The organism is Sinorhizobium sp. 6-70, from assembly GCF_030124375.1.
Taxonomy (GTDB): domain Bacteria; phylum Pseudomonadota; class Alphaproteobacteria; order Rhizobiales; family Rhizobiaceae; genus Sinorhizobium.
Genome location: NZ_JASKLS010000017.1, coordinates 1 through 114,442 on the forward strand (window position 1 = coordinate 1; position 114,442 = coordinate 114,442).

The 114,442-nt window shown below is 62.9% G+C and carries 108 protein-coding genes and 1 pseudogene (1 of these 109 cut by a window edge); 62 read left to right on the top strand and 47 right to left on the bottom strand.

Annotated elements, in window-relative coordinates; all coding sequences use genetic code 11:
• The 6 genes and pseudogenes from QN222_RS25425 to QN222_RS25450 all read left to right on the top strand — a co-directional run.
• Positions 1-253 (top strand): annotated as a pseudogene (locus QN222_RS25425) (S-(hydroxymethyl)glutathione dehydrogenase); the annotation flags it as partial.
• An 8-nt stretch (positions 254-261) separates the two neighbouring features.
• The gene (fghA, locus tag QN222_RS25430) at positions 262-1,092 is read left to right on the top strand and encodes an S-formylglutathione hydrolase (protein ID WP_283963061.1); all 831 of its coding nucleotides are present in this window, start codon (positions 262-264) and stop codon (positions 1,090-1,092) included.
• Between the two features lie 13 nt (positions 1,093-1,105).
• On the top strand, positions 1,106-1,519 hold the full coding sequence (locus QN222_RS25435) for a cytochrome c family protein (RefSeq protein WP_283963060.1): 414 nt from the start codon (positions 1,106-1,108) through the stop codon (positions 1,517-1,519).
• Between the two features lie 162 nt (positions 1,520-1,681).
• A complete protein-coding gene (locus QN222_RS25440) occupies positions 1,682-3,487 on the top strand; it encodes a methanol/ethanol family PQQ-dependent dehydrogenase (RefSeq protein WP_283963059.1) in 1,806 nt (601 codons plus the stop codon).
• 78 nt (positions 3,488-3,565) lie between these two features.
• Positions 3,566-4,102, top strand: coding sequence for a c-type cytochrome, methanol metabolism-related (locus QN222_RS25445; RefSeq protein WP_283963058.1), 537 nt, complete (start codon positions 3,566-3,568; stop codon positions 4,100-4,102).
• A complete protein-coding gene (locus QN222_RS25450; RefSeq protein ID WP_283963057.1) occupies positions 4,059-4,928 on the top strand; it encodes a substrate-binding domain-containing protein in 870 nt (289 codons plus the stop codon). The genes QN222_RS25445 and QN222_RS25450 overlap by 44 nt, the downstream gene beginning before the upstream one ends.
• A 149-nt stretch (positions 4,929-5,077) precedes the next feature.
• Here QN222_RS25450 and QN222_RS25455 read toward each other — a convergent pair whose 3' ends face one another.
• A complete protein-coding gene (locus QN222_RS25455) occupies positions 5,078-5,587 on the bottom strand; it encodes a DUF3280 domain-containing protein (RefSeq protein WP_283963056.1) in 510 nt (169 codons plus the stop codon).
• Between the two features lie 123 nt (positions 5,588-5,710).
• On the opposite strand from QN222_RS25455, the gene QN222_RS25460 reads away from it, so the two are divergent.
• Genes QN222_RS25460 through gfa form a run of 8 tightly spaced genes read left to right on the top strand, consistent with a single transcriptional unit; the run spans position 5,711 to position 11,508 of the window.
• On the top strand, positions 5,711-6,898 hold the full coding sequence (locus QN222_RS25460; RefSeq protein WP_283963055.1) for an ABC transporter substrate-binding protein: 1,188 nt from the start codon (positions 5,711-5,713) through the stop codon (positions 6,896-6,898).
• A gap of 1 nt (position 6,899) precedes the next feature.
• Positions 6,900-7,874: a YVTN family beta-propeller repeat protein gene (locus QN222_RS25465; protein WP_283963054.1), complete on the top strand. Its 975-nt coding sequence runs from the start codon at positions 6,900-6,902 to the stop codon at positions 7,872-7,874.
• A gap of 43 nt (positions 7,875-7,917) precedes the next feature.
• Positions 7,918-8,361 carry a hypothetical protein gene (locus QN222_RS25470; protein WP_283963053.1) on the top strand — a complete coding sequence of 148 codons (444 nt, stop codon included), beginning with the start codon at positions 7,918-7,920 and terminating at the stop codon, positions 8,359-8,361.
• A gap of 35 nt (positions 8,362-8,396) precedes the next feature.
• Positions 8,397-9,368 (top strand): ABC transporter substrate-binding protein, encoded by a 972-nt coding sequence (locus tag QN222_RS25475; RefSeq protein ID WP_283963052.1) that lies wholly within the window; start codon positions 8,397-8,399, stop codon positions 9,366-9,368.
• Positions 9,343-10,122 carry an ABC transporter permease gene (locus tag QN222_RS25480; RefSeq protein WP_283963051.1) on the top strand — a complete coding sequence of 260 codons (780 nt, stop codon included), beginning with the start codon at positions 9,343-9,345 and terminating at the stop codon, positions 10,120-10,122. Before QN222_RS25475 ends, QN222_RS25480 begins: the two co-directional genes overlap by 26 nt.
• Positions 10,119-10,766, top strand: coding sequence for an ABC transporter ATP-binding protein (locus tag QN222_RS25485; RefSeq protein ID WP_283963050.1), 648 nt, complete (start codon positions 10,119-10,121; stop codon positions 10,764-10,766). The genes QN222_RS25480 and QN222_RS25485 overlap by 4 nt, the downstream gene beginning before the upstream one ends.
• Positions 10,753-10,887, top strand: coding sequence for a hypothetical protein (locus QN222_RS25490; RefSeq protein WP_283963049.1), 135 nt, complete (start codon positions 10,753-10,755; stop codon positions 10,885-10,887). Before QN222_RS25485 ends, QN222_RS25490 begins: the two co-directional genes overlap by 14 nt.
• A gap of 51 nt (positions 10,888-10,938) precedes the next feature.
• Positions 10,939-11,508, top strand: a complete 570-nt coding sequence (gene gfa / locus QN222_RS25495; RefSeq protein ID WP_283963048.1) for an S-(hydroxymethyl)glutathione synthase — start codon at positions 10,939-10,941, stop codon at positions 11,506-11,508.
• Between the two features lie 180 nt (positions 11,509-11,688).
• On the opposite strand, the gene QN222_RS25500 is transcribed toward gfa, so the two are convergent.
• The 9 genes from QN222_RS25500 to QN222_RS25540 are packed head-to-tail and all read right to left on the bottom strand — an operon-like array spanning position 11,689 to position 20,905.
• Positions 11,689-12,255, bottom strand: a complete 567-nt coding sequence (locus QN222_RS25500) for a thioredoxin family protein (protein ID WP_283963047.1) — start codon at positions 12,253-12,255, stop codon at positions 11,689-11,691.
• A gap of 3 nt (positions 12,256-12,258) precedes the next feature.
• Complete coding sequence (gene rpe / locus QN222_RS25505) at positions 12,259-12,945, bottom strand: ribulose-phosphate 3-epimerase (RefSeq protein ID WP_283963046.1); 687 nt, start codon at positions 12,943-12,945, stop codon at positions 12,259-12,261.
• Positions 12,942-13,877 (bottom strand): CbbX protein, encoded by a 936-nt coding sequence (cbbX, locus tag QN222_RS25510; protein ID WP_283963045.1) that lies wholly within the window; start codon positions 13,875-13,877, stop codon positions 12,942-12,944. The genes rpe and cbbX overlap by 4 nt, the downstream gene beginning before the upstream one ends.
• A gap of 13 nt (positions 13,878-13,890) precedes the next feature.
• Positions 13,891-14,280: a ribulose bisphosphate carboxylase small subunit gene (locus QN222_RS25515; protein WP_283963044.1), complete on the bottom strand. Its 390-nt coding sequence runs from the start codon at positions 14,278-14,280 to the stop codon at positions 13,891-13,893.
• A 27-nt stretch (positions 14,281-14,307) separates the two neighbouring features.
• Positions 14,308-15,768 (bottom strand): form I ribulose bisphosphate carboxylase large subunit, encoded by a 1,461-nt coding sequence (locus tag QN222_RS25520; RefSeq protein ID WP_283963043.1) that lies wholly within the window; start codon positions 15,766-15,768, stop codon positions 14,308-14,310.
• 26 nt (positions 15,769-15,794) lie between these two features.
• The gene (gene fba / locus QN222_RS25525) at positions 15,795-16,874 is read right to left on the bottom strand and encodes a class II fructose-bisphosphate aldolase (protein ID WP_283963042.1); all 1,080 of its coding nucleotides are present in this window, start codon (positions 16,872-16,874) and stop codon (positions 15,795-15,797) included.
• 2 nt (positions 16,875-16,876) lie between these two features.
• Positions 16,877-18,964, bottom strand: a complete 2,088-nt coding sequence (gene tkt, locus QN222_RS25530; protein WP_283963041.1) for a transketolase — start codon at positions 18,962-18,964, stop codon at positions 16,877-16,879.
• A gap of 10 nt (positions 18,965-18,974) precedes the next feature.
• Positions 18,975-19,844 carry a phosphoribulokinase gene (locus QN222_RS25535; protein WP_283963040.1) on the bottom strand — a complete coding sequence of 290 codons (870 nt, stop codon included), beginning with the start codon at positions 19,842-19,844 and terminating at the stop codon, positions 18,975-18,977.
• An 11-nt stretch (positions 19,845-19,855) separates the two neighbouring features.
• Entirely contained in the window at positions 19,856-20,905 is a 1,050-nt protein-coding gene (locus tag QN222_RS25540; RefSeq protein WP_283963039.1) for a class 1 fructose-bisphosphatase, read from the bottom strand.
• A 103-nt stretch (positions 20,906-21,008) separates the two neighbouring features.
• Here QN222_RS25540 and QN222_RS25545 point away from each other — a divergent pair, with 103 nt between their 5' ends.
• The 7 genes from QN222_RS25545 (at position 21,009) to QN222_RS25575 (ending at position 27,623) form a co-directional block, all read left to right on the top strand.
• Positions 21,009-21,950, top strand: a complete 942-nt coding sequence (locus QN222_RS25545) for a LysR family transcriptional regulator (protein ID WP_283963038.1) — start codon at positions 21,009-21,011, stop codon at positions 21,948-21,950.
• Between the two features lie 351 nt (positions 21,951-22,301).
• Complete coding sequence (gene pqqA, locus QN222_RS25550; protein ID WP_026187092.1) at positions 22,302-22,397, top strand: pyrroloquinoline quinone precursor peptide PqqA; 96 nt, start codon at positions 22,302-22,304, stop codon at positions 22,395-22,397.
• Between the two features lie 136 nt (positions 22,398-22,533).
• Positions 22,534-23,445 carry a pyrroloquinoline quinone biosynthesis protein PqqB gene (gene pqqB, locus QN222_RS25555; RefSeq protein WP_283963037.1) on the top strand — a complete coding sequence of 304 codons (912 nt, stop codon included), beginning with the start codon at positions 22,534-22,536 and terminating at the stop codon, positions 23,443-23,445.
• Positions 23,442-24,212 carry a pyrroloquinoline-quinone synthase PqqC gene (pqqC, locus tag QN222_RS25560; protein WP_283963036.1) on the top strand — a complete coding sequence of 257 codons (771 nt, stop codon included), beginning with the start codon at positions 23,442-23,444 and terminating at the stop codon, positions 24,210-24,212. Before pqqB ends, pqqC begins: the two co-directional genes overlap by 4 nt.
• Entirely contained in the window at positions 24,209-24,505 is a 297-nt protein-coding gene (gene pqqD, locus QN222_RS25565) for a pyrroloquinoline quinone biosynthesis peptide chaperone PqqD (protein ID WP_283963035.1), read from the top strand. Before pqqC ends, pqqD begins: the two co-directional genes overlap by 4 nt.
• A complete protein-coding gene (gene pqqE, locus QN222_RS25570) occupies positions 24,502-25,623 on the top strand; it encodes a pyrroloquinoline quinone biosynthesis protein PqqE (RefSeq protein ID WP_283963034.1) in 1,122 nt (373 codons plus the stop codon). Before pqqD ends, pqqE begins: the two co-directional genes overlap by 4 nt.
• 176 nt (positions 25,624-25,799) lie before the next feature.
• Complete coding sequence (locus QN222_RS25575; RefSeq protein WP_283963033.1) at positions 25,800-27,623, top strand: tetratricopeptide repeat protein; 1,824 nt, start codon at positions 25,800-25,802, stop codon at positions 27,621-27,623.
• A 238-nt stretch (positions 27,624-27,861) separates the two neighbouring features.
• Here QN222_RS25575 and QN222_RS25580 read toward each other — a convergent pair whose 3' ends face one another.
• The gene (locus QN222_RS25580) at positions 27,862-28,896 is read right to left on the bottom strand and encodes a LacI family DNA-binding transcriptional regulator (RefSeq protein WP_283963032.1); all 1,035 of its coding nucleotides are present in this window, start codon (positions 28,894-28,896) and stop codon (positions 27,862-27,864) included.
• Positions 28,897-29,057: 161 nt separating this feature from the next.
• On the opposite strand from QN222_RS25580, the gene QN222_RS25585 reads away from it, so the two are divergent.
• The 9 genes from QN222_RS25585 (at position 29,058) to QN222_RS25625 (ending at position 37,689) form a co-directional block, all read left to right on the top strand.
• Positions 29,058-30,032 (top strand): sugar ABC transporter substrate-binding protein, encoded by a 975-nt coding sequence (locus tag QN222_RS25585; RefSeq protein WP_283963031.1) that lies wholly within the window; start codon positions 29,058-29,060, stop codon positions 30,030-30,032.
• Between the two features lie 107 nt (positions 30,033-30,139).
• Positions 30,140-31,189, top strand: coding sequence for an ABC transporter permease (locus QN222_RS25590; RefSeq protein WP_283963030.1), 1,050 nt, complete (start codon positions 30,140-30,142; stop codon positions 31,187-31,189).
• Positions 31,190-31,199: 10 nt separating this feature from the next.
• Positions 31,200-32,198 (top strand): ABC transporter permease, encoded by a 999-nt coding sequence (locus tag QN222_RS25595; RefSeq protein ID WP_283963029.1) that lies wholly within the window; start codon positions 31,200-31,202, stop codon positions 32,196-32,198.
• A 10-nt stretch (positions 32,199-32,208) separates the two neighbouring features.
• Positions 32,209-33,033, top strand: a complete 825-nt coding sequence (locus tag QN222_RS25600) for an ATP-binding cassette domain-containing protein (RefSeq protein ID WP_283963028.1) — start codon at positions 32,209-32,211, stop codon at positions 33,031-33,033.
• Between the two features lie 107 nt (positions 33,034-33,140).
• Positions 33,141-34,046 carry a sugar phosphate isomerase/epimerase gene (locus QN222_RS25605; protein WP_283963027.1) on the top strand — a complete coding sequence of 302 codons (906 nt, stop codon included), beginning with the start codon at positions 33,141-33,143 and terminating at the stop codon, positions 34,044-34,046.
• Positions 34,043-35,068 carry a Gfo/Idh/MocA family oxidoreductase gene (locus QN222_RS25610; protein WP_283963026.1) on the top strand — a complete coding sequence of 342 codons (1,026 nt, stop codon included), beginning with the start codon at positions 34,043-34,045 and terminating at the stop codon, positions 35,066-35,068. Before QN222_RS25605 ends, QN222_RS25610 begins: the two co-directional genes overlap by 4 nt.
• Before the next feature lie 30 nt (positions 35,069-35,098).
• The gene (locus tag QN222_RS25615) at positions 35,099-36,271 is read left to right on the top strand and encodes a Gfo/Idh/MocA family oxidoreductase (RefSeq protein WP_283963025.1); all 1,173 of its coding nucleotides are present in this window, start codon (positions 35,099-35,101) and stop codon (positions 36,269-36,271) included.
• A gap of 82 nt (positions 36,272-36,353) precedes the next feature.
• The gene (locus QN222_RS25620) at positions 36,354-37,295 is read left to right on the top strand and encodes a sugar phosphate isomerase/epimerase (RefSeq protein WP_283963024.1); all 942 of its coding nucleotides are present in this window, start codon (positions 36,354-36,356) and stop codon (positions 37,293-37,295) included.
• Positions 37,296-37,398: 103 nt separating this feature from the next.
• On the top strand, positions 37,399-37,689 hold the full coding sequence (locus QN222_RS25625; RefSeq protein ID WP_283963023.1) for a MurR/RpiR family transcriptional regulator: 291 nt from the start codon (positions 37,399-37,401) through the stop codon (positions 37,687-37,689).
• 7 nt (positions 37,690-37,696) lie between these two features.
• On the opposite strand, the gene QN222_RS25630 is transcribed toward QN222_RS25625, so the two are convergent.
• The 3 genes from QN222_RS25630 to QN222_RS25640 form a co-directional block, all read right to left on the bottom strand.
• Positions 37,697-38,923, bottom strand: a complete 1,227-nt coding sequence (locus tag QN222_RS25630; RefSeq protein ID WP_283963063.1) for a DUF2778 domain-containing protein — start codon at positions 38,921-38,923, stop codon at positions 37,697-37,699.
• 466 nt (positions 38,924-39,389) lie between these two features.
• Positions 39,390-40,157 (bottom strand): pyrroline-5-carboxylate reductase, encoded by a 768-nt coding sequence (locus QN222_RS25635; protein ID WP_283963022.1) that lies wholly within the window; start codon positions 40,155-40,157, stop codon positions 39,390-39,392.
• A complete protein-coding gene (locus tag QN222_RS25640) occupies positions 40,158-40,877 on the bottom strand; it encodes a GntR family transcriptional regulator (protein WP_283963021.1) in 720 nt (239 codons plus the stop codon).
• A 198-nt stretch (positions 40,878-41,075) separates the two neighbouring features.
• Here QN222_RS25640 and QN222_RS25645 point away from each other — a divergent pair, with 198 nt between their 5' ends.
• From QN222_RS25645 to QN222_RS25690, 10 genes are all read left to right on the top strand, one after another.
• A complete protein-coding gene (locus QN222_RS25645; RefSeq protein WP_283963020.1) occupies positions 41,076-41,909 on the top strand; it encodes an ABC transporter substrate-binding protein in 834 nt (277 codons plus the stop codon).
• Positions 41,910-42,083: 174 nt separating this feature from the next.
• On the top strand, positions 42,084-42,863 hold the full coding sequence (locus QN222_RS25650; protein WP_283963019.1) for an amino acid ABC transporter ATP-binding protein: 780 nt from the start codon (positions 42,084-42,086) through the stop codon (positions 42,861-42,863).
• A gap of 9 nt (positions 42,864-42,872) precedes the next feature.
• A complete protein-coding gene (locus QN222_RS25655; RefSeq protein WP_283963018.1) occupies positions 42,873-43,535 on the top strand; it encodes an amino acid ABC transporter permease in 663 nt (220 codons plus the stop codon).
• Between the two features lie 11 nt (positions 43,536-43,546).
• Positions 43,547-44,212, top strand: a complete 666-nt coding sequence (locus QN222_RS25660) for an amino acid ABC transporter permease (protein WP_283963017.1) — start codon at positions 43,547-43,549, stop codon at positions 44,210-44,212.
• A 28-nt stretch (positions 44,213-44,240) separates the two neighbouring features.
• Entirely contained in the window at positions 44,241-45,119 is an 879-nt protein-coding gene (locus QN222_RS25665; RefSeq protein WP_283963016.1) for a dihydrodipicolinate synthase family protein, read from the top strand.
• Between the two features lie 179 nt (positions 45,120-45,298).
• A complete protein-coding gene (locus QN222_RS25670; protein WP_283963015.1) occupies positions 45,299-46,549 on the top strand; it encodes an FAD-dependent oxidoreductase in 1,251 nt (416 codons plus the stop codon).
• Positions 46,550-46,588: 39 nt separating this feature from the next.
• Positions 46,589-48,064, top strand: coding sequence for an aldehyde dehydrogenase family protein (locus tag QN222_RS25675; RefSeq protein WP_283963014.1), 1,476 nt, complete (start codon positions 46,589-46,591; stop codon positions 48,062-48,064).
• Between the two features lie 14 nt (positions 48,065-48,078).
• On the top strand, positions 48,079-49,113 hold the full coding sequence (locus QN222_RS25680; protein WP_283963062.1) for a proline racemase family protein: 1,035 nt from the start codon (positions 48,079-48,081) through the stop codon (positions 49,111-49,113).
• Between the two features lie 14 nt (positions 49,114-49,127).
• Entirely contained in the window at positions 49,128-49,889 is a 762-nt protein-coding gene (locus QN222_RS25685; RefSeq protein ID WP_284005645.1) for an SDR family oxidoreductase, read from the top strand.
• Positions 49,890-49,906: 17 nt separating this feature from the next.
• On the top strand, positions 49,907-50,662 hold the full coding sequence (locus tag QN222_RS25690) for an SDR family NAD(P)-dependent oxidoreductase (RefSeq protein WP_283964468.1): 756 nt from the start codon (positions 49,907-49,909) through the stop codon (positions 50,660-50,662).
• A 49-nt stretch (positions 50,663-50,711) separates the two neighbouring features.
• Here QN222_RS25690 and gcvA read toward each other — a convergent pair whose 3' ends face one another.
• On the bottom strand, positions 50,712-51,605 hold the full coding sequence (gene gcvA / locus QN222_RS25695) for a transcriptional regulator GcvA (protein WP_283964467.1): 894 nt from the start codon (positions 51,603-51,605) through the stop codon (positions 50,712-50,714).
• A 107-nt stretch (positions 51,606-51,712) separates the two neighbouring features.
• Here gcvA and QN222_RS25700 point away from each other — a divergent pair, with 107 nt between their 5' ends.
• From QN222_RS25700 to QN222_RS25725, 6 genes are all read left to right on the top strand, one after another.
• The gene (locus QN222_RS25700) at positions 51,713-52,417 is read left to right on the top strand and encodes an SDR family oxidoreductase (RefSeq protein WP_283964466.1); all 705 of its coding nucleotides are present in this window, start codon (positions 51,713-51,715) and stop codon (positions 52,415-52,417) included.
• Between the two features lie 279 nt (positions 52,418-52,696).
• A complete protein-coding gene (msuE, locus tag QN222_RS25705) occupies positions 52,697-53,254 on the top strand; it encodes an FMN reductase (protein WP_283964465.1) in 558 nt (185 codons plus the stop codon).
• Positions 53,255-53,332: 78 nt separating this feature from the next.
• Entirely contained in the window at positions 53,333-54,682 is a 1,350-nt protein-coding gene (locus tag QN222_RS25710; RefSeq protein WP_283964464.1) for an LLM class flavin-dependent oxidoreductase, read from the top strand.
• A 22-nt stretch (positions 54,683-54,704) separates the two neighbouring features.
• Positions 54,705-55,550 carry an ABC transporter permease gene (locus tag QN222_RS25715; protein WP_283964463.1) on the top strand — a complete coding sequence of 282 codons (846 nt, stop codon included), beginning with the start codon at positions 54,705-54,707 and terminating at the stop codon, positions 55,548-55,550.
• Positions 55,551-55,674: 124 nt separating this feature from the next.
• Positions 55,675-56,664: an ABC transporter substrate-binding protein gene (locus tag QN222_RS25720; protein WP_284005646.1), complete on the top strand. Its 990-nt coding sequence runs from the start codon at positions 55,675-55,677 to the stop codon at positions 56,662-56,664.
• 10 nt (positions 56,665-56,674) lie between these two features.
• Positions 56,675-57,445, top strand: coding sequence for an ABC transporter ATP-binding protein (locus tag QN222_RS25725; RefSeq protein ID WP_283964461.1), 771 nt, complete (start codon positions 56,675-56,677; stop codon positions 57,443-57,445).
• Between the two features lie 356 nt (positions 57,446-57,801).
• Here the strand turns inward: QN222_RS25725 and QN222_RS25730 are convergent, their stop codons facing one another.
• Entirely contained in the window at positions 57,802-57,966 is a 165-nt protein-coding gene (locus QN222_RS25730) for a hypothetical protein (RefSeq protein WP_283964460.1), read from the bottom strand.
• 378 nt (positions 57,967-58,344) lie between these two features.
• Here QN222_RS25730 and QN222_RS25735 point away from each other — a divergent pair, with 378 nt between their 5' ends.
• Together QN222_RS25735 and QN222_RS25740 are read left to right on the top strand one after the other, a co-directional pair.
• Positions 58,345-59,814, top strand: coding sequence for an FAD/NAD(P)-binding protein (locus QN222_RS25735; RefSeq protein WP_283964459.1), 1,470 nt, complete (start codon positions 58,345-58,347; stop codon positions 59,812-59,814).
• Positions 59,815-60,109: 295 nt separating this feature from the next.
• Complete coding sequence (locus QN222_RS25740; protein ID WP_283964458.1) at positions 60,110-61,564, top strand: TrkH family potassium uptake protein; 1,455 nt, start codon at positions 60,110-60,112, stop codon at positions 61,562-61,564.
• Positions 61,565-61,581: 17 nt separating this feature from the next.
• On the opposite strand, the gene QN222_RS25745 is transcribed toward QN222_RS25740, so the two are convergent.
• The 8 genes from QN222_RS25745 to QN222_RS25780 all read right to left on the bottom strand — a co-directional run bounded on the left by QN222_RS25745 (position 61,582) and on the right by QN222_RS25780 (position 70,437).
• Positions 61,582-62,520, bottom strand: coding sequence for a sugar phosphate isomerase/epimerase (locus tag QN222_RS25745; protein ID WP_283964457.1), 939 nt, complete (start codon positions 62,518-62,520; stop codon positions 61,582-61,584).
• A 29-nt stretch (positions 62,521-62,549) separates the two neighbouring features.
• Positions 62,550-63,722 (bottom strand): Gfo/Idh/MocA family oxidoreductase, encoded by a 1,173-nt coding sequence (locus QN222_RS25750; protein ID WP_283964456.1) that lies wholly within the window; start codon positions 63,720-63,722, stop codon positions 62,550-62,552.
• Positions 63,723-63,828: 106 nt separating this feature from the next.
• A complete protein-coding gene (locus QN222_RS25755; RefSeq protein WP_283964455.1) occupies positions 63,829-65,202 on the bottom strand; it encodes a BatD family protein in 1,374 nt (457 codons plus the stop codon).
• On the bottom strand, positions 65,199-66,767 hold the full coding sequence (locus QN222_RS25760) for a VWA domain-containing protein (protein ID WP_283964454.1): 1,569 nt from the start codon (positions 66,765-66,767) through the stop codon (positions 65,199-65,201). The genes QN222_RS25755 and QN222_RS25760 overlap by 4 nt, the downstream gene beginning before the upstream one ends.
• Complete coding sequence (locus QN222_RS25765; RefSeq protein WP_283964453.1) at positions 66,764-67,768, bottom strand: VWA domain-containing protein; 1,005 nt, start codon at positions 67,766-67,768, stop codon at positions 66,764-66,766. Before QN222_RS25765 ends, QN222_RS25760 begins: the two co-directional genes overlap by 4 nt.
• The gene (locus QN222_RS25770; RefSeq protein WP_283964452.1) at positions 67,755-68,285 is read right to left on the bottom strand and encodes a DUF4381 domain-containing protein; all 531 of its coding nucleotides are present in this window, start codon (positions 68,283-68,285) and stop codon (positions 67,755-67,757) included. Before QN222_RS25770 ends, QN222_RS25765 begins: the two co-directional genes overlap by 14 nt.
• 2 nt (positions 68,286-68,287) lie before the next feature.
• Positions 68,288-69,283, bottom strand: coding sequence for a DUF58 domain-containing protein (locus tag QN222_RS25775; protein WP_283964451.1), 996 nt, complete (start codon positions 69,281-69,283; stop codon positions 68,288-68,290).
• A gap of 182 nt (positions 69,284-69,465) precedes the next feature.
• Complete coding sequence (locus tag QN222_RS25780; RefSeq protein WP_283964450.1) at positions 69,466-70,437, bottom strand: MoxR family ATPase; 972 nt, start codon at positions 70,435-70,437, stop codon at positions 69,466-69,468.
• A gap of 280 nt (positions 70,438-70,717) precedes the next feature.
• Here QN222_RS25780 and QN222_RS25785 point away from each other — a divergent pair, with 280 nt between their 5' ends.
• The 6 genes from QN222_RS25785 (at position 70,718) to QN222_RS25810 (ending at position 77,658) form a co-directional block, all read left to right on the top strand.
• Positions 70,718-71,647 (top strand): formylglycine-generating enzyme family protein, encoded by a 930-nt coding sequence (locus tag QN222_RS25785; RefSeq protein ID WP_283964471.1) that lies wholly within the window; start codon positions 70,718-70,720, stop codon positions 71,645-71,647.
• A gap of 146 nt (positions 71,648-71,793) precedes the next feature.
• A complete protein-coding gene (locus QN222_RS25790) occupies positions 71,794-72,744 on the top strand; it encodes an HAD family hydrolase (protein WP_283964470.1) in 951 nt (316 codons plus the stop codon).
• Between the two features lie 300 nt (positions 72,745-73,044).
• A complete protein-coding gene (locus QN222_RS25795; RefSeq protein WP_283964449.1) occupies positions 73,045-73,320 on the top strand; it encodes a hypothetical protein in 276 nt (91 codons plus the stop codon).
• Between the two features lie 187 nt (positions 73,321-73,507).
• Positions 73,508-75,265, top strand: coding sequence for a hypothetical protein (locus QN222_RS25800; protein WP_284005647.1), 1,758 nt, complete (start codon positions 73,508-73,510; stop codon positions 75,263-75,265).
• Positions 75,266-75,493: 228 nt separating this feature from the next.
• Positions 75,494-76,861 (top strand): nodulation protein NfeD, encoded by a 1,368-nt coding sequence (locus QN222_RS25805; RefSeq protein WP_283963574.1) that lies wholly within the window; start codon positions 75,494-75,496, stop codon positions 76,859-76,861.
• Positions 76,862-76,893: 32 nt separating this feature from the next.
• The gene (locus QN222_RS25810; RefSeq protein ID WP_283963573.1) at positions 76,894-77,658 is read left to right on the top strand and encodes a slipin family protein; all 765 of its coding nucleotides are present in this window, start codon (positions 76,894-76,896) and stop codon (positions 77,656-77,658) included.
• On the opposite strand, the gene QN222_RS25815 is transcribed toward QN222_RS25810, so the two are convergent.
• The 5 genes from QN222_RS25815 to QN222_RS25835 all read right to left on the bottom strand — a co-directional run bounded on the left by QN222_RS25815 (position 77,655) and on the right by QN222_RS25835 (position 83,459).
• Positions 77,655-79,544, bottom strand: a complete 1,890-nt coding sequence (locus QN222_RS25815) for a sugar phosphate isomerase/epimerase and 4-hydroxyphenylpyruvate domain-containing protein (RefSeq protein WP_283963572.1) — start codon at positions 79,542-79,544, stop codon at positions 77,655-77,657. The two genes, QN222_RS25810 and QN222_RS25815, sit on opposite strands and share 4 nt — an antisense overlap.
• Positions 79,545-79,565: 21 nt before the next feature.
• On the bottom strand, positions 79,566-80,426 hold the full coding sequence (locus QN222_RS25820) for a shikimate dehydrogenase (protein ID WP_283963571.1): 861 nt from the start codon (positions 80,424-80,426) through the stop codon (positions 79,566-79,568).
• A gap of 96 nt (positions 80,427-80,522) precedes the next feature.
• A complete protein-coding gene (locus QN222_RS25825; RefSeq protein WP_283963570.1) occupies positions 80,523-81,539 on the bottom strand; it encodes a TRAP transporter substrate-binding protein in 1,017 nt (338 codons plus the stop codon).
• A 65-nt stretch (positions 81,540-81,604) separates the two neighbouring features.
• Positions 81,605-82,885: a TRAP transporter large permease subunit gene (locus QN222_RS25830; protein WP_283963569.1), complete on the bottom strand. Its 1,281-nt coding sequence runs from the start codon at positions 82,883-82,885 to the stop codon at positions 81,605-81,607.
• Between the two features lie 10 nt (positions 82,886-82,895).
• Positions 82,896-83,459 (bottom strand): TRAP transporter small permease, encoded by a 564-nt coding sequence (locus tag QN222_RS25835; protein ID WP_283963568.1) that lies wholly within the window; start codon positions 83,457-83,459, stop codon positions 82,896-82,898.
• Positions 83,460-83,843: 384 nt separating this feature from the next.
• On the opposite strand from QN222_RS25835, the gene QN222_RS25840 reads away from it, so the two are divergent.
• Positions 83,844-84,512 carry a TetR/AcrR family transcriptional regulator gene (locus QN222_RS25840; RefSeq protein ID WP_283963575.1) on the top strand — a complete coding sequence of 223 codons (669 nt, stop codon included), beginning with the start codon at positions 83,844-83,846 and terminating at the stop codon, positions 84,510-84,512.
• On the opposite strand, the gene QN222_RS25845 is transcribed toward QN222_RS25840, so the two are convergent.
• Positions 84,509-85,492, bottom strand: coding sequence for a zinc-dependent alcohol dehydrogenase family protein (locus QN222_RS25845; protein WP_283963567.1), 984 nt, complete (start codon positions 85,490-85,492; stop codon positions 84,509-84,511). The genes QN222_RS25840 and QN222_RS25845 overlap by 4 nt on opposite strands.
• A 109-nt stretch (positions 85,493-85,601) precedes the next feature.
• Between QN222_RS25845 and QN222_RS25850 the strand changes: the two genes are divergently transcribed.
• The 3 genes from QN222_RS25850 (at position 85,602) to QN222_RS25860 (ending at position 91,226) form a co-directional block, all read left to right on the top strand.
• Positions 85,602-86,081: an NUDIX domain-containing protein gene (locus QN222_RS25850; RefSeq protein WP_283963566.1), complete on the top strand. Its 480-nt coding sequence runs from the start codon at positions 85,602-85,604 to the stop codon at positions 86,079-86,081.
• A gap of 684 nt (positions 86,082-86,765) precedes the next feature.
• Complete coding sequence (locus QN222_RS25855) at positions 86,766-87,971, top strand: efflux RND transporter periplasmic adaptor subunit (RefSeq protein WP_283963565.1); 1,206 nt, start codon at positions 86,766-86,768, stop codon at positions 87,969-87,971.
• A gap of 93 nt (positions 87,972-88,064) precedes the next feature.
• Positions 88,065-91,226, top strand: a complete 3,162-nt coding sequence (locus QN222_RS25860; protein WP_283963564.1) for an efflux RND transporter permease subunit — start codon at positions 88,065-88,067, stop codon at positions 91,224-91,226.
• Between the two features lie 34 nt (positions 91,227-91,260).
• Here QN222_RS25860 and QN222_RS25865 read toward each other — a convergent pair whose 3' ends face one another.
• From QN222_RS25865 to QN222_RS25905, 9 genes are all read right to left on the bottom strand, one after another.
• A complete protein-coding gene (locus tag QN222_RS25865; protein ID WP_283963563.1) occupies positions 91,261-92,430 on the bottom strand; it encodes a siroheme synthase in 1,170 nt (389 codons plus the stop codon).
• Positions 92,402-95,059, bottom strand: coding sequence for a nitrate reductase (locus QN222_RS25870; protein WP_283963562.1), 2,658 nt, complete (start codon positions 95,057-95,059; stop codon positions 92,402-92,404). Before QN222_RS25870 ends, QN222_RS25865 begins: the two co-directional genes overlap by 29 nt.
• A 237-nt stretch (positions 95,060-95,296) precedes the next feature.
• A complete protein-coding gene (gene nirD / locus QN222_RS25875; protein WP_283963561.1) occupies positions 95,297-95,632 on the bottom strand; it encodes a nitrite reductase small subunit NirD in 336 nt (111 codons plus the stop codon).
• A 4-nt stretch (positions 95,633-95,636) separates the two neighbouring features.
• Positions 95,637-98,087, bottom strand: a complete 2,451-nt coding sequence (gene nirB, locus QN222_RS25880) for a nitrite reductase large subunit NirB (RefSeq protein WP_283963560.1) — start codon at positions 98,085-98,087, stop codon at positions 95,637-95,639.
• A 4-nt stretch (positions 98,088-98,091) separates the two neighbouring features.
• Positions 98,092-99,855, bottom strand: a complete 1,764-nt coding sequence (locus QN222_RS25885) for a nitrate ABC transporter ATP-binding protein (RefSeq protein WP_283963559.1) — start codon at positions 99,853-99,855, stop codon at positions 98,092-98,094.
• Between the two features lie 9 nt (positions 99,856-99,864).
• Complete coding sequence (locus QN222_RS25890; protein ID WP_283963558.1) at positions 99,865-100,938, bottom strand: ABC transporter permease; 1,074 nt, start codon at positions 100,936-100,938, stop codon at positions 99,865-99,867.
• Positions 100,939-101,010: 72 nt separating this feature from the next.
• Positions 101,011-102,408, bottom strand: coding sequence for a CmpA/NrtA family ABC transporter substrate-binding protein (locus QN222_RS25895; RefSeq protein WP_283963557.1), 1,398 nt, complete (start codon positions 102,406-102,408; stop codon positions 101,011-101,013).
• Between the two features lie 340 nt (positions 102,409-102,748).
• Positions 102,749-103,969: a CmpA/NrtA family ABC transporter substrate-binding protein gene (locus tag QN222_RS25900; RefSeq protein ID WP_283963556.1), complete on the bottom strand. Its 1,221-nt coding sequence runs from the start codon at positions 103,967-103,969 to the stop codon at positions 102,749-102,751.
• Positions 103,970-104,563, bottom strand: coding sequence for an ANTAR domain-containing response regulator (locus QN222_RS25905; protein WP_283963555.1), 594 nt, complete (start codon positions 104,561-104,563; stop codon positions 103,970-103,972).
• A 223-nt stretch (positions 104,564-104,786) separates the two neighbouring features.
• On the opposite strand from QN222_RS25905, the gene QN222_RS25910 reads away from it, so the two are divergent.
• A complete protein-coding gene (locus QN222_RS25910; protein ID WP_283963554.1) occupies positions 104,787-105,743 on the top strand; it encodes a S1C family serine protease in 957 nt (318 codons plus the stop codon).
• Between the two features lie 193 nt (positions 105,744-105,936).
• Here the strand turns inward: QN222_RS25910 and QN222_RS25915 are convergent, their stop codons facing one another.
• From QN222_RS25915 to QN222_RS25950, 8 genes are all read right to left on the bottom strand, one after another.
• Positions 105,937-106,173, bottom strand: coding sequence for a hypothetical protein (locus tag QN222_RS25915; RefSeq protein ID WP_283963553.1), 237 nt, complete (start codon positions 106,171-106,173; stop codon positions 105,937-105,939).
• 122 nt (positions 106,174-106,295) lie between these two features.
• A complete protein-coding gene (locus tag QN222_RS25920) occupies positions 106,296-107,015 on the bottom strand; it encodes a TfuA-like protein (RefSeq protein WP_283963552.1) in 720 nt (239 codons plus the stop codon).
• Complete coding sequence (locus QN222_RS25925) at positions 107,012-108,202, bottom strand: YcaO-like family protein (protein WP_283963551.1); 1,191 nt, start codon at positions 108,200-108,202, stop codon at positions 107,012-107,014. The genes QN222_RS25920 and QN222_RS25925 overlap by 4 nt, the downstream gene beginning before the upstream one ends.
• Before the next feature lie 63 nt (positions 108,203-108,265).
• Entirely contained in the window at positions 108,266-108,484 is a 219-nt protein-coding gene (locus QN222_RS25930) for a hypothetical protein (protein ID WP_283963550.1), read from the bottom strand.
• Between the two features lie 36 nt (positions 108,485-108,520).
• Entirely contained in the window at positions 108,521-110,389 is a 1,869-nt protein-coding gene (locus QN222_RS25935) for an SARP family transcriptional regulator (protein WP_283963549.1), read from the bottom strand.
• A 39-nt stretch (positions 110,390-110,428) separates the two neighbouring features.
• Complete coding sequence (locus QN222_RS25940) at positions 110,429-110,887, bottom strand: helix-turn-helix transcriptional regulator (protein WP_283963548.1); 459 nt, start codon at positions 110,885-110,887, stop codon at positions 110,429-110,431.
• A gap of 148 nt (positions 110,888-111,035) precedes the next feature.
• The gene (locus QN222_RS25945) at positions 111,036-111,659 is read right to left on the bottom strand and encodes a LysE family transporter (protein WP_284005649.1); all 624 of its coding nucleotides are present in this window, start codon (positions 111,657-111,659) and stop codon (positions 111,036-111,038) included.
• Between the two features lie 2 nt (positions 111,660-111,661).
• Complete coding sequence (locus QN222_RS25950; RefSeq protein ID WP_283965758.1) at positions 111,662-112,111, bottom strand: Lrp/AsnC family transcriptional regulator; 450 nt, start codon at positions 112,109-112,111, stop codon at positions 111,662-111,664.
• A 188-nt stretch (positions 112,112-112,299) separates the two neighbouring features.
• Between QN222_RS25950 and QN222_RS25955 the strand changes: the two genes are divergently transcribed.
• The 3 genes from QN222_RS25955 to QN222_RS25965 all read left to right on the top strand — a co-directional run.
• Complete coding sequence (locus QN222_RS25955) at positions 112,300-112,839, top strand: gluconokinase (RefSeq protein WP_283965763.1); 540 nt, start codon at positions 112,300-112,302, stop codon at positions 112,837-112,839.
• A 331-nt stretch (positions 112,840-113,170) separates the two neighbouring features.
• Complete coding sequence (locus QN222_RS25960; protein ID WP_283965759.1) at positions 113,171-114,334, top strand: isovaleryl-CoA dehydrogenase; 1,164 nt, start codon at positions 113,171-113,173, stop codon at positions 114,332-114,334.
• Positions 114,335-114,392: 58 nt separating this feature from the next.
• Positions 114,393-114,442, top strand: the 5' end (the start) of a protein-coding gene (locus QN222_RS25965; protein WP_283965760.1) for a carboxyl transferase domain-containing protein. 1,558 nt of this gene lie beyond the right edge of the window; the window shows 50 of its 1,608 coding nt (coding positions 1-50); it begins with the start codon at positions 114,393-114,395; its stop codon lies off the right edge, out of view.

The window sequence follows — 114,442 nt, forward strand, 5'->3', positions numbered from 1 at the left end:
CATCGGGGTGGCCGGCGCCGGCCAGGAGATAGCCACCCGGCCGTTCCAGCTGGTCACCGGCCGCACCTGGATGGGCACCGCCTTCGGCGGCGCGCGCGGGCGCACCGACGTGCCGAAGATCGTCGACTGGTACATGGAGGGCAAGATCGCAATCGACCCGATGATCACCCACACGATGCCGCTCGACGACATCAACAAGGGCTTCGAGCTGATGCATTCCGGCGAAAGCATCCGCTCGGTCGTCGTCTATTGAGCGTGAAGATGGAACTCGTAACGCAAAACCAATGTTTCGGCGGGACGCAGTCGGTCTACCGGCACATGTCCGAGGTCTGCGGCGTCGAGATGACGTTCGGCCTCTACCTGCCGCCACAGGCACGGACACGGCCTGTCCCGCTGCTCTGGTATCTCTCGGGGCTGACCTGCACCCACGAGAACGCCATGATAAAGGCGGGCCTGCAGCGGCACGCGGCGGAAGCGGGACTGGCGGTGGTTTTCCCCGATACCTCGCCGCGCGGCGAAGGCGTCGCCGACGACGAGGCCTATGATCTCGGTCAGGGCGCAGGCTTCTACGTCAATGCGACGCAGAAGCCCTGGGCACGGCACTACCAGATGTACGATTACATCGTCACGGAATTGCCCGCCCTGCTGCAGGAGCAATTTCCGCTGAGCGGCGTCAACGGCGTTACCGGGCACTCGATGGGCGGTCACGGCGCGCTGACGATCGCCTTTCGGAATCCTTCGCTGTTCCGCTCCGTTTCCGCCTTTGCACCGATTGTCAATCCGACCCGGTCCGACTGGGGCCGCAAGCAGTTCTCGGCCTATCTCGGCGACGACGAAGCCCATTGGGGCATGTACGACGCCTGCCTGCTCCTCAGCGAGCTTGGCTGGCAGGGCGATATCCTGATCGATCAGGGCTCGGCAGACCAGTTCCTGGGACAGTTGCAGCCCGAGGCGATGTCCCGGCTCATGGCCGAGCGCCGCCAGCCCGGCGTCCTCAGGATGCAGGCGGGATATGACCATAGCTACTACTTCGTGGCGAGCTTCGGCGAAGACCACGTGCGCTGGCATGCAGAGCGGTTGAACACCGCGTAAGGGAGAGGAAGGCATGGCTTTTAGACCTGGTACAGCACTGACCGCAGTCGTCGTATTTGGTGGAGTTCTCGCAGGCGCGGTTGCGCCGGCGCTTGCTCTCGATCCCGCGGCCGGCGACCCGGCAGCGGGCAAAACGGTGTTTCGCAAGTGTCAGGCCTGCCATGCGATCGGTCCGGACGCGAAATCGAAGACCGGTCCGCTGCTCACCGGTGTGGTCGACCGTCCGGCCGGCAAAATCGAAGGGTTCTCCTATTCCCCCGCCATGACCAAGGCGGCCGAGGGTGGATTAACCTGGACGCCCGAGAAGATCGCCGAGTTCGTGACCAATCCGAAAGCCTTTTTGCCCGGCACGAAGATGACCTTTGCGGGTTTGCGCAAGGACCAGGAGCGCGCCGATCTGATCGCATATTTGGCAACATTTCCTTAAGCGACGGAGGAGCGGAAACCCAAAAGCAGAGGTGCCCCGGGCTCATTGAAGCGGCGGGGATAGTGTCGCAGGCCGGTACCGGGAAGTGAGGAGACCCACGAGGTTTTCCCGGGGCGACGGGGTGAGTGGCCCTGATCGGCAGCACTCGAGAGGAGGATGAAAATGAAACGACTTCTTACATTGCTTGCCTTCATTTCGATAGGCGGCAGCGCGCAGGTCGCTCTCGCTAACTCGGAATTGCAGAAGCTTATCGATGATCCCAACCAATGGGCTATCCAGACCGGCGACTACGCCAACCTGCGCTACTCGAAGCTCGACCAGATCAACAAGGACAATGTCGGGAAACTGCAGGTGGCATGGACTTTCTCGACCGGCATTCTGCGCGGTCATGAAGGTGCGCCGCTCGTCGTCGGCGACATCATGTACGTCCATACGCCGTTTCCGAATACGGTCTACGCCCTGGACCTCAAGAAGGACGGCCAGATCCTCTGGAAATACGAACCGAAACAGGATCCGAACGTCATTCCTGTGATGTGCTGCGACACGGTTAACCGCGGCGTCGCCTATGCGGATAACAAGATCTTCCTGCATCAGGCCGACACAACGGTCGTCGCGCTCGACGCCAAGACCGGCAACGTCATCTGGAGCGTCAAGAACGGTGATGCTACCAAGGGCGAGACCAATACCGCCACCGTCATGCCCGTGAAGGACAAGATTCTCGTCGGCATATCCGGCGGCGAATTCGGTGTCCGCGGCCACGTGACGGCCTATTCGATGGCGGATGGCAAGGTCCTGTGGCGCGGTTACTCCATGGGCCCGGACAGCGATACGCTGATGGATCCTGAAAAGACCACCCATTTGGGCAAGCCGGTCGGCAAGGACTCGGGCCTCACCACCTGGGAAGGCGATCAATGGAAGATCGGCGGCGGGACGACCTGGGGCTGGTATGCCTACGATCCCGAAGCGAACCTGATGTACTACGGATCGGGCAACCCTTCGACCTGGAACCCGACCCAACGGCCCGGCGACAATCGTTGGTCGATGACCATATGGGCGCGTGATGTCGACACCGGCATGGCCAAATGGGTCTACCAGATGACGCCCCATGACGAATGGGACTATGACGGCGTCAACGAGATGATCCTGACCGATCAGCAGATCGACGGCAAGGATCGCAAGCTGCTGACCCATTTCGACCGCAATGGCTTCGGCTATACGATGGACCGCGTCACCGGCGAACTTCTGGTGGCGCAGAAATACGATCCAAAGGTCAACTGGGCGAGTGAAGTGGTCATGGACCCGAAGTCGGACCAGTATGGCCGGCCGCAGGTCGTCGCGCAGTATTCGACCGAGCAGAATGGCGAGGACACCAACTCGACCGGTATCTGCCCGGCAGCGCTCGGATCCAAGGACCAGCAGCCCGCGGCCTATTCGCCGAAGACAGAGCTGTTCTACGTGCCCACCAACCATGTCTGCATGGACTACGAACCGTTCCGGGTGAACTACACCGCCGGCCAGCCCTATGTCGGGGCAACGCTGTCGATGTACCCGCCGAAGGATAGCCACGGCGGCATGGGCAACTTCATTGCCTGGGACAACAAGGAAGGCAAGATCAAGTGGTCCCTGCCGGAACCGTTCTCCGTCTGGTCGGGCGCTCTGGCAACGGCGGGCGACGTGGTCTTCTACGGAACGCTCGAGGGCTATCTGAAGGCGGTCGACGCCGCGACCGGCAAGGAGCTCTATCGCTTCAAGACGCCTTCCGGGGTGATCGGCAACGTGATGACCTATGCCCGTGACGGCAAGCAGTACGTGGCCGTGCTCTCGGGCGTCGGCGGCTGGGCCGGCATTGGTCTGGCAGCCGGCCTGACCAACCCGAACGAAGGTCTCGGAGCCGTCGGTGGCTATTCCGCCCTCAGCAACTACACCGCGCTCGGCGGCACGCTCACCGTGTTCAAGCTGCCGGATTGAAGCGGCGGTCTTCGCCCAGGGAATGGGCGCGGGCAGTGAAACCCGCGCCCATTCGTCCCCCGCCTAAAAGGACGCAAGATGACCAGAATCAGACCCGCCGTACCGTTGATCCTTTCCGTGTTGATGCTTTTTGCCGGCACCGCAGGTGCAGAAGACGCATCGGCTCCCAAGGACAACATCACCGCCGTCCGCAGCGAGAACGGGCGGTATTACACCGCCGACGACGTTCCGACCTTCAATATCGCCAAGGATGGCACGGTCGACTGGATGACCTATTCGGGCTTTCGCCGCTATCACTCCGAATGCCATGTCTGTCATGGTCCGGAGGGCGAGGGCTCGAGCTACGCACCGGCCTTGAAGAACTCCGCGATAAACTTGGACTACTACGCCTTTCTCGAAGTCGTCACGAACGGACGCAAGAAGGTGAATACTGCCGAGCACTCGGTGATGCCCGCCTTCGGCGAGAACGCCAACGTCATGTGTTATCTCGACGACATCTATACCTATTTGAAAGCGCGTGGCTCCGGCACCTTGCCGCGGGGACGCCCGGCCAAGAAGGAAGCGAAATCGGATGCGATCCGGGAAGCTGAAAAATCGTGCCTCGGCAGTAACTAGCCTCGTCGCAGCAGCCTGTGTTCTCGTCCTGGTCGCCGCCGGTACCGGTCCGGCGGTGGCACAGACATCCGACTTGGTGTCGAAGACAGCTTTCCGTGTCTGCGCCGATCCGGCCAATCTGCCGATGTCGGATCGCTCTGGCGCCGGGTACGAGAACAAGATTGCCGAGTTGATGGCGTCCAAGCTCGGGCTGCCGTTGGACTATACGTGGTTTCCGATGGCCACCGGCTTCGTTCGCAAGACGCTGCAGGCCAATGCCTGCGATGTGGTCATTGGTTACGCCCAAGGCGACGAACTGGTTTTGAATACCAACCACTACTACACATCGGCCTTTGTGCTGATCGTCCCCTCGAGCAGTCCGCTGTCCGACGTCACGAAGCTGTCGGATCCACTGCTCAAGGACAAGCGCATCGGCATCATCGCGGGAACACCGCCGGCGACGCATATGGCGAGGAACGGACTGCTGCCGAAAGCGAAGCCGTATCATCTGATGGTCGATCGTCGTTACGAGGACCCGGCCGACGACATGCTTGCCGATCTGAAGGCTGGCGCCATCGATGCAGCCATCCTCTGGGGCCCGATCGGCGCGCCCTTGGTCAAGGCGAGCCATCCGGATCTCAAGGTAACGCCGCTCCTGTCCGAGCCGACTCCGCCGAGGCTCTTCTACCGCATCACCATGGGCGTGCGGCAAGGCGAGAAGGTCTGGGAGCGCAAGCTGAACTCCCTGATCCGCCGGAATCAGTCCGAAATCAACACCATCCTCACGGAGGCGGGCGTGCCGCTCGTGAACGATATGGGGACAGGGCCGCTCAAGGCGTCACACTGATCCGTGCGCAACTGGCCTGTTCCGCGGCCTACTGCATGTTTCCTTAGATCGTAGCCGATTTGAGGATGAAAGCATCCAGCAATTCAACGTGCTACAGCGTCCTTTGCGCGTCGGGTGAGACGCGCAGCGCGGTAGACGGCTGCCGCCCCTCACGTTTTGAAGACGTGGTTTTTCAGGATGTAACGAAGACCGCGCAGCCAGCTGTCGTCGGTGTTCGAACGGATGTCGACCGCAAGGCCGCGCAGCATCTCGCCCGAGCGCACGTCGCGTAGCACGAGGCTTATCGACAGGATGAGGTTGGATATTTTCCGCACTTCGCCAACCAGCACATAGTCCGCTCCGAGCCGGGCGGCCATGCGAACGTCGCAGCCGTTGCAGTTGGCGGGGTTCGCCGTGTTGGCGAGATCGGTCGCCACGGGATCAGTGGAGACGATGGCGAAACCTTCCGCCGCGAAACGGTCGCGCGCGGCCCCCTCCAACAGCTTGAGCCGCGCCGTTTCGTCGGCGCGCACGCCGTTGTAGGCGCCCTCCGTCGACAGATCGATGAAGCTCATGCCGAGGAACGCCACCTTGGCGCCCGGCATCAGCGGCTTGTCCATCCCGGCCAAGGCGAATGTCGGCAGCAAGGCCAGGATCAGCGCTGTCAGGGTGCGTTGCATGGCTCAGCCTAGCATAGGCATTTTGCGAAACTACGCTCCTTAAGTATCGGTTCTGCAACAAAAACTGCGCTGTTAATCTCCTTCCCAAGGAAGTGTCAGGAAGATTGGGAGGTCGTTCCGGTAATGTCCGATCTACGGCTTGCGCTTGCCGTCTTTTGCGCCGCGATGCTCGTCGCGTTGCCTTTGCGGGCGATGGAGGTGAAGGCCGCCGTGCTCAGGATCGATCGCGTGGTCGGCCCGCCGATCTCGCGGCTTGACGAGCGACCTGCCGATCTCGGTTTTGCCGGCGCCATGCTGGGCAACGAGGACAATCGGACGACCGGCGCCTTCACGGACACGGATTACACGCTGAAGACGCAAGCGGTCGCACCGGACAAGGCGGCGGCGGCGCTCGATGCGCTGAAAGCCGAAGGCTTCGGCCTGATCACGGTGATCGCCGAAGGCGATATCCTGAAGGCGCTATCCGACAGGGCGGGTCCCGACGTGCTGCTCTTGAATGCGGGCGCTCGTGACGAGACGCTGCGCGACGCCGACTGCCGCGCCAATGTGCTGCATGTCTCGCCGAGCCGCTCCATGCTCAGCGATGGCGTTATTCAGTTCCTCATGTGGAAGAAATGGCCACGCATCCTCTTGATCCACGGCTCGCATCCCGAGGACCAGCTTCTGGCAGAAAACTATCGCAAATCGGCCGCCAAATTCGGGGCGGAGATCGTCGAGGAGCGCGAGTTCGTGGACACCGGCGGCGCCCGGCGCACGGATACCGGCCACGTCATGGTGCAAAAGCAGATCCCCGTATTCACCCAGGATGCCGAGGATTACGACGTGATCATCGCGGCCGACGAAGCCGGCGTCTTCGCACCCTACCTGCCCTATCACTCCTGGAACCCGAGGCCCGTGGCAGGATCTGCGGGCCTTCGACCGGTGTCCTGGCATGCCGCTCATGAAGCCTGGGGCGCAACGCAGTTCCAGCGCCGCTTCGAAAAACTCGCCGGCCGCAGCATGCGCGAGGAGGACTACCAGACCTGGCTTGCCATGCGCGTGATCGGCGAAGCGGTGACGCAGTCCGGCAAGACCGATCCGGCGTCCGTCAGGGCCTATGCCCTTTCGGCGGATTTCGAACTGGCGGCGTTCAAGGGCCAGAAGCTGACCTTCCGTCCCTGGAACGGGCAACTGCGCCAGCCGATCCTTTTGACCGACGGCCGCGTGACGGTGTCCGTCTCGCCGCAGGATGGCTACCTGCACCAGCATTCGCCGCTCGACACGCTCGGTATCGATGCACCTGAAACCGCTTGCCACGCCTTTGGAGGATAGAATGCTGAGATCCGCAGTGGTGCTTCTACCAGCCGTTCTGGCGTTTGCCGGTCCCGCCGAGGCCAACAAGGTATTCGTGACCAACGAACGCAGCAACAACGTGACCGTGCTCGACAGCCAGAGCTGGGAGGTGATCGCCACTTTCCCGGCCGGCAACAGGCCGCGCGGCATCACGATCAGCCCGGATGGCAAGGAGCTCTATGTCTGCGCTTCGGACGACGACACCGTGCGGGTCTTCGATCCCGAAACCTACAAGGAACTGCATACGCTGCCGTCGGGACCGGATCCGGAACTGTTCGCTCTCGATCCCTCAGGCAATCCGCTCTACGTCGCCAATGAGGACGACAATCTGGTGACCGTCGTCGATGTCAAGACGCGCCAGGTGCTGGCCGAAATACCCGTCGGCGTCGAACCGGAAGGCGTTGCTGTCAGCCCGGATGCGAAGACCATCATCAACACCTCCGAAACCACCAATATGGCGCATTTTATCGATGCCTCCACCTACGAAATCGTCCACAACGTGCGGGTGGACCAGCGCCCGCGCTATGCCGAATTCACCGCCGACGGCAAGAAGCTCTACGTCACCTCTGAAATCGGCGGCACCGTTTCGGTGATCGACCTGACGGCGCCCGAGCCGGCGATCGCCAAGAAGATCGGCTTTGCCGTGCCGGGCATTCTGCCGGAATGGTTGCAGCCGGTGGGCGTCAAGGCGACCAAGGATGGCTCCCGTGTTTTCGTGGCTCTTGGCCCGGCCAATCGGGTTGCGGTGATCGACGCGGCGCGGGATGAAGTTCTCGATTACCTGCTTGTCGGGCAGCGTGTCTGGCAGATGGCATTCACCCCGGGCGAGGAATTCCTGGTCACCACGAATGGCAACTCCAACGATGTCAGCATCATCGATGTCAAGGAGGAAACGGTGATCCGTTCGGTTCAGGTCGGCGAGCAGCCTTGGGGGGTTGTGGTCGCCCCGAATTGAGCGGGAGCAATGCAATGAGATTTATTGGGGAGGATTTTTCATCGTGCATAGGTCGATTTTCACGGCGGTGGCCGCGCTTTTTCTGGCAACCTCGGCCGTCGCCTCGCCGCTTTGCGGCGAGTTCGGCTTTGCCGGATTGCTCGCCAAATGCAACCGGGGCGAACCTATCGAGATCACGCTCAGTTCCGGCAAGCCGCTCGGCAAAGGCCCAATCGCGCTGCAGTCCGGCGCCTATTATGAAATGCGTATCACCGCCGACGGGTCGGCGGAACTGGCACTCACCGGCGCACCGTTCTTTCGCGCGATCTGGATGAACGAGATCGTCATCAACGGCATAGAAGTGCGCCCCATGGCGATCGACAGCCTCGAATTCGACGAGGCGGGCACGGCGACGCTGTCGTTTGTCGCCATAAAGCCGGGCAGCTACGAGGTGAAGATTCCGGAAGCCACAGGCGACAGCCAGAAGGTGCAGATTTCGATTCAGTAAGCCGGCCGAAGGTGACGGTTTTTGGGGAGGAGGCAATGAACGCTTTGAAAGGGTTTCTGGCCGCGTGCCTTTTCGCGCTCGCGCCGGCTGCTGCCATGGCCGAAGATCTGCCGCAATTGCGGGCAGCGATGCTGGCGTCCGGCACCGTCAACTGGGAAATTTCCACCATCAAGACCCACGAGCTCGACCGCAAGAACGGTTTCGAGCTCAACGTCCAGGACTATGCGGACAACGGGGCGACACGCGTGGCCTTCGAGGGCGGTGAGGCGGACACCATGGTGGCCGACTGGATATGGGTTGCCAACCAGCGTGCCGCCGGCAAGGATTACGTTTTCATCCCCTATTCGCTGGCGGTCGGCGGCCTGGTGGTCAAGGAGGACAGCGGCATCGAGGCGCTACCGGATCTCGCCGGCAAAAAGATCGGCATTGCCGGCGGGCCGCTCGACAAGAGCTGGCTGATCCTGCGCGCCTATGCCAAGCAGCAACATGGCATGGATCTCGCCGCCGAGACCGAGCAGGTGTTCGGAGCGCCGCCGCTGATCTTCAAGTCGGCCTTTTCCGGGGAGACGGCGGGAACAATCAATTTCTGGCATTTCCTGGCGAAGATGAAGGCCAAGGGCATGCGGGAGGTGATCTCCGTCGCCGATGCCGCAACGGCGCTCAAGCTTGATCCCGACATGCCGCTGCTCGGCTATGTGTTGAAGGGCGAGTATGTCGCCGCCCATCCAGACATCGTGAAGGGCCTTTACAGCGCATCGCGCGCGGCGAAGGACCTGCTGCGCAGCAACGACGCTGCGTGGGACGATTTGCGAGACCAGATGAATGCCGGAGACGACTCGGAATTCCTTGCGCTGCGCGACGGCTATCGCGCCGGAATCCCGAGCGGCAAGCCGATCGACGAGGCCGCCGCCGACCGGTTCTTACGGCTGATGGCGGATCTCGGCGGAGCGGAGCTCGTAGGCAAGGCAACAAGCCTGCCCAATGGACTGTTCCTGCGCCTTGAGTAAGACGCTGCAACATCCTGCGCTGGTGCGCGCAGTTTCGCTCGGGCTGCTTCTGCTGCTCTGGATCGTGGCGGCCGAACTGACGGCGGACGCATCCGTCCTGCCTCGGCCCTTAGCACTGTGGACACCCTTTACCGAAGCGGTTGCTTCCGGCGCTTTGCCCTATCACCTCGGCATGACGTTGTGGCGCGTGGTCTGCGCCTTTGTGCCGGCGATGGCTATCGGCGTGGCGCTCGGTTACCTGATGGGGCGCGTTCCCGCCGTCGACCAATGGCTCGATCCGTGGCTTGTCGTGTTCCTCAACCTGCCGGCCCTCGTGCTCATCGTGTTGTGCTATCTCTGGATCGGGCTCAACGAGACCGCCGCGATCATTGCCGTGGTGCTCAACAAGATTCCGAATGTTGCCACGATCCTGCGCGAGGGCGCGCGGGCTCTCGACTCGAATCTCGATGCGATGGCCAAGGTCTATCGCATGCGGTCGCTGGCAAGGCTGCGCCATGTGGTCATGCCGCAGCTCGCGCCCTTCATCGCCGGCGCTGCCCGCTCCGGCATTGCAGTGATATGGAAGATCGTACTGGTGGTCGAATTTCTCGGCCGCTCCAGCGGCATTGGCTTCCAGATCCATTTCTATTTTCAGCTTTTCGATGTGGCCATGGTGCTGGTCTACGCACTGTCCTTCATCGGCGTGATGCTGCTGGTCGAGGCGCTGATCCTGCAGCCGTCCGAACGCCGGGTCCGGCGTTGGAGGACGGCATGATCAAGATCGATGTCCGACGAAAGGCATTCGGCGAGGAGGCGATCCTGCGGGACGTCCGTTTCGAGGTGGAAGCCGGCGAGACCATTGCCATCCTCGGCGCATCGGGGATAGGCAAATCGACGCTGCTGCGGCTCATCGCCGGCATCGATCCGGCTTTCGAGGGCGAGATCACCCGCCCGGACAAGATCGCCATGGTGTTCCAGGAACCCGTTCTCCTGCCGTGGCGCAGCGTCATTGAGAACTTGACCCTGGTGCATCCGGAACTCGGGGCGCAAGCGGCGCTTTCGGCACTGGAGCGGACCGGCATCGTCGACAAGGCCCGGCTCTTTCCCGGCCAGCTTTCGCTCGGCCAGCAGCGGCGGCTGGCGCTGGCGCGCGCCTTTGCCGGGCGGCCCGACCTTCTCGTGATGGACGAGCCCTATGTGTCGCTCGATCCGAGAACCGCAGAGGAAATGTTGGCCCTTACCGAGGCGCTGATCGCGGAAGCCGGCCCCGCCGTTGTTCTCGTGACCCATTCGGATGTCGAGGCGCAGCGGCTGGCCCGGCGATGCCTGCGCCTTGCCGGGAGACCGGCGACGATTGCGAGCGAGCTGGCGACAGGATCGGCCTTGCTCTCAAGGGAGGTACATCATGACCGGGCTTGAGGTCAGCCATGTCGGCGATCGCTACGAACAGCGCAAGCCACTCGATGAGGTCACTTCCCAGACGGTCGACGTCGAAAACCGCCACTTTCCGCTATATTGCCGCCAGCGGTATTTGCGTTGATCCTGCGTTCTCGGGAAGGACCTGAAGGCGTTCAAGAGAGAGGAGGAACAAATGCTTAAGCTACATCCGTCCATTGACAACGGCTTTCCGCCGGCCAGCCCCGGCTTTCAGGGCGGCACGCTGAAATGCAAATGCGCGACCAATCCGGTAACCGTTGAGATCGGCGCGCAAACCGCGCACAACCATGCTTGCGGCTGCACCAAATGTTGGAAGCCGGAGGGCGCCACCTTTGCGCAGATCGCCGTCGTCAGCCGTGACAAGGTGAACGTCACATCAGGTTCGGAAAGACTGCAGATCGTCGATCCAAGCGCGACAATCCAGCGTCACGCCTGCAAGGATTGCGGAACGCACATGTATGGCCGGATCGAGAACAGCAAGCATCCCTTCTATGGCCTGGACTTTGTGCATACCGAGCTCAGCGACGAGACAGGCTGGTCGCCGCCGGAGTTCGCCGCCTTCGTATCTTCCGTGATCGAAAGCGGCGTCAGCCCCGACCGGATGCCGGAAATACGTGCCCGCCTGACGGAACTCGGCCTGCAACCCTACGACTGCTTGTCTCCGGCCCTAATGGATGCAATCGCGACCCATATCGCCAAACAGTCCGGAGCACTGCCGGCCTGACAAAGAGCCCAACGCCTCCTCCCTCGGACCCCGCCCGTTTGCCTCCCTCCAGGAGGCGCTCCCAACGGGCGGGGACTGAGGCGTTTTTATGCCATGGAAGCCGACACAGCGGCGAAGATCGGGAGATGCCCGGCAGGGCAGAGGGGGTGGCTGCCCGTCGGCCGAAAAACGGAACAGGACTCAGGCCTGGTAGGCCGATGCTTTCCATTTGATGGCACAGCCTATGGAAGGCTGTTGTTCCGACGGGCCTTTGCCAAACAGCGCGACCATGACCATTGCCTCGTAAAGGTCGCGCCTGAGATCGGCAGGGCCGATCTCCTTGCGCGAGGCGTCCAGTCGCCCGCGATATTGCAGCTTCATGTCCTTGTTGAAGCCGAAGAAGTCGGGCGTGCAGACGGCGCCATAGGCTTTGGCGACGGACTGGTCCTTGTCGTAGAGATAGGGAAACGGCAGGGCGTTTTGAGAAGCGAAGCACTTCATGTTCTCGAACGAATCCTGCGGATAAGTATCGGCGTCATTGGCGCTGATCGCCACGAAGCCGATGCCGTGAGCTTTCAGGCCGATCGCGTCCCGAACGATCCGCCCGATGATCGCTTTCACATAGGGGCAGTGATTGCAGATGAAGGCCACGACCAGCCCCTTCGGCCCGGCCTGGTCGAATATGGAGTGGGTGATGCCGTCGACGCCGGGGAGCCTCGCGTCGACCGCCGGCCAGCCGAAGTCACAGACGGGAGGGGTGGCGGCCATGGCTCACGCAGCTTTCTTCATGGCGCCATCGGAGGCCGCGCGGATGGCTGCGATGTTTTTCGCGTAGGCCTGCTCGTTGCCGCCCTTGAACACCGCGGAGCCGGCGACCAGCACATCCGCACCGGCTGCGGCAACGAGCGGCGCCGTTTCCGGTGTCACGCCGCCGTCGATCTCGATATGGATCGGACGGCTGCCGATCATGGACTTCACGCGCCGGACCTTCTCGACGACGGATGGAATAAAGGCCTGTCCGCCGAAACCCGGATTGACCGTCATCAGGAGGATGAGGTCGAGCCGGTCCAGCACATATTCGAGGACGCTCTCCGACGTCGAGGGATTGAGCGACACGCCAGCCTTGCAGCCGAGGTCGCGGATCGCCTGCAGCGACCGGTCGAGGTGGGTGGTCGCTTCCGCATGCACGGTGATGATGTCCGAGCCGGCATCCGCGAAGGCGCCAAGAAACGGGTCGGCTGGTGCGATCATCAGGTGGCAGTCGAACACCTTGTCCGTTCGGCTCCGGATCGCTTTGACGACGGGCGGGCCGAAGGTGATGTTCGGCACGAAATGGCCGTCCATCACGTCAAGGTGGATCCAGTCGGCACCCGCCCGGCAGACGGACTCGACCTCTTCGCCGAGTCTTGCGAAATCGGCCGACAGAACCGAAGGGGCTATGATTGTCTTCTCGCTCATGACGATGTCTCCGGATGATTGGGCTCACCCATGCTGAACACGCGGCTTGCGGAAATGTCCCGAGCCGTGATGGTTGAGAGCTGCTCGGCGTCGACGGAGCCGACGGTTTCCTCGAACAGTCGGTTCGCCTGCCGCAGTCGCGCCCGGTCCAGCGCGTTGCGGATCGAGCGTGCATTGGCGAAATGCGGCTGGCGTCGACGCCGGGCGATGTACTCGCCCATCACCGCTGTCGCCTTGGCGTCAAAGCGATAGCCCTGACGGCTAAGCATGCTCTCTGCGATCGACAGGAGCTCTCCGTCGTCGTAGTCGGGAAAGTCGATATGGTGGGCAATGCGCGAGCGGAAGCCCGGGTTGCTCTCGAAAAATCGGTCCATGCGGTCGGCGTAGCCGGCGAGAATGACGACCAGATCGTCGCGGTTGTTCTCCATCACCTGTAGCAGGATCTCGATCGCTTCCTGGCCGTAGTCGCGCTCGTTGTCCGGCCGGTAGAGATAATAGGCCTCGTCGATGAACAGCACGCCGCCCATTGCCTTCTTCAGGATCTCCTTGGTCTTGGGCGCCGTATGGCCGATATATTGCCCGACCAGGTCGTCGCGCGTCACCGACACCAGATGCCCCTTGCGGATATAGCCGAGCCGGTGCAGCAGATTGGCCATGCGCAAGGCGACCGTTGTCTTGCCGGTGCCGGGATTGCCCGTGAAGCTCATGTGCAGCGACGGCGCCTCGTGGGTCAGACCCATTGCCCGGCGGGCCCGCTCGACGAGCAGCAGGGCTGCCGTCTCGCGGATCCGCCGCTTCACGGGTTTCAGGCCAACGAGTTCTCGATCCAGTTCGTCGAGGACTTCGGCGACGCCGGAGGCCCTGTATTCCTCGGCGAGATCGACCGATGTCGGCAGGCTTTCGGTGCTCGATTGGGCTTGCGGCATCGCCATCTGCCTGCTCCTTCTACCGTTGCGTTTCCCAGGCATAGCGCTGGTTGCGACCGCGGCTTTCCGTCCGGCTCATCCTGAGGTTCGGCTCGTTGTCGGGACGGTTGACGATGAAGGACATCGTCACGGTCTCGAGGCCGCGGCTGGAATCGAAGGCATTCAGGCGGATGTAATCCTGCGGATGGGCCTTGCGGCAATCCTCCAGTTCCATCATGACGCCCTTGGCGTCTTTCAGGTCGAACATCGGATTGCCCCACATTTCCCAGTAGGTGTTGCGGGGGTGCGGGTCATCGGTGTGCTCGACGCCGATCGCCCATCCCTTGCCGAGACAATACTCCACCTGTGCCGTTATCTGTTCGTCTGTCAGGTCCGGCAGGAACGAGAAGCATCCTTGGGTGATACGCATGTCGATTCTCCTTCTCGTTATGTTCCGTCAGGCGACGCTTACGCTCGGCACGAAATCCGAAGTGTCCGTCGGGGTGTAGTTGAAGCTGATGTTGCCCCAGGTCTCGAGGGCCGCTTCGAGCGGCTTGCACCACTTGGCGGCCGCCCTGAGGATCTCAGGACCTTCGTGCGCGATGTCGCGGCCTTCGTTGCGGGCGAGCACCATGGCTTCCAGCGCGACGCGGTTGGCGGTGGCTCCGGCCTGGATGCCCATCGGATGGCCGATCGTGCCGCCGCCGAATTGCAGCACGACGTCATCGCCGAAAAGATCGAGCAACTGGTGCATCTGGCCGGCGTGAATGCCGCCCGACGCCACCGGCATCACCTTCTTGAGGTCGGCCCAGTCCTGCTCGAAGAAGATGCCGCGCTCCAGGTCGACGTCGTTCTTCATCTCGCGGCAGACATTGTAATAGCCCTGAACGGTCATCGGGTCGCCCTCGAGCTTGCCGACGGCAGTGCCCGCATGCAGGTGGTCGACGCCGGCGAGCCGCAGCCATTTGGCGATGACGCGGAACGAAATGCCGTGGTTCTTCTGCCGCGTATAGGTGCCGTGGCCGGCCCGGTGCATGTGCAGGATCATGTCATTCTGCCGGCACCATTCCGAGATCGACTGGATTGCCGTCCAGCCGATGATGAGGTCGACCATGACGATGACCGAGCCGAGTTCCTTGGCGAATTCGGCGCGCCGGTACATCTCCTCCATCGTGCCGGCGGTGATGTTGAGATAGTGGCCCTTGACCTCGCCGGTGACGGCGGACGCATGATTGACGGCCTCCATGCAGTAGAGGAAGCGGTCGCGCCAATGCATGAAGGGCTGCGAATTGATGTTCTCGTCGTCCTTCATGAAGTCGAGACCACCCTTCAGGCCCTCATAGACGACCCGGCCATAGTTCTTGCCCGAGAGACCGAGCTTCGGCTTGGTGGTGGCGCCGAGCAGCGGCTTGCCGAACTTGTCCAGCCGTTCGCGTTCCACGACGATGCCGGTCGGCGGGCCCTTGAAGGTCTTCACATAGGCGACCGGGAAGCGCATGTCCTCGAGCCTTGCCGCCTTCAGCGGCTTGAACGAGAAAACGTTGCCGATGATCGACGCCGTCAGGTTGGCGATCGATCCTTCCTCGAACAGGATGAGGTCGTAGGCGACATAGCAGAAATATTGCCCAGGCGTTCCGGGTACCGGGTCGACGCGGTACGCCTTGGCCCGGTACTGGTCACAGGCCGTCAGGCGATCGGTCCAGACGACGGTCCAGGTGGCCGTCGAGCTTTCGCCGGCAACGGCGGCGGCCGCCTCGATCGGATCGACCCCTTCCTGCGGCGTGATCCGGAACAGCGCGATCAGATCGGTGTCCTTCGGCTCGTAGTCGCCGTTCCAATAGCCCATCTGCGCGTATTTGAGCACGCCGGCCTTGTAGCGTTCCTTGCCCTTGATCTCTGTCTTTGCGTCGGCGTTCATGACACAGTCCTTTCCTCTGGATGTGGTCAGGCGGCTTGCGACCGCGCCGTCTGGGGTTTGAGCGACCCGCTCGCGTAGCGCCGGGCCATGTCCGACATCGGCACGACCCTGATGCGGGAGGCGTTGCCCGCGGTTCCGAAGGCCTCGAAGCGGGCCTTGCAGACGGCCGACATGGCGTCCATTGCGGGCTTCAGGAACTTGCGCGGATCGAATTCGGTGCGGCTCGTGTCGGCGACGCGGCGAAAGGCAGCGGCGGCCGCCAGGCGCAGATCGGTATCGATATTGACCTTGCGCACGCCGAAACGGATACCCCGCACGATCTCTTCGACCGGCACGCCGTAGGTCTCGCGCATTTCGCCGCCATGGGCATTGAAGACATCCTGCCACTCCTGCGGCACCGAGGAGGAGCCGTGCATGACGATGTGGGTGTCCGGCAGCCGGTGATGGATCTTCTCGATCACGTCCATGGCGAGCACTTCTCCGGTCGGCTTGCGGCTGAATTTGTAGGCGCCGTGCGAGGTGCCGATCGCCACAGCCAGCGCATCGACCCCGGTCTCGCCGACGAAGCGGGCGGCTTCGTCCGGGTCGGTCAAGAGCTGCGAACGATCGAGCGCGCCTTCGAAACCATGGCCGTCCTCGGCTTCGCCATGGCCGGTTTCGAGAGAGCCGAGGCAGCCGAGTTCGCCCTCGACGGAAGCGCCGACCATGTGGGCGAGGCGGCTGACTTCGGCGGTGATCGCGACATTATAGGCGTAGTCGGCGGGTGTCTTCGCATCCTCCTTCAACGACCCATCCATCATCACCGAGGTGAAGCCATGCTGGATCGCGGTGAGGCAGGTCGCGACATTGTTGCCGTGATCCTGGTGGATGCAGAGCGGGATGTCGGGATACATCTGTTCGAGTGCTTCCATCATCTTGGCGAGCATGATGTCGTTGGCGTAGGAGCGGGCGCCGCGCGAGGCCTGGAGGATGACGGGAGCATCGCAGGCGCGCGCAGCTTCCATGATCGCCAGTCCCTGTTCCATGTTGTTGATGTTGAAAGCCGGCACGCCATAGGCGCGTTCGGCGGCGTGATCGAGCAACTGGCGGAGCGTGATACGGGCCATGGTCAAGCCTCCTTCGATGATCTGGCGATGTCCTTGCCCGCCTGCGGGCCTGTCACGGCAGCCATGAGCGGCGTCCCCGCGAAATCCCGGCCGACAAGGTTCAAAGCTTCGGCGACGATGTGGTCAGCGGTGATGGCGAAATGGCGGTAGAGGTCTCCGGCCGGCGCCGAGGCACCGAAGCCGAGCATACCGACAAAGGCACCATCAGGTCCCATCCAGCGGTCCCAGCCGAGGCGCCCGGCCGCTTCGACGGCAACGCGCGGGGCATCGCCGAGGACCTGCCTCCGATAGGTTGCGTCCTGTGCCTCGAACTTCTCCCAGCAAGGCATGGAGACCACCGCTGCTTCGATACCTTCCTCGGCCTGCAAGCGTTCCGCCGCAGCGACGGCGATCTCGACCTCGGACCCGGTGGCAAGAAGTGTGACGTCGCGGGGCCCGCGCGCTTCCTTCAGCACATAGGCCCCGCGGGCCGACAAGTTCTCATCCCCATCCGTCTGGCGCAGCATGGGCAGAGCCTGCCGCGAGAGGGCAAGGACGCTAGGCGTCTTCTTCTCGCCAAGCGCGATCTCCCAGCATTCGGCGGTTTCGATGATGTCGGCGGGCCGGAAGACGTTGAGGTTGGGGGTGGCACGCAGCATCGCCAGATGCTCGACCGGCTGGTGGGTCGGCCCGTCCTCGCCGAGCCCGATGGAATCATGGGTCAGCACATAGATGACGGGCAGTCCCATCAGTGCCGAGAGACGGATCGCGCCGCGCGCATAGTCGGAAAACACCAGGAAGGTCCCGCCATAGGGGATGAAGCCGCCATGAAGCGCGATGCCGTTCATGGCGGCCGCCATGCCGTGCTCGCGGATGCCGTAATGCAGGTAGCGGCCCTTGAAATTGCCGGGCGCGATGGGTTGAGTCTGGGCCGTCATCGTCAGGTTCGAGCCGGTCAGGTCGGCGGAGCCACCAACCGTCAAGGCTGTCGCGCCATTGATGACTTCCAACGCCATCTGCGAGGCCTGCCGTGTGGCGACCTTGGAGCCTCTCTTGCGATGCGCGGCTCGGAATTTTGCCAGCAGATCCGCTAACCCCCCGCCCAGTTCCCGGGCGATGGTCTGTTCGTAGCGCTTCTTCGAGCGGGATGTGTCCAGTCGGATTTCCCATGCCTCGCGGGCCACCCGACCTCTGACCGCCACCCTTTGCCAGGCGGACTTGATCTCGGGCGGTACGAAGAAGGGTGGGTGTAGCCATGCGAGCTTCTCGCGTGTCGCGGCGATTTCCTTGTCGCCGAGTGCCGCCCCATGGGTCTTGTGCGAGCCTTCCATGCTGGCTGCGCCCTTGCCGATCCGGGTGCGGCAGGCAATCAGCGACGGCTTGCGGGTCCGGCGCGCCCGCTCGATCGCCTTCGCCACCGCCTCGGGATCATGGCCGTCGACGCTTTGCGCATCCCAGCCGGCGGCGCGGAAACGCGCAAGCTGGTTCATGGAGGTGGAGAGTTCGGTCGATCCGTCGATCGATATCCGGTTGTCGTCCCAGAGCACGATGAGCTTGCGCAGCTTCAAATGCCCGGCAAGGTCGATCGCCTCGTGGCTGATACCCTCCTGCAGACAGCCGTCGCCGGCCACCACATAGGTGAAGTGATTGCAGAGCGAACTGCTGAACCGGGCGGCCATCATCTGTTCGGCAATCGCCATGCCGACAGCGGTGGCAATTCCCTGGCCGAGCGGGCCGGTCGTGGTTTCGATCCCGAGGGCATGACCGTATTCGGGATGACCGGCCGTTTTCGAGCCGAGCTGGCGGAAAGCCGAGAGCTCGGCAATCGGCATGTCGGCAAAGCCGATGAGGTGATGGATGGCATAAAGGAGCATCGATCCGTGGCCGGCCGAAAGCACGAAACGATCGCGATCCGGCCAGTCGGGCAGGGAGGGATCAATCTTGATGAAGCGGTTGAAGAGCACGGTCACCGCGTCGGCCATGCCCATAGGCATCCCGGGATGGCCGGAATTGGCTTTCTGAACGGCATCCATGGCGAGAAACCGGATGGCATCGGCCATGTTGCGCTCCGATGCGGCGGCTCGGGTTTCGATCTGCTGCGAAACATTCATGATGTCCTCCTCACGACATGCGGTGTTTGCGCTCGAGCAGCTTGTGGATGAGCGGCGTAAAGATCAGCTGCATGGCGAGATCGAGCTTGTCGCCCGGCACCACGATGGAATTGGCGCGTGACATGAAGCTGTTGTTGAGCATCGACAGCAGGTAGGGGAAATCGATGCTTTGCGGTTTGGCGAAGCGGATGACCAGGATGGATTCGGCGTGCGTCGGTATCCAACGGGCGATGAAGGGGTTGGACGTGTCGACGATCGGCACACGCTGGAAATTGATATCGGTGAGCGAAAACTGCGGGCAGATGTAGTGAACATAGTCGGGCATGCGCCGCAGGATGGTGTCGGTCACGGCCTCGGTGGAGTAGCCGCGCGTCGCTTTGTCGCGATGGATCTTCTGGATCCATTCGAGGTTGATCACCGGAACGACGCCGATCTTCAGATCGCAATGCTGGGCCAGATTGACCGTGTCGGTGACGGCACAGCCATGCAATCCCTCGTAGAACAGGAGATCGCTGTCGCCAAACTCTTCCCAGTTCGTAAATGTACCGGGTTCCGCGCCGTATTTCACGGCCTCGCCGTCGTCGTGCACGTAGTGACGGGTGCGCCCGACACCGCGTCTGCCATATTCGGCAAAGACGCTTTCCAGGATTTCCAGCTCGTTCGCCTCGGCGGAGAAGTGGGTGAAGTCGACGCCTCGCGCTTTCTCCTCCGCTATCTTGCGGCGCATGGTTTCGCGGTCGTAGCGGTGGAAAGCATCACCCTCGATGAAGGACGCCGAGATGTTCTCGCGCTTGAAAATCTTCTCGAAGGTATCCTTCACCGTCGTGGTGCCGGCGCCAGAGGAGCCGGTAATCGATATGATTGGGTATCTGGCTGACATACCGGTCTCCTTTAGGCCCGAAACAGACCGCGCTTGCCGAAAAGCGGTGCGCGTTCGCCAATCATGTTCGGGTCGACGTGATAGCGGGCGACGCGCGCCACTTCGCGGCGCGAGCCGAAAGCCAGCGGCACGCGCTGGTGCAGGCTTTCCGGAACGAGATCGAGAATGCGCGTGATCGAGTTTGTGGCCGCGCCGCCGGCATTCTCGACGATGAAGGCGATCGGGTTGGCCTCGTAAACCAGCCGCAGCCGGCCCTGGCCGTAGCCTTTTCGGCCGTCGGCGGGGTACAGGAATATCCCGCCGCAGACCAGGATCCGATAAGCCTCGGCGACCAGCGAGGCGATCCACCGCATGTTGAAGTCCCGCTCGCGCGGCCCCTCCGAGCCTGCCAGGCAATCGTCGACATAGAGCCGGATCGCTTCTTCCCAGTGTCGATAGTTCGACATGTTGATGGCGAATTCGCTGGTGCGCTCCGGGATGCCGACCGACTTGTAGGCCTCTACGAAGCATCCGAGCCGGTTGGAGAAGATGAAGATCTCGGTGCCCTTGCCAAGCGACAGCACGAGCGTGGTTTGTGGTCCGTAGACGAAGAAGCCGGCCGCCAGTTGCTGGTTTCCGGGCTGCAGAAAGGACTGCGTGGGGTCCAAGTCTGGTCCCTTGATGGCGGGCAGCACGGAGAAAACCGTGCCGATGGAGACGTTGTTGTCAATGTTCGACGAGCCGTCGAGCGGATCGATGGCAACCGCCAGGCGCGCCGCCGGGTCGAGCGCGACAGGCTTCTCCAGCTCTTCCGAGGCGTAGTATGCGACCGGTGCGCCCTGCAGGCACGACAGGAAGAGCTCGTTGCACAGGACATCCAGATTCCTCTGCAGGTCGCCGTCGGCATTGCTGTCGCCGCGGCTACCGTTGAACGCGGTGTCGAGCGCTCCCTGATTGATGATTTTACGGACGACGAGGGCGGCCGTTGCCAGCCTCTGGATCACTGCGGCCACGTCCGGCGCCAGATCGTCGCCGTTCGCCGTACGTGAGGCGAGATAAGCCTCGAGAGTTGCACCTGACATGATCTCTCCTCCCACGATGTCCAGGAAAGGATGGCGCAAAAGGACGATTTGTAAAATTTATTCGATTGACTATGGAAGTTAGCTTTACTTACTTTGCTACTGCATGCGCAACGTAACCCTTCGCCAACTCCGCATTGTCGAGGCCATTTGCAGGCTGGGGAGAATCAACCTCGCGGCCGAGGCCTTGCGCGTGACCGGACCGGCTCTCACCCTACAGATCCAGCAGCTGGAGCGGGACGCCGGCGTCCCGCTGTTCGATAGGACGCGCAACGGCATGGTTCCGACCGCTTACGGGATCGCTTTCCTGGAGGCGGCGCGGGCGGTCGAGGACAGCCTCGTCCGGCTCGAGGATTCGATTAGCGCCATCAAGGGGCTGAGGACCGGGCGGTTACGTCTCGGTGTCGTGTCGACCGGAAAATACTTCGCGCCGCAACTGATTGCCGCCTTTCGCGATCAGGTTCCGGGCATCGAGATCAACCTCTTCATCGGCAATCGCGCCGAGATCATTGCCAAGTTGAGGGATCACGAAATCGATATCGCCCTCATGGGGCGGCCGCCGCGCGACGTCGAGGTGCGCGCTGAGGTGTTCGGCGACCACCCGCTGGTCTTCATCGCCTCCGCCGGTCATGCGCTCGCAGGCGTCCTGGAAATTCCGCGAGAGCGGATTGCCCAGGAGCAGTTCCTGGTGCGTGAAAAGGGGTCGGGGACGCGCATCTCGCTTGAGATCTTTCTGAGCGACACGCCGCACAAGCTGGAGGAACTCGGCACGGAGATCGCATCGAACGAGACGATCAAGCAGGCTGTCATCGCTGGTCTGGGAATTGCCTTTATCTCGGCCCATACTATCGAGCAGGAGGTCAAGCTCGGCCGGTTGGTCATACTCGACGTGGTCGAGACGCCGATCCGCCGGCAATGGTTCAGCGTATCACGCTCGGACCGCGTCACGACCCCGGCGATGCAGGCTTTCGAGCGGTTCCTGCTGGCGCAGGGCGCGCGATATCTGCCGGTGGTCAGCAAGCCCTATCCGGCCAACGCGTTCCGTTGAGCCGGGCGGCGACGGAAGGCCGCAAAGCTAGCGCTCCCGCAGCAGGAAACGTGGTGTCGACCGCCACCTTGGTCTTAATTGTGAGGCCACTGAACGGTTGATACCATTCGAGATAGAGGGTGGAGGACCCTCGCACGAGATCAACCGTTACGGTCGCCATCAGGTTCCGTCTGCGGCGATAGCGGTTTCGAAACCCGGCGGTGGCGACGCCGGGAATGCCGGTGCGGTGAGGCCGCTCCGGCTCTTCACCCAGGCGGCGCTCGTCGAGAGCAAAGCTTGCTTCGTGTACGGCCCGGTTGCGAGGCGCCGGCAATGCAGGGCGGCACATTGATCTGGACGAATGGAGGAGACATGTCCTGGCATAAACCGAAATTCATTGAAGTCAGCTGCGCGATGGAAATCACCCGCTACGCTCCTGCGGACGGGGATGAACCGATCCTGTTCTAGATCGCGATGGTTCCGGTCGGATCGACGCAAAATCACGACCGTGATCCATTCCAAGAAATTAGAGCGGGATGCCGGCAAAGAGCGACGCATTTCATCCCGCTCTAAGACGCGGCCATAGGAGGATCGGGTTTATCCGGTGAAGAAATCGTCCGATCTTCGCATCATTGTTCTGGGGGCGGCCGCCGGCGGCGGTCTTCCACAATGGAATTGCGGGTGCCTGAACTGCACCATGGCGCGCGATCCGGGCTCCGCCGTCAAGCCGCAAAGCCAATCATCGCTTGCCGTCAGCCGCGATGGCGAAGCCTGGGCCGTCTTCAATGCCTCTCCGGACATCCGCCAGCAGATTCAGCACAATCGTCCACTGCAGCCGCGCCGCCTGCGTCACAGCCCGATCAAAAGCGTGGTACTGACCAACGGCGACATCGATCATCTCGCCGGGCTTCTCGTTCTGCGGGAGAAACAGCCGTTGACGGTGTTTTCCACAGGCTCGGTCGGCGAGATCATCGCCGACAATCCGGTCTTCGGCGTCCTCGATCCGGACCTGGTTGCAAGGAGGAGCGTCGTGATCGAGGAAGCCTTCTCTCCACTTCCCGACCTCGAGGCGCGGCTCTTCGCCGTTCCGGGCAAGGTTCCGCTTTTCCTCGAAGAAGGCGAACCGGATCTGAACGTCGAGGGCGAAAACACGGTCGGGATCGAGCTCAGGGCCGGCAACGAACGCGTCTATTACATTCCGGGCTGCGCCATGATCAATGATGCCCTGGCTGCGCGCCTCCGGGATGCAGACGCGCTGTTCTTCGACGGCACGCTCTTTACCGACCGTGAGATGATCGCGACAGGTACGGGGCGCAAGACGGGCCGCCGCATGGGCCACATGCCGATCAGCGGCGAGGGCGGCAGCCTCGACGCACTCGACGGCCTGAACATTCGCCGAAAAGTCTATATCCACATCAACAACACGAACCCGATCTGGCGGGCTGGTCCCGAACGCGCCACGGTGGAAAACCGCGGCTTTGAAGTCGGATTCGACGGCATGGAGATTCGGCTGTGACGACGGCAAGCGACAAGCAAGATTTTCACGCGCGCCTTCTGGCTATCGGCAAGGAACGCTATCACGATAAGCATCCCTTCCATGCGATGCTCCACGGCGGCCGCGCAACGATGACGCAGGTCCGCGCATGGGTCATCAACCGCTACTACTACCAGAGCCGCATTCCGATGAAGGACGCGGCCTTCCTGTCGCGCTGCGACGACCCGGATCTGCGCCGTGCCTGGCGCTCGCGGATCGAAGACCATGACGGCGGCGTCGACGAGGGCGGCGGCATCCGCCGCTGGCTGCGTCTCGCGGAAGCCGTCGGCCTCGATCCCGCCTATGTCGCTTCGACCAGGGGCGTCCTGCCTACGACCCGATTTGCTGTCGACGCCTATGTGTCGTTCGTGCGGGAGAAGCCGCTCCTCGAGGCGGTGGCCTCCTCGCTCACCGAGCTATTTGCGCCCAAGATCCATTCGGAGCGCATTGCCGGGCTGCTTGAGCACTATACGTTCGCGGACGATGCGGCACTCGCCTACTTTCGGCAAAGACTGGCGGAGGCGCCGCACGACGTCGAATTCGGCCTTGCCTATGTGCTCGACCACGCCGATACGGCCGAAAAACAGGATGCCGCCGCCGCGGCGCTCACCTTCAAGACGGACGTTCTGTGGTCGCAGCTCGACGCACTTTACTCCGCTTATGTGATGCCTGGCCGGATTCCGCCGGGCGGCTGGGACGGCGAGCAAGGTGTCGTCGGCGATCCGACGGCGAAGGAGGCGGCGGAATGAGCGCCGACACGCCGGCGATTTCTGGGGCGAGCGTCGTCAAGTTGGCACGCGGCGTGCGGCTGCATGAGGATCCGGTCCGCGGCCAGATGGTCCTGTTGGCACCGGAGCGGGCGATGGCGCTTGACGATATCGCCGTCGCAATCGTGCAAGCGCTTGACGGCAAGCGGAGCCTCGACCGGATCGCCGGCGACTTTGCCGCCAAGTTCGACGCCCCCGTCGCGGAGATAGCCGGCGACGTCAGGGCCTTCGCCCAGGAGCTTGCCATCCGCCGCCTGCTGGAGATCGTCGAATGAGCAGCGCCATCGCCTCCACAGTCCATTCCGCGCCCGTTCAGCGCGTGCCGCCGCCGATGGCGATGCTGGCGGAGCTGACCCATCGCTGTCCGCTGGCCTGCCCCTATTGCTCCAACCCGACCGCCCTGACGCCGGCGGGCGAGGAACTGTCCACCGAGGAATGGATCGGCGTCTTCAGCCAGGCGGCCGACCTCGGCGTGCTGCATCTGCATCTGTCGGGCGGGGAGCCGGCGGCGCGACGGGATCTCGTCGAACTGACGCGGGCGGCGGTTTCACTGGGGCTTTACACCAATCTGATCACGTCGGGCGTGGGGTTGACGGAGGCCAGGATCAACGACCTGGCCGAGGCCGGTCTCGACCACATCCAGTTGTCGATCCAGGATGTTTCTCCCGAAAGCGCCGACCGGATCGGTGGCTACAAGGGTGGCCATGAACGAAAGATGGCCGTCGCAAACTGGGTGGCGGCCACCGGCATCCCGTTGACGGTCAACGCCGTCTGCCACAGGCAGAACATGGGCGAGATCGACGCCCTGATCGAGCTGGCGATCCGGCTTGGGGCGCGGCGGGTGGAGATCGCGACCGTGCAGTTTCACGGCTGGGCCGAGCGCAACAAGGCGGCTCTCATGCCGACGCGCGAACAAGTCGAGCACGCCACGCAAACCGTTGCCGCGGCACGCGAAAAATACCAAGGTATCCTGGTGATCGACTATGTGCCGGCCGACTATTATTCCAAATACCCGAAGGCGTGCATGGGCGGCTGGGGCCGCGTCGGCCTCAATGTCACGCCGTCCGGTCGCGTGCTTCCGTGCCACGCGGCCGAAACGATCCCGAGCCTCACCTTCAAGACCGTCCGCGAAGGCACACTCTCCGAGATCTGGTACGAGAGCGACGCCTTCAACGCCTATCGCGGCGAGGACTGGATGCCGGAACTTTGCCGCAACTGCGAGCGCAAGCAGATCGACTTCGGCGGCTGCCGTTGCCAGGCGATGGCGCTTGCCGGCGACGCGAGCACAACGGATCCGGTCTGCATCCGATCGCCGCTGCGCGAGCGTTTGACGCGGGAGACGGAACGGCTTTCGGCAATGTCGCCGGCCACTTTGACCTACCGCGGACGGTAGAGCTCATTCAGCTCTCGAATGGACATATGATTTGCCGCTGCTGGCCAATGTCCGGAAGACCGGCCAATCCGTAGGCTGTGGGCTCGCTCGCTTGTTTGTGATGCCTGAATGTGGTGCACTGCCCTGGGGCGAAGTTGACCTTTGCCACAAGCGCTCACCTTCACAGGAATGGTTGCATGCGCAAGCTGGCCGCGGTTCTCTGCATTGATGTCGCCGGATACAGCAGGCTGATGGGGCGCGACGAGGCTGGCACACTTGCCCGCGTCAAGGCGGCCTTTGCTGCATTCGGTCCCGCGCTGGAACGACACCACGGTCGCGTCGTCAAGTTGATGGGCGACGGCGCGCTGATTGAGTTCGCAAGCGCAGTTGATGCGGCAGTGTGTGCCATGGCGCTGCAAGGCGTTGCCTCAGCAACCGACCCGACGCTTCGCTTCCGTATGGGACTTAACCTGGGAGATGTGATCGTCGACGAGGGAGATCTCTACGGGGAAGGGGTTAACATCGCAGCGCGGTTGCAGGCCCTCGCCCAGCCGGGCGGTATCATACTCTCCGAGACGGTCCGCGAGCACGTAGCCGGAAAATTGAACGTCGCCCTCGAAGACCTCGGGCCGATGTCGCTGAAGAACATCGAGCGCCCTATCCGTGCCTATGCCATCCAGGGCGATGCACCGACGGAAGCAGGAGTCAGCCGCGAGCGGGTCGGAGTCTGCGTCTTGCCCTTCGCCAATATCAGCGGCGATCCGGAGCAGGACTATTTCAGCGCCGGCGTTACCGAGGACATCATCATCGATCTGAGCAAGCTGTCTTCTTTGACCGTCGTTTCCCGCGCGACATCCTTCGGCATGAAGGGCCAGGGTGCGCAGGCAATCGCCCAGCAGCTCAACGTCGCCTATGTACTGGAAGGCAACGTACGCAAGGCCGGTGAACGAATGCGCCTTTCTGCGAAGCTGATCGACGGGACAAACGACGCGACGGTCTGGGCTGAGCGCTTCGACCGAGACATCAAGGACGTGCTGGCGCTGCAATCGGACCTCGCAAAAGCCGTCGTCGAGGCGCTGCGGCTTCGACTGCTGCCTTCGGAGCGTCAGGCGCTGGAGCGTTACGCGCCGACGGATCCCGAGGCATACAAGCTGTTCCTTCTGGCACGGGAATACAACATCACGGGGTCGGAGCGACACTTGCCATTGATCATCCGGCTCTGCCGCCGCGTGACCGACCTGGAACCGGGCCACGCGCGTGCCTGGGCCTTGCTCGGCGAAACGCTCCATCGCCTCCGGCGCAGCGTCGGCGGTGCCGATACCGGCGAAGCCGAAATTGATCGCGCCCTCGAACTCGATGCCTGCATCGCCAGCGCCCATGCCGCAAAGGCGTTGCAGTTTCTATACAGGGGGCAGTTCGAGGAGGCCGAGCGCCACTGCGGGATCGCGCTCGAGCTCGAGCCGGACGACTACGCCGCCAACCTGGCCGCCGGGCGGACCTTCGTCATGCAGCGCCGGTTCGATGAAGCCATCCGCCACTTTGAGCGGGCCGCAGAGCTCGCGCCGGGAGACTACAATGCTGCCGCCATGGTCATCCAATGCTACCAGGGCAAGGGCGACGAGCAGGCCGCGCGCGATGCTTGCCGCCGTGCGCTGGTGCGGATCGAGCGCATCGTGGCTGCCGAACCTGATCACAGCGGCGCGATCGGGCATGGCGCCGGTGTCCTTGCGCTTCTCGGCGATCATGAGCGGGCCCGCGAATGGGCGTCACGCGCCAGTCTGCTCGAGCCCGATAACATTCAGCTCCAGGTAAACCTTGTTTGTGCCTGGGCGATAAGCGGTGATGCCGCAGCCGCATTGGACGCCCTCGAGCACATTGTCCCCAAGATGAGTCCTGAACTGCTGGTGTGGATGGAAAACGACAATGACCTGGACAGCTTGCGCTCGCTGTCACGGTTCGGTCAAATCATGCTTGCCGCAAGAGCCCGCTCCCAAGATGCAGCTTCGGCTGTCGATGATTAATGGAAGCGTCGCACAAGTGATTGCTGCGCCTCGATAGACCTCTGGTTTGGATCGCTGGCGTTGGCGCGGAACTGCCGCCGGAATCCCGTCTTGGATTTCTGCGCACCACCGACTCTTAGACTGGACGATCGGAGGTTCGCCGACGGTCCTCTCGCAACCTTGGCCATGTTGCCCGCTGGATTTCTCACCGATGGATAGTTCCGCGACAATATGAATGAATGCTGCTGACGGGGGCGTCTCACATGTTCTCCGGTGTCACGATATCAAACGGGACGGTGCGGTGGATTGTGCTCCCCGGTACGTCCTGATTGATCGTCTCGATCATTGTCTGCACCAGCGTGGCAGAGGTCTGCTCCAGCGGATGACAGAGGGCCGCCGTAATCAGGCCCTCGGACAGCCCCTTTCGGGTCTCCGGGCCGATATCCCGGCATACCACGCGGATGTTCCTGCGCCGATCCCCGGGGCCTTCTCTCAGCGCTCGCAAGACCCCGGAGATACCGCCCCCGACGATCAGGATGCCGGCGAGGTCATCCGTTGTCGCGAGCAACTCCTTGATCATCCGGTATGCCTCGCTCGGTTCCTCATGGGTCGGGCGGCTATCCTCAATGGTCAGATGCGGCGCATGTTCGCGCATATAGGAGCGGAAGCTCGCATCGGCGACGTCCTGACACTGGTAGCGGTGGTTGCCGATGAATACAGCAATCCGCCCCGGCTCTGGCGTCATGTGCCCGATAAGCCATGCCGCCGTCCGCCCCATTTTCCAATTATCGGCCCCAACGTAAGCGGCTCTTTCCCGGGCCGATTGATCGGTAATATAGGCGGTGACCGGCTTGCGATGGTCGTGCAGTTCGCGAATGGCCTGCGCGATGACGGGATGATCTGCTGCAACCACCGCGACGGCGTCACAGGCTTCACCAAGGGCCTTCAGTCGACCTGCGATATTCTCAGGCGTTAGAAGGTCCACGAAATCGATCACCGGATCGACGACCTCATCACGCCTTGCGCGGCACGCCTCGACGATCTTCTTGCCGAAGAGCTGGTAAAGCTCCCGGCTGGATTGCTGGAGCAGAAAGCCAAGTCGATATTTCGGCGACGATTTCCGCAGCCGGTCCTCGATAGCGCCGACGCCGTAAAAGCCAATGCGCTCTGCGGCAGCCTGGACGAGCTGCACCGTGGTACCTTTAACCGAAGCGGTGCCGGTAAGGATCCTGTTGACCGTTGAGATGGAGACACCCGCCTCCTTGGCAAGATCGGCAATGGTCGGCCGACGCATGATGTTCTCCCTCTCGCGACGGTGATTGTGTATCATTATGAATGACACTACATGATACTTTTTGTACGTTCAGTATTATTTGCCATTTCTGAAATTTCAAGCAGTCGATATGTTTCTCCTCACGGTCACGCCAGGGAGGCGGGCCAAGGGAGGAGATTGAGATGACCAACTTTCGCCGTCTCGCGGCAACCGTGTCGGCTGCCGCCATCATCACTTGCACTGCAACGGCCGTTATGGCTGCCAACATCTTCGTTGTGGGTGGCAAGCCGGACGATCCGTTCTGGTCGATTGTGAAGCGCGGGGCCGAGGACGCCGGCAAGGTGGTGGAGGCGCAGGGCGGCAAGGTAACCTGGCTCGGGCCCCAGAACTACGACAACCTTGGCGTCGACGCGGCGGAACTCATTCGTCAGGCGATCGACCAGGGCGCCGATGCGATCGTTGGCCCCAACTGGGTGCCGGAAGCCATGGACCCAGCCTTCAAAGCGGTTGTCGACGCCAAAATTCCGCTGGTCATCTATAATGCCGGGGGCATCGAAGCTGCCGACCGCCTGGGCGCCATGAACTATGTCGGTTCCAACGACTACCTGTCCGGAAAGGCTGCAGGCACCTACTTCGCCAAGCATGACCTGAAGAACGCAGTCTGCCTCAACACGCTGCCGGGTGCAGCGAACATCGAGGCCTTCTGCAAAGGCATGATCGATGGTGTCACCGAGGGCGGTGGTGTCGGCTCGTCTTTGCCGCTGCCAGCAACCTCCTTCGGCTCGGCGACTGCCGTGGCGCAGGCCTTGAAGGCGCACCTGCTGCAGAACCCGGATATCAAGGCCGTGTTCGCTATTGGCAACGTCGACACGAACTCGGCGGTCAACGGCGTGACGCAGGCCGGCAAGCAGGGTCAGGTGCACGTCTGCGGCATGAACATGGATGAAACAATCCTGAACAACATCAAGAGCGGCACCCAGCTTTGCGCGATCGACCAGCAGGGTTACCTGCAGGGCTATCTGGCGGTCTCGATCCTGAACGGCAACGTCAACTACGGCCTCACCGTGCCGACCCGGGAAATCCTGACCGGCCCCGGCGTGATCGACAAGGAGAACGTCGAGGCCACCTTGGCGGGTGTGCAGGCGGGTGCCCGCTGAGTCTCGGCTGAGCGTCATGGAACTGCCTGCCGCTTGGGGCAGGCGGCTTCCAATCTTCCAATAGCGGCGACCGTTAGCGGCCATGCGGCTTCGTTGGTGGTATTCAAATGAACACGACAAATAGTGTCCATGTCTCCTCGGTTCCCTCAGGCGGGGAAAACGTAAGAGCAACCGTCGGTCAGCTTTCCCGTCGCCCTGAAGCGGGGTCACTGCTGGGCTTGATCGCGGTGTTTGTCTTCTTCGGCATGCTGGGTGGTCAGGCCTTCCTGTCCCCTGCCGGCTATGCGAGCTGGCTCAACGTCGCCGCCGAGATCGGCATTGTCGCGCTCCCGGTTGGGCTTCTGATGATCGCAGGCGAAATGGACCTCTCGATCGGCGCGGTGATCCCGGCGGCGTCCCTGACGGTCGCCATCATTTCCGGCCACTACGGCCTTCCCGAGATCGTCGGGATTTCCGCCGGTCTGGGCGTCGGGCTCATCGTCGGATTTTTCAACGGCGTTGTCGTCAACCGCACCGCGGTGCCGTCTTTGATCGTCACCATCGGCTCCATGTTCGGCGTCATGGGCCTGACGCTGGGCTTCACCGTACTCATCGCCGGCAGCACCGGCGTGTCGCTCGTGCCGAGTCCGACCGTCAAGGCGATCCTCGGCGATTTTGTCGGCGGCATGTTTCAGGTGACGATCTTCTGGTGGGTCCTGTTCGTCGCGGGATTCTTCTATCTGCTGCACATCTCGCCCGTGGGCAACTGGATCTTCGCCTTGGGTGGCGACAAGGTGTCGGCCCGCAACGCCGGCATCCCGACGGCGAGATTGACCGTCGCGCTCTACATGCTGTCGGGCTTCTCTGCCGCCTTCGTCGGTGTCAGCCAGGTGCTCGTCTACCAAAGTGCACAGGTGCTCGCGGGGCAATCGTTCATTTTCAATTCGATCATGTGCGTGGTCATTGGCGGTGTGCTTCTGACCGGCGGCGCCGGATCGGTGGTGGGCATCGTGCTCGGGACGCTCACCTTCGCGATCGTGAACCAGGGGGTCTACTTCACCGGCATCGACCCGAACCTTGGCAGCGTCATTATCGGCGCGCTCCTGCTCATCGCCGTCATGATGAACGACAAGTTCCGGCTGATGGCGATGGCCTACGCGACGAAAAAGAAGAAGTGAGGGCGAGGAGATGAATGGCTTTTCCATTGGACAATATGTGCGCCGCCCGGAATTCGGAGCCGTGCTGAGCTTCGTCGCCGTGATTGCCTTCTACGTAGCCTTCGGCGGCGTTAGCCTGGGTGCGCTCTTCGGCGCGGCAAGCTGGATCAATTTCGCCGCCAACCTCGGCATCGTCGCCTTGCCCGTCGGCCTCCTGATGATCGCCGGCGAGCTCGACATCTCGATCGGTGCCATGATTCCGGCAGGCTCGATGTCGATCGCCATCCTGTCGGGCTATTACGAGTTGCCGATCGTGATCGGCATGCTTGGAGCGCTCGCCTTCGGCGTTCTGGTGGGGCTTGTCAACGGTTTCCTGGCGGTGCGCACGAGCGTGCCCTCGCTGATCATCACGCTCGGTACGCTGGTTGCGGTCCAGGGGCTGGTGCTCGCGGGATCCGTCATTCTGACAGGAGCCGCCTCGGTTCCGCTCGACGCGCCGGCCTGGGCCAAGACGATCTTCGGCCAGCTCATCCTCGGCAAATTCCAGGTGATCATCCTGTGGTGGTTTGCGCTGACCGTGGTCTTCGGCTTCGTGCTTCACTCGACGCGCTACGGCAACTGGATCTTCGCGATCGGCGGAGACGAGGTCAGCGCCCGCAATGCCGGCATTCCGACCAAGAGGCTCAAGATTGCACTGTTCGTCCTATCGAGCACCGCCGCTTCCTTCGTCGGTATGTGCGGGGCGATCCAGTTCAACTCGGCGCAGGTATCAGGCGGCATGAACTACATCTTCAATACGATCGTCTCGATTGTGGTGGGTGGGGTGCTGCTCACCGGCGGCTTCGGCTCGATCGCCGGGATCTTCCTCGGCGCGCTGACCTTCGCCGTCGTCAACCAGGGCATCTATTTCACCGACATCGACCGCAACTGGTCCAACCTCATTATCGGCGTGATGCTCATGGCCGCTGTCCTGATGAACAATACCTTCCGGCAGATGGCGCTGAGCTTCGTGCCGAAGAGAAAGAAGTGAGTGTTCAACCATGTCTGACAATACTCCGATCCTTGAACTTCAAAATGTCGACAAGAGCTTCGGTCCGATCGACGTTCTGCACGACATTTCCCTCAAGGTCCGTGCGGGTGAAGTGCTCTGCCTGCTTGGCGACAATGGCGCCGGCAAGTCGACGCTCATCAAGACGCTTGCAGGCGTTCACAAGCCGACGCGCGGCACCATCCTGATGGACGGCAAGCCGGTCGAATTCCGAGGGCCGCGTGAGGCGCAGGAGATGGGCATTTCGACTGTACACCAGTTCGGCGGCACCTTTCCGCTGATGTCGATCGGTCGTTCCTTCTTCGTCGGCGTCGAGCCGACCAAGGGTTGGGGCCCCTTCAAGGTCTATGACCGCAAGACGGCCAACGAGATCGCCGTCAAGGCCGTGCAGGACTTCGGCATCACCCGCATCGACGATGGCGATCGTCTGGTCGGCGGGCTTTCAGGCGGTGAACGCCAGTCACTTGCGATTGCCCGTGCGGTGCATTTCGGCGCCCGCGTGCTGATCCTTGATGAACCAACCGCCGCTCTCGGCGTGAAACAGGCGGCGCATGTGCTGCGTATCGTCAACCAGGCGAAACGGCGCGGTCTGGCGGTGATCTTCATCACCCACCAGGTCATGCACGCCATGACGGTGGGTGATCACTTCGCCGTGCTCATCCGCGGAGCCATCGCCGCAGACTTCCGCAGGGGCGAAAAGTCCCGTGAGGAGATCACGGATCTGATGGCGGGTGGGGAAACCATGGCTGATCTGGAGGCTCAAATCGAGACTTACATGGATGCGCACGAGGGTCAGCCGCCGCCGCCAGCCCAGTAATCGCTGACGGTATCACAAACGAATTGCGCAACGCGCACAGCTTCGGAGGCGCCCGAAAAGGCGGCCGCCGGAGAAGGGAAAACTGCGTCCGGAATCTGGAGGTCACAATGAAAATCGCACTCGACCCGTTCATGCATCGGCATCTGTCGCTCGAGGAGTTGCCCGGCAAGGTCAAGGAACTAGGCTACGATTGGATCGAGCTTTCGCCGCGCGGCGATTTCCTCGAATGGTTCAAGGCCCCGCGTGTGTTTCCCGAGCGGATCAAAAGCTTCAAGAAAGCGCTGAAGGAGAGCGATGTCGGCATTGCCTCGCTGTTACCGATGTACCGCTGGGCCTCCAACGACGAGGCGGAGCGGCAGGCGGCGGTCAAGCACTGGAAACGCGCCATCGAGATCTGCGTCGAGATGGAAGTCGACACAATGAATTCCGAGTTTGGCCGCGGCCCGCACCCCGACAAGGGCTCCTGCTACTGCTGCCATACCGGGTCCATGATCGAGGCTTGCGAGGACGCCTGGTGGCGGTCGATGGAAGAGCTCGTGCCGATCTTCGAACGTGAAGGCATCAACCTTCATGTCGAGCCGCACCCCGAAGATTGGTGCGAGACGCTGCAGCCGGCGCTGGACATTATCCGCACGGTCAATTCGAAGAATGTCAAATTCCTCTACTGCGCCCCGCACACCTTCTATTTCGGCGACGACACCAAAGCCATGCTCAGAGAGGCGGCGGACGTTCTTGCCCATGTCCATGTCGGCGACACCTTCAACCACAAAGGTTCGTCGGGGCTGCGCTACATCGTCAACCCGCCGGGCTCGGCTGCCCGGGTACACCAGCATCTCGACATCGGCCAGGGCGAGGTGCCGTGGGACGATTTCTTCGGCACGCTCGCGGAGATCGGTTTCGACGGCATCATGACGGCTTGCGTCTTCGCCTGGGAAGAGCGCGCCGACCACTCCGGGCGCTTCATGCGCGAGAAGATGCAGGAATACGTCGAGAAGTACTGGGGGGCAAAATGACCCTCCAGATTGGCGTCATCGGCACGGGCATGATCGGCCAGGATCATATCCGCCGCCTCACGAAGGTTCTTTCTGGCGTCGAGGTCATGGGTGTCACCGACATCGACCAGGCGCGCGCTGCTGCCGCCGCCCCCGAAGGGGCGGAGGTGTTCGCCACCCCCACGGCCTTGATCTCTTCGGATAAAGTGCAGGCCGTGGTCATCTGCTCCTGGGGACCGGCACATGAGGAGCAGCTGCTCACCTGCATCGCCGCCGGCAAGCCGGTGTTTTGCGAAAAGCCCCTGGTGACATCCGAGGCGGCCGCGCTTCGCGTGATGGAAGCCGAAGTGGCCTTTGGCCGGCGTCTCGTGCAGGTGGGCTTCATGCGGCGTTTCGATGCCGACTATCGCCGCCTCAAGGCGGTGATCGACGGACGGAAACTCGGCGCGCCGCTGATGTTCCATTCCGTGCATCGCAATGCCTCGGTGCCCGAGGGCCTCTACACGTCCGAGATGCCGCTGAACGACACGCTCGTGCATGACGCAGACATCTCCCGCTGGCTCTTGTCAGACGAGATCACTGGGGTCGAAGTGCGTGTGCCGCGCCGTTCCTCGCGCGGCGGTGAATTGCGCGATCCGACCTTCGTGCTCTTGCACATGGCCTCGGGCGCGCTGGTCGATGTCGAGATTTCGGTGAACATCTCCTATGGCTATGACATCCGCGGCGAGGTCAGTTGCGAGACGGGCGTCGCCGCACTGCCGAACCGCCCCGCAACAGTGATTTCGGATTCAAGCGGGATCCGTCAGGCGATCCCCGAGGACTGGCGCGAGCGCTTCATAGAAGCATACGACCAGGAGTTCCGGGAATGGATCGTTGCGGCCTCTGAGGGCACCGCGACGGGTCCGTCCACCTGGGATGGCTACGCGGCCACGCTCGTGGCCGATGCAGCTCTGCGTGCCGTGGCCAGCGGCGGCTTTGAATCAATCAACATGACAGCGAAACCCGGCCTTTACGGACCTCCGACCGCCATGGCGGCGGAATGAACCGGTAGGCGATTTCAGGAAGATGATCAGATGATCAATGGAGAAAGAACGATTTCCCGCCCCTTGCGCTGGGGCATGGTCGGTGGTGGACGCACCGGGCAGGTCGGCTACAAACACCGCACCGGAGCGCTCCGGGACGGCACCTATGAGCTTGTTGCCGGTGCCTTCGATCTCGATTTCGAACGCGGTTTGGATTTCGGGGTCAAGCTCGGCGTCAACCCGGACCGCCTTTATCCCGACTACAAGGCGCTGATCGCAGCCGAAGCGAAGCGCGGCGACGGCGTCGAGGTCGTCTCGATCGCCACGCCCAACTTCACCCATTACGAGATCACCAGGGCCTGCCTCGAGGCGGGGCTGCATGTCATCTGCGAAAAACCGTTGTTCTTTACGGTGGCTGAATGCGAGGAAATCGAAAAGCTTGCCGACGAAAAAGGTCTGGTCGTCGGCGTCACCTACGGTTTCACCGGGCACCCGCTGGTTCATCAGATGGCCGCCATGGTCAGGAAGGGCATGCTCGGCGATATCCGTATCGTCGACATGCAATATACCCACGGCTTCAACTCGGGCGACGACGTGGGTGCCGGCGAGGCCGTCAAATGGCGCACGAACCCGAAGACCGCCGGGCCGACCTTTGTCCTCGGCGACATTGGCACGCATCTCTACTACCTGTCCGAGATCGTTTTGCCGCATTTGAGGATCGAGAAGCTGCTTTGCGACCGCAAGGCGTTCATCCCGACCCGTGCGCCGCTCGAGGACCATGCCACGGTGCTGATGCACTACGATAACGGCGCACGCGGTCGCCTCTGGGTCTCGTCAGTGGACGCGGGCAACATGGGTAGCCAGCGCTATCGCTTCGTCGGCTCAAAGGCCTCCGTCGAATGGTCGGACAGCCGTCCCGATCGGTTGATCTACGAAGTGCAGGGCGAGCCGAACCGCACCCTGCACCACGGCATGCCCTATCTCGAGGAAGAAAGCCTCGCGGTCGATCGCATGGGTGCTCTCCACACTGAAGGCCTCGGCGACAGCTGGTCGAACATCTACCTTTGGATCGCGCAAGCCGTCGACGCGAAGAAACGCGGCGACGAGGCTTTCCTGAAGGCACACCATTATCCCGGCATCAAGGCCGGCACCGAAGGTGTCCGGTGGCTCGAGAACTGCGTCCGCTCAGCCGATGCCGGTTCGACTTGGATTGACTTCAAGTAGTTCAACCTGGCGCGCGCTGGATAGCCTCCATCCTTCTCCCGAGCGCGCGCCCCCATTTTTTCCATCGAGAAAGATTGAGACCATGAAACTCTCCATTTGCACCGACGTGATGGGCAACCTGTCTTTTACGGACATGCTCGACAAATGCGTCAAACTCGGCGTCGAAGGCATTGAAATGACCGGCGGCGGCTGGTCGCGTGCCCCGCATTTCAGGGCTGACGAGCTGCTTGAAGATAAGGGGCTTCTGAAAACCAAACTTAAGGAAATCGAAGCGCGAGGCCTTGAAATCGCTGCCCTCAATTGCTCGGCCAATCCGCTGGACCCCGGCGACATGGGCAAGCGTCACCGCAAGGAGATGGAGCAGACGATCCGGCTTGCCGGCGAGATCGGCGTCAAGACGATCGTCACGATGTCCGGTCTTCCGGAAGCCGCACCCGGCGACAGTGTTCCCAACTGGCTCGTTTATACCAAGAGCTGGCCGGACGAGATGCCGGAGCGCGACCGTTATCAGTGGGAGGACCGTGCCTTCCCGCTGTGGCATGATCTGGTGAAGCTCGCCAGGGAAGTCGGCGTCGAGAAATATGCTCTCGAAAACTTCTCGGCGATGTTGGTCTGGAACCCCGAGACCCTGTTCCGCCTGCGCAATGAGGTCGGTCCGACGGTCGGTATGAACCTCGACCCCTCGCATCTGATATGGATGGGGGCGGATCCGATCGTCTCCGCCCGCGCGCTGGGGCCTGCGATTCACCACTGCCACGGCAAGGACACCCGTATCGAGCGGGGCCTTGCAGACGTCAACGGCCTGCTCGAGCTGAAGGACGTCACCGACGTCGCCAACCGCAGTTGGAACTATGTCGCCGTAGGCGCGGGCCGTGATCTGCAATGGTGGAAGGAGTTCTTCTCGGTCGTGCGGATGGTCGGCTACAACGGCTGGGTAAGCTTGGAAATGGAAGACTTCACCATGTCTACCGAGGCTGGGATTCGATCCTCCATCGACGCGCTTCAAGCGACCATCAGCCGCTAACCGAAATCCGGGTGCCGCCGGCATACGCCTGCGGTACCCGCCAGACCGTTCCAATCAGTCAGTCGTCCTGATGGTGCACTCCCGTACATATGAACGTCGTTCGATGGAAAAATCCCACAGCAGCAATCCCCCGAAGACCCTTCAGGAATTGAAGCGCGATATTGCCAAGCGGCAGATCATCTTTCCTGGCACTCTGGAACGAGTGGCGCGAGAGGTCATCGATCGACCCGAAGCGGCAGCCTTCGAGACCGCCGCAATGATTGCCAGAAGGTGCAACGTCTCGGCGAGCACCGTTCAGCGACTGGCGCGACATCTCGGCCTTCGCACGTTCGCCGACCTGAAGGCGGTTCTGCGAGAATATGTCCGCGATAGCGCGCGCCGAAGTTCCCGGTGATTGGCGGTCAGGAGCTCCTGCCGTTCGAAGCCAGACGCGTGCCGGCTGCGCGTCCGCCGCTCGGCACTACGACGATCTGCTTGACTTTGCCTTGTTTGAAGGCGGCGAGGAAACGCGGGTAGTCCTTGAAGGCGACGCAGCCATGCGATTCCGCCCGATTGCCGCGCAGCAGGTAGCTGTGCGTCAGGAAGCCGTCGCGGCCATGCTTGTTCTTTCCGTCGACAGGCAGCATGCGGATCGCCTCGACGCCATGGAAGCGTGTTTCACGCATCCTGAGATTGTAGGTATGCGGTGGGGTCGGCCCGGTCATCCTGACATTCACGTAACGCGGATTGTCGGCCATCTTGCCGATCCCGGAATGGGCCTCGAGCACGCTGCCGTCGGGCATATACACCTTGGCGGCGGTGATATCATAGACGGCGACGCCATTTCCGGCCCTGGCTCCACTGCCGAAGATGTTGCGCAGGGCCTGTCCGAAGCCGCTGCCGGAACTGCTTTCCGCCGGATCGTCCGGCCGCGCATAGGCGAGCTTCTGCTTCTTTGGCGTTTCCCGTTCGTCGGCTTTCCCGGTTTGTTCGGCCTTTGGCTCTGCTCCGTCCTGGGTCTGCCTGTCCTCGGGTTCCTCCGTTTCGGCCGCACGTTTTTGGGCCTGATCGCCACGCGGACGGAACTGCGGCAGCGGGCCGGAGGACGGCGTATCCTCATAGCCTGGCAGGACGTCGTCGCCGTCCATGTTCGGATCCTGCGAAGCTGCGAGGTTGTCCTCGAGCAACGCCGAGAAGGCAGCGCCGGTCGTCCCGCTCTGCGTGTGAGCGGCATAGGCCAGCAAGGGCAGGGGCTTGTCGGTCGACTTTGCGGGCAATGGACCGATTGCGCCCGAAGCAGGCGCGTCAATCTTTGCGGGTGGGCGGGGCGACTCGGTGGAACCGGGGCGCTCGAAATGACCGGCGAGTTTCCCTGATGCCAATGCGGCCTGCTTCAGCAAGGCGTCGAAACGCGCCGTTTTGCCGCTGCTCTCGGCGTCTCGCGGAACATCGGGACTGCGGGCGGATCGGCTGATGGTAAGGCTTGCGAACACGACGGGCTGCGCCGCCGCGGCGACGAGCCGCGTCGCCTGGCTGATCCTGGCGTGCTTGTCCCATGGGCGCTCTTTTGTCCTCTCCGCCAAATAAAGCTGCGGCTTGGGCAGGTAGTGGCCTGAACCATGAGCGAAGGAACTGCCCATAGCGGCCATGCCGACGGCGGACCACACAGCCGCGCCGGCAAGGGCGGTGCCGCAGCAGGTGATCAACAGTGTGCGCAACAGACGGTGCAAAGACTGTGGGCGAACGATCTTACTCAACAACGCAAATCAAGCCAAAAAACCACGCAAAAGGCCCTCAGGCCGGCGAGCGACCACGCTGCGCGACTTCCGGATTGTCCCCTCATGACGACTGATGGAGATAAGATGGACAACTATGGTTAAATTTTGCTTTCCAGAAACCCAGATAGATCCGAACCGGCATTCTTGTGAGCGCCGCCTCGGGCGGCCGGTATCGGCTTGATGTCGATCCGGCGCTTCCTGCGTCCAATCAGAGCTAGTGGAACATGCCGAAGCCGCTGCCGGAATGTGGCCGCCGAGCTGCCCTTTCGGAGGGGAGCCTGCAAGTCGTCGGGGTAGCAGCCCGAGCTCCGCGAATCCCATCGCTGAGCGGCGTTTTCTAGCCGCGAACGCGCTCCAGCACGCCTTCGAGGGCGCCGATCAACGCTTGGCTCCCGCCGCTACGATGGAAGTCTTCGAACATCTGCTCGTTCAAACCGCCCGGCGTCGAAAACTCGCGTCTGAGAATGTCGAGCGGCGTTTGACCGGTCCTGACAGCTGTCTGCGCGAGGTTGGCAAAGCGCGGCGCCAGATAGGCACGTGCCTTCTCGCTCGCCATGCCCTTTTCCGCCATCCAGCTGGTCGCCCGGTCGAGGATCCCGAAATAGGTGCCCATCAGCGCGCTGGCGACGGCGAGCAGGTCGTATTCCTCTTTCGTCTCGCACTCGACGGCGCTGCCGAGCGCGGCGAAGATTGCGGCGATCTCGGGGTGGGGCGGGTAGATTGCGGTCACGCCTTCCCGTTCGGCCACGAAGGGCAGCGGGATCGCCTGCGTGAGGTTCACGTCCTCCTTGATCCAGCTCAGGAGCTTGGAACGATCCGTCGCCGCGACGACGCTGACGACTGTCTGGCTCTTCCGGAATGCGAGCCCGCCGATCACCTCTTCCGCGATCTGCGGCCGAATCGCGAGAAACAGGATGTCCGCCGCATCGACCACTTCCTGATTGTCCTTGGCGATCCGCACCGAAGGAAACCGGCTCGCGAGCCGGCCGGCAATCTCCCGATTGCGAGGCGAGACGTGGATCTCCGTCATGCCGAGCCCGGCGCCGACGATGCCTGTTACCATCGCCTCGGTAATCGCACCTGTGCCGACGAAACCGATACGCATCTATTCCGCCGCCTTCCGCCGCCCGAGCGATACATCCGTCGTGTAGTTCTCGCGCATGAAATTGATGAAGTTCTGCTGGAATTGGCGCGTGTGCGCGTGGGCCAGCTCGTCGGCAAGATCGACATTCTTTGCCCGGATCGCCTCGAGCATCAGATTATGCTCGTCGGTCAACAGGTAACCTTCATGCGTCCGCTCCAGATACTCGAAATGGAGATGGAGCATTCGCTGGCCCTGGTTGAGGAGCCGTTCGTAGAAGGACGCGAGATACGGATTCTTGCCGGCCTTGGCGATCGCCATATGGAACTGCTTGTTCGCCTCGGACATCTGAAGATGACTTCCGGTTTTCACGGCCGCCTCGAATTCCTTCTGTCGCTTGGCGATGGCCTTCAGGTCGATATCGGTCCTGAGCTCCGCCGCAAGGCGGGTGTTCATGCGCTGCGCGATGTCGAGCGCCTCCACATATTTCGGAAACGTTGCGACCTCGATCGGGGCCACGATCGTGCTGCGGTTCGATAGTGTGACGACCAGGTCCTCGCCCGCGAGCCGGATCAGCGCTTCGCGGACGGGCGAGCGGGACATGTCGAACCGTTCGGCCAGCGTATTCTCGTCAAGGAGCTGGCCGGGGGGGAGTGTGAGCGCCAGGATTTCGTTTCTCAACGTCTCGTAGACGCTTTTCCAGCCCGTCCCTTTGGCTCGCTTGGTTTCTGCTTCGTCAGACACTTAGGTCCCTTTCCCGTCATCCGGACGCATATGGCCAGATTGGTCCTGCGCTGACAATGTAATTTTTCCGCTTGACTTTGTCGACACGAAGACGACATTAATCAGCGTGTCGACACGAAGACGACACGAAAGCGAAGATCGGCTGAAGCCGACGAGAGGAACCGCGCGTTACGCGCACGTCAAACAGAGGAACTGACGATGCTGTCGAAGATGCTTTCGCCCTTACTCCGGGCGCTGCCTGCGCTTGCCCTGATCACTGGTCTTTCAACCACCGCTGCTTCCGCCCAAACGGCCGATGGCTATTGGCAAGGCGTGCAGAAGGCAGGTGTCCTTCGTTGCGGCGCGGCCGTCGCCCCGCCCTATGTCATGCGTGACCCGGCAACGGGCGAATATTCGGGCTTCTTCGCCGACTTGTGCCGCGAATTCGCCGACGCCCTCAAGGTCAAGCCGGAATTCGTCGATACGACCTGGGACAACATCGTCGCCGGTCTGCAGGCGGGAAAATGGGATGTCTCGCTCGCCCTGAACAGGACGCCGGCCCGCGCCATGGCCGTGCAGTTCTCCATTCCGGCAATGGAGTACCAGATCTCGCTTGCCTACAATAAGGAGAACCCGAAGGTGCCGAGCGGCGCGACCTCGGTCGCCGACATCGACAAGAAAGATGTAACGCTGGCGGTCATGTCCGGTACCGCCCAGGACAAGGCGATCACCGCCGCCGTGAAAAACGCAACCATCCTGCGCCTACCTGGCAATGACGAGACGCGCCTTGCCGTCGTATCGCGGCGCGCCGACATCCTTGTCGATGCCTCCGACACCAACCAGCTCTTCACGCAGTCGAATCCTGACTGGGCGGTCGCGCTCAACCCGAAGCCGGCGCTGGCGAAGCAGGGCGTCGCCTTCGGTCTGCCACATCAGTTGTCAGGCGCTGATATCGAGGTGGTGAACATCTTCCTCGAGGAGAAGGTCGCGACCGGTCACGTGGACGAACTGATCCGCAAGGCTGTCGATCAGGTGCTGAAGAGCACGCAGTGACGACGCTGCATGTCTCTCCTTAACGCGTAGCCGATTTAAGGAAAAACATGCAGCAATTCAAAGTGCTACAGCGACCTTTGCGCGTCTAGTTAAGACACGCGGCGCTGTAGGGCCGGGCGCGGCAACCGTTTGCCCGGCCACTCTCATCCCTTCTTTTGGCCAGTGAGATCGGCAATGACCATGTCCTTCAGTGCCCCCCTTGTCAAAATCCAGTCCCTTCACAAGAGCTATGGGCCGCATGTCCAGGTTCTCAAGGGTCTCGACATCGAAATGAAGCCCGGCGAAAGGGTCGTCGTCATCGGCCCGAGCGGCGGCGGCAAAAGCACGCTGCTGCGCGTCATGATGGGCCTCGAGAAAATCGACAGCGGTTCGATCAGCTTCGGCGGCAAGCCCTATATCTCGTCCGCGGGAACCGACAGGAAAACGGTGATCGACACCGAGGTGCGGCGCTCGATCGGCATGGTGTTTCAGCACTACACGCTATTTCCGCATCTCAACGTCGTCCAGAACCTGATCCTCGCACCGTGCAAGGTCAGGGGTGAAAACAAGGCGAGTGCCACCAAACGTGCCCAGGCGCTGCTCGAGCGTTTCGGTCTTGGTGCGAAAGCGGGCGCTTACCCGGCGCAGCTTTCCGGCGGCCAGAAACAGCGCGTGGCGATCGCCCGCGCGCTGATGCTCGATCCGAAGCTGATGCTGTTCGACGAGGTGACCTCGGCTCTCGATCCCGAACTGGTCGCCGAAGTCGAACAGGTCATCCTGCAGCTCGCTGCCCAAGATATGCCGATGATGATCGTCACCCACGACATGTGGTTTGCGAAGAACATCGCCTCACGCGTCATCTTCTGCGCCGGCGGCGTGGTTGTCGAGGACGGGCCACCGGAGCAGGTGCTCGGCTCGCCCAAGGAAGAGCGGACGAAAGAATTCATCGATCGCGTCTTCCATATCCGGCACTAGGAGGGCGAGATGGGTTACTCCTTCGATTTCCAGTCCATCGCCTTCGGACCGCTCTGGGATGGGCTGGTCGTCACGCTTGAGCTGACGATCGCGGCCAATGTCATCGGCGTGGTGCTCGGCTTTCCGCTGGCGCTCCTTATCATGAGCCGTTTCGCCCCGATCCGACTGCCGGCGATGCTCTTCGTCGAATTCTTCCGCTGCACGCCGGCGATCGTGCAGATCGTCTGGTTCTTCTACTGCGTGCCCATGCTGTTCAACGTCTTCCTCGGCTCGATGACGATGGGCATCCTGGCGCTCGGCCTCAACCTGATGGCCTTCAATGCGGAAGCCTATCGCGCCACGATCCAGGCCGTGCCGCGCGAGCAGCTCGATGCCGGTATCGCGCTCGGTCTCAATCCGCTGCAACGCACGCTCTACATCGTGCTGCCGACCGCGGTTCGGGCGTCGATACCGGTGCTGCTCACCAATGGCATCGGCATCTTCCAGCAGAGCGCCCTGGTCGCAATCGTCGCCGTGCAGGACCTCATGTACCAGGCGAAGACGCTCGCGACCGAGACCTATCGGCCGATCGAGACCTTCACCGTCGTCGCGCTCGTCTACTTCGCCGTCTCGTTCCCCGTCTCGCAGATCGTCGGCTACCTCGAACGTCGCCGCCAACTGATGATGAGCTGAGGAGAAGAACCATGGCCCTCGACTTCTCCATCGTCCTTCGCTTCGAGGAAGCGCTCGCGCTCGGTCTCTGGATGACGATCAAGCTGACGCTGATCTGCATTGTTCTCGGCTGCAGCCTCGGTTTCTTCATCGGCCTCGCCCGAACATCGCGCAGCGCCATCCTGCGCGCGGTCTCGAGCATCTATGTCGAGTTCTTCCGCGGCACGCCGGTGCTCGTCCAGCTCTTCTGGATCTTTTTCTGCCTGCCGCTGATCCTCGGCGTCGAGTTCTCCAATCTCACCTCCGGTGTGATTGCACTCACGCTCTACATGGGCGCGATCACCAGCGAGACCTTTCGGGCCTCGTTGAAATCAATCGGGCCGGAGCAAGTCGACGCCTGCGTTGCGCTCGGCCTGCCGCGCCGCGTCCAGGTAACGAGTGTCATCCTGCCGCAGGCGGTGCTCCGCGCCGTTCCGACGCTTCTCTCCAACTGCGTCAGCCTGTTCAAGGAAAGCGCGCTCGTCTCCGCCGTCGGCATGGCCGACCTGATGTTCGTCGGCCAGAACATTTCCAACAACACGGCACGTCCTATCGAGGTGCTGTCGGTCGTCGCCCTCATCTACTTCGTCATCGCCTTCCCGCTCACGCGTGCCGTCACGCTCGTCGAGCGGCGCATGCTCGCCAAGCTCGCGATCTGAACCGAATTCTTTCGAAAGGAGATCTCCCATGAACCTCTCTGGCGTCATGCCCGCCCTCGTCACCCCGTTCGACGCGAACAACAGGATCGACTTCAAGGCTTTTGAAAAGCTTCTGGCACATCTGCGTGAGTCCGGCGTCACCGGCTGGGTTCCAAACGGCTCGACCGGAGAGTATTTCAGCCAGTCCACGGAAGAGCGTCGCGAAGTGCTGCAATTCGTCAAGGATTTCGCCAAGCCGGGCGAAACCCTGATCGCCGGCACCAATGCGCCCGCCACCCGCGAGGTTATCGAGCAGACGGCGATCGCCAAAGAAATCGGCTATGACACTGTGCTGCTCGCCCCGCCGTTCTACACCCGGCCGACGCAAGCCGAACTGATCCGGCATTATGAAACCGTGCTCGGTGCCGTGGATGTGAACCTGGTCCTCTATTCCTATCCGGCCAAGGATGGTTCGGATATCAGTTTCGAACTGATGGACCATTTCGCCGACAATCCGCGCGTGATCGGGATCAAGGAAAGTTCTGGCGTATTGCAGCGCGCGATCGACATCGCCAGCCGCTACGAAGGCCGCATCCAACTGGTTTCCGGCTCGGATGACATCGCGCTCGACTTCATGTTCTGGGGCGCGGAGAGCTGGATCTGCGGACCGGCGAACTGCATGGCCAAGGCGTGCTGCGATCTCGACCGAACATTCAAATCCGGTGATCTCGATAAGGCGCGTGCCCAGATGAAAACGCTCTACCGCGCGATGAACATCCTCGAAAGCGGCAAGTTCGTGCAGAAGATCAAGTATGGCTGCGAGCTTCAGGGCTTGCCGGTGGGTGAGTGCCGCGCGCCACTGGGCCCGCTCACCGATGACGAAAAGGCCGAGTTCCGCGCGGCGATGGAGCCGATCCTGAACTGGTAATCGCCCGAACTGGCAATCGCCTGTGAAAGGCGCCGGTTCCCGGCCGTTCGGCAATCAGGGAAGCGTCGTCTCGACACTGTATACGCGGCTATGGAGCTAGAGAGATGCGCTTCAGCAAAAGTGTAGCCGACACCTGGATGACCACCGTTTGAACACGCGCCGCGCCGAGAAAAGAAAACATGACGAGCAATAACGAGGGGTCTGTCATTGTCGTCGGTGCCGGCATCATCGGCACCACGATCGCCTACGACCTGCAGCGCCGCGGGAGGAGCGTGGTGTTGATTGACAGGGACGCTCCCGGCAAGGGCGCGTCGTATGGCAACATGGCCTCGATCGCGGTCACCGAATTCATGCCGGCTTCGCGGCCGGGCGTCTGGGCGCAGATGCCGAAGTGGCTGCTCGACCCGGAGGGGCCGGTGCGGATCCGCCCTTCCTATATGCCAAGGCTCGTTCCCTGGTTCCTGCGCTTCCTGGCGGCGAGCCGGCCCGCGCGCGTGAGAGAACTGGAGGCGGCCGGCGCGGTGCTGTGCCATCGCGTTTATGAGGATCTCGATCCGCTGCTGAAGGCTACGGGCCTCACGGACATGCTGACCAGGGAGGGATGCCTCAGCCTTTATGCGGACGAGGCAGAGTTCAAGGTGGACCGCGAGCATGTCGAGGTTCTGGAACGGCTCGGCTTCCGCCATGAGGTCCTGAGCGGGAAGGCGATCCGCGACCTGGAACCCGCACTGACGCCGAAGATCGCCAAAGCGGTGCTCTTCCCCGACAACCGCTCAATCCGCGACCCGTATCAATTGGTCGTGAAGTTCAGCGAAAAGTTTCTGGCGCTCGGCGGCAGCATCGAGCAGGGCGAGGTCGTCGGTTTCGATCACCACGATCGCATCAAGGCCGTTCGCCTGAAGGATGGTCGGTCGATCGCCGCGTCTCAAATCGTGCTTTGCGCCGGCGTCTATACCGGCAGGCTGGCGCGGCTTCTCGGCGAGCCGATCCCGCTCGAGACCGAGCGCGGCTACCACACGCAGATCATGGCGCCGGGCATTTCGATGCGCCATTCCATCATCTGGCCCGCGCGCGCCTTCATGGTCACGCCGACGGCCGGCGGCATCCGCGTCGGCGGCACGGTGGAAATGGCCGGGCTCGACGCCGCGCCGGACTACCGGCGGGCGAAGGTGCTGGTCAGGCGGGCGCAGGAGGCTCTGCCGGATCTTCGGGCGGAGAAAGCCGCGGAGTGGATGGGACATCGTCCGGCACTTCCTGATACGGTGCCGATTATCGGCCCTTCCGCGAAGCATCGCGGCCTCTTCTACGCGACCGGCCACGGGCATCTGGGCCTCACCTATGCGGCGACGACTGGAAGGCTCATCGCCGATCTCGTGACCGGCGTCCAACCCCCGATCGATCTCAAACCATACCGCGTCGACCGATTCTGACATCAGGTCCGGGCAGCGCGGGAATCAATGGAGCGAACAATGCGCAGCAAACTCTATATCGACGGAAAATGGATGGGGGCCGCAAACGGCAGGACGTTCGACGTCGTCAATCCGGCGACGGAGGAAGTGATCCACAAGGTCGCCGCGGCAACGGCGGAGGACGTCGATGTTGCCATGAAGGCGGCACGCCGCGCCTTCGACAACGGCGGCTGGCCGAAGCTGTCCGGTGCACAAAGAGCAAAATACCTGCGCGCTATCGCCGACGGTATCCGCGCCCGTCAGGCGGAAATCGCCCGTCTCGAAGTGATCGACAACGGCAAGCCGTTTGCGGAGGCGGACTGGGATATTGCCGATGCGGCCGGTTGCTTCGACTTCTATGCGGGGCTCGCCGATGAGCTCGACAACAATACGGAAGAGCCGATCGCGCTTGCCGATGCCCGCTTCACCTCGAAGGCGGTCAAGGAGCCGATCGGCGTCGCCGGTGCGATCATCCCCTGGAACTACCCGCTGCTGATGGCGGCCTGGAAGGTTGCGCCGGCGCTTGCCGCCGGCTGCACCGTCGTACTGAAGCCGGCGGAAGTCACCTCGTTGACGGCGCTCGAACTCGCAGCGATCGCCGACGAGGCGGGTTTGCCGCCGGGCGTCCTCAACGTCGTCACCGGGGCAGGCTCGGTCGCCGGGCAGGCGATCATCGACCACAGGCAAGTCGACAAGCTCGCCTTCACCGGCTCCGGTCCGGTCGGCTCGAAGATCATGGCGGCGGCGGCTCGCGACATCAAGCGCGTCAGCCTCGAACTCGGCGGCAAGTCGCCCTTCGTCGTATTCGACGACGCAGACATCGAAGAGGCGGTCGAATGGATCATGTTCGGCATCTTCTGGAACCAGGGCCAGGTCTGCTCCGCGACATCGCGGGTCCTCGTCCAGAAAGGGATCTATGACCGCCTGCTGGCGCGGCTCGTCAAGGAGACGAAGAAGATCAGGATCGGCAACGGCCTTGAAGAGGGCGTGCTTCTCGGGCCACTCGTGTCGGAACGGCAGTACCGACAAGTTCTCGCGGCGATCGAGACGGCAAAGGCTGCCGGTGCGACCATCGCCTGCGGCGGCAAGCGTCCGGAAGGTTTCGACAAGGGCTACTATCTGGAGCCGACGATCCTGACCGACGTGCCGATCGAGAGCGACGCCTGGCGCGAGGAAATCTTCGGGCCCGTCGTCTGCATCCGGCCCTTCTCGACGGAAGAAGAGGCAATCGCGCTTGCGAACGATTCCCGCTTCGGGCTCGCCGCGGCAGTGATGTCGAAGAACGATGTCCGCGCCGAGCGGGTTGCCGCCGCCTTCCGCGCCGGCATCGTCTGGATCAACTGCTCGCAGCCGACCTTCACCGAGGCGCCCTGGGGCGGCTACAAGGAGTCGGGCATTGGCCGCGAACTCGGCCGCTGGGGGCTCGATAACTATCTCGAGACCAAGCAGATCACCCGCTTTGCCACCGGCGAGAAATGGGGCTGGTACATCAAATGAAGGGGCCCATCTCCATGAACTGGGACCGTTCGCTCGACCTGCTGTTGGTCCATTGCCAGGGCGAGATCGGCAAGGTGATTGTCGGCGGCGCGCCGGAAATCCCCGGCGCGACCATGCTCGACAAGATGAACTACATCAACACCGTCGACGACAGCCTCCGCCGCTTCGTCACCTTCGAGCCGCGCGCGAGCGTCGCCATGTCGGTCAACCTCGTCGTCGCGCCGACAAGGCCCGACGCCGATGCCGGTTTCATCGTGCTGCAGGCGGACCGCGCCCATCCGATGTCCGGAAGCAATTGCATCTGTGTCGCCACTGCGCTTCTTGAGAGTGGCAGGGTTGCGATGCGGGAGCCGGAAACGATCGTCCGGCTCGACACGCCCGCGGGGCTGATCGTCGCGCGGGCCATCTGCCGGGAGGGGCGTTGCCTTTCCGTCGGTCTGGACAATGTGCCGAGTTTCGCCGAGGCGCTGGACCGCGTGATCGAGACGCCGAGGTGGGGGCGGATCAAGGTCGATGTCGCCTTTGGCGGCGTCTATTACGCAATCGTCGACGTCGATCAGATCGGCGTCGAAATCGCGCCTGCCAATGCACGCTATCTGGCCGAAGCGGGGATCGAGTTGAAGTCGCTTCTGGCCGACCAGGTCGCCGTCAGACATCCGGAGCTGACCGGTGTCGACGAGATTGCCTATGTGATGTTCCGGGGGAGCGAGCCGGACGGCGCCGTGCGCACCTGCACGACGCTGAAGCCGGGCCGGGTCGACCGGTCGCCGTGTGGAACCGGAAGCTCGGCGAACCTCGCGACGCTGTTTGCGCGCAACCAGGTCGCAACCGGAGACCGGCGGGTGTCGCGCTCGATCATTGGCGGCGAGTTCATAGCGGAAGCCATAGGTGAGACGGACGTTTGCGGCAGGTCCGCCGTGTTGCCACGGATTACCGGGCGCGGCTGGATCTATGGCCGCGAACAGCTTCGGCTTTCGGGTGACGATCCATTCAGGAATGGCTTTGCGCTCTCCGACAGTTGGGGGCCGCAGGTCGATCAACTGGGATGAGAAAGGAGAAGGCGATGCAGTTGAAACCTCTCGCTGGGCAGAATGTGCTGGTCACCGGTGCGTCGGGCGGTATTGGTGCGGCCATCGTGACGGGTCTCGCGGAGGCCGGCGCACGTCCCATCATCCACTTCGGCCGGGACAGGACCGCCGCCGAAGCCCTGCTTGCTCGGATCTCCGGCGAAGGACTCCTGGTACAGGCTGACCTTTCACAGCCAGGCGGTGCTTTCCAGCTCTGGCGGGAGGCCGAGACGCTGGCGGGGCGGATCCACGCGGTGGTCAATAATGCCGGCATTCGCACTGAGGTAACGATCGATGCGGACCCGCAAGTCTGGGCCGATGCGTGGCAGAAGGAGTTCCAGGTGAATTTCTTTGCTGCGGCCGACCTTTGCAAGGAAGCGGTTCGGCATTTCAAGGCGCATGGCGGCGGCCGCGTCATCAACATGGCCAGCCGCGCCGGGCAGCGTGGTTACGCCGCCGATGCCTTGCCCTACGGAGCGACCAAGGCGGCGCTCATCAATCTTACGAAGTCGATTGCGCGCAGCTTCGCCGGCGACGGCGTCGTGGCGATCGCGATTGCCCCAGGCTGGGTTCAGACGGACATGGCAGACAACTTCGTCGAGAAGTTCGGCAAGCAGGCCGCCGTCGCCGACATTCCGATCGGCGAGATGGCTCTGCCTGCCGAGATTGCGGAGCTTGTTGCCTTCGCATTGCGTCCGTCGCAGCGCTCGCTGAATGGCGCGACGCTCGACGTGAATGGCGGCAGCTACATTCGATAAACCAGAGGAGCGGGATCATGAAGAGATTCGACGGCAAGGTCGCCGTTGTGACGGGCGGCGGTGGCGGTATTGGTTCCGCCATATCGCGGCGGCTGGCGGACGAGGGCGCGCTCGTCGTCGTTTCCGACGGAAATGGTGAGGCAGCCACTATAGTGGCGTCCGAAATCGAGGCCGCCGGCGGTTCGGCCGTGGCGATCGCCGCTGACATTTCGCAGAGGGAGGCCTGCTTTCGGCTTGTTTCCGAGGCCTTCGCCCTTGGTCGGCGTATCGACGTCCTCGTCAACAATGCCGGTGTCAATCGACGGGGCAATCTGCTGTCGTTGACCGACGACGACTGGCATGTGAGCTTCGCCGTCAATCTCGACTCCATGTTCCACCTCTGCCGTGCCGCGTTGCCACACATGATCGAGGCGGGAGGTGGCGCGATCGTCAACACCGCATCGCAATGGGGTCTTCATCCCGCTCCGAACCACATTGCCTACAATACGACCAAGGCTGCAGTTGCCGCCTTCACGCAGAATCTTGCGCGCGACTACGCCCCCCAGAAAGTCCGCGTGAATGCTGTCTGCCCCGGCGAGATCCATACGCCCATGCTCGAGGCGGGCGTGAAGCGCTCGGGTCGCACGATCGCGGATCTCGACAAGCTGGTGCCATTTGGGCGCATCGGAAAACCCGAGGAGGTGGCCGCCCTCGTCGCGTTCCTCGCCTCGGACGAAGCCGCCTTCATGTGCGGCAGCCTGGTCGAGATTACCGGTGCTCAGGCGGTGGCGTAATGGGTTCCGTGCGACGCTACCGCGGAGGCCGAGAGAATCCGCCCGTTCATCATCGTGACTTCTGGCCGAGCAACCAGTCTCGAATCCGTCTCACCTGATCCGGTTTGCGCGGTGCTCTGGGGTACACGACGTAGAAGCCGAGGTCGTCGTGCAATCTTATGTCGAGCGGACTGCAGAGCCGTCCGGAGGCGATGTCATCGTGCACCAGGGCATCGCTGGCAAGGGCAACACCTTGGCCGGCAATCGCCGCGTCAATGGCGAGCGAGGTGTGGGAGAATTTGAGCGATTTGATACTCTTCGCATCCGCGCGTACGCCGGCGCGCTCCAGAAAAACCGGCCACATCCCATGTGCATCATGAAGCAGGACGTGGCGGGTCAAGTCTTCTGCAGTTTGGATCGGAATGTCGTCCGTGAGAGTGGGCTTGCATACGGCAAGAAGCGTCGTCGGAAAGAGCAGTTCACCACGAAGTCCCGGTCCGAGAGGCGGCTTCGTGTGGCGCACGGCAATGTCCACGGCGTCGCTTTGGAAGTTTGCAAAGGCATTTGCCGCCACAACCTGGACTTCCAGGTCCGCGTTGGCATTGGAGAATCCATTCAGGCGCGGGATCAGCCATTTGGTGGCGAAAGACGGCGTCACGCTCACGGTCAGCGTCGTCTTCGAGGGTCGCAACTCCTCGGTCGCGTCAGAGATCAGGGACAATGCCCGCTGAACCGGCTTCAGGTAGCGGCGGCCAGGTTCGGTAAGGTCAAGTCCGCGCGGGAGCCGGTCAAAGAGCTTGACGTCCAGATGCTCTTCCAGCGCTCGGACCTGTTGCGCAACCGCACCCTGGGTGACGCCGAGTTCTTCCGCAGCGAGCCGGAAATTCAGATGACGCGCCGAGCTTTCGAACATCCTGAGCGCGTTAAGCGGCGGGAACTTGTACGGGCTCTTTCCGTCAGTCATCCAATAGTTTTCCTACAGGCTCGTGCGTGTATTTCTGTTTAGTTGCCGGGCGGCCTTTATGTCAGAATTCGCGGGACTCTTGAACGAACTTCATGAAAGGAAATGACATGGCTACACAGAAGGTCGCGTTGGTTACGGCCGGCGGGAGCGGCATGGGAGCGGCGGCTGCACGCAGGCTCTCGGCTGATGGCTACAAGGTTGCGATCCTCTCTTCCTCGGGGAAGGGCGAAGCGCTGGCAACGGAGCTCGGCGGCCTCGGTGTCACGGGCTCGAACCAGTCGAATGAGGACCTGAAACAGCTTGTCGACCTCGCCGTTGAGACGTGGGGCCGCATCGACGTGCTGGTCAACAGTGCCGGTCATGGCCCGCGCGCTCCGGTCATCGAAATCACCGACGAGGACTGGCACCGCGGGATGGACACGTATCTGCTGAACGTGATCCGACCGACGCGCCTCGTCACGCCCGTGATGCAGAAGCAGAAGTCCGGAGCGATCATCAATATTTCCACCGCATGGGCGTTCGAACCGAGCGCGATGTTCCCGACGTCTGCGGTGTTCCGTGCCGGGCTCGCCGCCTACACCAAGATTTTCGCCGACACCTATGCGGGTGAGAATATCCGGATGAACAACGTTCTGCCCGGCTGGATCGACAGCCTGCCAGCGACCGAGGAGCGTCGCGACAGCGTGCCTATGAAGCGCTACGGAACGAGCGCGGAGATTGCCGCAACCGTTGCGTTCCTTGCCTCGGAGGGCGCGGCCTATATCACCGGCCAGAACATCCGGGTTGACGGCGGCCTCACGCGCTCGGTCTAGTCTGTAGGGGCAATTTACAGTTGTGTAGATAGCGCCGGCGCGGCAATGGTTGCGCCGGCGAGGGTTGCGTGCAACGTCTTATTAGCTACGGCCGATAGCCGCCCGGCATATTCGGCGGGAGGGGCGGTTATTCAGCCGCCGCCAAGATGGTCGCAGATAGGCGCCATAACATGGCAAACTCTTCCCCTCCGGCGACGCGGAATAGAACTCTGTTGCTATAATTCACAAAAATTATAGATTTAGATGATGGCATCTGAAACGGCTTCGACGGAGGTCACGATGCCGGACAAAAGAGTGGTCGGAATCTCGGGGAACATTACGCGCCCGTCCAAAACACGGAGTTTCGTCGATCATATCGTTCATCGGCTTGCGCTGAATGTCGGAGCCTCGGCACAGACATTCGACATAGAGGACTTCGGCCATTCTTTGCCGCATGCAAGGCGGCTGGACGATCTCGCGCCCGAAGCACGCTACATCGTCAACCAGGCGATCACGGCCGACGTGCTGGTCGTCGGCTCTCCAACGTTCAAAGGCAGCTATACCGGACTGTTCAAGCACTGCTTCGACCTCTTCGATCCCTCATCGCTGCGCGGCAAGCCGGTCATCCTTGCGGCAACCGGCGGCGGCGAGCGTCATTCGCTGATCGTCGAACACCAGCTGCGCCCGCTCTTCGGCTTCTTTGAAGCACTGGCAATGCCGACGGCAATCTACGCGTCGGACAAGGATTTCGCGGACGGCGCCCTGATCTCGGAAGCGATCCATGCCCGGGTCGGGCTGGCGGTCGACGAAGCAACGCGCGTGCTGGGACGCTCCGACCGGCGGAGCATCGCCGCTTAGCGCGCCGGGCCGGGAACAAGACATCGTGAATCAAAGCACCATTCATGGCCGATCGGCCGAAAACCCTCGGAGGGCTCAATGACCAGAAAGATCAAACTCGGCGCCTTTCTGCCCGGCGGCGGCCAGCATATCGCCGCCTGGAGGCACCCGGAGGCTCCGGCCGACGGGGCGACAAGCTTCGAGTTCCACAAGAAGCTCGCGCAGACGGCCGAACGTGGCCTGTTCGACGCCTATTTTCTGGCGGACAATCTCTCCGTCGGGCTCGGGGGGCGTGAAGGCGGGAACGCCAAGATCGCAGGCTTCGAACCGGTCACGCTGTTTGCCGCCCTCGCACCGTTCACGACCCATCTCGGCTTTATCGCGACCGCGTCGACCACCTACGAGGAGCCCTATACGCTCGCCCGCAAATTCGCGTCTCTCGACCTTCTTTCCAACGGCCGGGCCGGATGGAACGTGGTGACTTCGGCGGGCGACGAGACGGCTCGCAACTTCAACAGGGAAACGCAGCCGACCCATGCCGAGCGCTATGAGCGCGCCCATGAGCATGTCGAGACGGTGAAAGCCCTCTGGGATAGCTGGGAGGACGACGCCTTTATTCGTGACAAGGCGACCGGTCGCTTTTTTGACGCCGGGCGCGTCCACGATATCAATCACAGGGGCAGGCATTTCTCGGTGAAAGGGCCGCTCAATGCGCCGCGCCCGATACAGGGCCACCCCGTCGTCGTCCAGGCGGGACAATCCGAAGACGGACGCGGGCTTGCCGCTGCGACGGCGGAAGTGATCTTCACCGCCCATCAGAATCTCAGTTCCGCCCAGGAGTTCTACCGGGACATCAAGGCGCGTGTGCGACGCGCAGGACGCAACCCCGAGCACGTGCTGATCATGCCGGGGGTCGCGCCGTTTGTCGGCCGCACGGAAGAAGAGGCGCGCAGCAAGTACGAGCGGCTGAACGAGCTCATCGTTCCAGAAGACGGCGTCGCCCTGCTCAATGGGTTGACCGGCGGAACGCTCGACCTGACGGGATATCCGCTCGACGGTCCGTTGCCCGTCAGCCAAGAGACCGAAGGCATGAAGAGCCGCCAGGCGCTGATCCGCAAGATCGCCGACGAGCACGGCTTCACGATCCGGCAGCTCTACCAGTGGATCGCGACCGCGAGAGGTCACTACACCGTCGTCGGCAGTGCCGAGCAGGTCGCCGATCAGCTCGAGGAATGGTTCCGCAACGAAGCGGCGGACGGGTTCAACATCCTGCCGCCGTGGCTTCCCGGCGCGCTTGACGACTTTGTCGACCTGGTGATCCCCGAACTGCAGCGCCGGGGGTTGTTCCGGACCGCATATGAGGGTCGCACGCTTCGCGAAAACCTCGGCCTCCCCAGGCCGCAAAATCCATGGACGCAATCGCGCGAGGCCATTCAGGCCGCCGAATAAAACGCCAAAGGAGGGCAGGCAGATGAGTTTGCAGGACGTCGACAGATCAATCCTCGCCAACCGCGGCGCCGATGGCGTGAAAGCGGAAGAATATCTCCAGCGGGCCAGCGTAAAGCTTCGAAACTGGCTGTCGCGCTACGGACTTCTGGCTGCCTTTCTCGTCTTCTGGCAGGCAGCCAGCAGCAGTGGTTGGCTCAATCCGGCCGTTTTCCCGCCGATCGACGCGATCCTTTCTGCCATGTGGAGAGGCGTATTCGGCGGAGCCTTGCTCGACGATATCGCCATCAGCCTTCAACGCTCTGGCCTGGCATTCGTGGCTGCCGTGCTGGTGGCGATACCGCTCGGCCTTTTCATGGGGCAGGTGCGCCCGATCGAGCAGGCGCTCGACCCGATCCTTCAACTCTTCAGGCAGACATCGGCGCTGGCGCTTTATCCGGTGTTCATCCTGCTGCTCGGGCTCGGCGAGGCATCCAAGGTTTTCGTGATCTTCTGGGCCACATTGTTCCCGCTGCTCTTGAACACGATCAGCGGGGTCAAGGAAGTCGATTCGAAGCTGATCGAAATGGCGCGCGTCTACGGAGCGTCGCGTCCGACCGTGTTCCGGCGCGTCGTCCTGCCCGGCGCCATTCCCTCCATCTTCGTCGGCCTGCGCCTGAGTGCCACGACCGCACTTCTGTTGCTGATCGCCTCCGAGATGATCGGCGCCAACAAGGGGGTCGGCTTCCAGGTCATGAATGCCCAATACAATTTCCAGATACCGCTGATGTTTGCGGCGATCTTCATCCTCGCCGGGCTCGGGCTCATCGCCAACTACGCGCTTGTCTTTGCCCAGCGCCGCCTCTGCCGCTGGAGCGATGTCTCGATCTAGCGCATGTCGCCCGAAAGTGTGCAGCGGTTTCGGGGCAACGACATGCATGCAAACAAAGACCTAAAGCGCGTGCAACGCGCGGTGCGCTTCGCCATCAACCTCTTCAACCAGGAAAGACGAACACATGACCATCTCCATTCGCTCCCTCGGTCTTGGCACCCTGTTTGCCATCGGCCTGTCCGGATATGCGGCGGCGCAGTCTCCCGATCCGGTGACCCTGCGCTACCTTGCCAGCCATGGCAGCATATCGGCGCACGAGCTCGCAGCCGAACTTGGCTACTTCGACGGCACGGGCATCAAGCTCGAGAACATCGGCTATGCGAGCGGCGGTCCGGAGTCGCTCTTCGGGCTCGCATCCGGCAGCGTCGACATAGGCTCCGCGGCAACCGCGGCCGTCATCAACTCGATCGCCAGCGGCAACGATTTTGTCGCCGCGTATCCGACCAACGGCATCAACGAACAGGTCAAGAGCATCTTCTACGTGCTCGAAGACAGCCCGATCAGATCCATCGAGGATATCGCCGGCAAGACCATTGCGGTGAACACGCTCGGCGCCCACCTCGACTACGCGGTGCGGGAAGCGCTGCACAGCAAGGGCTTGCCGCAGAATGCCGCCAACCTCGTCGCCGTGCCGGGCCCGCAACTGGAGCAGACCTTGCGCTCCAAGCAGGTCGACATCGCTGCCGTCGGATACTGGCAGGCAACGTTCAACGGCCAGATCGTGGACAATGGCGGCGTGCGCGCAATCTTCGATGACACCGATGTCCTTGGAGAGATTGCCGGCGGCTTTGCCGTTCTTCGCCGCGACTTTGTCGAGGAACACCCCGAAGCAGCCAGGAATTTTGTCGAACAGTCTGCCCGCGCAGCCGACTGGTCGAGGGAAAATCCGGAAGAAGCACGGGCGCTGCTTGCAAAAATTCTCGAAAAACGCGGCGAGAATGGCGCACTGGCCAAGCACTGGACTGGCTTCGGGCTGCGGCCGGGCGCGCGTGCGACGGAACGAGATCTGGATTTCTGGATCGGCGTTCTCGAGCGTGAGGGCAGCCTGCCCAAGGGTAAGTACAAGGCCTCCGATCTTCTGCTCCAGACCACCGGCAGGGCTGCGGCAAACTGAGGGGCCTGCCATGGGAGATGTCCAGACTTTGAAAAAAGGGGAGATTGCGCTGCGCGATCTCTCGAAATCCTTCCAGATCGGCGGGCGTTCGCTGAGGGTTTTGCGGAATGTGAATCTGGAGATCCGCTCCGGCGAATGCCTCGCAATCGTCGGGGCCAGCGGATCGGGCAAGACGACATTGCTGCGCATCCTGGCGGGGCTCGACGCCGCAGATGCCGGCAAGGTGCTGATCGACAACCAGCCGATCACGGGCGTGGGCAACGAACGCGCCGTCATCTTCCAGGAGCCACGCCTGCTTCCCTGGCAGACTGTGCTCGAGAATGTCGCCTTCGGCCTGGAGGTGAGGGGTGGCCATGCCCGTCACGCCAAGGAGCGCGCGCGCCATTACCTCTCCCTGGTGGGACTGGCCGAATTTGCGGATGCCTATCCCAAGCAGCTCTCGGGCGGGATGGCGCAAAGGGTCGGCATCGCGCGAGCGCTGACGGTCCAGCCGGAGATCCTGCTGCTTGACGAGCCATTCGGCGCGCTCGATGCGATGACCAAGCTGACGATGCAGGAGGAACTGGAGCGAATATGGCGGGATGAGAACGTGACGATGGTTCTCGTCACCCACGATCTCGAGGAAGCGGTCTACCTCGCAGATCGCGTCCTGGTTCTTCCGAAGAGCAAGGACAGCAACCCGAAAATCATCGAGATCGATCTCGCCCGGCCACGTGATCGCAGCGAGCCGGGTTTTGTCCGGTACCGCAAGGATCTGCTCCGCGAGTTCGGGCTGCACTGAGCGGGCTACTGCATGTTTCCTTAAATCGTAGCCGATTTAAGGATAAAAACATGCAGCAATTCAAAGTGCTGCAGGGCCCTTTGCGCGTCTGATAAGACGCGCGGCGCTGTAGTCTTGTGCGGCTCCTCCACAGGGCGTGTGGACGTCCATACCAAGAGCGTTTCACAGTCCACTGGAATTGTGAAACGCTCTGACGCATTGAAGCGGTGCTATCGGGGACGGAATGCCGAAGCCGATTCGACCTTCAAGCCGTCATCGACCCGCGCGGGCGGTGTGTTCATGAATGTGGATAGTCGGTTTACGATCCGTCACGAGACCGAGTGCCCCATGACGGATGTGAGGGCGATGAATGCGGCCTAGTAGGGGATTCGAATGCTACCCGTCTCGCTCGCGGCAAATTCAGGCTCGGGATAGGCGCCCTGCCATTGAGCATAGGTCGTGTTGACGTCACCTGTACCAGTGCTTGCGCATCCCGAAAGTGCCAAGAGCACTATCGCTGCAATCAGAAATTTAAGAGGCATGGTATTCTCCTTTCGCCGGAGATCGCCCAGGCCTCAAGGGCCAGCTCTAAAATGTTCCCTCAAATTATCTTCGATGGCAAGCGGTCCTGCACACCTGCAAGCAGTCTTACCGATTGTTTTTTCAGCTTTTCCAAGCGGCAGGGCGGCAACGATGGCAGGCCAACCGGAAAGGTGCTGGCGACGGGCGCCTGAGGACGTGCAAAGCCCTTCGTCAAACTCGGTGGAACTGGCATCCGCCGCTTTATTTCGGCGGTTCGTCCGACGGTCGGGCAGCAGGTGGCGGCGCAGCATTGACAAATACCTGGCATGGGGAGAGCCTCCCGAGGACGTGGCGAAGAAGATCGCCGGGGTGCCCTTGCCGAAGCGGAGGGACGCGAGGTGACTTTCGTAAGCGGGGGGTGCCCCACGGTCGTGGTGATTGGCGGCGGTTTTACCGGGGCGGTGGTCGCGGCAACTCTCGCACGCGATAAGAGCATGGAAGGATGGCAGATCGCCGTCTTCGAGCCGCGCGAACGTCTCGGTTGCGGTCTTGCTTATGACACGGATGATCCGGCGCATCGCGTCAATGTGCCGGCCGGGCGCATGAGTCTCGATCCGGACGACGCCGACCATTTCATCCGCTGGATGGAGCTTCGGGGCGAGCCGCGCGACGACAGGGATGCACAGGCGGCGGACGGCTATCTCTATCCGCGCCGCGGCCTTTTCGGCCGCTATGTCGCGGATGCCGTGGCGCCGCACCTCGGCAACGGCCGCATCGTCCACCACCGGCAGAGGGTTATCAGCGTTGAGCGGCGTGGTGGAGATTGGGAAATCCGGGGTGACGCCGGCACCACGCTTCGCGCCGACATACTGGTGATCGCAACCACCCATCCCGCCCCTGCGGCACCGGCGGGCATTGATAGCGTGTTGCAGGGGCACCCACGCTATGTGGCGGATACCACGGCGCCTGGGGCTCTGGCGGCCATCCGCCCTGACGACCACGTCCTGATCATCGGCACCGGCCTCACGGCGGCGGATGTCATCGCTTCCTTGCGCACCACCGGGCGGACGGGGCCGATCACCGCCTTCTCCCGGCGCGGCCTCCGCTCGCGCGGGCATGCGGCCCAAGCCCAGGACCCCTATGGTGACTTCACGGCGGCGCCGTCGCGAACGGCGACAGAACTGCTCGTGCGCGTGCGGCGGGTCGTTGCCGAGGCCGAGGCGGATGGCTTTTCCTGGCATGCGGTCTTCGATGCATTGCGCAGCCAAGGCGGAGAGATCTGGCGCGGCCTGCCGGTCACGGAACGGCGGCGGCTGATACGCCATCTGCGCCCCTTCTGGGACGTTCACCGCTTTCGCATAGCGCCGCAGATCGATGCCATCGTCAGAGCCGGACTGCAGTCGGGCGGCATCCGCATTCTGGCGGGCCGGATCGATCGGCTCGAGAGAAACGGCGACGAGATCGCCGCGACGTTCCGGCGGCGCCACGGAGCCGGGATCGAGCACTGGAGTGTCGATGCCGTGGTGATCACAACGGGGCCGGCACACAAATCCGTTTTGAAGAGCCAGCCCTGGCTCGAAACGCTTTCAGCCGACGGCTACCTGCAGCCGGATGCCGTCGGGCTTGGCCTTGCCTGCAGCGAGACAAGCCGGGCGCTCGACAGTGAGGGCCGGGAGACGGAGACGCTTTTCATCGCCGGACCGCTCGCCCGCGGGACCTTCGGCGAACTGATGGGGCTGCCACAGGTCAACGATCACGCCATCTTCGTGGCGGAGCAGGTGGCCGCACTTGCCCGCCGGCAGCAAGCCGCGAAAGCCGCTCCTTCGCGAGACGGATCGGAGGCATTGCGGTCTGCATCGACAAGTTAGATCATTTCACTGTTTCATTGAAACAGTGAAATGATCTAACTCTTTGAAACTACGCAATTCCGGACGGAAAACCGTTACACACTTTTCCTGGAATTGCTGTAGACCAGGATGCGGGCGGAAGACCGCACACAATTTTCCTCACCCCCTAAGCGTTTGATCGCTATCTTGAATGCCAAAAGCATGGGGCGAGCGCGGCCGGCTGCAGTCATTGCCTCCGGCGGAGCCAGCGGGTATTCCGATTGTCGGAGAGAGATTCGACGCGCCGGCCGCCGGCAGCGCGAGGGGGAACGAACCGTTGAATGCAACGATTTACCGGTCCGCCATCAATATCGCCGCACTGGCCGGCCTCTATCTGTCGATCTCGATGCTGATTCCTGCATTTGTGGATCTCGTCTATGGCCATCCGCACTGGAAGGTGTTCGCCGTCTCGGCCTTTCTGACGGGCGGCCTGTGTCTGTTGACGGTTGCGGCCACACGCGCCGGACCGCCGCCGTTCAACAGGAAAATGGGTTTTCTACTCGTCACTCTGCTGTGGCTCGTGGCTTCTCTGGTCGGAACGGTGCCGTTCTGGCTTTCCTCGCTCAATCTCGATTTCGCCGCGGCGCTGTTCGAGGCGGTTTCGGCGATCACGACCACCGGGTCGACCGTCATCGTCGGCCTCGACAACGCGCCGCCGGGCATTCTCGTCTGGCGCTCGCTGTTGCATTGGCTGGGCGGGATCGGGATCGTCGCGCTCGGCCTCTTCGTAATGCCTTACCTCAGGGTCGGAGGCATGTCCTTCTTCAAGATGGAATCCTCCGACACGACCGACAAGCCATTCGCGCGCATCGTCACCTTTACCCGTGCCTTCATCTTCGTCTACGTGGTTTTCACCCTCGTCTGCGCCGTCACCTACGGCGCCCTCGGCATGAACCGGTTCGACGCCATCAATCATGCCATGTCGACGATCGCGACCGGCGGCTTTTCCACCCATGACGCATCCTTCGGCCATTACAACAGCCTGCCGCTGTTGTGGGCAGCATCCTTCTTCATGACGATTTGCAGCCTGCCGTTTTCGATCATGATTGTCCTTGTGGTCCGTGGCCGGCTGGACACGCTCAAGGACCCGCAGATCATCGTCTTCCTGTCCTATTTATTTGCCTTCGCCATGGCCGCGACCCTCTATCAGCGGCTGGTCAACGGCACTGATATGCACGCAGCGCTGGCGCATTCGTTCTTCACGGTCTCGTCGATCCTGTCGACGACCGGCTTCGCCAGCGACGATTACATGCTGTGGGGGGAGTTCATCGTGGCGCTGGCCTTCGCCGCCACGTTCATGGGCGGCTGTTCCGGCTCGACCGCCGGCGGCATGAAGGCCTATCGCTTCATCATCATCTTCAAATCCATTCGAGCCGGCCTTTACAGGCTCCTTTATCCGAACGCGGTATATTCGGTGCGTTATGGCACGACGATCGTCGACGCAGACTTGCAGCGCGCCGTCTTCCTCTTCTTCTCGACCTTCATGGTGATATGGGCTGCCGGCAGCCTGGTGATGGGAGCCTTGGGCTATGACATGGTGACGGCGGCGTCGGCCGTCGCCACCGCGCTTTCCAATGTCGGTGCCGGGCTGGGGCCGATCATCGGGCCGGCGGGCAATTTTTCGACACTGTCGGACCCCGCCCTGTATGTCCTCTCGCTGATGATGCTGCTCGGGCGTCTTGAAGTATTGACCCTGCTCGTCATTCTGACGCCGGTGTTCTGGAAGAATTGAAGCGCGATATTATGGCGTCAGCCGGTTAGCTGCTCGATGCAGAAACGCAGCGTCGTCGCGGAGGTGGCGATGGCCTTGTCGGCATCGAGTGCATAGTCCTCGTTCTCGATGCTGATCACATCGTCATAGCCGACGTCCCGCAGTGCCGTGAGAATCTCCAGCCAGCCCCGGACCGGCGTGCCGTGGCCGAGCGAGACGAAGTTCCACGACCGCCCGCGAACCGGCACCACGTGCTTCGGGTCGAGCAGACCGTCGATGCGCGCCTGCGGTTCGATGCGCGTATCCTTGCCGTGAACATGGTAGATGCAGTCGCCGAGCGCGCGGATCGCCGAAACCGGATCGCCGCCCATCCAGATAAGGTGGCTTGGGTCGAAATTGACGCCGACGGTCGGGCCGACGGCGTCGCGCAACCGACAGAAGCTCTCGACATTGTAGACGGCTTGCCGACCGTGCGGTTCGACGCAGAGACGCAGGTCCTTCTTCTCCGCGGCTGCCGCATAGTCCTTCCAGAAGGGGATGACGCGCTCGGACCATTGCCATTCGAGGATCACCATCGCTTCCGGTGGCCAGGACGAAGTGATCCAGTTCGGGCAGCTGTCGGTCGACCCACCGGCCGGCAGACCGGACATCATGACGATGCGCCGGACTCCGAGCAGCGGCGCGAGATCCAGCGCGTCATAGACGAGCTTCATGTCTTTCGCTCCGCTCTCGCCCGGATGCAATTGGTTCCCGGAGCAGTTGAGCGCGGAGATTTCGAGATTGCGGTCGCGCAGCATGCCGAGAAGCCGGTCGCGGGCCGTGCCGTTAGCAAGCAATTCGCCAATGTCGACATGCGGCGCGTTCGACCAGCCGCCCAGACCGAATTCGACGCAAGCGAACCCGAGTTCCGCGGCGCGGTCCAGGCACGCTTCCAGCGAAAGCGCAGCGAAGCCGTCGGTGTTCAGGCCGATTTTCATCTGATCCTCCCCATCGACGCGATGGCCGTTCAATCGGCATGCGAAATCTTCACCGCCGCACCGGTATCCGCTGCCGACTGGATCGCATCGAGAATCTGCGCCGCGCGCAGGCCATCGAGCGTCGACCCGTTCTGCATGGGACGGTTTGCGGCGATCGCTTCGAGAAATTCGTGGATCATGAACCCGAATACCTCGGCATAGCCGATCGCCACGCCGTCATGGGGAACGGGCAGCAATTCTGCATAGGGAAGGGCGGGGTTATTCGCGACCAGCGCAAAGGGCGATTGTCCGCTGCCATCGAAGCGCGCGATTTCGTAATGGGCCGGCGTGCGGGAATTGTAACGCAGGGCACCCCTCGTGCCGGTGACCGAAAAGGAAAGCGTGTTGCCCATGCCGACCGCCACCCGGCTCGCAAGAAACATGCCCTGGCAGCCGTTTTCGAAGCGCAGCAGGGCGGACATGACATCGTCGTTGTCGACGGGCCTGCTTTCGGTGCTGAGCGTAACCTTTTCGTGGCCGATGCTGGCGGCTGCGGGCAGAAAGCGTTCCTTGACGGAAATCGTACCGATGGCGCCTGCGATCTCGGAGACTTCTCCACAGAGAAAGCGGGCCGTGTCGATGGCATGAGTCCCGACGTCGAGCAAGGCACCGGCACCGGCGCGGCTCTTCTCGTACCGCCAGCTGTGCGGCAGGTCGGGATCGGCGGCATATTCGCTTTCGTACTGGACGAGAAGGTTGACGAGATCGCCGATTTCTCCGGCCGCGATGATGTCGCGTATCGCCGCAACGGCCGGAATGCGTCGGTAGTTGAAGACCGTTGCGGAGACGACCGGCGACACGATCGCGGCGCGATGGATGCGCAACGCCTCCTCGGCATTGAGGGCGAGCGGCTTTTCGCAGAGGACGTGCTTTCCCGCGGCAATCGCCGCGAGCGTCACCTCCGCATGCAGCGCATTCGGCAAGCAGACACTGACGATGCCGATTTCGGGATCGGCAATAACCGCGTTGAGGTTGGTTTCCGTCTTTTCGAAGCCCCAGGTCGCGGCGAGGCGGCCGGCGAGCGCCTCGTTGCCGTCGCAGGCCGTTGCAAGACGAATGCCGGCGATGCGGTCCTCGAAGCGCGGCAGGTTCGTTCGGTAGCCGAACGCGTGCGCGGCACCGATCATGCCGGCACCGATGACGGCGATGGCGTTCCCCTTCATGTTCTCCTCCCGAGAAGAGATGCAGCAGAACCGCACGATCAGCGTATGAGAGCGCCGCGATCACGTCAATCAAAGCCCGTTCGATACGAAGCCGCGCAGATGGCGGTCACGTCGCAAAGGGCGGTGCCGGTCGGGCGAAATCCGGGTTGAGCGGCGGCAGGGCCGCGGATCTCGCGGTTTCGCTTGGACCGGAGCGCAGCCAGTTCCGGCGGGCGGTCCTCAGCCCGTTTCGCAGCGCTCCGAAATCAGCCTTCGTCCGATCGCCGGACGGCTTGCCGTAGAGTGCCCTTTGGTGCTCGGCGAAGAGGCGCTGCGTCGCCGCATCCGCGAAGCGGTCGAGCCAGCGGGAAAGCGGGACGTTGCCGGACTTTCGTGACCAGGCGTCGAGCGTTTGGCTGAGGCGTGTGAGATCGTGGTCCCGGCAAGCCTGTTCGATGCGACGGAAATATTCCCGTTCCGAGTCGAGCCGGCGGCGATGCCAGGCTTCGCCCCAGGACTCCGCGCGGCTGAGCAAGCGGGCGGCCAGCCAGATGAGTAGGGCAGCGACAATTGTCGCGGCGCCGACGCCGGCCCACAAGCGCCAATCGAATGGGGGCTTCTGCGGCACCGGTGCCGGCGGGCCAAGCCCCGTGTCGACCGTCGGCGCGGCGGCGACGGTCACCGCGACCATCGACGCTTCCGCCTGCTCGATGTTTCCGGTCTGAGGATCGAACCATTCGATGTCGATCGCCGGGAGCCGATAGGATCCGGCTTGCGCGAAGACATAGGTTGCGGTGTCCTTGCGAACCCCGGCCACGGGCTCGCCCCGGGGCGTTCGTTCCTCCGAAAGCGCCGGGTCGTGGGCATAGACCCGAGCGCCCGCCGGCGATCCGAAGTTCGGTTCCGGAATCATCATGGCATCGAGCCCCTCGGCGCGGACCGTGATCGTTCTCACCAGCGCATCGCCCGCGTGCAGGCCGCTCGCATCACGGTCGAGCGCCTGGTCGACCGTGACCTTCACAGCGGTCACGCCGGCCTTTCCGTCGGCGGTGCCAGGCGCGGCCTCGACGGTAAACTTGAGCGGCGGGAGCGTGACCTTGCCCTCGGTGAGCCGGCCCGGCACGGCGGCATAACCGAAGGGAATTTCGGCCGGCGGCAAGGTGTAGTCGCCGGCGGTCTGAGGCGTCACGACATAGCTCTTGCGGATGCCCGAAACGCTCTCGCCGTTCACGGTTTCGTTGAGGTTTACGCCGCTTCCGTCAGGGATCGTCACCACGGCGCCGGAAAGATCGAATAGGGGAAACTGCGGCGGGGTCATGAAGTAGTTGGGAACGAAGACATCGACGTCGATATGAACTTCCTGGCCGGTATAGAGCGTACCTTTCGTCGCAAGCGTCGCGCGGGCGAAGGGATCGGCGGCGGAGGCAAGACTCGCGGGCACCAGCCAGCAGGCGAGCAGGACGAGCGCGAAAGCGAAGAAGCCTGTCACGGGCCGGATCATGGCACGTCCTCCCTGGCCTCGATCGCGAACTTTCGAGCAAGCAGATCGGCTGGCGACACCTGGATGTTGCGCATCCACATGTCAGCGGTCTGCTCGCCAGCCTGGACAGTGCCTTCCTTGCCTTTCTCTCCCTTCTCGTCGATCTGGACCTGATCGGGAGGAAGGTCAGCGCCCTGTTCTTGCTGCTCCTCCTCTTCCTGCTTCTCCTTTGCCTTGTTCCGCTTTTCGGCGAGCGCCAGATTTGCCTTTGCCTCCGCCCAATCGCGGCGCAGCTTCAGGGCCTGCCCGTAGGCCGCGACCGCCTCTTTCGGCTTGTCGAGATGCATCAGTGCATTGCCCTGATTGTAATAGCTTTCGGCTGTGTCTTTCTGCGCAAAGGCGTCGATCGCGTCCTGGAAGCGCCCGGCGCGGTAGAGCGCGACGCCGCGCCAGGCAGGATCGGCGAAGTGCTCAGCAGCATCCTGGAAGTCTCCGCGTTCGAAGGCGCGCCGGCCCTGTTGGTCCGGCGTGAACCACAGGTCGCTGAAGTCGGCAGCGTCCGCCTTGCCGCCAGCAAGCGCCATACCCGCGACGAGCAGGAAGCCGGCCCAGCGTACCGTCCAGCCGCGCCGGAACCAGAGCGCAGCGAAAAGAGCGATCGGGATCGTCAGCCACCAGCCGGCGTCGCGCCAGCGGGTCTGTCCTTCCGCCACTTTCTGCGCGAAGGCAGACTGGATGCGGCGGGCGATCCAGCGGACATCGCTGTCGTCGGGGGTCGCGGTCGCAACCTGAACTCTCGAGCCATTCTGCAGCGCCTTGAGTGCATCGATATCGAGGCGCGCGTGGACGCGCGCGCCGGACGCATCGGTGAGGTAACCACCGTCGGCCGTCTTTACCGGCCCGCCTTCCGCCGTGCCGATCCCGAGCACCATCAGATCGTTGCGGCCCTTGTATTGTTCGAAAGCCGGAAACGCCTTGCGTTCGACGCCGTCGGTCAAAAAGAGGATGGTGCCGGGAACGGTCTCGTTGGCAAGGCCGGCTTCGACGGCTTGAAGCGCCTTCGCCGTATCCTTGCCCTCCACCGGCATGATGCCCGGAGAAAGTGCAGCGATATAGGTCCTTACAAGCGCGGCGTCGTCGGTCAAAGGCAGCACCATGTGAGCCGAACCGGCATAGGCGAAGAGCGCCGTGCGCGCGCCCCTTCTGAGGTCAAGAATGTCCCGCACTTTCAGCTTTGCGCGTTCAAGCCGCGTCGGCGACACATCCGTCGCGTTCATCGTTGCGGTGAGATCGATGGCGATCGCAAGTGGCGCCGTATCCTCGACGAAAGGCGGGCGTTCGCGCTCCCAGGTCGGGCCGGCCGCCGCAATTGCAGCGACGGCGATCAGCGCGGCGGTCAGATGTACAGGGCGAAAGCGATGCGAGCCGCCGCGGTCGATCAACAGGTGGCCGAGCAGGTGCGGCGCAATCATGCCTTCCCAGCGCGAGCGGATATCGGTACGGCGGCCGATCAGCCGGACGAGGAGCGGCGCCGCAAGCAGGGCGAGAAGCCACCAGGGTCTGAGGAAATGGACGTCCGCGATCATCTGCCGACCTCGCTTTCCCGACGCGCTGCACCGCCCGACGAAAGCAGCCACATGATGGCGTGATAGGCGACGACGATGATGAGTGATGCGCCCAGGGGATAGTAGAACAGTTCGATGCGCGGACGCCAGGAAAGCGTCTTCTGGTTTGCCGGCGTCAACTGGTCGAGCAGCCCGTAAATGGTTTCGAGCCCGACCTGATCCTGTCCGAAGAAGTAGTGGCCGCCGGTCTTCGTGGCGATCTGCTGGAGCACGGTGGTGTCGAGCTTCTGCTCGCCCTCCGCATTTGGATCGCCGATCCCGACCGCATGGATGGTGATGCGGCGTTCGCCGGCGATGTCGGCCGCCTTGTCCGGCGGCATCTTGCTGGCGGTATCGTTGCCATCGGTCAAGACGATGAGAACCTTGTCGGGTGCTTCGCTCTGGTCGAACATCTTGATGGCAAGGCCGATGGCGTCGCCGAGCGCCGTGCGGGGCCCGGCCATGCCGGGCAGGCTATCGGCGAGTATCGCCTCGACCGTCTGGTGGTCGAGCGTGAAGGGCACGAGCGGATAGGGGGCATCGCCAAAGGCGATGAGGCCAAGGCGATCGCTCGGCCTGCGGCCGATGAAGTCGGCGACCACCTTGTGAACCGCATCGACGCGGGCCTCAAGGTTTCCGTCGGGATCGCGGAAATCGCGCGTGTCCATCGACTGGGAGAGGTCGATGGCAAGCATGAGATCGCGCTGCGGCTCGGTCTTCTCGATCGGCTGCTCGATGAATTGCGGGCGTGCCAGCGCCAGCACGATCAACCCCCAGCAAACCGGTGCGATAAGCTTCTGCCCGAGATTGGATCGCGGCACCACCGAACCTTCCGTCGCGCCGACACCAGCCGCATCTGTGATATCCTTGAAAAAGGGGATGCGGACGGCCGGCGTGTGCTCACGATAGGGCGGGAGAAGCCACCAGACGAGGAACGGCAGCGCTAGAAGAAAAAGCAGCCAGGGATGGTCAAGCACGTACATCGTGACCCTCGATCCATTGCCGGGCCGCTGCCGCTAAGGCTCTCGCGCTCTTCTCGTCGGTCAGCCGCAACGCGTCCTCGCCGCGATATTCGGCCTCCTCGAAGAAGCGGGCGAATTCGGGCGAAAGGCGAGTTCCGCCCGAGCGCGCGGCGAGAAAACCGACCCAAAGGGGTCCATTGAGATCCGCGACGGTTTCGCGCGGCCAGGCGACGAGCGCCACGCGTTTCAAAAGCGGAGGCAACTGGGCGAGCGCCATGCCGCGCGTCGCGTGGTCAACAAGATACTGTTCGATCCCGGCAAGCTCGGAAAGCGCCTCGCGGCGATAGCGATTGGTGGCGCGACGGCGCAGCCACAGCCATAACGCCACGGCGACAGCCGCGAGAAGGATGGCGCCAAGCACCGCCCAACCCCATGTCTGCGGCAGCATTGAGACCGGTGCCGGCAGCGCGACGTCCGCCAAGGCCCGCAACGTTGCTGCCAGTGCAGGATCGGTTGTAGCGGGGGCGGCCGGTTCCATCGCTATCGCCTCCTTTGCCGCCATCCGAGCTGCCCCAGAAGACGGCGGAGCTGCGGCGCGACGTCCTCGGCGGCCGAGAGCGGCAGCATCGGTAGGCCCATTTCCTGCTGCCAGGCGCGGAGCGCCCGGCCGCGCTTGCGGGCGAAGCTGTCGATCGCTTCGCGCACGTTGCCGCGGCCGAGCTGCAGCTCTGCCTGAAGCGCGCCGCCGCTGACGACGAGGTCTCCCTTGCGTGGCAATTCGAGCAGGAACGGATCGTAGATCAGAATGACGACGACATCGTTGTGCATCGACAGATTGAGCAGCGTCTCGCGCGTGTCGAGGCCATAACCGTCGAAGTCGCTGATCACGATGAGGAGGTGATCGTGCTTGGCGATGGCGGCGACGGTCGAAAGAACGAGATCGAGTTGGTCCGCTCCCCGGGCAGTTTCGGACGCAGCGTGAAGCGAGGTGTTGTGCCTGGCGATCGCGTTCGCAAAGCGGATGACGGCCTCGCGGCTGCGATGCGGGCGGATCTCGTCGACTGCTTCGTCGCCGAAGACGAAGCCACCGACGCGGTCGCCAAGCGCCATGACGCGCCAGGCGCAAAGCGCCGCGGTCTGTGCCGCCGCCACGGATTTCATCGCGCGGCGACTGCCGAAGAACATGTTCATTCGCTGGTCGACGACGATCAGCGCCGGCCGGTCCTTCTCCTCGTCGTAGACACGGACGGCCGGCCTGCCGGTGCGCGCCGTCACGCGCCAGTCGATCGTGCGGATGTCGTCGCCGGGCAGATAGTCGCGCAACTCCTCGAAAGAGAGGCCGCGCCCGCGCATGCGCGATTCATGACGCCCGGCGAGCAGGCGGCGGACAGGTGCCTTGCGCAGGAACGCCAGATCGCAGGCGGTCGCTTCCAGTCCGATCAGTTCTTCGACAGAGGTATAGACGCCCGAACCCGCTTCGCTGCGCGTCCGCGTGATGCCTTTCGATCGGGCAAAGGCCGGTATGGATATGCCCATCGCAAGTCTCCATCCTGGATCACGTTAAGTCAGGGCGGGATGCGGGCGGAAAACCGCACGCACTTTTCCTCATCCCGCTCTACAGCGCCGCGCGTCCTTCAGGACGCACAAAGGACGCTGTAAGTCTTTGAATCTACGCATCGTGCTTTCCGAAAATCGATTCCGATTTTCGGGCCGATGCGCTAAGCCACCGCCACCTGCTCGACGATCCTGTCGATGACCTGGTTGGCGGAAATGCCGCCGGCATGCGCCTCGTAGGAGAGCACGAGGCGGTGCCGGAATACGTCGTGGACGGTCGCCTGCACATCGTCGGGCGTGACGAAGTCGCGTCCCTTCAGCCAGGCATGCGCGCGTGACACCTTGTCGAGGCCGATGACGCCGCGCGGGCTGACACCCACCTGGATCCATTTGCCAAGCTCGTTGTCGAGCTTGTCCGGATAGCGCGTCGCCATCACCAGTGCGACGATGTAGTTTTCGATCGCCTCCGACACCGTGACGGCGGCAATCTCTTCGCGGGCGGCGAAGACTGCATTCTGCGCGAGCTTCTCGGCCGCGTGGCCGTCGGCTCCTGTCGCGGTCTCCTCGGAACGCACGAGCCGCATGATGTCGGCTTCCGACTTCGCGTCCGGATAGTCGACCTGCACATGCATCAGGAAGCGGTCGAGCTGCGCTTCGGGGAGCGGATAGGTCCCCTCCTGCTCGATCGGGTTCTGGGTCGCCATCACCAGGAAGAGATCGGGGAGGCCATGGCTCTTGCCGCCGACGGTGACCTGCCGCTCCTCCATCGCTTCGAGCAGCGCCGATTGCACCTTCGCCGGCGCGCGATTGACCTCGTCGGCAAGCACCAGGTTGGCGAAGACCGGTCCCTCCTGGAAGCGGAACTCTCCTTTGCCGCCTTCGGTGAAATAGACCTCGGAGCCGGTGATGTCGGCCGGCAAGAGGTCGGGTGTGAACTGGATGCGCGACAGCCTGGCGTCGAGGTTCTTCGCCATGCTCTTGATGGCGCGTGTCTTGGCGAGGCCAGGCAATCCTTCGACGAGCAGGTGACCGTTGCTGATGAGACCGAGCAGCAGACGCTCGATCATGCCCTGCTGGCCGACGATCGCCGCGCCGATCCGCTTGCCGAGTTGCTCGATGTCGTCGCGCGCACCCATCAGACCATGCCCCTTCGTCCAATTGCGACCGGTTTTGCTTGCATTATCATAGAGCTTAGCGAGCCGGGAACGGATCGGAAGAACGTAACAGTAACGAAGGCCGGGGGAACGTTCAATTTTGGGCGTTTGGTCAGTCGCTCCGGACCTTCGTAACCGTAACGTACTTGGAGGGCAGAGGATCGCGCCTAGAGTAGGTGGCGAGGTCGGACTGTGTGACGCAAGGTCGATGAGGTGACGCATGAACATTCCGCTCGATCGATCGGCGGGCGATGAATCGCCGATGGCGATCGCCGCCCGCGAGCAGGTCTGGATCGAAGGCGGTACCTTCGTCATGGGATCGGACCGTCACTATCCTGAGGAAGCGCCCGCGCATCCGGTGAAAGTGGATGCATTCTGGATCGACGTCGCGCCGGTCACCAACCGGCAGTTCGCGGAATTCATCGAGGCGACCGGCTATGTGACGCTCGCCGAAAGGCCGTCCGATCCGAAGGACTATCCGGGCGCACCGGCGCACATGCTGAAAGCCGGATCGGTCGTTTTCGATCCGCCAAAGCGGATAACAAGTCGTGACCCCTCGCAATGGTGGGATTTCAAGTTCGGGGCGAACTGGCGCCGGCCCTATGGGGGCCTGAGCAATCTGCGCGGAAAACTCGACCACCCGGTCGTCCAGATCGCCTATGCCGACGCCAGAGCCTATGCGGCCTGGGCGGGCAAGGATCTGCCTACCGAGGCCGAATGGGAGTTCGCCGCAAAGGGCGGCCTCGAAGGCGCGGAATTCGCCTGGGGCGATGCACTTGTTCCGGACGGCCGGTTCATGGCCAATACCTGGCACGGCATGTTTCCGACCGAAAATCTCAAGCCCGACGGCTTCGAGCGGACGTCGCCGGTCGGCAGTTTCCCGCCGAACGGCTACGGGCTCTACGACATGATCGGCAATGTCTGGGAATGGACGAGTGACTACTGGTCCTCTGCTCATCCGGCACCGGCGCAAAGGGCCTGCTGCGTTCCCGCCAATCCGCGCGGAGGCAGCGCGGAAGAGAGCCTTGACCCGACGCAACCGCAGATCCGTATCGCCAGGCGGGTGGTCAAGGGCGGATCGCATCTCTGTGCGCCGAACTATTGCCGGCGCTACCGGCCGGCGGCGCGCCACGCACAGGAAGAGAACTCGGCGACGACCCACATCGGGTTCCGTTGCGTGCGACGGCCATAACGCCCGCCGGAACGTCCCCTCGAGGAGAGACCAACATGACCGCAGGTGCCAGATCCGGAATGTCGGCTGCCGCGACCGCCTGCATCGGCGATCATCGGCCGCCATTTCTCTCGATCTTTTTTGCACTGCTGGCGCTGGTCCTTGCGATGCCGGCGGCGTTCGCGGCCGACACTCCACCCGCCGACCTGCCTTCATGGAACGACGGTGACACGAAGTCGGCGATCGTCGGTTTCGTTACGCGGGTGACGACGGAGGGCGGGTCCGATTATGTCGCGGAGCCTGACCGCATCGCTGTCTTCGATAATGACGGCACGCTCTGGACGGAGCAACCCAACTACTTCCAGGCGCTGTTCATCAACGATCGCGTCAAGGCGCTCGCGCCGGAGCATCCGGAATGGAAGGAAAAGGAGCCCTTCGCATCGCTGTTGAAGGGCGACATGGCCGGCGTGGCCGCGTCGGGCGAGAAGGGTATCGCCGAGTTGGCGATGACGACGCACGCGGGCATGACGACGGAGGCGTTCAACAAGATCGTCACGGACTGGTTTGCGACGGCAAGGCACCCGCGTTTCGACCGACCATACAACGAGATCACCTATCTGCCGATGCGGGAGCTTCTCGATTACCTGAGGGCGAACGGGTTCAGGACCTATATCGTTTCCGGCGGCGGCATCGAGTTCATGCGGCCGATGACCGAAGAGATGTACGGGATTCCGCCGGAGCAGGTCATCGGCAGTAGCATCACGACCAAATACCAGCTGGAAGGCGACACACCGGTTTTGATGCGTGAACCGACGGTCGACTTCATCGACGACGGTCCGGGCAAGCCTGTCGGCATCAACAAGTTCATCGGGCGCCGTCCGATCTTTGTTGCCGGCAATTCCGACGGTGACTACGAAATGCTTCGCTGGGTGACGTCGGGCCCCGGGGCCCGCTTCGGCCTGATCGTGCATCACACTGACGGCGAGCGCGAATGGGCCTATGACCGCCGGTCTCATATAGGCAAGCTGGACAAGGCCTTGACCGAGGCTCCTGAGCGCGGCTGGCAACTGGTCGACATGAAGGCCGATTGGAACCGCATATACGCATTCGAGAAATAGCAGGGCGCCAGGCCCTCGACGATGCGTGTTGCGGGCGGCGATCGCCTGGGCCCGCCGAGTGAGGCGTCCGGCGAGACCAGTTCGTATCCGTGTTACCGTTACGTACTTCCATGCGGGCCGTTGCATCGGCCATCATTTGCCCCTCGGAAACACTTGGCAATGGTTTGTGTGTCGGCGTCCCTCGATCCAACACGGCCTTCAGGCACCCGTGCGGTCAGGGCTGCACTTGCCAGACCGCCACGCAGCGCATGCGAGGGAAATGGCTCGGGACCCAAACGCGGCTGAGGTTGGTGGATGCCAATGTCCGGCGAACACAGGCAGCGAGGATTGCTGAAGCTGATGCTGAAGTTGCCCGTGCTCCGGGGCAAGCTTCAGTTGCTGAGCGCCAAGAATTCGTCGGTCCACAGTCTTTTCGAGGCCTATGACGAAGCGACTTCCGTGCTCGACAGACAGCGCAGCGGCCAATTGCAGGACAGAGCCGTCCTTGCGGAATACGAGCTGATCTGCCGTGAAATAGAAGAGGAGGTCATCGCGATCTGTCTCTTCAATGAAGATCAGGACATGCCCGGCTCCTGAGGCGTGATGCCATTGCGGCTGGAAGTCAGCTTCCCCGCATCCAGGGATCGTCAGCTATTCAACATGATGTGATCGCGAAACGTCCTGATCTTTATCAAGAATCCCCTTCCCGTTCTGGTAGTAACGGACTAATGTTCTTTCCGCAATTGCACTCCCTTGCCGTTTGCCAAACAACCGGATGAGAGCGATGGACGCCGGAGAGGACAGCGAACACGTCGCGCAGTGCAGGGTTGCCGAGAGCGACGTGCGTGTCGAGACGGAGCGACTGCTGGACGACGCTCGGTTTCACGCGACGGAGCGCCATAGGAAGCTTCTGAAATACCTGGTGGACGAGTTCCTCGCGGGGCGTTCGGCGACGGTGAAGGCCTATTCCATCGCGGTTGATGTCTTCGGCCGGCCCAGTTCCTTCGATCCGAATGTCGACCCGATCGTTCGCGTCGAGGTCTCCCGCCTGCGCGCGGCACTGGCTCGATATTATGAAACCGTGGGCCAACAGGCGCCGCTCAGGATCGAGCTTCCGCGGGGCAACTACAGGCCGCAGTTCATAGCACTTTCAGAAGCGCCGGAACCTTCTCAACCAGGGGATGCGCCGCCGTTCGGGTCCGAGACCCGGGATGAAGCGCAACAGACGCCCGCGCAACAATCGCGGATTGTCCGCCGGGGCCTCTTCGCCGCCTGCGCCGGCCTCACGGTCGCGGCTCTCGCCGCGGTCTATGGCATGGCCACAGGCCATCTCGGCTGGCCGCCTGCGCGTTCCGTGAAGCCGACGATCATCGTCGATGTACGAGGGGAGCCCGCGGCCGCACCGGCTGTGTACCGGCTCGAAGAGTCGCTCGTGCATGCGCTCTCACAATTCTCCACGGTCAGGACGTTCACGCAGCCGCGGCAGGCGGATGTTGATACGGCAGCGATCACGGGAGACATTTCGACCGTGCATCCGCTGCTGCCGAAGAGCAATGCCTACAGGCTTTCGGTGACTCATGGCGACGCGGCCGGTCCCGGGGGTGTCTCCTGGCAGGTTATCGACATGCGGACCAACGAAACGCTGCGATCCGGCGTCGCCGAAGCCGGGAACGGGCACAGCGATGCGGCCGGCGCGCACCAGGATCTCGTCGTCAAGCTTGCGCGCACGGTTGCCGGCGATCAGGGGATCGTCACCAGCCTCGAGGCCGCGCGTCAACTCACCAACCCTTCCCTTGGCTATGGCTGCGTGCTGCTCGCCGATATTGCGCTCGCGCGCGCCGACAGCGAAAGCATGCTTGCCGCACAGAGTTGTCTCGAGCGGTCGTTGACCTACCAGGAAAACGATGCCGAGGTCTTGGCAAGCCTTGCCACGGTTCTCGTTGCGGGGGCGATGGGTAATTCCTCGGTCGTCACCGAAAGGGCGTTGAAGCTCGCCGACAGGGCAACGGCACTCGCGCCGCAGTCCAGTCAGAGCTATGCGGCGCAGATGATGGTGCGCTTTGCCGCCGGCGAAACCGAAGCCGCATTTCTTTCCGGCCGACGCGCCGCGTCGCTGAGCCCGCTGGATGACTCCGTCCTCGCCCGGCTCGGTTATCTGTTGTTCGTCAGCGGGCAATGGCAGGAAGGTGTGAAGCTTGCGCGCTCTGCCGGCCAGAACAACGAATATGTCCAGCGGGCCGCTGTGCTGACGCTGGCATTGGAAGACTACAGAAATGGCAACTACGGCGAGGCGTTGCGGCGGGCGCGCCAACTGGCGAGCCCGTCGGATATTACGGTCAGCATTCTGAGGATCGCGGCCGCGGGGCAATTGGGTCTTCAGGAGGAGGCAACCAATGCCATGGAGGAATTGCGCAGCCACGTCGAAAGGTTCGAGCCCGTGCTGCGTCGGCAGATGTGGGCGCAGCATTTCTCTCCCGAGCTCGTACGACGGATCGAAGCCGGCTTGCGCAAGGCGGGCATACGTTTATCGAGCGGTTCCTGAGACGACGCTTTGGCGACGGTCGGAAAAGCGATCGGACGCCTGCTGGGCCGCCGCTGTGAGCCAACGGCATCGGGCGAACGCTGCGGCGAGACTTCCACGGCAGGTTGCGGAATGCCTTACTCTTTCGGCAGTTCTGGCCTATATTAGAGAGCGGTCAAATTTAAGCATTTGGATCGCTTCGGCGCAGAATGATCGCGATCCAAAGGAACCCAGAGGTTGTGGCGGCGGATGTCCCGAATCCTCATCCTGCTCATGGCATTGATATCGGCGTTCGCGTCTCCTGTCCCTTCGGCATCCGGCGCCGAGCGTCTGGCGATGGTCCTGCATGTGAACGGCGCGATCAGCCCGGCGACTGCGGAATATGTGACGCGCGGCCTTGAACGGGCCGATGAGCGTGGCGTCTCCCTCGTCATATTGCAGATGGACACGCCAGGCGGCCTCGACACGTCGATGCGCGACATCATCCGCGCCATTCTCGATTCGTCCGTGCCGGTCGCAAGTTTCGTGGCGCCGAGCGGAGCGAGGGCGGCGAGCGCCGGTACCTATATTCTCTACGCCAGCCATGTCGCGGCGATGGCCCCGGGTACCAATCTGGGTGCTGCGACACCGATCGCAATCGGTGGTGGTCTGTTCGGCGACGGCGACGAGGGCGACAAGGGTGGTTCCGGCGAGGCTGACAAGCAGAGTGGCGCAAAGCAGCCGGCCAATGCTGGCGAAGCGAAAATGATAAACGATGCGGTCGCCTACATCCGCGGTCTGGCCGAGTTGCGCAACCGCAACGCCGATTGGGGTGAGCGCGCCGTGCGGGAGGCTGCAAGCCTTTCGTCGACGGCGGCCGTCCGTGAAAAGGTTGTTGATTTCATCGCCGTCAACATCGAGGACCTGCTGAAGCAGGCGCATGGCCGCACGGTTCGTGTCGGGCAGGCGGATATCCGCCTCGACACGGCGGGGCTCGCCGTCGAGGAGGCTTTGCCCGATTGGCGGACCCGCCTCCTGTCTGTGATCACCGATCCGAATGTCGCGCTGCTTCTCATGATCGTCGGCATCTATGGATTGATCTTCGAATTTCTGACACCCGGAACGGTGCTGCCCGGCACGATCGGCGGCATAAGCCTTCTGCTCGGGCTCTACGCACTCGCGGTGCTGCCGGTGAGTTACGCCGGCATCGGACTGATCATCCTTGGCGTGGGGCTGCTGGTGGCCGAGGCCCATGCGCCGTCGTTCGGGGCGCTTGGGCTCGGCGGCGGGGTCGCGCTGGTGCTGGGCGCCGCCATCCTGTTCGACACGGACGTGCCGGGCCTGCAGGTCTCCTGGCCGGTCTTGGGCGGCGTCGCGATCGCAAGCCTCGCCTTCAGCGCTCTCGTTGCCCGGCTTGCCTACATCTCGCGCCGGCACAAGGTCGTCACCGGCGGGGAGCAGATGATCGGCATTTCCGGCACAGTCGATAGCTGGACGGGCGGCACAGGCTACGTCATCGCCCGCGGCGAACGCTGGAAGGCGGTCAGCGGCGAGCCGCTCGCAGTCGGGGAAGACGTGACGGTCATAGACCGCAACGGATTGACGCTGAAAGTTGCGCGCAGCGCGTCGCAAACCTAGGGCGATTCCAGGAAAGTGGCAGGGAGAAGGTCATGGACATAGTCGGAAGTCTCGCCCCGTTCATCGCGGCGCTTGTGGTACTGCTCATCGTCATTGCCTACGCGATCAGGATCCTGCGCGAATATGAACGCGGCGTCATCTTCACACTGGGCCGGTTTACCGGGGTGAAGGGGCCGGGGCTGATCCTGCTCGTTCCCTATGTCCAGCAGATGGTGAGGGTCGATCTCAGGACGCGGGTGCTCGATGTGCCGAGCCAGGACGTCATTTCCCACGACAACGTTTCGGTCCGGGTGAGCGCGGTCATCTATTTCCGGGTGATCGACGCCGAAAAATCGACGATCCAGGTCGAGGATTTCATGGCGGCGACGAGCCAGCTCGCCCAGACGACCCTGCGCTCCGTGCTCGGCAAGCACGACCTCGACGAGATGCTGGCAGAGCGCGATAGGCTCAACGACGATATCCAGAAGATACTGGACGTCCAGACGGATGCCTGGGGCATCAAGGTCGCCACCGTCGAGATCAAGCATGTCGACATCAATGAGTCGATGATCCGGGCAATCGCGCGCCAGGCGGAAGCAGAACGCGAACGGCGAGCGAAAGTCATCAACGCCGAGGGCGAGCAGCAGGCGGCGGCGAAATTGCTCGAAGCGGCAGAAATTCTCGCCCGGCAGCCGCAGGCCATGCAATTGCGCTATCTCAGCACGCTGAACGTGATCGCCGCTGAAAAGAGCTCGACGATCATCTTTCCGTTCCCGATGGATCTGGCGAATATCCTGGCGAACAAGATGGGCGGTTAGTCTCTCGGCAGCCCCGCCGGCCGTAGCTGTTTCTTCAGCGCAGCGATGCGGAAGATGGCGTTGGCGGCGCCGTAGCCGCGATAGCCGCGCCGCTCCACGATCTCGAAGAAGAAACCCTCGCCATAGGTCGGACTGTAGAGCTGGAAGTACTCTCCGTGCTCGTCGCGGTCGTAAAGAATATTCGCGTTTTTCAAGCGCTCGCTCAGTTCCGGCTCGAGGGCGAAACGCGCCTCGATGTCGTCGTAGTAGTTCGACGAGATCGGCAGCGCGTGGAAGCCGTTTGCACGCAATGCCTCGGCCGCAGCGAAGATATCGTTGGTGGCAAAGGCGAGATGCTGGACGCCGGAGCCGAAGGTCTCGGCGATGAAATGCCCGGCGAGCGTGTTGCGGTTTTCGGCGCCGTTCAATGTGATGCGCAGCGAGCCTGCGTCATTCTCCACCACCTGGCTGCGCACTAGTCCGGCCGGGTCGATGATGTCGACCATCGGCGTCTTATGCACGTCGAGCAGCGAGCCGTAGAAGAGAAGCCAGGTCAGCATTTCGTCGTACCTGACGGTCTGGGCCACGTGGTCGACGGAGGTGAGGCCGGCCGGCATCGTCGATCGATCATCTGCCACGGGCTCGAATTCGATCTCCCAGATGCGCGCCAGCTCGGACTTTTCGTCGAGGAAATAGATGATGCCGCCGCCAACGCCGCGGATCGCCGGCACCGAAAGCTCGCCTGGGCCGACGGCCTGTGCGAAGGGTTCGGCGCCGAGCGCCTTTGCGCGCTCGACCGTCGCCGCGGCGTCACCGACCATCAGCCCGAAGGCGTAGGCCGACGTACCGTGGACCAGGTAGGAGGCGTTGGCGAACCCTTCGCGCTCCGTGTTGATGACCAGATTGATTGCGCCCTGGCGATAAAGCGCGACGCGTTTGCTCTTGTGCTTCGCGGTCTTCTGGAAGCCGAGCGTTCGGACCAGTGCCTCCAGTTCGGCCGCCTGCTCCTCCTCGGCGGCGAATTCGATGAAGGCGACGCCCTTGACCTCCGCAGGCGCCGGCATCGCAGGTACCGACAAGGGTGTGTCCGGTTCGGCGCGCTTGACCTGGTCGCCGAGATAGATCAGCGAGCGGCGGCCGTCGACCGCGATGGCCCCGGCATTGCCGCCGCGGAACTGGTCGTTGAAAATTTCCAGCGACAGATAGCCGTCATAGCCGGTCGCGGCGACGGCGCGCATGAAGTCGATGACCGGAAGATCACCTTCGCCGGGCATGTTGCGGAAATGCCGGCTCCAGTAGAGCAGGTCCATGTTGATCAGCGGCGCATCTGCGAGCTGGATGATGAAGATTTTTTCCTTCGGGATCGACCGGATCGAATTGACCTCGATCTTGCGGGAAAGCGTGTGGAAACTGTCGAGGATGAGGCCGACATTAGGGTGATCGGCGCGCCGGACGATCTCCCAGGCATCGCGATGGTCGTTGATGTGCCGGCCCCAGGCGAGCGCCTCATAACCGACCCTGAGGTTCCGCTTCGCCGCCCGCTCGCCGAGCTCGCGGAAATCGGCCGCCGCACGGTCGAGGCCGCCTTGGGCCGCCGGCGATACATTGGAGCAGACGAGCACGAGATCGGTGCCAAGCTCCTGCATCACGTCGAACTTGCGTTCGGCACGGTCGAAGGTTCGCGTGCGCAGCGGTTCCGGCATGCCCTCGAAATCGCGGAACGGCTGGAACAGGGTGATCTCGAGGCCGAAGTCGCGTGCCATGCGGCCCACCTCCCGCGGGCCTTCGTCGAAGGCGAGGAAATCGTTCTCGAAGATTTCCACACCGTCGAAGCCGGCTTTGGCGATCGCCTGCAGCTTGTCCTTGAGATCGCCGCTCAGCGAAACGGTGGCTATCGAGGTCTTCATCGTCCTGTCCTCGGTTGGGCGTCAGCCGGTCATCGACCTGAAATGCGTGAGCATCCGCGTTGCGTCGGGCTCGAGCCCGGTAAAGAGCCGAAAGGCGCCGACCGCCTGGAAGACGGCCATGCCACCGCCGTCGAGCGTGCGGCAGCCGCGCCGTCTCGCTTCCCGGAGCAGCGCCGTCTCCAGCGGGAAGTAGACGATCTCGGCGACCCAATGCCGTTCGTCGAGAAGCTCGGCGTCGAGCGGCAGCCCCGGATATTTCGTCATCCCGGTCGGTGTGGCGTGGATAAGACCCGATGCGTTCCGCATCGCGGCGGCGAGATCCGTGCCGGCCACAATGTCGGCCTTGGGAAAGATCGGCGAAAGCATCTCGGCAAGCGATTGCGCGCGCTCCGGCTCGCGGTCGAAGACGGTAAGCCGCCGCAAGCCGAGCGAAAGCGCGGCGTAGGCCGTCGCCACGCCCGCGCCGCCGGCGCCGAGCTGCACGGCCGCGCCGAGGTCCGCATCCGGCAGGCCGCGCCGGAAGCCTTCGGCGAAGCCCCACCAGTCCGTGTTGTGGCCGTACCGCCGGCCGCCCTTGAGGACGACGGTATTGACGGCGCCGAGCCGCCGGGCGTCGGGGGCGAGTTCATCGAGAAAGGAAATGATCGCCTGTTTGCAGGGATGGGTGATGTTGAGCCCGGCAAGGCCACACCGCTCTGCATCGGCGATGAGACGCGGCAAGTCGTCTTCCGTTGCGCCGAGCGCATTGAGATCGATCAGCTCGTATTCGTAGCGGAGCCCTTGGGCCGCGCCCTCGGCCATATGCATCGCCGGCGTCAGCGAGGCCTGGATGCCGGAGCCGATCAGGCCGGCCTTCAAGGATCTTACGAGCGTATCGGTCATGTTTCCCGTTCCATGTGTTTTCCGCGCCGACGGCATTCGCGGCGCTGATGAAGCCGGCCCGCCTTTCGCAACAGGCGGGCCGGCAGCTTTCTGCCGTTACTGGCCGCGCACGGTGCCGATTTCCTTGAAGAGGGCCTGCACCGTCTCCTGGCCGATGTCGGCGCTGAACTTGTCGATCAGCGGCTTGACGGCGTCGCGCAGGCGCTGCGTCTCCTCGGGGCTGAGCTCACTGACCTCCATGCCGGTCTTGCGGATTGCCTCGAGCGCCGCGGCATCCTGCTCGCGCGACACCTTGCGCTGGAAATCGCGCGCTTCGACCGCGGCCTGCTGCAGGACCGCCTTCTCCTCGTCATTGAGGCCGTCCCAGAACTTCTTCGAGATCAGCACGATCTGCGGGTTGTACTGGTGACGGGTCAGCGTCATGTACTTCTGCACCTCGTAGAACTTGGCGTTGAGGATATTCGCGGCGGGATTCTCCTGACCGTCGACGGTTCCCGTTTCGAGCGCGGTGTAGAGCTCGGTGTAGGGGAGCGGCACGGCGTTAGCGCCGAGGGAATTGAACAGCTCGACCGGGATCGGCGACTGGATCGTGCGGATCTTCAGCCCCTTGATGTCCTCGAGCTTGGTTACCGGATGGCGGTTATTGGTGAGATTGCGGAAGCCGAGTTCCCAATAGGCAAGCCCGACGAGGCCGGTGTCGGACAGGCGCTCGATCAGGCCTGTGCCGAACGGACCGTCCATCACCTTGTCAGCCTCCTCGCCGCTGTTGAACAGGAAGGGCAGGTCGACGGCGCCGAACTCCTTGACGTTGCTTGCGAGAATGCCGGCATTGAGCACCGTCATCTCGATCACGCCACCCTGCAGCGCCGAGACGGTCTGGACGTCGCCGCCGAGCGTGCCGCCGGGGAAGAGCTTCACATTGATCTTCCCGCCGCTCTTCTCGTTGACGAGTTCGGCGAACTTCTCCATGCCGGTCACCTGCGGGTGGCCCTTGTTGTTCGCCGAGGCGAATTTGATGGTCTGGTCGCGGATCTCGGCCTCCGCCGGTCCGCTCGCCAGCAGCGCCAGGGGCAGGGCGAGACCCAGCACCAGTTTCGTCATTCTGTTCAACATGTTTTCCTCCCAGGTTGGGCCGGTGTTCGGGCCGGCCGTGTTGACAGTGCGTGAAGCCATGCCCGTCAGTGCCCGAACCAGGAGACCGGAACGGTCACCAGCCCGGGGAAGAGGACGAGCAGGAAGAGGACGATCAGTTCGGCGATCATGAACGGCATGACGCCCTTCATCAGCTCTTCCATCGACAGTTTCGAGACGCCGCAGATGACGTTCAGGACGGTGCCGACGGGCGGGGTGATGAGGCCGATCGAATTGTTGATGATGAAGAGCACGCCGAAATAGACCGGATCGATGCCGGCCTGCTTGATGACCGGCATCAGCACCGGCGTCATGATCAGGATAGTGGGCGTCATGTCCATGGCGGTGCCGACGACGACGATCAGAACCATGATCGCCACGAGCAGGGCGGTCTGGTTGCCCATCAGCGGCTCGACGAGCGCGGCGAGCGCGCCGGGCACGTCGGCGACGGTGATCAACCAGGCCGAGACCGCTGCGCAGGCGACCAGGAACATGACGACGGCGGTGATTTTCGCGGCCGCGACGAAGACGTGGAAGAGCTGAGCCGGCGGCAGTTCGCGATAGATCACCATCGAGACGAAGAGCGAGTAGACGGCCGCCACCACGCCCGCTTCCGTCGGGGTGAAGACGCCGAACTTCAGCCCGACGATGATGATCACCGGCAGCATGAGCGCCCAGAAACTGTCGACGAAGGCCTTGAGGCGCACCGCGCCGCTCTCCCTCGGCGGCAGTTCGAACTGCTCCTTGCGGGCAACGATGAGCCAGGTGACGCAGAGCGCGGCGGCGATCATCAGCCCGGGGAAGATGCCGGCGAGGAAGAGCTTGGTGATCGAGACGCCGCCAACCACGCCGTAGAGGATGAAGCCGATCGACGGCGGAATGATCGGGCCGATGATCGAGGCGGACGCGATCAGCCCGCCGGCGCGCGCCGGATCGTGGCCGCTTTTCAGCATCATCGGCAACAGGAGGGCGCCAAGCGCGGCCGCGTCGGCGACGGCAGAGCCCGAGAGGCTCGAAAGGATGCAGGCTGCGAAGATCGCGACGAATCCGAGCCCGCCGCGGATATGCCCGACCATCGCCATTGCCAGCGCGACGATGCGGCGGGAAAGGCCGCCGGTGTTCATCACCTCGCCGGCGAGCAGGAAGAAGGGAACAGCCATCAGCGGGAAGCTGTCGGCGCCGTTCAAGACGTTCTGGGCGACGATCTGGGCGTCGAACAGCCCGAGGTAGAGCATCAGCGCCACGCCGCTCAGGATAAGGGCGAAGGCGATCGGCACGCCGAGTGCCATGGGTCCGAGAAGCGCGCCGAGAAAGATGGTGACCGTCATCGCCGCCTCCTCAATGCTTCGGCGAGAGCTGCCCGAGCACGGGCTCGGGCAGATCGCCGAGGGCTGCCTCATCCTCGCTCTCGCGCACGAGGTCGGCCGTCGTCACGTCGATACGGCCGGTCGCGATCGCGAAGGCGTCGGAAAGAAGGATCAGGAAGGCCGGGATGCCGAAGGCGAGACCGGCGCCATAGAAGAAGGCCATCGGAATGCCGGTCGCCGGCGCGCCGACATGGAGGTTGATCAGCGTCTGCGTCCAGCTGCCGCTGATCACCAGCCATGTGGCATAGAGCATCAGCGCATGGCCGCAAAGCACGGCCGCCCTTGCCGCAGACGGCGGCAAGCGCTTGATGAGGGAGTCCACGCCAAGATGACCATGCTCGCGCATGGCAACGACGGCGCCGAGAAAGGTGAGCCAGACGAAGAACATCCGCGACAGCTCCTCGGAAACCGTGATCCCCTGGTTGAAGGCGTAGCGCAGGACGACGTTGCCGAAGACAAGCACGACCATGCCGGCGAGCAGCAGCGCGATCGTCACCTTCAGCGCGAAGAAATAGAAATCGATGATGCGGGCCATTCGCTCCTCCCAAAGCGATAGGGCGTACCGGCGGCACGTCGCGACGACGCGCCAGTGGCAGGCCTCCTCCTTCCAACGCGCGGCGGTTAGCCGGCGGCCGCCCCCGCGCTCCTCAGCGCCGTTCGGCAGTGGAGTTATAAAATGTACTAACTAGTTCGAATGTCAAGCGTCGTGCTATTGAAAGAGGATGATAACGTGAATATGACTTGAGCCATTGCTCTTGCGGGACACAGCTTCGGGTCGAAAATCGCAGATGGTTTTCGACGAGGCAGGCAGTCTCGGATCGCGAGACGAGGCGTCTCGGGCATTCATCGAGGCGCGTCGAGCCCGCAAGAAATAGGCATGATGATTCAATGGCCTGTCGGGCCGGGAAGCAGTGCGGAAATGGCGGAGCGGCAGGGGAACGGCAGAAAGAACGACCCGCAGAGAACGCAGGAGGATATCCTTGCGGTAGCGACCGAAGAGTTTTCGACGCACGGGTTGGCCGGCGCGCGGGTGGATGCGATCGCCGAGCGCACGCGCACGTCGAAGCGGATGATCTATTACTATTTCGGCAGCAAGGAGGGGCTCTACCTCGCCGTGCTCGAGCGCTCCTATCGCAGGATCCGCACGCTCGAGGCCGATCTCGAACTCGCCAACCTGCCGCCGGAAAAGGCGCTCAGAACATTGATCGAGACAACCTTCGACCACGACGAAACCAACCCGGATTTCGTCCGTCTGGTCAGCATCGAAAATATTCACCACGCGGCGCACATGCTGCGATCGGAAGCGATCCGCGAACTCAATGTCTCGGTCATTCAGATGATAGAGGCCATCATCGCGCGCGGTCTCGCCGATGGAACCTTTCGCCGCAAGGCCGACCCGATCGACGTCCACATGCTGATCAGCGCCTTCTGCTTCTTTCGCGTCTCGAACCGCTACACGTTCGGCACGATCTTCCGCCGTGATCTCTCGGAAGAGGCGACGATCGAACGACATCGCACGATGATTGCCGATGCAGTCATCAGTTACCTGAAATCGCCGGAAGGTGGGCCGATCACTCCGCCCGGTTAAGGAACGAGGACGGCGGCTCCGCTGAGTCTGCCGGCGCGAAGGTCGGCAAGGGCACGGTTGGCTTCATGAAGGGGATAGATGACGGTGTGCGTCTCGACGCCGGCTTCCGCGGCGATTGCGAAAAACTCGCGGCCATCCCGGCGGGTGAGGTTGGCGACCGAAACCAGTTCGCGTTCGCCCCAAAGCACGGCATAGGGCATGGCGGGAATATCGCTCATGTGGATGCCGCCGCAGACCACACGGCCGCCCTTGCGCACTGCTTTCAGCGCCGCCGGCACGAGGTTTCCGACCGGTGCGAAGATGATCGCGGCGTCGAGCGGCTCCGGCGGCGGCTCGTCCGAACCGCCGGCCCAGACAGCGCCGAGGTCGAGGGCGAAGCGCCGCGCCGCCCTATCGTCCGGTCGGGTGAAGGCGTAGACCTGCCGGCCCTGCCAGACACAGATCTGGGCGATGATATGCGCGGCTGCGCCGAAGCCGTAGATCCCGATCTTTCTGCCATCGCCGGCCCGCTTCAGTGAGCGCCAGCCGATAAGCCCCGCGCAAAGAAGAGGCGCGAGCGCGACCGGATCACCGCCGGGATCGAGATCGAACGCATAGTCCGCATCCGCGATGACATCGGTGGCGAAGCCGCCGTCGCGGGTATAGCCGGTGAACAGCGGATCGTCGCAAAGATTTTCGGCGCCCGACCGGCAATAGAGGCAGTGCTGGCAGGTATGGCCGAGCCAAGGGATCCCGGCGCGCCGCCCGATGCGTGCCGGATCGACGCCGGTGCCGACCGCTTCGATGATGCCGACGATCTCGTGGCCCGGAACGAGCGGCAGCTTCGGCCGCGGCAGGTCGCCGTCGACCACGTGCAGATCGGTGCGGCAGACGGCGCAGGCCTCGACGCGCAGCCGGATCTCACCGGCACGCGGTTCCGGGAGCGGCCGTTCCACCGCTTTCAACGGTTCCCCGATCCTCTCAAGGACCATCGCGCGCATCGGCTTTAGCCTCCTTGAAGTTGCAAAGGTCGCGATTGCCGCTCGCTCTGTTCGAAATGCGGCTCAGCAATGATATCCTCTCGGGCGACGGACGTCGAAAGGATCGCAAATGCCGAAGAGAAGCGCAGGCATCCTGCTCTACCAGTACGACGGCGAGGCGTTGCGTGTCCTGCTTGTCCACCCCGGCGGTCCGTTCTGGAGCAACAGGGATGCTGGGGCGTGGTCTATCCCGAAGGGGGAATATGACTCGGACGAACAGCCGGAGGCGGCTGCACGGCGCGAGTTCCTCGAGGAAACCGGCATCGCGATGAACGGGGCGTTGGAGCTCCTTGGCGAGCTGCGCCAGAAGGGCGGCAAGCTGGTCACCGCCTTCGCCGGCGAAAGCGATGTCGACATCACCGATATCCGCAGCAATATGTTCGAAATGGAATGGCCGCCGCGCAGCGGCAAGACACAGGCTTTTCCGGAGGTCGATCGTGCGGGATGGTTTAGCCTGCCGGAGGCGCGGGAGAAGATAAACGCGTCCCAGCGGCCGTTTCTCGATCACCTTGAAACATTGCGTAGCAACGCGCCGCCGTTGCCCGAGTGACTTCAGCAAGTGCACGCCAATTCGGCGCGCGCGCTGGTGGTCAATCCGCGGCCGCACGGTCAGTACGCCTTTGACGAAGGCCGGCTCGGTCCTGTCGCTATCGACGCCGGATGGCATCGTGCACGGCATCGATGGAATTGCCTGATGGCACTATTCCTGCCCTCCAGGGCGCCTCAGCAGTTCGATTACGACATCGCCGCCCGCGAGGTTTGGTTGCTGAAATGCGCCCCGGGTCCGGATCGTCACGAGATGGATGGCGCGGTGGGCATCGGGGTAACCCGTTCCTGCCCGGACGCAATTATCGGCGATATCGACGATTCCAAGCCGATAATGCCGTTGTGCTTTGATACCCCCAGTTCTTTCCAAGGAGCGAAAGACTGCGATTCAGGCAGGAGGGCCCGCGTATACAGATCAGTGTGCTGTAATACGTTCACCAGGTAGGTGTATACCTAAATTACATTTAGTTAATGAACAAAGTTTAAGAAGATCTATCTCGGGTTAGATAATAGTATTTGCAAGTAACGTCTGCGGATAATTGCGTGCGCGAATGCATGGCGGCTCTACCTTACGCATGACGGCGGACCGCCGCCAATTGGGATCCGGCGGCGCGATACGGTTCGTGGCGCTGCCGCTCCATCAGGCGCTAGATCGTCGGCGACGGTAGCCATCCAGGGAGAGTGCGGCATGTCCAGCCGGCTTGCCATTGCAATGGTCGTTCTGGCATCGACACTGGCCGGCATCGCCGTGTCGCCCGTTATTTCGAAAATTCCGGGGATGGTGCGCGTTAACCCAGCCGCCGACGCCAGCACAGGACCTCAGGTCGGCGGATCGTCTGGCAAGACCGTCGGGAAAGCTCCGGCCCGGGCCGGCGGTGCGGCGGTTCAGGTCGTGGAGGTGAAGAAAGAGGACCTCCCGGTCATAATCAGCACCTTCGCCAATGTACAGGCCCCGGAAACGGTGGCGGTGAACGCCCGCATATCGAGCCAGATCACAGGCATCCACGTCAAGGACGGTCAGATGGTCAAGGCGGACGATCTCCTGTTCTCGCTCGACGACCGCGCCTTCAAGGCACAGCTCAGCCGCGACGAAGCCATCCTGGCCAAGGACACCGCCCTGCTTGCCGATGCTGAGATCGAACTCGATCGGGCGAGAACGTTGCGCGACGACAAGAGTGGCACGCAGCAGTCCTATGATACCGCGTTGTCGACCGAACAATCCGACAAAGCCACGGTCGCCGCGGACCAGGCGACTGTCGAGGCCGACAAAGTGTCGCTCGCCTTCACGAAGATCCGGGCGCCGATCAGCGGCCGGCTCGGCGCCATCCAGGTCACGGTGGGCGATCTCGTCGATACGCCCAGCGGCGCGTCGCCGGCGAGCCTGGTCACCATCACCGCAATCGATCCGATCGAGGTCGCATTCCATCTACCGGAAAAGGATCTGCAAGGCTTCAAGGCTCGGCTCGAGTCGGGAGCACCACCACAGGTTAAAGCCCGGCTGGCCGGCACCGGTGAGGTGATCGGCGAGGGCGTGCTCGACTTCATCGATTCCGCCGTGGATGCGGCAACGGGGACCGTGATGATGCGCGCGAAATTCGACAACGGCGGGCAGAAGCTCTGGCCGGGCCAATATGTTGATGTCGACGTCGAGGAGAAGATCCTTCCCCAAACGGCCGTCATTCCGGCCGTCGCGGTCCAATCCGGCCAGAAAGGTGACTTCGTCTATCGGCTGACGGATGACGACAGAGTGGAGCTCCGGCCCGTGGTCGTCGCAGCGAATGACGGGCGCGACGCCGCGATCAGTTCCGGCCTTGCGGCCGGTGACAAGGTCGTCACGGAAGGACAACTCGATCTCAAGGCGGGCGACAAGGCCCGGATCGCAGAGCAGCGCTGATCCGGGCAGGTGATCCGCGTTGAGAAGCAGGATCCGGAAGAGGGCGGCGCGACGGCCGAACAAGATTTGGAGGCAAGGCAAGGAAAAACGATCATGTCGATTTCCGAATTCTGCATTCGCCGTCCCGTCGCAACGCTGCTGATGTCGTTGGCGCTCGTCGCTGCAGGTCTCTTCGCCTACGCTGTCCTTCCCGTCGCCGCGTTGCCGCGGACCGATTTTCCGGTGATCAACGTCTCCGCGACCCTGCCCGGCGCATCCCCCGAGACGATGGCGACATCCGTTGCAACGCCGCTCATCAAGCAGTTCGACACGATCGCCGGAATCGACAACATATCGACGACGAACGCGCTTGGTTCGACGTCAATATCCATCCAGTTCGCGCTCAACCGGGATATCGATGCCGCCGCCGCCGATGTGCAGGCGGCCATTACCCGAACGCTGCGTGTACTGCCGCAGGACATGCCCTCGCCGCCAAGCTTTCGCAAGGTGAACCCGGCGGATGCGCCGGTGCTGCTGCTCGCATTGAAGAGCGATACGGTGCCGCTCACCAAGCTCGATGCCTTGGCCGAGCAGGTGATCTCGCCGGCGCTGTCGACCCTCGACGGCGTCGCGGAAGTGTCGATCTTCGGCAGCCAGCAATTTGCCGTCCGGATCGAGATCGATCCCGACGCGCTCGCCGCCCGCGGCATTTCGCTTAACGCTCTCAAGGCGGCCGTCGTGGCGGCAAACGACGATTCGCCGCTCGGCACCGTTCAGTCGACCGGGCGGCAGATGACGATCGTCGCCGACACGCAACTCGACAATGCCGCCGCCTTCTCCAGGCTGATCATCAAGAGCGCGGACGGCAAGGCCGTTCGGCTCGGCGACGTGACCAAGGTCATCGACTCGGTTGCGAACACTCAGACCGCCAGCTGGCATGACGGCTCGCGCGCGATCATCCTTGCCGTCCAGCGCCAGCCGGACGCGAATACCGTGGCCGTGGTCGACAAGGTGAAGGCGATGCTGCCCTCGTTCCGCCAGTCTCTGCCGGCGGCAGCGTCGCTGGAGATGCTCAACGACCGCTCCCAGTCGGTGCGCGGCGCCGTCCACGATGTGGAATTCACCCTCGCCATCACGATCGGGTCGGTGATCCTGGTGATCTTCCTCTTCGTGCGTCGGCTATGGGCAACGCTGATCCCGGCCTTTGCCGTGCCGATCTCGATCATCGCCACCTTCGCGGTGATGTATCTCTTCGGCTTCTCCGTCGACAATATCTCGCTGATGGCGCTGACCCTCTCCGTCGGTCTCGTGGTGGACGACGCCATCGTCATGCTGGAGAACATCGTCCGGCACATGGCGAAGACGGGACAGCGCGCCTTCGAAGCGGCGATATCGGCTTCACGCGAGATCGGCTTCACCATCATCGCGATCTCGCTGTCGCTTGTCGCCGTGTTCATCCCGGTGCTCCTGATGGGCGGCGTTATCGGCCGGATCTTCAACGAATTCGCAATGGTCGTCACGATTGCAATTCTCGCCTCCGCATTCGTCTCCCTGACGCTGACGCCCATGCTCGCCGCACGCCTGCCGGAGGCGCGCAAGCGTGACGAGGAAAGGAACGGGCTCGATGCGCTGCTCGAGCGCGGCTTCGAGGCGATGCTCAGCGGATACGAGCGTCTGCTGACACTCTGCATGCGCCACCGCTTCGCTGTCCTGATCCTGTTCCTCGTGACTATCGGGCTGACGGTCTACCAAGTGAGGACGACCCCCAAGGGCTTCTTCCCGCAGGAGGATATCGGCCAACTTCAGGTGGCGACGCAGGCGCGGCCGGACATCTCCTTTGCCGCCATGTCGGCGCTGCAGGCCAAGGTCGAAGATGTGTTTGCGCGTTCGCCCTATGTCGCGCACGTGGCTAGCTCGGTCGGCACGGGCGGGTCCTCGGCTTCGAATTCGGGAAGGCTCTTCGTCGAATTGAAACCGACGAGAGAGCGACCGGCATTGCCCAGGATCCTTTCCGAACTGCGTTCGCAACTCGGCGACATCGCCGGTATCAAGAGCTACATCACGCCCGTGCAGAACCTCTCCGTAGGGGCACGCAGCTCCGCCAGCCAATACCAACTCGTCGTGCAGAGTCTGGATCAAGGCTTGATGAACGACTGGGCGGACAAGCTGACGGAAGCGATGCGGCAGGACCGCGCCTTCTTCACCGATGTGAACTCCGATCTGCAGAACAATGCGCCCCAGGCAGAGCTTGTGATCGACCGCGACAAGGCCTCCGCACTCGGCATCACGGCGGACGTGCTGCGCTCGACGCTTTATGGCGGCTTCGGCTCGGAGCAGATTTCGACCATCTACGCCTCCGGTGACAGCTACGAGGTGATCATGGAGCTTGATCCGGCGAAGAACTGGTCTGCGGCCGCGCTTGCCGAACTGCAGGTGCCCACCGCCGCCAACACACTGGTGCCGCTCGGCGCATTTGCGCGCATCGACACGTCTCCTGGGCCGCTCACTGTCAACCAGCTCGGGCAATTGCCGGCCGTCACCATCTCCTACAACCTGCCGGCCGGCGTGGCGCTGGGCGACAGCGTCGACGAGATCAGCCGTCTGAAGACCGAAATCGGCATGCCGTCGGAGGTTACGACACGCTTTTACGGCACGGCGCAGCTCTTCCAGGATGCGATGTCCAACCAGGTCTGGCTCATCCTCGGAGCGATCCTCACCATCTATATCGTTCTCGGCATTCTCTACGAAAGCTTCATCCATCCGCTGACGATCCTGTCCGGCCTACCCTCGGCAGCCTCGGGCGCTCTCGTCGCGATCAGCCTCTCCGGCTTCGACCTGTCGATCATTGCGGTGATCGGGTTGCTGATGCTGATCGGCATCGTCAAAAAGAATGCAATCATGATGATCGATGTTGCGTTGTCGTTGCAACGTGGCGGCCTGGCGGTTGAAGATGCGATACACCGGGCCTGCCTTATGCGGTTCCGTCCGATCATGATGACGACCCTCGCCGCGCTGATGGGCACGCTTCCGATCGCGCTCGGCACTGGCGCCAGTGCCGAGCTTCGCCAGCCGCTTGGTATCGCCGTCGTTGGCGGCTTGCTCGTCTCACAGCCGCTGACGCTGTTCGTGACGCCAGTGATCTACATCTACATGGAAAAGCTCGCCGTCCGCGCCAAGCGGCTGTTCAACAGAAGCATGGCCGATTTCGGTCAGAGCCGATACGACCTTTCGCACGAGCACAATGACCATTTCCCTGCCGAACCATCTGACGGCTGATCTCAGTGACCGGGCGCTATTGGAAGTGCGGCACTCAAGCCCGCGCTGGCCAAACCGGCGGCAATGCCGGCATCGGCAAACCCGTCGATTTTGGTTGGTGCCTGCGCGTTTGGTTGATGGCGTTCGGCCTTACCCCCGGCACGATCTCGACGGGAATGCCTTCGCTTTCCAGTCGCCGGATTTCCTCAAGCATTCCGATCGAGTGGGTGGCATCCCCGGATTTGAGGCGCACCACGCGCTTGCCTGCCAGGACCAATTCAACCACGATATCATGGATATCGCCCCGGTCATCTGAGGCCCGACTGCTCGGCCGGCGGACGAACTGGCGCTTCGCTTCCCGGCGGGAAAGTTCGAGCACTTCGTTCGAGATCGGTTCGTCGAAGAGAATGACGTCGGCGGCCTGCAAGGCACGGATAGCCTTCAGCGTCAGCAGTTCGGCATCACCCGGACCCGCGCCGACGATCGTGACGCGGCCGATGGCGGGGCGGGTCGCGGAAAGGCAATCCAGATCCTCCATCAGCCGCGTCTCGACACCCTCCTCCGGTGTCTCCAGGAAGGCGCGATCGACGAACCGCTCCCAGAAGGCGCGGCGTTCCGTGCCAGGCTTCAGTCGTGCGTTGACCCTTTCACGGATCGCTTGCGCGATCGTTGCCCAGCCCTTGATTGCCGGCGGCAGCAGGGCCTCGATCCGACGGCGGATCGCTTGCGCCAGGATCGGCGCGGCGCCGTCGGTCGAGATCGATACGACGACCGGCGAGCGATTGACGATCGAGCCGAATTGGAACTGGCAGAAGGCCGGCTTGTCGATGACATTGACGGGAACGCCGGCTGAACGCGCCGCGTTGAAAAATGCCTCCGCTTCTGCGTCGCCATCGCAATCGGCGATCGCGATCGCGGCCCCGAAAAAGACGCCGGGGTGCCAGATCTCGTCGTGATGGACGAGGCAGCCGTTGTCGTGGGTGGCGCCACGCTTCAAGAGAGCGAGGAAGACATCGCTCAGTTCCGCGCGCGGTACATGGAGATGAACCTCCGCGCCGCAAGCCGCCAGCAATTCGGCCTTCCAGGCGGCGGCGTCGCTGCCGCCGGCGACGACGACGCGCTTGTTCTTCAAGGTCCAAAACAGCGGCAAGGTGGCAAGCGGAGCGACGCGCTGCGGTGACGGCTTTGCGGGCCGGTCATTCAGCGGCAGCGGCAAGGCATCCATCGATGATCCCCCTGATCTCTGCGCGGCAGGAGCCGCAATTGGTACCGGCGCTAAGCCTCTCGCCGATCGCCTGGACACTGTGGCAGCCGTCCCGGATGGCGGCCGTGATCTGATTGACGCCGACGCTGAAGCAGGAGCAGACCGTAGCGCCCGGGTCCTCTCTGCCGGCGCCGGGACGACCCGCCGCGACAGCGAAGCGCGTGCCGAGGTCGGTATGCGAGGCGCGAAGCTGCGAGACCGCCCAGTTGCGGGCGACCGCCACTGGGCGGGACGCGAGGAACAGCGCGGCAAGAAGCCTGTCGCCGTCGAAAAAGGCGAGGCGGAGCTCGCCGGACTGGCGATCGGTATAGCCGATTGGTTCGATACCGGCCGGGACGGAAAAGGCCCGCCGGCACCAGCCGATCCAGTCCGCTTGCGACTCGGAGAAGGCAAGCTCCAGGCGCCAGCCGCCGTCGGCCCTGGCGAGTGCCCAGTAAGCAGCATCGAGGCTCTGCGGTTTCTCCGTCGAAACCGCAAAACCATAGGCCCGGGCGGCGAAGCGGGCAGCCCTGACCGCCACGTTCTTCGACGCCGGCTGCCCGGAAACGGGGTCCGTGATCGGCGGCACCAGCGCGTCGATACGACCCTTCGAGGCGAACTGGTCGTTCCAGTGCATTGGTACGAACAGGCTTCCCTCCGCCTGGCGCTCGGTAAGCAGTGCGCGGACGATCGTTTGTCCATAGGGGCTCTCGATCGTCACCAGATCGGCATCCGCGGCGGCAAGCTTCTCGGCATCGCGCGGATGAATTTCGGCAAATGGTTCTGCGATATGGGCGGAGAGCCGCGCGCTCTTCCCTGTACGGGTCATCGTGTGCCAATGATCGCGCACCCGACCCGTATTGAGCGTGTAAGGATAGCGCTCGTCTGCCCGCTTGGAGGGTGACGCATCGACAGCGACGAAGCTGGCGCGTCCGTCCGCGTGATAGAAACCGCCCTCGGCGAAAAACCGTCTCTCCCGGGGCTGCGTGCCTTTCGGCTGCGGCCATTGGAAGGGCTTCAGATCGTCATAAGCCGCCTTGTCGATTGCTGCGTGAGCGCCGATGTCGAAATCGCGGCGGCCATCGTTTTCGAAGCCGGAAAGGGCGGCGTGTTCGGCGAAGACCTCGGCAGCGGAAGCATGGTCGAAGCCTTGCGAAAAGCCCATGCGACGGCCGACCTCGGCCAGTTGCCACCAGTCGGCGCGCGCCTCGCCGGGCGCGTCGAGGAAGGCGCGCTGGCGGGAGATGCGCCGCTCGGAATTGGTGACCGTGCCGTCTTTCTCGCCCCAGCCGAGCGAGGGGAGAAGCACGTGGGCATGGCGCGCGGTATCAGTTTGCCTGAGGATGTCGGAGACGATGACGAAGGGGCAGGCTTTGATCGCAGCCTCGACCGCGTCCGCGTCGGGCATCGAAACGACGGGGTTCGTCGCCATGATCCAGAGCGCCTTGATCCGTCCGTCGGCGACGGCGCGGAACATGTCTACCGCCTTGAGGCCCGGTTTGCTCGCGACCGCGGGCGCGCCCCAAAAGCGCCGGACGAGATCACGGTGAACGGATTTTTCGATGTCGAGATGGACGGCGAGCATGTTGGCGAGGCCGCCGACCTCGCGCCCGCCCATCGCGTTCGGCTGGCCGGTCAGCGAGAAGGGGCCCATGCCCGGCCGGCCGATCCGCCCGGTCGCAAGATGGCAGTTGATGATGGCGTTGACCTTGTCGGTGCCGGAGGCCGACTGGTTGACGCCCTGGCTGTAACAGGTGACGACCTTCTCGGTCGTCTCGAACAGGCGGAAGAAATCGAGCAATTGCGCCCGCGACAGTCCGGTCAGGGCCGATAGTTCCGCGAGATCAAGCGCGGAAGCGGCGGCAAAGGCCTCGGCGAAGCCGTTTGTGTGCGCCGAGATATAGTTTTGATCGACGGCGCCGCTAACCGCCAGATGGGCAAGCAGACCGTTGAAAAGCGCGACGTCGCTGTCCGGAGCGAGCGCCAGATGCATATCGGCGATGTCGGCGGTCATCGTGCGCCGTGGATCGATGACGACGACCTTCATCTCGGGGCGGTTCACCTTGGCCGCGGCAAGGCGCTGGTAAAGCACCGGGTGGCACCAGGCGAGGTTGGAGCCGGTGAGCACGATGAGATCGGCAAGCTCGAGGTCCTCGTAGGCGCCCGGAACCGTGTCGGACCCGAAGGCGCGGCGGTGACCGGCAACGGAGGACGACATGCAGAGGCGCGAGTTCGTGTCAATGTTGGCCGAACCGATAAAACCCTTCATCAGCTTGTTGGCGACGTAATAGTCCTCGGTCAGCAACTGGCCGGAGACATAGAAGGCGACCGAATCCGGGCCGTGGTTGGCAATGGTTTGGGCGAAGCGGTCGGCGACAAGACTAAGCGCTTCGTCCCAGCCTGCGCGCCGGCCGCCAATCTCCGGATGGAGAAGGCGACCGTCGAGATCGAGGGTTTCGGCAAGTGCCGAGCCTTTGGAACAGAGCCGGCCGAAATTGGCCGGATGCTCGGGATCGCCCTTGACGCTGACGGCGCCGTCATCGTCCACGCGGGCGATGACGCCGCAGCCGACGCCGCAGTAAGGGCAGGTGGTTTTCGTTTCAGAGGGCATGACGGGCTTGCCTCCGGTGTTGACGCATCGTTGGAGAATGGCCCGTGCCCACAAGCCTCTCCGCCGTCATTCCTGTGCTTGTCACAGGAATCCAGCCACGCGAAGTCTTTCGCGTGAAAGGACTCTTTCGCGCCGTGGACACGGCGCTGCTGGATCCCTGTGACAAGCACAGGGATGAGGAAGAGTGTGGAGCGACGCTGAGCAGAACAAAACGGGGGAGGCATTCATCCATGCGATTTACTCCGCCGCCATCATCAGGCTCTCGAGCGCGATGAAGAGCGCGCCGTTGTCGTTTTTCACGGGGATCGTGCGGACCTCGCCCTCGTCGGCGCCGAGCGCCTTGCCGGTTTCGAGCGAGATCACCCAGTTGTGCAGCGGGCAGGTCACGGCAGTGCCGTGGACGATCCCTTGGCTGAGCGGCCCGCCCTTGTGCGGGCAGTGGTCCTCGACCGCGAAGACGTCGTTCTCGGCGGTCCGGAAGACGGCGATCTTGCCCTGCGGCGTCCTTACGCAGCGCGCGCCGCGTAGAGGGATATCGGAAATATTGCCGATTGCGATCCAGTCCATTTCCATCACCTCACTCCGCTGCCCGATTGAAGCCGACCGTCGCCATCGGCCGGAACTCGTGCTTGTCCTTGCCGGAGACACGCTCCGACCAGGGATCGACCTGGGCGAATTTCTGGCTGAAGACGAAGCGGTCGAAATAGGCCTTGCGCTTGTCTGCATCGTCCATGATCTGGCGGCGGATCTCGTCGAGGCCGATGCGTTTTGCCCATTTGTAGATGCGCTCGAGATAGCGGGCCTGCTCGCGATACATCTGCGTCAGGGCAACGATGTGCTCCAGCGCCTCGTCCTCGGTCCTGACGAGGCCGAGCACCTCGGTGCCCTTGATGTCGAGTCCGGCCGCGCCGGCGAAATGGATCTCGTAGCCGGAATCGACGCAGATGACGCCGACGTCCTTGCAGGTCGCTTCCGCGCAGTTCCTTGGACAGCCGGAGACGGCCATCTTCACCTTGGCGGGAGTCCACGAACCCCACATGAACCTCTCGATGCGAATGCCGAGCCCGGTCGAATCCTGCGTGCCGAAGCGGCACCAATCGGAGCCGACGCAGGTCTTCACCGTCCTCAGGCCCTTGGCATAGGCCTGGCCCGAGACGAAGCCGGCCTTGCCGAGATCGGCCCAGACGGCCGGCAGGTCTTCCTTCTGGATGCCAAGTAGGTCGATGCGTTGGCCGCCCGTGACCTTGACGAGTGGGACGTCGAACTTGTCGACGACATCGGCGATGGCGCGCAGCTCCTTCGAATTGGTGACCCCGCCCCACATGCGCGGCACGACGGAATAGGTGCCATCCTTCTGGATGTTGGCGTGAACGCGTTCGTTGATGAAGCGCGACTGGTAGTCGTCGGCATACTCGTCCGGCCAATCGCAGACGAGGTAGTAATTGAGCGCCGGCCGGCATTTCGCGCAGCCGCAGGAGGTCTTCCACTCCAGCTCCTGCATGACAGCCGGAATGGTCTTCAGGCCCTTCGCCTTGATGAGCCGGCGGACGTCGTCATGGCCGAGGTCCGTGCAGCCGCACATCGGCTGCACGGCGGCCGGATTGTAAGCGTCGCCGAGGGTGAGCGACATCAGCTGCTCGACGAGGCCGGTGCACGAGCCGCAGGAGGCCGAAGCCTTGGTGTGGGCACGCACGTCGTCGAGCGACGTCAGACCCTTTCCGGTGATCGTCGAGACGATCTTGCCCTTGCAGACGCCGTTGCAGCCGCAGATTTCCGCATCATCCGGCAAGGCTGCAACGGCCGCCATAGGGTCCAGCGGGGACCCTCCCTGATAGGCCTGGCCGAAAATCAGGGTGTCGCGCATTTCGGTAATGTCGGTGCCGCGCTTCAACAGATCGTTGAACCAGGCGCCATCCCCGGTCTCACCGTAGAGCACGGTGCCAATGATGCGGTTGTCCTTGAGCACCAGCCGCTTGTAGATGCCGGCGGTGGCGTCGCGCAGCACGATCTCCTCGCGGCCGTCGCCATCAGCAAAATCGCCGACCGAATAGAGGTTGATCCCGGTCACCTTCAGCTTTGTCGGCGTGTCGGAATGGGCGAAGGCGGCGCTGCGATCGCCGGCAAGATGGCGTGCGGCGACCCGCGCCATCTCGTAGAGCGGCGCCACCAGGCCGTAGACCATGCCGTCGACTTCGGCGCATTCGCCGAGCGCCATGATGTCTCCGTCGGAGGTCTGCATGCCGGCGTCGACGACGATACCGCGGTTGACGGCGAGCCCAGCCTCCTTGGCGAGACCGGCATTCGGCCTGATGCCGACCGCCATCACCACCAGTGTCGCCGGGATGATCCGGCCATCGTCGAGTTCGATGCCCTCGACCTTCTCCTCGCCGACGATCCGTTTGGTATTTGCCTTGGTGATGACCTTGATGCCGCGCTCCTCGACCGCCTTCTGCAAGAGGTAACCGGCGGCCGGGTCGAGCTGGCGCTCCATCAGTGTCGGCATGACGTGCAGCACGGTGACATCCATGCCGCGCGATTTGAGTCCGGCAGCCGCTTCCAGGCCGAGCAGACCGCCACCGATGACGACAGCCTTTTCACGCGACTGCGCCGCAAGCAGCATCGCCTGCACGTCGTCGAGATCGCGATAAGTGATGACGCCACGCAAATCCTTGCCGGGCACCGGAATGATGAAGGGTACGGAACCGGTGGCGATTACCAGCTTGTCGTAGCTTTCCGTCACACCATGGTCGGAGGTGACCGTCTTGGCATTGCGATCGATCGCGATGATCTTGTGGCCCTTGTAAAGGGTGATGCCGTGCTTGATGTACCATCCGTCGCCATGGATGATGATTTCTTCGTATTCCTTCTCGCCGGATAGTACCGGCGAGAGCATGATGCGGTCGTAATTGACGCGCGGCTCGGCGTTGAAGATCGTTACTTCGTAGCGCCCGGGTGCCTTCTCGAAGAGCTCTTCCAGCATGCGGCCCGGCGCCATGCCGTTGCCAACGATCACCAGTTTCTCGGTCATTCCATTACTCCGCGGCTTGTTTCTTGAGGGTCTGGGCGGACAACATCGTTCGGGCAGCGCGCTTCGCCCGGATCGCTTCGAGATGCTCGGGAGCGGGGCTGGCGCCGCCTTCGTAGGCCTCGAGGAAGTCCAGGAGTTCCTCGCGATAGGCATAGTAGTCGGGGTGCGACAGGAGCTCCTTGCGCGAGCGGGGCCGCGGCAGGTTCACTTCCATGATGTTGCCGATCCGCGCGTTCGGGCCGTTCGACATCATCACCACCCGGTCAGCGAGCAGGATCGCCTCGTCGACGTCGTGCGTGACGCAGATCGCCGTCACCTGGGTCCGCTTCCACACGTCCATCAGAACTTCCTGCAACTCCCAGCGGGTAAGGCTGTCGAGCATGCCGAAGGGCTCGTCTAATAGGAGCAGCTTCGGCGACAGCGCGAACGCCCGGGCGATGCCGACGCGCTGCTTCATGCCGTTCGAGAGGTCCGCGGCAAGCCGATGCATCGCATCGCCGAGGCCGACGCGCTGCAGGTAATATTCGACGACGTCGCGGCGCTCGGCCGGCGTCGCGTCGGGATAGACCCGGTCGACGCCGAGCGCGACGTTTTCGCGGGCGGTCAGCCATGGAAGCAGGGAGGGGGCCTGGAAAACCACCGCCCGATCCGGGCCGGCGCCCGAAATTTCCCGTCCGTCGAGGATGATGCCGCCGGACGAGATCGGGTTGAGGCCCGCCATCATCGACAGGACGGTCGACTTGCCGCATCCCGAATGGCCGATGATCGAGATGAATTCGCCCCTGTTCATTTTGAGGCTGAAGCCGTCGACCACCGTCAGCGGGCCCTTCGGCGTCGGATAGACCTTGCGGACCTCGAAAAACTCGACGTAGCTCTTCTCGATCGCGGAACGCGCCTTTCGGGCATAGGCGTCCGGCAGCTTGGTGGCGGTAAGCTTCTGCGTGATCGGCACGACGTTGGGCAAGGTGACGGCGCCGCTTTCCGCCGTCGTTCGTCCGGCGCCCAGATCCATCAGATATTCGGTGACGGCACCGCGAAGACGGATGAACTCGGCGTTCGAGTTCATTTCCGCGCGGTCGCGCGGGCGCGGCAGGTTCACCTCGAAGCTCGGCCCGAGCGAGGCATTCGGGCCGGGCGTCAAGGGAACGATCCTGTCGGCAAGCAGGATCGCCTCGTCAACGTCGTTGGTGATGAGGATGATGGTCTTCTTTTCCTTCGACGAGATCTCGGCGAATTCGTCCTGCAGCTTCGAGCGGGTGAGCGCGTCGAGTGCCGAGAGCGGCTCGTCGAGCAGCAGCACGTCGGGCTGCATTGCCAGCGCCCTCGCCACGGCCACGCGCTGGCGCATGCCACCCGAGAGCTCCGCAGGCCGGCGCTCCGTCGCGTGGGCGAGACCGACCATCTCGATATAGTACTGAACGATGCTCGCCCTTTCGGCTTTGGTCTTGCCGGAATGCACTGCATCGACGGCAAGGGCGACATTGGCGCGGACCGAGAGCCAGGGCATCAGCGAATAGGATTGGAAGACGACGCCGCGCTCCGGCCCTGGACCTGACACTTCCTTGTCGCGGAAGAGCACCGCGCCGCGATCCGGCATCGTGAGGCCGGCGAGGAGGGAAATCAGCGTCGATTTTCCCGAGCCGGAAAAGCCGACGATGGCAATGAACTCGCCTTCCTCGACCTTGAGGTTTACGGCCGACAAGACGTCGTTGCGCGACTTGCCGTCGCCGAAGGACTTCGAGACATCGCTCAGTTGAAGAATTGCCACGCGCGCCTCCTACCGGTTCGACGAGAAGGTGAAGGCGGACTGGAGGGCGTACATGACCCGGTCCAGAACGAAGCCGATGATGCCGATCGTGAGCACCGCGACCATGATGCGGGCGAGCGAGTCGGAGGAACCGTTCTGGAACTCGTCCCAGACGAACTTTCCGAGGCCGGGGTTCTGCGCGAGCATCTCGGCCGCGATCAGCACCATCCAGCCCACGCCGAGCGAAAGCCTGAGCCCGGTGAAGATCAACGGAAGGGCGGAAGGCAGAACCAGCTTGCGGATCGTCGTGGCGGTCGAAAGCTGCAGGACCTTGCCGACATTCACCAGATCCTTGTCGATCGAGGCGACGCCGAGTGCGGTGTTGATGAGCGTCGGCCACAGCGAACAGAGGGTGACGGTAACGGCCGAGATCACCAGCGACTTAGGCAGCAGGCTCGACGGATCGGCATAAAGTGCCGAGACGACCATGGTGACGATCGGCAGCCAGGCCAGCGGCGAGACCGGCTTGAAGATCTGGATCAGCGGGTTGATGGCGCCGTTGATGGTCTTGGAGAGACCGGAAGCGATCCCGAGCGGCACGGCGACGAGCGTCGCGATCACGAAGCCAAGCCCGACCGTCATCAGCGATGTCGTGATCTGATCGATGTAGGTCGGCTTACCGGTGAACGCCCGATGCTTCACCAGGTCGGCTTTGCCGTCGGCTACGAGCTTGGCGTTGCGTTCGTCCTGGCGGGCATAGAAAGCAGTTGCCTTGCTCCGTTCCGCGAAATGATCCTGGAGGAGCACGTTGGCCTGGCCGAAGACGGCGGCGGGGCCGGGAATGGCGCCAAGCGAGGTTTGAACCTTCGGGGCAAGAAAGCCCCAGAGGGCGAGGAAGCACAGGATGCCGGCGAGCGGCACCAGCAGCACCTTGCGAATCTCGGACATTTGTTCGGCGACACTGTCGCCAGCCGCCATGCGCAGGATCGGGGTCACCCAGCCGAGGCCAAGCACATTGAGCCAGCCGGCGGCTTTATTGATCCGCTGAAACAGGCGCTCTCTTCGCGCGAGTTTAGGGTCAGCCATGGTGATCGCTTGAGTCATGGATTTGTCTCATCTGTTGGAATTGTGGTCCAGGAGCCGGCAGCTTCGAGTTTCGCGCCGCCGGCCCGACGTTCAGCCGCCGACGACATCCGACCCGGAAATCGTCTGTTCGTTCTTGAGCCCGATCTTGAGGGAGTCGATGTAGGCGTTCGGCGCCTTGGCATCGAAGGTGACGCCATCGATGAAGTCGGAGGTCGGCGCCCTGTAGCCGTCGGTGCCAAAGGGGAAGTCGCCCGTTTTGGCCTTGCCCTCTTCGACCAGCATCCCCGCCGCTTTCATGTAGATGTCAGGCAGGTAGACGGACTTTGCCGTTTCCGCATACCAGGCATCGTCCTTGTGCTCGGCAATCTGACCCCAGCGGCGCATCTGCGTCAGGTACCAGATGGCGTCGGAGTAGAACGGATAGGTGGCGTTGTGGCGGAAGAAGACGTTGAAGTCGGGAACGTCGCGCTTGTCGCCCCGCTCGTATTCGAAGGTGCCGGTCATCGAATTTGCGATGACGGCCGCGTCGGCGCCGACATATTCGCTACGCGACAGGATTTCGACAGCCTCGGCCCTGTTGGCGTTGTTGTTCTCATCCAGCCATTTGGCAGCGCGAATGAGCGCCTTTGTCAGCGCAAGCGTCGTGTTCGGGTATTTCTCGGTGAATTCCTTGGTCAGACCGAAGACTTTTTCCGGATTGTTCTTCCAGATTTCGTAGTCGGTCACGACCGGAACGCCGATGCCCTTGAAGACCGCTGCCTGGTTCCAAGGCTCGCCCACGCTGTAGCCGACGATCGTGCCAGCTTCGAGCGTGGAGGGCATCTGCGGCGGCGGCGTCACGGACAGGAGCGCGTCCGCCCTGATCTGTCCTGTGACGTTTTCCGGCGAATAGAACCCCGGATGGATGCCGCCGGCAGCGAGCCAATAGCGAAGCTCGTAGTTGTGGGTGGAAACCGGAAACACCATGCCGAGATTGAACGGCTTGCCCTCGGCCTTGAACGCGTCCACGACAGGCTTCAGGGCGTCGGCCTTGATGGGGTGGACCGGTTTGCCGTTGTCGCCGAGCGGAATATTCTCCTTCATCATCGCCCAGACGTCGTTCGAGACGGTGATGCCGTTGCCGTTCAGGTCCATGGAGAAGGGCGTCACGATATGCGCCTTGGTACCGAAACCGATCGTGGCGGCGAGCGGCTGACCGGCGAGCATGTGCGCGCCGTCCAGTTCGCCGGTGATCACGCGATCGAGCAACACCTTCCAGTTGGCCTGTGGTTCGAGCGTGACGAACAGCCCCTCTTCCTCGAAGAAGCCCTTCTCATAGGCGATCGCGAGAGGCGCCATGTCGGTGAGCTTGATGAAGCCGAGCTTGAGCTCGTCCTTCTCGGGCACCAGCATTTCGGCAGATGCGAAAGAGTCGGCGCCCACATAGAGTGCAGCAGCCAAGGCGGCGAGCGAACACTTCGCGAATTTTCCGGTGGAAGGCCTGTTCATGCTTTTCTCCTGTGTGCCGGCGATGGGAGGTTCGCCTGCGGTTCGGTGCAAAAAGAAAAAGGCTGCCAAACCACAGTCCAACGCTCTGCCTCGTTCAGAGCGCGTTCCCGGTTTGGCAGCCTTGCCTTCTGCGCCCTTCATTGGACGCCGATTATTTCGTGCGGACCCGACGGCCCTACGCTTCCCTCAATGCAGGAACCGTGCCAGTTTCGTGGATGGGTAAATTTTTGTGATTTTTCAGGATTGGAAACAAAGGGCAGTGCGCTGGTGAGAGGCGATTAAGCTGTTGCTTGAATAAATTTTGCGCAGTGCACAATAATCGAGCAGCGCTCGGGTGCACTCAGCGCTGGCTCGCCAGATAGTCGTCCAGCCCGTCCGGGTCGAAGATCCGGCCGTCGAAAAAACCGTCGGGGCCGAGAACGAGCCCTTTTTCCGACGCGCCGACCGGTGCCGCCGCGGTCAGCGCACCCTCGACCTTCATGTTGGCACCGGGCATTGGCGCGGCAATCGGCTTCAGGGCCTGTCGGTAGATGTCGGGCCGGTAGGTGTCGCGCGCGCGTTCCGCAAGCGCGGCCGAATGGGGCGTGTGTCCCCACCGCACCATCTGGCTGTAGAACCAGAGGGCGTGGCTCTGCCAGGGAAAGGTCGCACCCTTGGCGTGCGGGACAAAGAACTCAGGAATGTCGCCGGTCGCCCCATCGCCGAGCAACAGTCGGCCCGTGAGGATCGGCATCAGCCTCTGGCGCGGCAGGTCAAGATAAGCAGGCGTGCTCATCAGTGCCGCGAGTTCCTCGTGGTTTGCGCTGTCGCCGCACCACATCGCACTTCGGTAGAGCGCACGCAGCAGCGCGTCCAGCGCGGGGCGGTTTTCGGCGGCGAACCTGGCCGAAACGCCGAGCACCTTTTCCGGGCTCAACCGCCAGATCGACGCCTTGGTGGTGGCAAAGCGCCCGGCATGGCTTGCGACCGCGACGCTGTTCCACGGTTCGCCGACGCAGAAGCCGTCGATGGCGCCGGTCGACAGCGCATCGGCCATCAGTGGCGGGGGAACCACGACAATCTCGACGTGGCTTTCCGGATCGATGCCGCAGCCCGCGAGCCAATAGCGCAGTTCGTAGTTGTGGCCGGAGAAGGGGTGGACGACGGCAAAACGCAATGGCGGCTCGCCCGCGTCGCGGCGTCGTGCGACGACCCGCCTCAGCGCTGCGCCATTGGCGCTCGGGTCGGTGCCGGGGCCGGCATCTTCGGCGACCATGCGTTCCCAAAGGTCGCGCGAGACCGTCACCGCGTTGCCGCCAAGTCCGAGCGCAAAGGGCGCCACGAGGTCCAGCGACAGCGGCGTGAGGCCGAGATTGGATGCGATCGGCATTGGCGCCAGCATGTGGGCGGCCTGGAAATGGCCGACGGCGATCCGATCGCGGATATTGGCCCAGGAGGTTTCCCGGACGAGTTGCACCGACAGGCCCTCGTCGGTGATGAAGCCTTTTTCGCTGGCGGCGACCAGCACGGCGCTGTCGAAGAGCGGCAGGAAGCCAAGGGTGATGTCGGCGGTGGCAGCCATTTACAGGTCCTCCAGCAATCCCGCCGCCAGCACCAGGCTTTGTGCGATTTCGGCTAACTTGCGGTTCTGGTTCATCGCGGTCGTGCGCAGGAGCTTGTAGGCCTCGTCCTCGCCGATGCCGCGCGACTTCATCAGGATGCCCTTGGCACGGTCGATCACCTTGCGGTCCGCAAGCTCGCTGCGCGCTTCCGCCAACTCGCGCTCCATGCGCGAAAAGGCATTGAAACGGCTGATCGCCATGTCGAGGATCGATTTCACGCGCTCCTGCCGCAGTCCGTCGACGACATAGGCCGAGACGCCGGCATCGATCGCCGCTTCGATCATGCTGCTGTCGGATCGGTCAACGAACATGGCGATCGGGCGCTTCACCGAGCGAGAGAGCTGGAACATGCTCTCCAGCAAATCGCGATTGGGATTTTCGAGATCGATGACGATCACGTCCGGTTGCAGCCTTTCGATCACGCGCCCGACGCCATGGACATCGTGCACGATGCTCACGCGATTGTGGCCGGCATCGCGCAAACCCTCCTCGATGATCGAGGCGCGGATGGCGTTCTCGTCAATTACAAGAATGGTCAGGTCGCGGCGGGTCATGCGGCGATCATGATGCAGTGCAACAAATTTCGCAATATATTTGCCTAAAAAATTTGCGAACTAGCTGATTGCATTATTTTGAGGCGAATGGAGCGCAGAGTGGCTCCGATCAGTCGAGGCTTGAACCGGTCATCGGGCCCCTCCATCTATTTTGAACAACAGTACCAAATTGTTTCGGTCCGTTGGTTCGGCGGCATGGTCGCCGCCGTTTGAGGATCAGATCATGGGTTTCATCGACAAGGAAATAGCGCCCGTCGACGACGGCGCGCTGACGGATGCCTATTCGCATGCAATTGCCGGCGCAGTCGATGTGGTCGGCCCGGCGGTCAGCCGCATCGAGCGAGTGGGCGGCAGGGGCGGTCATGGCTCGGGCTTCGCCGTTTCTTCCGACGGGCTGATCGTGACGAACAATCACGTCGTCGGGGATTCGAAGGCCGTTCGCATCACGACGCCGGATGGGTTCGTGACGGAAGGTCGTGTGCTTGGTCGCGACGTCGACACCGACATCGCGCTCATACGGGCGAACTCGGGCGTCGGCGCCTGGGCGCGGCTGGCGGATTCGAAGCGATTGCGGCGGGGGCACATTGCCATTGCCATCGGCAATCCGCTGGGCTTCGAGTGGACCGTCACGGCGGGAATCGTCTCGGCACTTGGTCGCTCCATGCGGGCGGCGAACGGGCGGCTGATGGACGACGTGATCCAGACGGACGCCGCCCTCAATCCCGGAAATTCGGGAGGGCCGCTGGTCTCGTCGGGCGGCGAAGTGATCGGGGTCAACACCGCCGTGATCCAGGGCGCGCAGAGCATCGCCTTTGCGATCGCCTCGAACACGGCGAATTTCGTGATTTCCGAGATCCTGAGATACGGGCATGTCAGGCGGGCCTATATCGGCATCGCCGGCGACACCATCGAACTGCCGCGCAGGATCGCCCTGGCGGCCGGAACCGACCGGACGACATCGGTTCGGTTGAGAAGGCTGGAGCCCGGCGGCCCGGCCGAGCGCGGTGGTCTTCGGGAAGGCGACTATATCCTGTCGATCAACGGCAAGCCCGTCGGCGGCGTGGACGACGTCGTCAGGCTGATGGACGGCGAGAGGATCGGTCAGGCGACCGAATTCCTGATCTTTTCAGTGGCGGGCAAGCTCGAAAAGAGAACATTGGTGCCGGTCGCTCGATCGTGAGCGGCCCGCGCCGATTGCCAACGAGTCCGAGGAGCTGGAGCGGGATCCCAGTGGAAACCGCTCCAGCTCCTCGCCCCTCTAAAGATCATTCATTGTTTCATTGAAACAGTGAACGATCTAACTCTCTGAAACTGCGTAGCTTCGCCCTGTGCCGTCGTTGAGTGCTGCCTGCTCTCGGGCAAGCATGCGTTGGTTAGCAGCGGCCCAGGCTGCCCAGAGCCATCAGGTCGACCGTCGGAAGAACGTTCTTGTCGCTGATGTATTCGACTTCCTGGAGCAGGGAGGCCAAGGCCAATTCCAGACAATATTGCACGCCTTCGACGTTCAATGTCTTGGCGGAGTCTCGCGCGTAGCTGACGAGGCGGGCAAGGGCCAGAAGTTCCTTCTCCCTGTCTTCCACGTCGATAGGTAGCTTGATGGATTGCTGCATGATTTTCCCCAGTGCCACTCGGGGGTCACTGCGACCCGCTTTCGCCAGCAAATATAGCGTGACTTCGGCGCCGTGGGCGTGACACGAGCGTGACACACGCTGAATGGGAAATGCAACCGCTCCTACGTCTCAGGTTGATTAAGCAAAATCTTCCACATGGTTGTGGAATTGAACGCCCAGCCGGGCCTTTCGCCACGCCGTTCGTCCGGCTGAGCCCGTACCGCGTCGAAAAGCGCAAGGGCGTCGGCGCGCTTCTGGTCGACCATCCCCTGCTGCAGCCTCGCCGCCAAGGCGGCACGATCGCCATCCGCTTGAAGTTCTGCCCCGGCAATGATCGCTGCCCATGTGCGCCGCTTGTAGAATATCTGCCCGGCTGCCGCCTCGATCCGCGCCGCATCCGCAACCGTGATCGAGCTGCCCTGCCTGAGGCGCGCGAGCGTTGCGCGCACATTGACCAGCGGGACCGTCAGGGGCGCATAGCCGAGCTCGGCGGGAGCGTGAAGCAGGGCCACATCCGAGTCGTCCGTGAGTTCGCCTGTGGTATACTGGCGATATATTTCTCCGATCCCCACCATTCCGAACGGCGCACATTCAGCGGCGCGCAAGGCCCCCATGCTCGCCGCCCCAAAGACCTGCACGCCTTGCGAAAGGGCGAACAATATCTCCTTGTGCCAGACGGGCGCCACATGTTCGAAATTTCCGTCGACAAGGCCGATGATCGTCGCGCCGGCGCGTGCGGCGCGCAGGATGTCACCCTGCATCGCAGGCGGATGGACCGCGAAGCCCGCACCGGCGAGTTCGCGCGCATCGGGGACAGTCGGACCGACGAACACGATCTTCATGCCACCTCCAGTGCCCAGGAGAGCGCCCGTGTGCCGAAGCGGCGCTTGCGTTCGCCCTCCGGGTTTTCCAGCTCCGGAACGAACAGTTTGACAACCGCAAAAGGAAGGCCATCGCCGAGCAAGGGCACGGAAACGACCGTACTGATGCCGGCGTCCCGCAACCGCTGCAGAACGAAAGACAATAGCGCGTCCGGTCCCCCCGCCGGGGAGTCGACGCGCGTCGGCGCTTGCGGCGCGGCCTCGAACAGTCTTTGCGTCTGCTGCGGCAAAGGGCGAACGAACGTCTCCGGATAGACGTCGTCGCGCGCGCCGCTGATATAGGTGAGCCTCGATTGGGCAGCTTCGGTCACGGCGCGGATTGCCGCTCTGACCGCATTCGGATGTGCCCCGTGTCCGACCGTGACATGGTGGAAAAGCGGCGCCTTCGCCGTGAGGATGTCCTTCCCGGCCACGACAGCGGTGAAGCTCGGTATGCCGACGTCACTGGTGATGTCGAAAAGGCGCAGCTCGAGTTCGGCTGCGGCAAACTTGGCGGCCATTGCATCGAGCACCGGATCGCCGAGCGCCTGCGTTGCGACGCAGCGTCGAAGCCTCGTTGCCAATGGCGTGAGGCGCCACAGCACCTCCGCGTCACGTTCGATCCGTTCCAAGAGCCCATGCAGCACCGCTTCGGTCTCGGTGTTGCCGGAGGCGAGGCCATCGGACGATTGCCAGAACCGGCAGTTCTCCACCGTTCTGTCGAGCAGGGCGGCCTCCAGCGGAACCCACGTCGGCGCGCCTCCGTCGAGGTTGCGCCCGAGAACCCACCGGATCGGCTCGTCGTCGCCAAGATCGGCTCGCGCGCTGGCGATCAGCCCCGGCAGAGACAGGGCCTGATCGCCTTCGGCCAACAGCTCACTGCGGCGCGCAACTCTCGTCGGTACGCGCGGCGCGCATGCGACGGCGCGCTCAAGCGCCTCCATCGCCGCTGAGACCTTTGCGTCGATGTCGGTTATACCCTTGCCCTGATTGATAACCAGCGACTTCGAATTCGGAGAGACGGCATTCCAGACCGGTATGCCGATGCAATCCAGTCCAGTCAGCCGCGCGAGCCGCGTAATACCGAACTCCGGCAAAAACGGCTCGATCCGGCCGAAGGTTGTTTCGGCGGCACAGATCCGATCGGAATAGCGAACTGGGCTGGACATGCTTGAAGGGTCGCGCGGGACGACGGCCGCTTTGGCCTGCCCCCCCGCCGCGCGCATGGGCGGCTAGCCGTCCATGAAGCCCCCGAAAACGGCGTCGGCGGTACTGGCCGCGGCTGCCAGATTGACGGTCTTGACGACCGTGGCGCCGGACTTGCGCAATGCGTCGGCGTCGGCCAGCGCGCCCTGCTTGGGCGGGTCGATCCTGGTGACCGTCCCCGCCTTGAGATCCGCAAGCCACAAATGATCCTCTCCGGCAATGCCGAAAACAACAACTTCAGCCATTCATTCACCCCTCTTGCTCTCGCGCGGAATTGCGCCTCAAAAACCTGCCTTCTTCAAGCCCTCGCGGTAATGCTCCCTCTGCCACTCGTCGCGGAAAGGCACGATCGCCATCCATCTGTCGAGATCGAAATCCGGATGGACATCGAAAGTCTTGCGCACGAACTGGCGAGCCTTTCTGCGGTCGCCGAGCATACCCCAGCTCGCGGCCGACAGCCGGTCGGCAGGCGTCCGGTCGCGCATCCGGTCTATATAGGCGAGAGCCTGTTCGTAGCTGCCAAGAGAGTAGCTTGCACCGGCGGCCGTCCAGAAATATTCGTCCGGAGCGATCGGGTTGAGATCGATCGCCGCCTCGATCTTCTGCAGGCCCTCTCCGGGCCGGGAGGCCTGCACCAGGGTATCGGCGTAGCTGGCGATGACATTGGCATAATGCGGGCTGAGCTCTTCCGCCCGGTCGTGGAATTCGACGCTTTCGTCGAATTCGCGGAGGTAGAGCTTGACCACCCCAAGTTCCCTGTAGCCGGAGGCGAGCGTCTCGTCCGCGGCCACGGCCTCCCGCGCATGGCTCTCGGCAAGCGTCAACAATTCGCGATCATTGCGCGCCGTCAGCAGCCATTCGAAGAAATAGCTTCGAGCAAGCCCGCTCATGGCGGGGGCGAAGTCCCTCTGGACGCCAAGCGCTTCGCGGAAGCTCTTGCGCGCCCGGCGGATCTCGGGGAGGTTGAGATGCTTGAGATACCGCTGGCCGAGGAGGTAGCTGCGGTAGGACTCGCCATTGCGTTCGTAGGCGTTGCGGGCGGCTTCGTTCCGCTCGACCTGGCTTGCGATCGCAGAAGCGATCCGATGCGCAATGCCCCTGCGCGACTGCATCAGACCGTCGCCGACAAGATTGAACCGGTCGGCCCAGATGACCTCGTCGCTTGCGAAGAAGATCAGTTGGGCAAAGAGGCTCTGGCTGTCACCCTCGTCGGTCAATCGCGTGTCGAGGATATAGCTGATGGTGTGCCGCTCGTAGGTGTTCGCCTTGTCGGCCTGAAGGCCGATCTGCGCCGCGGTATAGGGCGCGATGACACTCACGGACCGAAGGGCGCAAAGGCCGATCGTCACGTCCTCGATGAGCGAGCTTGCAAAGATCGCCGCGGCGCTATCCGTGCGCTCGGAGTTTGGCGGCAGAAGCACGAGCCGCGGCGGCTTTCTCTGGTGATGGTCGTCCCTGACGAGCACCTCGACGGGCGCGGAGGGCTGGTTGCCGATGATAGGCACCGACAGGCTGACGCTGTCGAAGATGACCTGCGCGTCATGGTGCCGCCCTTCGGATTCCAGCGCGCTCTTCAAGATCGCGCGGACTTCCTCGTCCGACGGGCTGCGCTCGAGCAGTCGCATTGCCGCCGACTTGAGAAGTTCGCGATGTTTGCCCGCGGCGGCGGGCGCCGCGGCAAGCAGGCTTTCCCTGAGCAGCGACATATGCGTCTCGCGCTGGCGGTTGATCCAGGCATCGAGCGCCTTGCCGTGCGATCTTGCGTCCTTCAGGAAATCGTCGCGCAGCACAGTGGCAATGCGGCAGAAGCGAGCCACGGCGTCGCCGCCTTCATCGTTCACGGCATCCAGATCGCTCGTCAAGCTGCCGGCATTGACCAGGATCGACGACTGCGAAAAGGTCAGAAAGGTTCGCCCGAGTTCCGTCTGCTGCGCAGTAATGCGGGAAATTGTCTTGCGCAGGTTGACATAGGCCTGGCTGGGCTCGACGCCGTCCCAGAGCAGCCTCGCAGTCTCCGCCCGGGATTGCTCGCGATGGCCGTTGGCAATCGCAAGACACAGGATGAGCAGGCCTTTCTCGGGGAAGGCGACTTCGCGGCCCGCTTCGTTAAGCAGGCGCAATCGCCCCAGAGTCTGCAACCTGTAGGTCATGCGGCCCCTCGCTGACGGTAAGGCTATGTAGTACCTAGTCTAGCCGTGCAGAGGCTCTGTGCGGCGCGCTCCGGAGGTGACGCTCGTCGACTCCGTATCCGGTGCCTGCGCCATCGCGGCAACCAGCGAGATGATCTTCTTCCGCAACACCGGATCGGCAATCTTCAGGAACGCCCTGTTGAGCGCAATGCCCTCCTTCGAGGCGACGAAGGAAGAAATCTCGTTCGATTCATGCATGTCGCCGGCACTGTCTCGTCCTGACGCCTTGTCATCGTCGCGTTGGAAAAAGAAGCTCGGGTGGACGCCGAGGATATCGGCAATCGCCTGCAGACGGCTCGCGCCGATGCGGTTTGTGCCCTTTTCGTACTTCTGTACCTGCTGGAACGTGATGCCCAGGCCATCGGCCAGCTTCTCCTGGCTCAGCCCTACCATCAGCCTGCGCATTCTGACGCGAGAACCGACGAAGGTATCAATCGGGTTTGGATCCTTCTTATTCATCACAGTGATTCTCCTCGGAACGGTTCGATCTCATTCATATAAGTTTGCTCGAATAAATGGTGTGATGCAATCAGGACGCGCCAGAATCCATGGACTGAAACACATTTTGTGATTGTGTTTGGGTTTCGATTGTGTCGCGCACAAGGCGTCAGACAAACCGGGTTGCGCTCGAGGCGAGCGCGGTTACGCCGAATCCGATCAGCAGAAGCCCGGAAATGCGCGACACCCAGGCGGCGAAACTGTCCGGGAGCCGTCTCTTGGCGAGCGCGACGCCGCCGCTCAAGAAGAACCACCAGGCGAGCGAACCGAGAAAGACGCCCGAGACGACAATAGCGCCCTTTATCCCTTCGCCGACCGTCGAAAGCCCGAGCCCGGCGAAGATGGCGGCGAAGGACAGGATGGTCGTGGGGTTGGCGATGGTCAGGAAGAAGGTCGCGGTCGTCGTGTGAATGAGATCGCGGGCGTCGATCTCGGCGGCCGTAGCAACCGGTTTCGGCGCCAGTCCGCGCCAGCCGAGCCAGATCATGAACACGCCTCCAACCAGGCCGAGCGGCGTCGCGATCACGGAAAGCACGGCAGCGAATGCCGCAAAGCCGACCGCCGCGAGCATCGCGTAGGCCGCGTCGGCGAGCGCGGTTCCGAGGCCGCCCGCGACGCCGGCCCAGAAGCCGCGCGTCAGCGTGCGGCTGATGCAAAGTGCGCCGATCGGCCCAACCGGCGCGGCAATGGCGAGGCCGAGCAGGAGGCCTTTTCCGAAGAGCAATACGGACATGTCTACCGGACCTCCGGTCCTGTAAAGTTATCGGCAACGGTCGAAAGCGCGATGACGGTCTCGCTGCGGGCTAGGTATCGCCGTGCTTTCAGCTCGGAGAGAAACGGCTCGATATCGCCGAGCGTCGGCATGCGGACCTTGACGCAATAGGACCATGAGCCAGTCACGTGATGGCATTCGGCGACAACCGGGTGTGCCGCCATGAACGCGCGGAATTCGGTTTCATCGGCATCGGCCGAAAGGGCGATCCAGACAAAGGCGAGAACGTCGAGGCCAAGGGCGCGATGATCCACGTCGAGCGTAAAACGGCGGATCGTGCCACGGGCAACGAGCCGGCGGATGCGCTCGTTGACGGCCGAGGGCGAGAGGTCGACCGCTGCACCGATGTCGGTCAACGACGTTCGGGCATCCTCCGCAAGAATTCCAATGATTTTTCTGTCGGTAGCATCCATCTCAGCAAAATACGTGGAGTTTTGTAAAAATTCAACTCTTTTTGCTGTCGTCGTCCCTTTCGAATAGACGCGGCAGCGGTCGGCGGATGCTTCAGTGGCCGGCCACGGCGCTTGCCCACCGACAGCCCTGAAGCTATGAGCGGAAGCGTAGTCGCTTGCCCCGAAACAGGGATACCGGGTTGAAGATGATGATCGAGAAGAGGCGCAGACCCGCGGCGCACGCGGACCGATTTCCGGGCTCGCTCATCGTGATGGGCGTGTCGGGAAGCGGAAAATCGTCCGTCGGCGAGCGTATCGCAAAGGCCTATGGCTATCCCTTCATCGAGGGGGATGCCCTGCATCCGCCCGAGAACATCAAGAAGATGTCGGAGGGCGTTCCGCTGACCGACGATGACCGCTGGCCATGGCTTGCGGCGATCGGCCGTAAGCTCGCGGAAAGCCCCGGCCCGGCCGTCGTTGCCTGCTCGGCGCTCAAACTCAGCTATCGGCAGAAGCTGCGTGAAAGCGCGCCGGGGGAACTGGCTTTCGTCTATCTCCACGGAACCGAGACGGTGTTGGCGGAGCGCATGCAGCATCGCACCGGTCACTTCATGCCGCCGTCCCTGTTGAAGACCCAACTCGCGACGTTGGAAGATCCGACCGGCGAGGAAAACACCGTGGCGATCGACATCGACCAGCCGCTGAACGCGATCGTCGACGAGGCGCTGGCCGCCCTCGGCAAGATTTAGCCGCACGCGCCCATTGACCGTCTCGAATCGCGGTTGCCGATTGAATGATGCTACGCCGAGCGCGGAGCATCGATCTGCCGTGTGGGAGCCTTCCTCTTTCCGAATCGTGCTGCGCTGCCCGGCTCTTTGGAAGGAAATTAGCCAAGCGCGATGTTATCGTTCGCGGCAAGGGCCGTGCGGCGTTACGATGCAGTGAACTAATGCGACCTTTGCGCGTCAGGATAGACGCGCGGCGCTGTCAGCGACCGTGCATCGCGGAGGATGCCTGCGAGGCCTGTTTCTGCCGGCGATGAGGAGATCGCCGCCGGGGACGTGCGGAGGAGAAAAAGACATGTATCAAGGTGGATTGAGTTTCGCCCTTGGCGATGACATCGACGCGTTGCGCGACAGCGTGCGCCGGTTTGCGAGCGAACGGATCGCGCCGCTCGCGGAAGAGACGGACCGGAGCAACGCCTTTCCCGCGCCCCTCTGGCGGGAGATGGGAGAACTCGGCGTGCTCGGCATCACCGCCGGTGAGACCTATGGCGGCGCCGGCATGGGATACCTGGCCCATTGCGTCGCGATGGAGGAAATCAGCCGCGCCTCCGCCTCCGTGGGCCTAAGCTACGGTGCCCATTCCAATCTCTGCGTCAACCAGATCAACCGCAATGGCAGCCCCGCGCAAAAGGCCAAATATTTGCCGAAGCTGATTTCCGGCGAACATGTCGGCGCGCTCGCCATGTCCGAACCGGGTGCCGGCTCCGACGTGGTCTCTATGACGCTGAGGGCCGACAAGCGTGGCGACCGCTACGTGCTGAACGGCAACAAGATGTGGATCACCAATGGTCCGGACGCCGACGTGCTGGTGGTCTATGCCAAGACCGATCCGGCCGCCGGCCCGCGCGGCATCACCGCCTTTCTCGTCGAAAAGGGTTTCGCCGGCTTCTCGACCGGCCAGAAGCTCGACAAGCTTGGCATGCGCGGCTCAAACACCTGCGAACTCATTTTCAGAGACTGTGAGGTGCCGGAAGAAAACGTGCTCGGCGCGGACGGTCGCGGTGTCAACGTGCTGATGTCCGGTCTCGACTACGAGCGCGTCGTGCTCTCGGCCGGGCCGCTCGGCATCATGGCGGCTTGCCTCGATGTCGTCGTCCCCTATCTCCATGAGCGCAAGCAGTTCGGCCAGCCGATCGGCGAGTTCCAGTTGATGCAGGGAAAGCTTGCCGACATGTATGTGACGATGAATGCGGCGCGCGCCTATGTCTATGCGGTGGCGGCAGCCTGCGACCGGGGCGAAACCGCGCGCAAGGACGCCGCCGGCTGCATTCTCTATGCGGCCGAAAAGGCGACCGCATTGGCGCTCGAGGCAATCCAGGCGCTCGGCGGCAACGGCTACACCAACGACTATCCGGCCGGCCGCCTGCTGCGTGACGCCAAGCTCTACGAGATCGGCGCCGGCACGAGCGAGATCCGCCGGATGCTGATCGGGCGCGAACTGTTCGCGGAAACAAAATAGACGAACGGCGGCTGCCGTTCTTCGCGCATCTTGGTCAAATCCCGTGCCTGGGGGCTTCATGACAATTTTGAGATCGCATATCTCGGCATCCTCGGACCTCTACAAGAG

Coding starts and splice junctions, on each gene's coding strand:
- QN222_RS25780 (WP_283964450.1), bottom strand. CDS start 70,437: ATGGGTGCGCGCGACGACATCGAGCAACTCGGCAAGCGGATCGGCGCG.
- QN222_RS25935 (WP_283963549.1), bottom strand. CDS start 110,389: ATGACCTACAGGTTGCAGACTCTGGGGCGATTGCGCCTGCTTAACGAA.
- QN222_RS25800 (WP_284005647.1), top strand. CDS start 73,508: ATGGACGCCGGAGAGGACAGCGAACACGTCGCGCAGTGCAGGGTTGCC.
- QN222_RS25490 (WP_283963049.1), top strand. CDS start 10,753: ATGACCGGGCTTGAGGTCAGCCATGTCGGCGATCGCTACGAACAGCGC.
- QN222_RS25535 (WP_283963040.1), bottom strand. CDS start 19,844: ATGTCAGCCAGATACCCAATCATATCGATTACCGGCTCCTCTGGCGCC.
- QN222_RS25755 (WP_283964455.1), bottom strand. CDS start 65,202: ATGATCCGGCCCGTGACAGGCTTCTTCGCTTTCGCGCTCGTCCTGCTC.
- QN222_RS25595 (WP_283963029.1), top strand. CDS start 31,200: ATGAATGGCTTTTCCATTGGACAATATGTGCGCCGCCCGGAATTCGGA.
- QN222_RS25765 (WP_283964453.1), bottom strand. CDS start 67,768: ATGTACGTGCTTGACCATCCCTGGCTGCTTTTTCTTCTAGCGCTGCCG.
- QN222_RS25625 (WP_283963023.1), top strand. CDS start 37,399: ATGGAAAAATCCCACAGCAGCAATCCCCCGAAGACCCTTCAGGAATTG.
- QN222_RS25605 (WP_283963027.1), top strand. CDS start 33,141: ATGAAAATCGCACTCGACCCGTTCATGCATCGGCATCTGTCGCTCGAG.
- QN222_RS25745 (WP_283964457.1), bottom strand. CDS start 62,520: ATGAAAATCGGCCTGAACACCGACGGCTTCGCTGCGCTTTCGCTGGAA.
- QN222_RS25860 (WP_283963564.1), top strand. CDS start 88,065: ATGTCGATTTCCGAATTCTGCATTCGCCGTCCCGTCGCAACGCTGCTG.
- pqqE (WP_283963034.1), top strand. CDS start 24,502: ATGAGCAGCGCCATCGCCTCCACAGTCCATTCCGCGCCCGTTCAGCGC.
- QN222_RS25440 (WP_283963059.1), top strand. CDS start 1,682: ATGAAACGACTTCTTACATTGCTTGCCTTCATTTCGATAGGCGGCAGC.
- cbbX (WP_283963045.1), bottom strand. CDS start 13,877: ATGGCGATGCCGCAAGCCCAATCGAGCACCGAAAGCCTGCCGACATCG.
- QN222_RS25815 (WP_283963572.1), bottom strand. CDS start 79,544: ATGAAGACCTCGATAGCCACCGTTTCGCTGAGCGGCGATCTCAAGGAC.
- QN222_RS25645 (WP_283963020.1), top strand. CDS start 41,076: ATGCTGTCGAAGATGCTTTCGCCCTTACTCCGGGCGCTGCCTGCGCTT.
- QN222_RS25650 (WP_283963019.1), top strand. CDS start 42,084: ATGACCATGTCCTTCAGTGCCCCCCTTGTCAAAATCCAGTCCCTTCAC.
- QN222_RS25960 (WP_283965759.1), top strand. CDS start 113,171: ATGTATCAAGGTGGATTGAGTTTCGCCCTTGGCGATGACATCGACGCG.
- QN222_RS25600 (WP_283963028.1), top strand. CDS start 32,209: ATGTCTGACAATACTCCGATCCTTGAACTTCAAAATGTCGACAAGAGC.
- QN222_RS25945 (WP_284005649.1), bottom strand. CDS start 111,659: ATGTCCGTATTGCTCTTCGGAAAAGGCCTCCTGCTCGGCCTCGCCATT.
- QN222_RS25670 (WP_283963015.1), top strand. CDS start 45,299: ATGACGAGCAATAACGAGGGGTCTGTCATTGTCGTCGGTGCCGGCATC.
- QN222_RS25485 (WP_283963050.1), top strand. CDS start 10,119: ATGATCAAGATCGATGTCCGACGAAAGGCATTCGGCGAGGAGGCGATC.
- QN222_RS25840 (WP_283963575.1), top strand. CDS start 83,844: ATGGCGGAGCGGCAGGGGAACGGCAGAAAGAACGACCCGCAGAGAACG.
- QN222_RS25730 (WP_283964460.1), bottom strand. CDS start 57,966: ATGCCTCTTAAATTTCTGATTGCAGCGATAGTGCTCTTGGCACTTTCG.
- QN222_RS25590 (WP_283963030.1), top strand. CDS start 30,140: ATGAACACGACAAATAGTGTCCATGTCTCCTCGGTTCCCTCAGGCGGG.
- QN222_RS25850 (WP_283963566.1), top strand. CDS start 85,602: ATGCCGAAGAGAAGCGCAGGCATCCTGCTCTACCAGTACGACGGCGAG.
- QN222_RS25660 (WP_283963017.1), top strand. CDS start 43,547: ATGGCCCTCGACTTCTCCATCGTCCTTCGCTTCGAGGAAGCGCTCGCG.
- QN222_RS25870 (WP_283963562.1), bottom strand. CDS start 95,059: ATGCCCTCTGAAACGAAAACCACCTGCCCTTACTGCGGCGTCGGCTGC.
- QN222_RS25635 (WP_283963022.1), bottom strand. CDS start 40,157: ATGCGTATCGGTTTCGTCGGCACAGGTGCGATTACCGAGGCGATGGTA.
- QN222_RS25460 (WP_283963055.1), top strand. CDS start 5,711: ATGTCCGATCTACGGCTTGCGCTTGCCGTCTTTTGCGCCGCGATGCTC.
- QN222_RS25890 (WP_283963558.1), bottom strand. CDS start 100,938: ATGACTCAAGCGATCACCATGGCTGACCCTAAACTCGCGCGAAGAGAG.
- QN222_RS25905 (WP_283963555.1), bottom strand. CDS start 104,563: ATGACCCGCCGCGACCTGACCATTCTTGTAATTGACGAGAACGCCATC.
- QN222_RS25575 (WP_283963033.1), top strand. CDS start 25,800: ATGCGCAAGCTGGCCGCGGTTCTCTGCATTGATGTCGCCGGATACAGC.
- QN222_RS25545 (WP_283963038.1), top strand. CDS start 21,009: ATGCGCAACGTAACCCTTCGCCAACTCCGCATTGTCGAGGCCATTTGC.
- QN222_RS25855 (WP_283963565.1), top strand. CDS start 86,766: ATGTCCAGCCGGCTTGCCATTGCAATGGTCGTTCTGGCATCGACACTG.
- QN222_RS25520 (WP_283963043.1), bottom strand. CDS start 15,768: ATGAACGCCGACGCAAAGACAGAGATCAAGGGCAAGGAACGCTACAAG.
- gfa (WP_283963048.1), top strand. CDS start 10,939: ATGCTTAAGCTACATCCGTCCATTGACAACGGCTTTCCGCCGGCCAGC.
- QN222_RS25435 (WP_283963060.1), top strand. CDS start 1,106: ATGGCTTTTAGACCTGGTACAGCACTGACCGCAGTCGTCGTATTTGGT.
- QN222_RS25540 (WP_283963039.1), bottom strand. CDS start 20,905: ATGTCAGGTGCAACTCTCGAGGCTTATCTCGCCTCACGTACGGCGAAC.
- rpe (WP_283963046.1), bottom strand. CDS start 12,945: ATGAGCGAGAAGACAATCATAGCCCCTTCGGTTCTGTCGGCCGATTTC.
- QN222_RS25830 (WP_283963569.1), bottom strand. CDS start 82,885: ATGACGGTCACCATCTTTCTCGGCGCGCTTCTCGGACCCATGGCACTC.
- QN222_RS25500 (WP_283963047.1), bottom strand. CDS start 12,255: ATGGCCGCCACCCCTCCCGTCTGTGACTTCGGCTGGCCGGCGGTCGAC.
- QN222_RS25700 (WP_283964466.1), top strand. CDS start 51,713: ATGGCTACACAGAAGGTCGCGTTGGTTACGGCCGGCGGGAGCGGCATG.
- QN222_RS25630 (WP_283963063.1), bottom strand. CDS start 38,923: ATGGCCGCTATGGGCAGTTCCTTCGCTCATGGTTCAGGCCACTACCTG.
- QN222_RS25810 (WP_283963573.1), top strand. CDS start 76,894: ATGGACATAGTCGGAAGTCTCGCCCCGTTCATCGCGGCGCTTGTGGTA.
- QN222_RS25920 (WP_283963552.1), bottom strand. CDS start 107,015: ATGAAGATCGTGTTCGTCGGTCCGACTGTCCCCGATGCGCGCGAACTC.
- QN222_RS25930 (WP_283963550.1), bottom strand. CDS start 108,484: ATGGCTGAAGTTGTTGTTTTCGGCATTGCCGGAGAGGATCATTTGTGG.
- QN222_RS25950 (WP_283965758.1), bottom strand. CDS start 112,111: ATGGATGCTACCGACAGAAAAATCATTGGAATTCTTGCGGAGGATGCC.
- QN222_RS25720 (WP_284005646.1), top strand. CDS start 55,675: ATGACCATCTCCATTCGCTCCCTCGGTCTTGGCACCCTGTTTGCCATC.
- QN222_RS25450 (WP_283963057.1), top strand. CDS start 4,059: ATGCGATCCGGGAAGCTGAAAAATCGTGCCTCGGCAGTAACTAGCCTC.
- QN222_RS25585 (WP_283963031.1), top strand. CDS start 29,058: ATGACCAACTTTCGCCGTCTCGCGGCAACCGTGTCGGCTGCCGCCATC.
- QN222_RS25655 (WP_283963018.1), top strand. CDS start 42,873: ATGGGTTACTCCTTCGATTTCCAGTCCATCGCCTTCGGACCGCTCTGG.
- QN222_RS25900 (WP_283963556.1), bottom strand. CDS start 103,969: ATGGCTGCCACCGCCGACATCACCCTTGGCTTCCTGCCGCTCTTCGAC.
- QN222_RS25940 (WP_283963548.1), bottom strand. CDS start 110,887: ATGAATAAGAAGGATCCAAACCCGATTGATACCTTCGTCGGTTCTCGC.
- tkt (WP_283963041.1), bottom strand. CDS start 18,964: ATGAATGTTTCGCAGCAGATCGAAACCCGAGCCGCCGCATCGGAGCGC.
- QN222_RS25445 (WP_283963058.1), top strand. CDS start 3,566: ATGACCAGAATCAGACCCGCCGTACCGTTGATCCTTTCCGTGTTGATG.
- QN222_RS25610 (WP_283963026.1), top strand. CDS start 34,043: ATGACCCTCCAGATTGGCGTCATCGGCACGGGCATGATCGGCCAGGAT.
- QN222_RS25915 (WP_283963553.1), bottom strand. CDS start 106,173: ATGCAGCAATCCATCAAGCTACCTATCGACGTGGAAGACAGGGAGAAG.
- QN222_RS25675 (WP_283963014.1), top strand. CDS start 46,589: ATGCGCAGCAAACTCTATATCGACGGAAAATGGATGGGGGCCGCAAAC.
- QN222_RS25455 (WP_283963056.1), bottom strand. CDS start 5,587: ATGCAACGCACCCTGACAGCGCTGATCCTGGCCTTGCTGCCGACATTC.
- pqqD (WP_283963035.1), top strand. CDS start 24,209: ATGAGCGCCGACACGCCGGCGATTTCTGGGGCGAGCGTCGTCAAGTTG.
- QN222_RS25685 (WP_284005645.1), top strand. CDS start 49,128: ATGCAGTTGAAACCTCTCGCTGGGCAGAATGTGCTGGTCACCGGTGCG.
- QN222_RS25805 (WP_283963574.1), top strand. CDS start 75,494: ATGTCCCGAATCCTCATCCTGCTCATGGCATTGATATCGGCGTTCGCG.
- QN222_RS25785 (WP_283964471.1), top strand. CDS start 70,718: ATGGCGATCGCCGCCCGCGAGCAGGTCTGGATCGAAGGCGGTACCTTC.
- QN222_RS25760 (WP_283964454.1), bottom strand. CDS start 66,767: ATGATCGCGGACGTCCATTTCCTCAGACCCTGGTGGCTTCTCGCCCTG.
- QN222_RS25845 (WP_283963567.1), bottom strand. CDS start 85,492: ATGCGCGCGATGGTCCTTGAGAGGATCGGGGAACCGTTGAAAGCGGTG.
- QN222_RS25925 (WP_283963551.1), bottom strand. CDS start 108,202: ATGTCCAGCCCAGTTCGCTATTCCGATCGGATCTGTGCCGCCGAAACA.
- QN222_RS25620 (WP_283963024.1), top strand. CDS start 36,354: ATGAAACTCTCCATTTGCACCGACGTGATGGGCAACCTGTCTTTTACG.
- QN222_RS25615 (WP_283963025.1), top strand. CDS start 35,099: ATGATCAATGGAGAAAGAACGATTTCCCGCCCCTTGCGCTGGGGCATG.
- QN222_RS25480 (WP_283963051.1), top strand. CDS start 9,343: ATGGACTGTTCCTGCGCCTTGAGTAAGACGCTGCAACATCCTGCGCTG.
- QN222_RS25580 (WP_283963032.1), bottom strand. CDS start 28,896: ATGCGTCGGCCGACCATTGCCGATCTTGCCAAGGAGGCGGGTGTCTCC.
- QN222_RS25790 (WP_283964470.1), top strand. CDS start 71,794: ATGCCGGCGGCGTTCGCGGCCGACACTCCACCCGCCGACCTGCCTTCA.
- QN222_RS25820 (WP_283963571.1), bottom strand. CDS start 80,426: ATGACCGATACGCTCGTAAGATCCTTGAAGGCCGGCCTGATCGGCTCC.
- QN222_RS25955 (WP_283965763.1), top strand. CDS start 112,300: ATGATCGAGAAGAGGCGCAGACCCGCGGCGCACGCGGACCGATTTCCG.
- QN222_RS25475 (WP_283963052.1), top strand. CDS start 8,397: ATGAACGCTTTGAAAGGGTTTCTGGCCGCGTGCCTTTTCGCGCTCGCG.
- QN222_RS25835 (WP_283963568.1), bottom strand. CDS start 83,459: ATGGCCCGCATCATCGATTTCTATTTCTTCGCGCTGAAGGTGACGATC.
- QN222_RS25775 (WP_283964451.1), bottom strand. CDS start 69,283: ATGGGCATATCCATACCGGCCTTTGCCCGATCGAAAGGCATCACGCGG.
- fghA (WP_283963061.1), top strand. CDS start 262: ATGGAACTCGTAACGCAAAACCAATGTTTCGGCGGGACGCAGTCGGTC.
- QN222_RS25725 (WP_283964461.1), top strand. CDS start 56,675: ATGGGAGATGTCCAGACTTTGAAAAAAGGGGAGATTGCGCTGCGCGAT.
- QN222_RS25895 (WP_283963557.1), bottom strand. CDS start 102,408: ATGAACAGGCCTTCCACCGGAAAATTCGCGAAGTGTTCGCTCGCCGCC.
- pqqA (WP_026187092.1), top strand. CDS start 22,302: ATGTCCTGGCATAAACCGAAATTCATTGAAGTCAGCTGCGCGATGGAA.
- QN222_RS25665 (WP_283963016.1), top strand. CDS start 44,241: ATGAACCTCTCTGGCGTCATGCCCGCCCTCGTCACCCCGTTCGACGCG.
- QN222_RS25750 (WP_283964456.1), bottom strand. CDS start 63,722: ATGAAGGGGAACGCCATCGCCGTCATCGGTGCCGGCATGATCGGTGCC.
- QN222_RS25795 (WP_283964449.1), top strand. CDS start 73,045: ATGTCCGGCGAACACAGGCAGCGAGGATTGCTGAAGCTGATGCTGAAG.
- QN222_RS25680 (WP_283963062.1), top strand. CDS start 48,079: ATGAACTGGGACCGTTCGCTCGACCTGCTGTTGGTCCATTGCCAGGGC.
- QN222_RS25770 (WP_283964452.1), bottom strand. CDS start 68,285: ATGGAACCGGCCGCCCCCGCTACAACCGATCCTGCACTGGCAGCAACG.
- fba (WP_283963042.1), bottom strand. CDS start 16,874: ATGGCCCGTATCACGCTCCGCCAGTTGCTCGATCACGCCGCCGAACGC.
- nirB (WP_283963560.1), bottom strand. CDS start 98,087: ATGACCGAGAAACTGGTGATCGTTGGCAACGGCATGGCGCCGGGCCGC.
- gcvA (WP_283964467.1), bottom strand. CDS start 51,605: ATGACTGACGGAAAGAGCCCGTACAAGTTCCCGCCGCTTAACGCGCTC.
- QN222_RS25825 (WP_283963570.1), bottom strand. CDS start 81,539: ATGTTGAACAGAATGACGAAACTGGTGCTGGGTCTCGCCCTGCCCCTG.
- QN222_RS25910 (WP_283963554.1), top strand. CDS start 104,787: ATGGGTTTCATCGACAAGGAAATAGCGCCCGTCGACGACGGCGCGCTG.
- msuE (WP_283964465.1), top strand. CDS start 52,697: ATGCCGGACAAAAGAGTGGTCGGAATCTCGGGGAACATTACGCGCCCG.
- QN222_RS25715 (WP_283964463.1), top strand. CDS start 54,705: ATGAGTTTGCAGGACGTCGACAGATCAATCCTCGCCAACCGCGGCGCC.
- QN222_RS25710 (WP_283964464.1), top strand. CDS start 53,333: ATGACCAGAAAGATCAAACTCGGCGCCTTTCTGCCCGGCGGCGGCCAG.
- QN222_RS25515 (WP_283963044.1), bottom strand. CDS start 14,280: ATGCGTATCACCCAAGGATGCTTCTCGTTCCTGCCGGACCTGACAGAC.
- QN222_RS25865 (WP_283963563.1), bottom strand. CDS start 92,430: ATGGATGCCTTGCCGCTGCCGCTGAATGACCGGCCCGCAAAGCCGTCA.
- QN222_RS25690 (WP_283964468.1), top strand. CDS start 49,907: ATGAAGAGATTCGACGGCAAGGTCGCCGTTGTGACGGGCGGCGGTGGC.
- nirD (WP_283963561.1), bottom strand. CDS start 95,632: ATGGAAATGGACTGGATCGCAATCGGCAATATTTCCGATATCCCTCTA.
- QN222_RS25465 (WP_283963054.1), top strand. CDS start 6,900: ATGCTGAGATCCGCAGTGGTGCTTCTACCAGCCGTTCTGGCGTTTGCC.